Here is a 101,084-nt window from a genome sequence, read left to right on the forward strand (position 1 = left end):
GTCGGCACCGTCGCGCCGCACCAGCAGCTCGGCGACCGCGTCGACCGGCGGCACCCGCAGCCCGACGGCCCGGCTGCGGGACCGGATCGTCACGAGCACGTCCTCCGGGCCCGGGGCGCACAGCAGCCACACGGTCCGCGGCGGAGGCTCCTCGATCGCCTTGAGCAGCACGTTCGCGCTCTGGTCGTTGAAGCGGTCGGCGTCCTCCACGACGATCACGCGCCACCGGCCCTGCGACGGCGACCGCTGCGCGAGCTCGACGAGCGGGCGCGTCGTGTCCACGCGGATGAACACGCCCTCGGTGGCGACGAGCGTGACGTCCGGGTGTGCGCCCGACAGCACGGTGGTGCAGGCGTGGCAGGTGCCGCACCCACCCGCCTCGCACTGGAGGGCGGCGGCGAAGGCCCGCGCGGCGTTGGAGCGGCCGGACCCCGGAGGGCCGGTGAGCAGCCACGCGTGGGTCATCGCGGAGGGGTCGGTCACCGCGCGGCGCAGCACGGCGACGGCCGGCTCCTGGCCGACCAGGTCGTCCCAGACGCTCACGCCACGCCCCCGGCCGCCGCACCGACGGGTCCCGCGCCGACGGGCGAGGCACCGAGCAGCGGCGCGATCCTGGCGCGCACCTGAGCGGCGACGACGTCGGCCGGCCGGGAGGCGTCGAGGACCAGCCAGCGTGCGGGGTCCGCCGCGGCGCGGGCCAGGAACGCCTCACGGGTGCGCCGGTGGAACTCGTCGCCCGCCGCCTCGAGCCGGTCCGGGTCGCCGGTCAGGCGCGCCAGCCCGATCGCCGGGTCCAGGTCGAGCAGGACGGTGACGTGCGGCAGCAGCCCCTGCACGGCCCACAGCGAGAGCTGCTCCACCTCGTCCGCGCCGAGCCCACGCCCGGTGCCCTGGTAGGCCACGGAGGAGTCGAGGTACCGGTCGGTGAGCACCACGGCACCGCGCGCGAGGGCCGGGCGCACCAGCGAGGCCACGTGGTGCGCGCGGTCGGCGGCGTACAGCAGTGCCTCCGTGCGCGGGTCGAGGTCCTCGCCGTGCAGCACGGCGCGGCGCAGCTCCAGCCCCAGCGGCGTGCCCCCGGGCTCCCGGGTCACGACGACCTCGCGCCCCAGCGTCGTCAGGTGGTGCCCCAGCAGGGCGACCTGCGTGGACTTGCCGACACCGTCGCCGCCCTCGAAGGACACGAACACCCCGGGCTGGACCCCGTCGCCGGGTGCCGGGTCGGGGCGGGGGGCGCGGTCGGTGCTCACGCCGTCAGGCTAGCCGCCGGCGCCCACAGCGCCGCACCGCGCCCCGACCGCACGGGCCGCCGGAGCTCCGCCCCCGCGGGGTCAGGCGACCTGCTCCCCCGGGTACGTCACGCCGACCTGCCGGCGCACCTCGTCCATCGTCGTCAGCACGTCCAGCGTGCCCTGCCAGGTCATCAGCGGGCTCTCGGTGTCCCCGGCGGCGACGCGGCGGGCCACCTCGGCCGCCTCGTACTGCAGGCCGCGGGCCGCGGGCTGGTCGAACGTCCACTCCCGGCCGTCGCGGCGCGCCAGGCGGAACGACGTCGGCGCGTAGAACGGGCCGGCCACCCGGATGTAGCCCTCGGTGCCGGAGATCGACGACGTGGTCGGCGTCTTCGACCACAGCGTGGTGTTCAGCGTCGCCTGCCGGCCCTCGCCGTAGTCGAGGATCATCGAGACCTGCCCGTCGACGCCCGTCTCCGTCAGCTGCCCGAACGCGTGCACGGCGGTGGGCACCCCGAGGAAGTCGTGCGCCCACGACACCGGGTACACGCCGAGGTCGAGCAGGGCGCCGCCGGCGAGCGCCGGGTCGTACAGGCGGCTGGCCGGGTCGAACGGGAAGTACTGCCCGTGGTCGGCGCGGATGTTGACGATGTCGCCGATCTCACCGGCCTCGATGACCTGGCGCAGCGCGGCGACGTGCGGCAGGAACCGCGTCCACATCGCCTCCATCACGAAGACCCCGGCGGCGCGAGCGGCGTCGAAGACCTCCTGCGCCTCGGCGACGTTGCGCGTGAACGACTTCTCCACCAGCACGTGCTTGCCGGCCCGGATCGCCAGCAGCGCGTGCTCGCGGTGCTCGGAGTGCGGGGTGGCCACGTAGACCGCGTCGACCTGCGGGTCCTCGACGAGGTCCCGGTAGCCGACGTGCGTCGTGGGGATGCCGTGCGCGGTGGCGAACCGCTCGGCGCGGTCACGGTGCCGCGAGCCGACCGCCACGAGCTGCGCGCGCGTGAACTCGCGCACGGAGTGGGCGAACTGGCTGGCGATGCCGCCGGCGCCGATGATGCCCCAGCGGATCGGCGGGGCGTTGCGGGGGTCCTCGGTGCGAGCCATGCCGTCAAACCTAGTGCCCGACGGCGACACCCGGCAGGCCGTACCTGCACGCCGCGCCGGTGCCGCGCGGCATCACCCGCCGGACGCCGCGGCACCGGATGCCGGGGCACCCGGACGGACGGTCAGCCCTTGGCGGCGGACTTCTTCCGTGCGGGCGCCTTGCGGGTCGTCGTGCGCTTCTTGGCCGGTCCGGCCGCGCGCTTCTCCGCCAGCAGCTCCACGGCCTGCTCGGGGGTGATCGACTCCGGGGTGACGTCACGCGGCAGGGTCCGGTTGGTCTCGCCGTCGGTGACGTACGCGCCGAACCGGCCGTCCTTGACGACGATCGGCTTGCCGCTCGTCGGGTCGGTGCCCAGCTCGCGCAGCGGCGGGGTCGCCGTCTGCCCGCGCCCCCGCTTGGGCTGCGCGTAGATCGCGAGCGCCTCGTCGAGGGTGATGTCGAAGAGCTGCTCCTCCGACGCCAGCGTCCGCGAGTCCGTGCCCTTCTTCAGGTACGGGCCGTAGCGGCCGTTCTGCGCGGTGATCTCGGCGCCCGACTCGGGGTCGACGCCGACCACGCGCGGCAGCGACAGCAGCCGCAGCGCGTCGTCGAGGGTCACGGTGGCCAGCGACATCGAGGAGAAGAGCGAGCCGGTGCGCGGCTTGGGGGCCGCGGCCAGCGCCTTCTTGCGGGCGGCGGCGGACAGGCCCGGGTCCAGCTCGGGCTCCGGCAGCACCTCGGTCACGTACGGCCCGTAGCGGCCGTTGCGCGCGACGACCTGGTGACCGGTCGCCGGGTCGGTGCCCAGCACCTTGTCGCCGTCGGGCATGGTCTCGAGCAGCTCGCGAGCCTTGTCGACCGTGAGCTCGTCGGGGGCCAGGTCGTCCGGCACGGACGCGCGGCGCGGGTCGGCGTCCGGCCCGTCGCCGGGCGCCTCGAGGTACGGCCCGTACCGCCCGACGCGCAGCGTGATGCCGTCGCCGATGTCGATGGAGTTGACCTCGCGCGCGTCGATCTCGCCGAGGTTGTCGACGAGACCGCGCAGGCCACCGGTCTCGACGGAGTCGGACCGGTCACCGAAGTAGAACTGCTCCAGCCAGTCGACGCGCTCCTTCTGGCCCGCGGCGATGGCGTCGAGGTCCTCCTCCATGCCGGCCGTGAAGTTGTAGTCCACCAGCCGGTCGAAGTTCTCCTCGAGCAGGCGCGTGACGGCGAACGCGAGCCACGTCGGCACCAGCGCCTGCCCGCGGTTGGTGACGTACCCGCGGTCCTGGATGACACCGATCGTCGCGGCGTACGTCGAGGGGCGGCCGATGCCGCGCTCCTCGAGCGCCTTGACCAGCGACGCCTCGGTGAAGCGCGGCGGCGGGGACGTGCGGTGGCCGTCGGCCGTGAGCCCGGACGCGTCGACCGCGTCGCCCTGCGCCATCTGCGGCAGCCGGGCGTCGTCCTTGCCCGCGGCGCCACCGCCCTCGGACTCGTCGTACCGGCCGCGGTCGCGGCCCTCCTCGTAGGCGGCGAGGAAGCCGCGGAACGTGATGACCGTGCCGGACGCGGAGAACACCGTCTCCACCGGGCCGTCGGCGGGGGTGGCGGTGGCCGCCAGGCGCACCGACGCCGTCTGGCCACGGGCGTCGGCCATCTGCGAGGCGACCGTGCGCTTCCAGATCAGCTCGTAGAGCTTGAACTGGTCGCCGGACAGCTCACGCGCGACCTGGGCCGGGGTGCGGAAGTGGTCACCCGCGGGGCGGATGGCCTCGTGCGCCTCCTGCGCGCCCTTGGCCTTCGACGTGTACACGCGCGGCTTGTCGGGCACGTACTCCGAGCCGTACAGCTCGGCCACCTGCCGGCGCGCGGCGTCGACCGCCTGCGTGGACAGCGCGGGCGAGTCGGTCCGCATGTAGGTGATGTAGCCGTTCTCGTACAGCGACTGCGCGGTGCGCATGGCCTGCCGCGAGCTCATGCGCAGCTTGCGCGACGCCTCCTGCTGCAGGGTCGACGTCGTGAACGGCGCTGCCGGGCGACGGGTGTACGGCTTGGTCTCCAGGGACTGCACCGTGAACGCGGCGCCCTCGAGCCCGGCGACCAGCGCGGTCGCCCGCGCCTCGTCGAGCGCGACCGCGTCGCGGGACTTCAGCCCGCCGCGGTCGTCGAAGTCACGGCCGGACGCGACGCGCGCCCCGCCCACACCGGTCAGGCGTGCGACGAACGTCGGCTCGGCGTCGTCGGCCACGGCGAACGTGCCGGTCACGTCCCAGTAGTCGGCCGCGACGAACGCCATGCGCTCGCGCTCGCGCTCCACGACCAGGCGCATCGCCACCGACTGCACGCGGCCGGCGGACAGGCCCTGGCGGACCTTGCGCCACAGCACGGGGCTGACCTCGTAGCCGTACAGCCGGTCGAGGATGCGCCGCGTCTCCTGCGCGTCGACGAGGCGCTCGTCGAGCTCGCGGGTGTTCTCCAGCGCGCGGGCGATCGCCTCGCGCGTGATCTCGTGGAACACCATGCGCTTGACGGGGATCTTCGGCTTCAGCTCGGCCAGCAGGTGCCACGCGATGGCCTCGCCCTCGCGGTCCTCATCGGTGGCGAGGTAGAGCTCGTCGGACTCCTTGAGGAGCTTCTTGAGCTCGGCGACCTTCTTCTTCTTGTCCGCGTCGACGACGTAGTACGGCACGAACCCGTTCTCGACGTCGACGGCGAACTTGCCGTACGGGCCCTTCTTCATGTCCGCGGGCAGCTCGGAGGGCTGCGGCAGGTCCCGGATGTGCCCGACCGACGCCTCCACGTCGTACCCGTCGCCGAGGTACCCGGCGATCGTGCGCGCCTTCGCGGGCGACTCCACGATGACGAGCTTGCGACCTGCAGACATCTGAACGGCCTTCCGTGCCGAGGGGTGTGAACGACGATCTCGTGGCGGCCGTGGGCGCGCCACGACGCGTGGACACCGCTTCCGAGGGGACTCTACGTCCTGGCGTCAACCCGGAGCCGACGTCGTCTCGTCCCGCGAACCGGCGGCGTGCCGCAGCACGAGCATCGCCGCGAACGTCAGGCAGCACGCCGCGACGACCCCCGCCACGCCCCCACCGTAGGCCAGCAGCTCGTGGGCCCGGTCCGCGACCCCGGCCCGGTACGCCCACGTGCGGGTCAGGAGCAGGCCGGCCACCGCACCGGCCGCCGCGCCCAGGACGGCGAGCCCCAGCGCGGTGCGCCGCGTGCGCTGCCACCACGGGTCGTGGGCGCCCACCCGCGGCAGGGTCGACGTCGCGGTCGGCGTGACACCGGGCCGGGCCGCCATGGCACCGCAGACCAGGGCCGTCCAGCCGAGCACGACGAGCGTGCCCGCCACCACGTCCGACGGCCGGTGCCACTGCCCCACGAGCGTCGAGACCCCGGTCAGCGCCGTGTACCCGGCGCCGAGCAGCGCGACGACGGGCCGGGCGCGGGGCGGCGCGACCAGCAGCAGCGCCGCCGCCACGGACCCCGCCGCGGTCGTGTGGCCGCTGGGCAGCGTGTTGCCGTAGTCGGCACCGACGCCCAGCAGGGGGCGGTCCAGCACCACGTGCTTGACGAGCCGCGTGGTGAGGTTGGCCCCGCCGACGAGCACCGCGACCTGCACCGCCAGCGACAGCCGACGGCGTACCAGGGCGACGACGGCCGCCCCGAGCAGGCCGCCGGCGACGAAGCCGACGGACACGACGTCGAGCACCGGCTCGGCGACGGCCCACAGCCGGCCCTGGCCGAACGCCGCGCCGTCGAGCGCCGCGTCCTCGACGCGCTGCCCGGCCCACGTGTCGACGAACGACCGCCACAGCAGCCACACGCCCACGGCGCACGCGACGGCCACGGCACCGCAGGCGACCACGACCCCGCCGCGCGCCTGCGGCCGACGCCGCTGGTCCGGGACCACCCGGACGACAGGACCCTCGTGCACCGTCACACGGTAGGCCACCCGGGGGACCTCGGGTGACCGCCCGGAGGACGCCCTCCCGCGGCGCGGGTCGGGGCCCGCGCCCGGCTCAGCGAACTCACAGGGACGCTCCAGCCGCACCACAGGGCGGTCGCACAGCCTGGTCACATGACGACGACAGCATCCGCCACGCACCCGTCGCACCGGCCCGACGCCCTGGCGCGCGCCGACGGGTCACCGATCCGTGCGCTGGTGGTCGACGACGAGACGAACCTCGCCGAGCTCCTGTGCACCGCGCTGCGGTACGAGGGCTGGCAGACCGAGCAGGCGCACACCGGCCACCAGGCCGTCCGCAAGGCCCGCACGCTCGACCCCGACGTGATCCTGCTCGACGTGATGCTCCCCGACATGTCGGGGCTCGACGTCCTGCGGCGCATCCGGCAGACCCACCCCACGGTCCCGGTCCTGTTCCTCACCGCGCGCGACGCGGTCGAGGACCGCGTGGCGGGCCTCACGGCCGGCGGCGACGACTACGTGACCAAGCCGTTCAGCCTCGAGGAGGTCGTGGCGCGCCTGCGCGCCCTGCTGCGCCGGGCCGGGGCGGTCGCGCAGCGGGAGGACTCCGTGCTCGTGGTCGGCGACCTGCGCATGGACGAGGACAGCCACGAGGTGTGGCGCGGCGACGACGCGATCCGCCTCACCGCCACCGAGTTCGAGCTGCTGCGCTACTTCATGCGCAACCCGCGCCGCGTGCTGAGCAAGGCCCAGATCCTCGACCGGGTCTGGCAGTACGACTTCGGCGGGCAGGCGAACATCGTCGAGCTGTACGTGTCCTACCTGCGGCGCAAGATCGACAAGGGCCGCGAGCCGATGCTGCACACGCTGCGGGGTGTGGGGTACGTGCTGCGCCCGGCGTCCTGACGATGACGCCGTCCCCGGGTACCGGCCGGCGGTGGCCGCTGCGGCGCCGCCTCGTGGCCGTCGTGCTGGGGCTCGTGCTCCTGGTGGGCGTGGTGACGGGCGTCGTGTCGACCGTCGCGCTGCGCGGCTCCCTGCTCGCGCAGGTGGACGAGCGGACCGTGGCCGCGGCGCAGCGTGCCGTCCGTGCGACGCAGGCGTCCCCGTTCCCCGACGACCCCGCCGACGGACGCGGCGAGGACACCGCCCCGGGCGCGGACGACGGGCGCGTCGAGGGCGGTCGGGAGCGGGGCCGCCGCGGCGAGCGGCCACCCTCGCTGGACGCCCCCGGCCAGGACGTCGGGACCGTGAGCCTGGTGGTCGGCGACGGGACGACGCGCGCGCAGTACCTGGACACCGACGCCTCGTTCGTCGACCTGACCGAGGCGCAGGTCGACGCGCTGCTCGACGTGCCGGCGGACGGCCGCGTTCACCCCGTGACGCTGGACGGGCTGGGACCGCACCGGGCGGTGGCGCTGCGCACGGACGACGGCGAGCTGGTGGTCACCGCGCTGCCGTCCGCCGGCGTGGAGGCGACCGTGCGGCGGTACGTGGCCGTCGAGGTGCTGGCGGCCGCGGGGGCGCTGCTGGTGGCGGGCGTCGGCGGGTCGCTGCTGGTGCGCCGGGAGCTGGAGCCGCTGACGCGCATGGCCGCGACGGCCACCCGCGTGGCCGAGCAGCCCCTGGGACGCGGGGAGGTCGCGATCACCGCGCGGGTCGACGAGCGCGACACCGACCCCTCGACGGAGGTCGGGCAGGTCGGCGCGGCGCTCAACCGGATGCTCGGGCACGTCGAGCGCGCCCTGGCCGAGCGGCAGGAGTCCGAGCAGCAGGTGCGCCGGTTCGTCGCCGACGCGAGCCACGAGCTGCGCACGCCCCTCGCGTCGATCCGCGGCTACACCGAGCTGGTGCGCCGCTCCCCCGAGGAGCTGCCGGCGGACGCCCGGGCCGCGCTCGCACGCGTGGAGTCCGAGGCCACGCGCATGAGCGCGCTGGTCGACGACCTGCTGCTGCTCGCGCGCCTCGACGCGGGCCGACCCCTGGAGCGCGAACCGGTGGACCTCGCGGCGCTGGCCGTCGACGCGGTGGCCGACGCGCACGTCGCGGGCCCGGAGCACGTGTGGCGCCTGGACCTGCCGGGGCAGGGCGACGAGAGCGTGCAGGGCGACCCGGACGTGCCGGACGACGAGGTCGGGACCCTGACGGTGCTCGGCGACGACCACCGGCTGCGCCAGGTGCTGGGCAACCTCACGTCCAACGCACGCCGGCACACCCCGGCCGGGACGCACGTGACCGTCGCGGTCCGCCGCGACGGCGACGACGTCGTGGTGTCCGTGACCGACGACGGACCGGGCGTGCCGCCCGAGCTGCGCGACCGGCTGTTCGAGCGGTTCGCGCGCGGCGACGAGTCCCGCAACCGCGCGGCGGGGTCGACGGGCCTGGGGCTCGCGATCGCCCGCGCCGTGGTCACCGCCCACCGCGGCACGCTGACGTGCGAGAGCGCGCCGGGACGCACGTCGTTCGTCGTGCGCGTGCCGGCTGCCGACGTCGGCCGGTAGCGGCTACAGCCCGTAGGCCGCGTACGCGTCGAGCACGTCGGCCAGGGGCGCCGTGAGCCGGAACACCGCGGTGGCGTTCTGCCAGACCGCCACCCCGGTGCCGTCGCCCGCGTCGACGACCGTGAACGTCCCGACGGGCTCGCCGCCGACCGTGACCTCACCCGTCTGCGGCAGGTCGGGCGCGTCGGCCTGCGCCGGCTCGGTCGACGTGGCGGTGTCCGCCGCGGTGTCCGCGGCGGCGCCGGGCAGCGTCGCGGTGAGGCCCTGCAGGAACGTCGTGGCGTCCTGCGCGGTCTCGAGCTGGGCGGCGCGGACCGTGAGCGTGCCGCCGTCGCCGTCGGTGAAGGTCTCGGTGTACGCCTCCAGCGCGCCCGCGCCGAGCCACTCGGCGTCGTCCTGCGACGACTCCAGCGCGTACTGCAGCACCGAGGCGGGCAGCGCCGACGCGAACGCCGTGGTCGCGGGGCGCGCGACGGGCGCGACGGCCGGCGTCGGGAGCGGCAGCACGACGGTCTCGGCGGGCGCCGGCTCGTCCGCGCCGCGGTCACCGAAGACCGCGACGGCGCCGGCCACGAGGCCGGCCACGACGAGCACCGCCACGCCGATGATCGCGGGCAGCATCCAGCGCGGCCGCCCGCCCGGTGCACCGTCGCCGGGACCGTCGTCACCGACGACGGGGCCGGGCACGCCCTGCGGCGTCACGGCCGGTCGGTGCGTCGGTCCCGTGGCCCCCGGCACCCACTGGGGCTGCCCGGGTCGTCCCGTGTCGCTCATGCGCCGAAGTCTCCTCGTGTCGCGTGGTCGGCCGCTGCCGAGCCACGCGCAGCCTACCGAGCGCTCAGCCGTCGACGTCGCGCCGCCGCGCCCCGGCGAGGCCCGCCACGACCAGCAGCGCCGCGACCGCCGTCACGAGGAGGACCGCAGGCCAGTCCATCGGCGCGGCCGGCAGCGCCGGCAGGTGGGTGAACGGGGACAGCGCGTCGACGCCGTCCGGCAGCAGCTCGCCGAACAGCCCGACCGTCCCGACGTACGCGACGTACAGCCACACGGCACCGGTCGCCCGCGGCAGCAGGCCGAGCAGGGCCGTCGCGACGCCGAGGACGAGCAGGACACCGGGCACCGTCACGGCGGCCGCGCCGAGCAGCCGACCGACCTGTGACGCGTCGTCGAGCGTGGAGGCCGCGCCCGCCCCCATCACGACCCCGGCGAGCAGCAGCATCACCGTCGCGGCGACGGCCGCGAGACCGACCTGCGCGCCCAGCCAGCGCACGCGCGACACCGGCAGCGCGAGGAGCCCGGCGGCGCGGCCGGAGCGCTCCTCGGCGCGCGCCGCGCCGACCGCGGTGCCGACGTACGCGGCCGCGACGACCGCGATGAACACCACGTACAGGCCGAACGCCGCCGCGACCGCGTCGTCGACGTCACCGAGGATCACGGCCAGCTCCGACCCCTCGGCCACGAAGTCGACGACCGCCGACGCCAGCAGCCCGATCAACGCACCCGTCCCCACGACGCCCGCGCCCCAGGCGAGCACCGACGTGCGCTGGCGGCGCCACGTGAGCCCGACGAGCCCGCCGACGCGCCCGCGCGCCGGGCCGAGCCGTTCCGGCAGCAGACCCGTGCCCAGGTCACGCCGCCGCACGAGCACGGCCGCGACCCCCACGTTCACGGCGACCGCCGCGACGCCCACCGCGAGCGGCCACCACCGGTCGAGCGTGTACGGCGCGGTCGCCTGCGACCAGCCGAACGGCGACAGCCACGTCCACACGCTCGTGCTGCGCGGCCCCTGCACGTCGCCGACCGCGCGCAGCACGAACGCGAGCCCGAGCAGCGCCATGCCGATCGCGCTCGACGTCCGGGCGTGCGTCGTCAGCTGCGCGGCCACCGCCGTCGCGGACGCCAGCACGAGCGCGACGACCACGACGGACGCGACCATCAGCACCGAGCCGCCCGGGTCGAGGTCGGTGGTGAGCAGCGCGACGAGCAGCAGCGCACCGACGACGAGCACACCCGTCGCCGCGGCCAGGAGCCCCGCGACGACCGGTGCCGCCCGGCCCACCGGCTGGGACCGGACGATCTCGAGCCGCCCGTCCTCCTCCGGGGCGCGCAGGTGCCGGGACACCGCGAGCACCCCCATGATCCCCACGGGCAGCATCAGCCACAGCGCCAGCTCGTTGGCCGTCATCGCGCCCAGCGTGTAGTCGTCGAGCCCGAAGCCCGGGCCCGCGAGCGCCGTGGCGGCGGGTGACGCGATGAGCGCGGCACGTGCCTCGCGCTCGCCGGGGGGCGCGTAGAGCTCCGCGAGCGCGACGACCGAGACCTGCGTCATCCCCGCCACCGCGACCGCCCAGATGCCGGTCGTCCAGCGGTCGGTGCGCAGCGCCAGCCGCAGCAGCCGGCCCGTGCCCGCGAGCGGGCCGTGGGGCGTCGTCCGCCGCAAGCCCGACCGTGCGGCGGTCGCGCGCCGCACCGCCGTCGTCGTCACCGCTCCCCCACCCCGAGCGTCGCGAGCTCGTCGCCGTACTCCCGCAGGAACACGTCCTCGAGCGTCGGTGGGTGCGCGACGACCGAGCGCACACCGTGCGCGGCCAGGGTCGCGAGCACCGCGTCGAGCGCGACCCCGTCCGCGGCGAGCGTGACGTGCGCGTCGTCGGCCCGCAGGTGGTGCACGCCGTCGAGCGCGGTCAGCGCGTCGCGCGCCCCGGGGACGTCCGCGAGGCGGGCGACGACGGTCGTGCGCGTCAGCCCGCGCAGGTCGTCCAGCGTGCCCGTGCTCACGGCACGGCCGCGCCGGATGATCGTCACGCGGTCCGCGAGCGCCTCGACCTCGGCGAGCACGTGGCTCGACAGGAGCACCGTGCGGCCCTGTGCGGCGGACTCGCGCACGACCTCCTGGAACACCGCACCCATGAGCGGGTCGAGACCCGAGGTCGGCTCGTCCATGAGGAGCAGCTCGACGTCGGCCGCGAGCGCCGCGACCAGCGCGACCTTCTGCCGGTTGCCCTTCGAGTACGCCCGGGCCCGCACGCGTGTGTCGAGCTCGAACCGCTCGACGAGCGCGTCACGGCGGTGCGGGTCCAGCCCGCCGCGCAGCCGGCCCAGCAGGTCGATCGTCTCGCCGCCCGTCAGCTGCGGCCACAGCGTCACGTCGCCCGGCACGTACGCGAGGCGGCGGTGCAGTGCGACCGGGTCGCGCCACGGGTCGCCGCCCAGCAGCACCGCCTCGCCCCCGTCGGCCCGCAGCAGGCCCAGCAGCACGCGGATCGTCGTGGACTTGCCGGCTCCGTTGGGCCCGAGGAAGCCGTGCACCTCCCCCGTGCGCACGTGCAGGTCGAGGCCGTCCAGCGCGCGCGTGCGGCCGAACGTCTTGACCAGGCCCTGGACCGCGATCGCGTCCGTCATGGCTGCTCCCGGGTGGCGGGGACGGCGCCCTCCCCGGCGCGCCACGCGTCGAGGTAGGCCGAGTCGGTGAGCAGGCCGTGCGTGAAGATCTCCAGCCCGGCCTGCATGGACGTGGTGGTGATGTGGGCGAGCGCCGCCGCCGGGTCCGTGGTCGGCGACGGTGCGCGGCCCGCGGCCGCCTCGAGCTGCGCGAGCAGCAGCAGCCCGAGCTGCCCGGCGACGACGTAGCGGGCGCGCCCCTGCGGGTCGGACGTGGGGCGCACGGCACCCGTGCGCTCGCCGTGCTCGAGGTAGGCGACCGTGTCCGCGACGAGCCCGTCGACGAACGCCGCCGCCCCGGGCCCGCCGTCGAGGACGACGCGCACGAGGTACGCGACCAGCGGCGCGTACTGCTCCGTGCCGGCGAGCTCGGCCATGACGTCGCCCGCCGGACGGTCCAGCGCGTCGGACTTCACGGCCCGCAGCTCGTCGTGCACGTACCGGTCGCAGGCCGCGCGCAGACCGTCCTTGGACCCGAAGTGGTGCAGCACGAGCGCGGGGCTCACGCCGGCGTCGGCGGCGACCTGCCGCAGGCCGACGCCGAACCCGTCGCGCCCGAAGCGCAGCATCGCCGCGTCACGGATCCGCGCGCGGGCGGTGAGGTCGTCGACTGATCGCACGTTCAGCAGACTAAACGTACGTTCAGCCGTCCACAACCCCCTACCCCCCGACAGGTCGGCGCACCCCGTGCGCGTGGCCGACGCCGGTGTCGGTGGCGGCACGTACCGTGCGTCCCGTGAGCCAGACGACCACGCGCCGCGCCCGACCCGGGACCGAGCGCGCCACCGAGCGCCCCGGGTTCCGCTGCACCGAGTGCGGGTGGACCACCACCAAGTGGGTGGGACGGTGCGGCGAGTGCCAGGAGTGGGGCTCGGTGGTCGAGGACGCCGGCCCCGGCTCCGGCGGGCCGCGCACCGTCGCCGTCGCCCCGACCCGCAACCCGGCCCGCCCCATCGAGGAGATCGACGTCGAGGCGGCCGCCGCCCGTCCGACGGGCGTCGAGGAGCTCGACCGCGTGCTCGGCGGCGGGCTCGTGCCCGGTGCCGTCGTGCTGCTGGCGGGCGAGCCCGGTGTGGGCAAGTCGACGCTGCTGCTGGACGTCGCGGCCCGTGCCGCGCGCACGGGCCGGCGCGTCCTGTACGTCACCGGCGAGGAGTCGGCGGCGCAGGTGCGGCTGCGCGCGGGCCGGATCCACGCGCTGGCGCCGTCGCTGCTGCTCGCCTCGGAGACGGACCTGGGCACCGTGCTGGGCCACGTCGAGAGCGTCGACCCCGACCTGCTGGTGCTGGACTCGGTGCAGACCTTCACGTCCGCCCAGGTCGAGGGGGCGCCCGGCGGCGTGTCCCAGGTGCGCGAGGTCACGGCCGCGCTGATCGCCGCCGCCAAGTCCCGTGCGCTGCCGGTGGTGCTCGTCGGTCACGTCACCAAGGACGGCTCGGTGGCCGGCCCGCGCACGCTCGAGCACCTGGTCGACGTCGTCTGCCAGTTCGAGGGTGAGCGGCACTCCCGGCTGCGGCTGCTGCGCGCCACCAAGAACCGGTACGGACCGACCGACGAGGTCGGGTGCTTCGACCTCTCCGAGCACGGGATCGTCGGGCTGGCCGACCCGTCCGGGCTGTTCACGTCCCGGCTCGTCAGCGACGTGCCCGGCACCTGCCTCACCGTGACGCTCGAGGGCCGACGGCCGCTGGCGGCCGAGGTCCAGGCCCTGGTGGCGCCCAGCGTGGTGCCCAACCCGCGGCGCACCACCAGCGGCGTGGACGGCAGCCGCCTGGCCATGGTCCTGGCCGTGCTGCAGCGACGCCTCGGCGCGCGGCTGGCCGACCAGGACGTGTACGTCTCGACGGTCGGCGGCGCGCGGGTCGTCGAGCCCGCCGCGGACCTGGCGCTCGCGCTGGCCGCGGTCAGCGGACGGGAGAACGTGCCCGTGCACGCCGGTCTCGTGGCGATCGGCGAGGTGGGGCTGGCCGGCGAGATCCGCCCGGTCCCCGGCGTCGGACGCCGCCTCGCGGAGGCCGCCCGCCTGGGCTGCCTGCGCGCGGTCGTCCCCGCCGGGACGCTCGCGGAGGTGGCCGTGCCGGACGGTCTGCGCGTCGTCGAGGCCCCGGACCTGGCCGCCGCCGTGCTGGCCGGGCTCGCCCCCGCCGCCGACGCGTGAGCACGGGCTCGGACAACACGTCACGCCACCGATACGATTCGCACGTGCCCCACTCGCACCAGGAGGACCTGCTGAGGTCCACGCTCGCCGCTGTCGCCCCCGGATCGGAGCTCCGCGACGGCCTCGAGCGGATCCTGCGCGGCCGCACGGGGGCGCTGATCGTCCTCGGGATGGACCCCACCGTGGAGTCGCTGTGCTCCGGGGGGTTCGTGCTCGACGTCGAGTTCTCCGCCACCCGCCTGCGCGAGCTGGCCAAGATGGACGGTGCGGTGGTCATCGACCCGGTGCGCGACCGGATCGTGCGGGCGGCGGTGCAGCTGCTGCCGGACCCCTCGATCCAGACGTCCGAGTCCGGCACCCGGCACCGCACCGCGGAGCGGGTCGCCAAGCAGACCGGCCTGCCGGTCATCTCGGTGTCCGCGTCCATGCGGATCGTCGCCCTGTACGTCGGGGCGCAGCGCTACGTGCTCGAGGACTCCACGACGATCCTGTCGCGCGCCAACCAGGCCCTCGCCACGCTCGAGCGCTACAAGGCCCGCCTGGACGAGGTCAGCGGCACGCTGTCCGCGCTCGAGATCGAGGACCTCGTCACCGTCCGTGACGTGTCCGCGGTCGTCCAGCGCCTCGAGATGGTCCGCCGCATCTCCGACGAGATCGCCGGCTACGTGGTGGAGCTCGGCACCGACGGCCGCCTGCTGACCCTGCAGCTCGACGAGCTGGTCGGCGGCGTCGGCACGGAGCGCGAGCTCGTCATCCGCGACTACGTGGACACGTCCCGTCGCACCGTCGAGACGGTCCCGGGCGCGCTGGCCGAGCTCGACTCGACGCAGCTGCTGGACATCGCGCACATCGCGCGCGTCCTCGGGCTGCCGGGCGGCGGTGAGGAGCTCGACGCCGCCGTCGGACCCCGCGGCTACCGGCTGCTGTCGAAGGTGCCGCGGCTGCCCGGCCCGGTCGTCGACCGGCTGGTCGGGCACTTCGGCGGGCTGCAGAAGCTCCTGGCCGCCACGATCGACGACCTCATGGCGGTCGACGGCGTGGGCGAGCAGCGTGCACGCTCCGTCCGCGAGGGCCTGTCGCGGCTCGCGGAGTCGAGCATCCTCGAGCGCTACGTCTGACCCGAGCGCTCCGTCCGACCCGAGCCTCAGCCCAGGCCGAACACCGCCGGCGGTGAGGTCGCGCCGGCCGCCGTCAGGGTGACCGAGTAGGTCCCGTCCCCCGGGTCCGGCAGACCGCCCGCGCAGCCGGCGGCGGACCGCTCGCGCGGCCACACCAGCTGGGTGACGTCCGACTGCCCCCCGGCCAGCAGCAGGGTCCGGGGCGGGGCGTCGGCTGCGGCGCAGTCGCGGCTCGACCACACGCGGTCGTCGCCGGAGGTGATGAGGACCTCCCGCTGCGCCTCGCCGACGTCGACGAGGCACGGCTCGGACCCGGAGTTGGTGACCCCGACCTCGAAGGTGGGGTCGACCCCGGCGGGGAACGCCTCGGCACCGGGGGTGATCGCCAGGACGAGCTGCTCCGGCGCGCAGTCGGGCACGCCGGGCTCGTCGGCGGGCGGCGTCGTGGGCGCGGCCTGCGGCGCCGCGGAGGTGGGCGCGGCGGCGGGCTCACCGTCACCGCCGCGGCCCGTCAGCCAGACGACGAGCAGCACGATCAGCAGGACCGGCAGCCCGAGCACCACGAACCGCCGGATCCAGAACACCCGGGCGGGGGGCCGCGGCGGCGGCACCGGACGCGCGGGCCGGGGTGCGCGGCCCGCCGGGGGCGTCCGGTCGTTCATGCAGGACCTCCGAAGGTGGGCGCCGCGCGCGGGCTGGCTGTGCGCGACCACGGTACGAGGCCACCGCGGCGTACGCCGCCCGACGCGCTGCACGACGCGCTCCACGCCGCGCCGACGCGCCGCAGACCGACGCCCGCCCCGCGCGCCTCGCCGCGGGACCGGGGCGAGGCACCACCCGCCCCGCGCGCCTCGCCGCGGGACCGGGGCGAGTTGGCGCACCCGCCGGGCACGGGCACCATGAGGCGTGCCCGTCGCTCAGCAGACACCGCCCCCGGCGACCGACGCACCGGACGCGTCCGTCCGCGCGGACGTGGTCGCCTGGTTCGACCGGCACGCTCGCGACCTGCCGTGGCGCGCCGCGGACCGCACCGCGTGGGGTGTGCTCGTCAGCGAGGTGATGCTGCAGCAGACCCCGGTGGTGCGGGTGGAGCCGGCGTGGCGGGCCTGGCTCGAGCGGTGGCCGACGCCCGCGGACCTGGCCGCCGCGCCCACGGCGGACGTGCTGCGCGCCTGGGACCGGCTGGGCTACCCGCGCCGTGCGCTGCGCCTGCAGGAGTGCGCCCGGGCGGTCGTCGAGCGCCACGGCGGCGTCGTGCCGGACGACGAGACCGCGCTGCTCGCCCTGCCGGGCGTCGGGGCGTACACGGCGGCGGCGGTGCGCGCGTTCGCGTTCGGCCGCCGGTCGGTGGTGCTGGACACCAACGTGCGCCGGGTGCTGGCCCGCGTCGCGGCGGGCGAGGCGCTGCCGGCGCCCGCGCAGACGGCGGCCGAGGTCCGCCGTGCGGCCGCGTGGGTGCCGGACGACGACGCCGCGGCGGCACGCTGGTCGGCGGCGTCGATGGAGCTGGGGGCGCTGGTCTGCACGGCCCGGACGCCGCGGTGCGCCGCGTGCCCGGTGGCGGACCGGTGCCGGTGGCTCGCCGCCGGCCGACCGGCGGACGCGCACGCCCACCGACGCCGGACGCAGGCGTGGGCGGGCACGGACCGGCAGGTGCGTGGCCGGGTGATGGCACTGCTGCGGGAGGCCCTCGCGCCGGTGCCGCACGACGCGCTGGCCGCGGTGTGGCCGGACGCCGCCCAGCTGGCCCGCTGCGTCGACGCGCTCGTCGCGGACGGCCTGGTGACGCGGGACCCGGCGCCGGGCGAGGACCCGGACCCGGCGGCGGCCACCTACCGGCTGCCGCACTGACCCGGGCGCGGCACCACCCGCGCCGGTCTCGCCGCGGCACCGGCCGCGCCGTCGCGACCCCGGTGGGTCAGAGCTCCAGGAGCATGCGCGTGTTGCCGAGGGTGTTGGGCTTCACGCGCGCCAGGTCGAGGAACTCGGCGATCCCGTCGTCGTGGGAGCGGAGCAGCTCGACGTACACGTCGGGCGGCACGGGCGTGCCGTCGATCTCGCGGAACCCGTGGCGGGCGAAGAAGTCGACCTCGAACGTCAGGCAGAACACGCGCCGCAGCCCGAGCCGGCGCGCACGGTCCAGCAGCGCGTCGACCAGCAGGTGCCCGACGGCACGGCCGCGGTGCTCCGGCGCCACCGCGAGGGTCCGGATCTCCGCGAGGTCCTCCCACATGACGTGCAGCGCCCCGCACCCGACCAGGTCGCCGCCGGCGACGGGGCGCGCCACGAGGAACTCCTGCACGGCCTCGTAGTAGCCCACCCACTCCTTGGCGATGAGGATGCGCTCACGGGTGTAGGGCTCGACCAGGCGGTGGATCGCGCGGACGTCGGACGGCAGGGCGGGGGCGATCTCGACGGAGGCGGTGGTGCTCACGCGCACAACCTACGCACGGACGTGCACCCGCGCCGTCACCGGGGCCGTCCGGGCGCGCGGCCGGCGACGGCCTCGACCAGCGCGGTGGCGGTCACCTCGTCGACCACGAGGTCCGTGACGACCCGGGCGTGCAGGGCCGCGAGCAGCGGCGCCACCTTGTTGTCGCCCGCGACGACGCACACGCGGCGCGGGATCCGCTGCAGCTCGGCGGGGGTGGGCCCGGTGGCGCGGCTGTTGAGCGAGACGTCCTCCCAGGAGCCGTCGCCCCGCAGGAAGACGGTGCACACGTCGCCGACCACGCCCTCGTCGTGCAGGCGCCGCACGTCCGCGTCGTCGAGGTAGCCCGCGGAGTACACGTGCGAGGGCACCGCGCCGGCGACGGCACCGGTGGAGAACACCGCGATGTCGGCACGGCGCTGCATGTCCAGCACCCGGCGGACCGAGCGCTCGCGCCACATGGCGGCCTTGGTGTCGGGGTAGTCGAAGAACGCGGGCACCGAGAAGTGGTGCACGGCGGCCGCGAACGCCGAGCCGAACGACGAGATGAGGTCGGAGGCGTACTCGACGCCGGACGTGCGCATGTTGGCGGCCCCGTTGAGCTGGACGACCGCGGAGCCGCGGGTGGGCTTGGGGGCGAGGTACCGCGAGACGGCCGCGAGCGTGGTGCCCCAGGCGATGCCCATGACCATGTCGGAGTCGAACCACGAGCCGATCAGACGTGCGGCCGTCATGGCGACCTGGTCGAGCCGCTCCACCGAGCCGGCGGAGTCCGGCACGGGCACGACGTAGGTGTCGATGCCGAACGCGGCGGAGATCGAGCGGCCCAGGCCGGGCGCACGGGTGCTGGAGGGTCGCAGCGTGATCTCGACGAGCCCCGTCTCCCGCGCCCGCTTGAGCAGCCGCGACACGGTGGACCGCGACGTACCCAGGTGCCGGGCGATGACCTCCATCTTGAGGTCCTGCAGGTAGTACATCGAGGCCGCGCGCAGCACGTCCTGCTCCCGCTCGACGAACACGCGGCACCACCCTCCGTCGGGCACGACACGCGAGTCCCCGAGGCTGCACGTTCGTGCATTCGAGTTGCGCGTCCGTTCTGTACGTGATGACCATATCGGCGACGCACCCGGCGAGCGAGGGGGCCCCCGCCGGGAGCCGCGACCACCGAGCCACGGCTCCACCGGGAGGGACCGCCACATGAGGACCGCACCGCTGACCGCCCAGGGCCGGCAGGACGCACTGGGCGCACTGCGCCGCAGCTCCGAGGTGGGTCAGGAGCTCGACGTCCTCGTCGTCGGCGGCGGCGTCACCGGCGCCGGCATCGCCCTCGACGCCGTGACGCGCGGCCTGTCCACGGCGATCGTCGAGGGCCAGGACTGGGCCTCGGGGACGTCGAGCCGCTCGAGCAAGCTCGTCCACGGGGGCCTGCGCTACCTGCAGATGCTCGACTTCCACCTGGTCCGTGAGGCCCTGACGGAGCGCGACCTGCTCATCACGCGCCTCGCCCCGCACCTGGTCAAGCCCGTGAGCTTCCTCTACCCGCTGGAGAACCGCGTGTGGGAGCGGGCGTACGTGGGCGCGGGGGTCGCGCTGTACGACACGCTGGCGTCGGTCTCCGGCAGCCACCGCGCCATGCCGATGCACCGCCACCTCACCCGCAAGGGCATGGAGCGGCTGTTCCCCGACCTGCGCCACGACGCCGCGATCGGAGCCGTGCGGTACTGGGACGCGAGCGTGGACGACGCCCGCCTGGTCGAGACGCTCGTGCGCACGGCCGTCAGCTACGGCGCGCACGCCGCGTCCCGCACGCAGGTCGTCGACCTGCAGACCACGACCGGCGGCGCCGTGACCGGTGCCGAGGTGGTGGACCTGGAGACGGGCGACCGGATCGACGTGCGCGCGCGCCACGTCATCAACGCGACCGGCGTGTGGACCGAGCAGACGGAGTCGCTGGCGGGCAGCGAGGGCGGCCTGCGGGTGCTGGCCTCCAAGGGGATCCACATCGTCGTCCCGCGCAAGCGGATCGAGGGCAACACGGGCCTGATCCTGCAGACCGAGAAGTCGGTGCTGTTCATCATCCCGTGGTCCCGCTACTGGGTGATCGGCACCACGGACACCCCGTGGGAGCAGGACCTCACGCACCCCGTCGCCACCAGCGCCGACATCGACTACGTCATCGAGCACGCCAACCAGGTGCTCTCACGGCCCCTGACCCGTGAGGACGTCATCGGGACGTGGGCGGGCCTGCGCCCGCTGCTGCAGCCGGGGACCAAGGAGGGCACGTCGTCGGCGAAGGTGTCGCGCGAGCACACCGTCGCCTCCCCGACGCCCGGCCTCACGGTCGTCGCGGGCGGCAAGCTGACGACGTACCGGGTCATGGCCAAGGACGCGGTCGACTTCGCGCTCGGCTCGCGGGCGACGACGCTGCCGTCGATCACGCAGGACGTGCCGCTGGTCGGTGCCGAGGGGCTCAAGGTCGTGCAGCGCCAGGCCCGCGCGATCGGCGCCCGCTACGGCTGGGACCGTCCGCGCATGGACCACCTGCTGCACCGGTACGGCTCCCTGCTGCAGGAGCTCACCGACCTGTGCGACGAGCGGCCCGAGCTGGCGCAGCCGTTGCAGCACGCGCCGGCGTACATCGGTGCGGAGATCGTCTACGCGGCGAGCCACGAGGGTGCGCTGCACCTGGACGACGTGCTCATGCACCGCACCCGCCTGAACTACGAGCAGGCCGACCGGGGCGTCGGCGCCCTCGACGAGATCGCCGACCTGCTGGCACCCCTGCTCGGGTGGGACGACGCGACCCGCCGCCGCGAGATCGAGGCGTACCGCGCCCGCGCGGAGGCGGAGGAGGCCGCCGCCGCGCAGCCCGACGACGCCACCGCCGAGGCGGTCCGCCTGAAGGCGCCCGACCTGGCGCCGCTTCTCCCGCTGGGTGAGGACGCCGACCCCGGAACCAAGCCCGGCTCGCCGGCCGGCCGGGGCGCGTCCGGCCCGGCGGGCACCTGAGGCACCGGTGGTGCGGGGCACCGCCGCCCCGCACCACCGGCCCGCCGCACCCGTGCGGCGACGTGAGGCCCCGGCGGTGACCCGCGTGACAACGACGTCGACGAGAGAGGTCTGAAGTGGACTACACGATGGTTGATGCGTTCTGGTCGGAGACCATCGGCACCGCGATCCTGATCCTGCTGGGCGCGGGGGTCGTGGCCAACGCGATCCTCCCGCGCACCAAGGGGTTCGGCGGCGGCTGGCTGATGATCAACTTCGGGTGGGGCCTGGCGGTGTTCGCCGGCGTGTACGCCGCGTACAAGTCCGGTGCGCACCTGAATCCCGCCGTCACGATCGGCATCTGGGCAGCCGGTCGCGAGGAGTTCGCGCCGGGCATCCCGGTGACCGCGCTCAACGGCGTGCTGTACGTGACGGCGCAGATGCTCGGCGCGGCCGTCGGTGCCGGCCTGGCGTACCTGGCGTACAAGAAGCACTTCGACCAGGACGCCGACCCCGCCGTCAAGCTGGGCGTGTTCTCGACCGGCCCCGAGCTGCGCTCGTACGGCTGGAACTTCCTCACCGAGGTCGTCGCGACCTTCGTCCTCATCTTCTTCGTGCTCGCGTTCGGTGAGACGCCCGCGGAGATCGGCCCGCTGGCCGTGGCGCTGGTCGTCGTCGGCATCGGCGCGAGCCTCGGCGGCCCCACCGGCTACGCGATCAACCCCGCGCGTGACCTCGGGCCGCGCATCGCCCACGCGCTGCTGCCCATCAAGGGCAAGGGCTCGTCCGACTGGGCCTACGCGTGGGTGCCGATCGCCGGCCCGCTCCTCGGCGGCGTGCTCGCGGGCCTCCTGGCACGCGTCTACGTCGGCTGACCCGACCACCTCGAACGACCGTCCCGACGAAAGGCTCCCCGATGACCGACCAGTACGTCCTGGCGATCGACCAGGGCACCACCTCGACCCGCGCGATGATCTTCGACCACGGCGCGAACGTCGTCGCCGTGGGCCAGAAGGAGCACGAGCAGATCTTCCCGAAGGCCGGGTGGGTCGAGCACGACGCGAAGGAGATCTGGACCAACGTCCGCGAGGTCGTCGGCCAGGCGCTGGGCCGCGCGAGCCTCACGCACGAGGAGATGGCCGCCGTCGGCATCACCAACCAGCGTGAGACGGCGGTCGTGTGGGACCGCGAGACCGGTGAGCCGGTGTACAACGCGATCGTCTGGCAGGACACCCGCACGCAGAAGATCTGCGACGAGCTCGCGGCCCTGGGCGGCGGCGCCGAGCGCTACAAGGACCGCGTCGGCCTGCCGCTGGCCACGTACTTCTCCGGCCCCAAGATCCGGTGGATCCTCGACAACGTCGAGGGCGCGCGGGAGAAGGCCGAGGCGGGCCGGCTCGCGTTCGGCAACACCGACTCCTGGATCCTGTGGAACATGACGGGCGGCACCCGCGGCGGGATCCACGTCACGGACCCGACGAACGCGTCCCGCACCATGCTCATGAACATCGACTCGCTCACGTGGAACGAGGAGATCGCGGGTGAGATGGGCATCCCGGTGTCGATGCTGCCCGAGATCCGCTCGTCGTCCGAGGTGTACGGCGCGGGCCGCAAGGGTGGCCTGCTTCCCGGTGTGCCGATCGCCGGCATCCTCGGCGACCAGCAGGCGGCGACGTTCGGGCAGGCGTGCTTCGAGGTGGGCCACGCCAAGAACACGTACGGCACCGGCAACTTCATGCTCATCAACACCGGCACCGAGCCGATCGCGTCGAAGAACGGCCTGCTCACCACGGTCTGCTACAAGATCGGCGACCGCGACACCGTGTACGCGCTCGAGGGCTCGATCGCGGTGACGGGCTCCCTGGTGCAGTGGCTGCGCGACAACCTGGGGATCATCTCCTCGGCCCCCGAGGTCGAGAAGCTGGCCGCGAGCGTCGAGGACAACGGCGGTGCGTACTTCGTCCCCGCGTTCTCCGGCCTGTTCGCCCCGTACTGGCGGTCCGACGCGCGTGGTGCGCTCGTCGGTCTGACGCGCTACGTCACCAAGGCGCACATCGCCCGGGCCGCGCTGGAGGCCACCGCCTTCCAGACGCGGGAGGTCCTCGACGCGATGAACGCCGACTCGGGCGTCGACCTCACCGAGCTGAAGGTCGACGGCGGCATGGTCGCCAACGACGCGCTCATGCAGTTCCAGGCCGACATCCTCGGCGTGCCGGTGGTCCGTCCGAAGATCGCCGAGACCACCGCGCTGGGAGCCGCGTACGCGGCGGGCATCGCGGTCGGCTACTGGTCCGGGGAGCAGGACGTCATCGACAACTGGTCGGAGGACAAGCGCTGGGAGCCCGCCATGGCGGACGACGAGCGCGACCGGCAGTACCGGCTGTGGAAGAAGGCCGTGACGAAGTCGTTCGACTGGGTGGACGACGACGTGCGCTGACGCGTGCGACGCGGCACGACCCCGGTGACCGACCCGGCGCCGGGGCCGTGCCGCGCCGGGGGCGCCCGTGCCGACGTCAGGTCCGGCGGTTGCCGGCCTCCTGCTGGTCGGACACGGGAACGCCGAGGTGCTTGCGCGGCTGGAACGGGGTGCCGCTGACGGGGCGGGTCCCGGCCGCCTGGGCGACGACCCGCGTGGCGACCTCGCTCAGCTTCTCGTCGCGGCGCTGCGCCGTGGTCCGCAGCACCTCGAGCGCCCGCTCCGGGGAGCAGCGGCGGTGGGCGACGACGACGCCGATCGCCTGGTCGATGACCTCGCGGCTGCGCATGGCCGCCGTCAGGTCGGCGACGTCCTGGCGCAGGTCGTCCGCGTCCGCCCGGTCGGCGATCATGCCGGACAGCACCCCGGCGGTCACGCGCAGGTCGTCGGTGACGTCGGACCAGTCCACCGTGCCGGAGGTCCGGACGGCGACGCAGGTGGTGCCGTGCCGCACGGCGGTGGACACCGGCCCGGCGGTCCCCGGCTCCGGCCACGGCACGTCCGGCGCCACGGAGCCGGGCGTCGAGACGACGTGAGGGGGGCGCCCGGCCACCTCGGCGACGACACGGAGGTCGACGCCACGGCGCAGCTCGTGCTCGAGGACGCGGCGCAGGAGGGCGAGCACCACCAGCATCCCCGGCGGGACGACGGCGGTCGCCGCGCCCGGCGCGACGGCCGTCATGAGGACATCGACATGCGACTGCCGTCGCGGTGCAGGACGGAACCGAGCCCCAGCACGTCGAGCAGGCGGGCGACCACGGCAGGGACGTCACGCACGACGTACTCCACCCCGGTCTCCACGCAGATGCGCTCGCACTGCAGGAGGAAGGCGATGCCGGGGGCGCCGAGCAGGCGAACCTCGGCGAGGTCGACGACGACCGGGAGACCCGCCTCGGCGATCTCGGCGAGCGCGTCGCGGGCCTCGTCGCGCAGCGAGATGTCGATCTCGCCGCTGAGGTGCACGACGACAGCCGTGCTGTCGCGCCGGACGGTGATGGAGCTGGTGCTGGGCGTGTGGCTGGACATGTGGCTCGCCCCCAAAGGCGCTTGCCTGGCACCCCGGGAAACCCCGGGATGACCGTGCACGCCATGGGCTGGTGCCCTACCTCACACGACGACGCCCCGTGCACCTTCCACTGTCTCACGTATCCGGGCGAACCGACACAGGCCGGGCATCTCGCAGCTCACGTAGGCGTGCGCCAGGCGCACCACGCCGGGGGCGGGCACCGTGATCCTCACGACGCCCACCCCCGGCCCGTCACGGTGCTCACTGCTGCTGCGGGGCCTTCCGCACCTCCTGCGCCGACTGCTGCGCCTGGTCCCGCAGGTCGGACGCCGCCTGCGTGCCCTGCTCCTTGACGCCGGCGGCCGCGTCGGTGGCGGTGTCCTTCACGGCCTGCAGGGCGTCCTGCGCCGGCTCGCGCAGGTCGGACGCCATCTGCTGCGCCGCCTCCTTGGCCTGCGGAGCCATGGCCTGCGCCTGCTCCTTGACCGCCTGCGCGGCACGCTGCTCCGGCGCCGAGGTCGGCACCAGCGAGGACGCCAGCCACCCGAGCCCGAAGGCGACCAGACCCGCCGCGAGCGGGTTGCCCTGCGTCTGCTGGAGGGCGGCGGTGGGTGCGCCCTTCACGCCCTGCGCGACGGAGCCGGCGGACCCGCCGGCCGCGTCGCGGGCGCCGCCGACGGTGCCCATCACACGCTCGCGGACGGCCCCGACGCGGCCGCGCACCTTGTCCGCCTGGCGGTGCGCCATCTGTCGGGGGTCGATCGTGTCGCCGACGGCGTCGACGTTCGCCGACAGGTCGGCCCGCGTCTCCTCGATCCGCTGGCGGATCTCCTCGGGGCTCTCACTCATGGTTCGCCTCCTCGTCACCCTTCAGGGCGTTCGGGATCTTCTTCATGGTCTCGGCGGTGCGGGGTGCACCCTTCACACGGCGGAGCTCACCGCGTCCTCGCACGGCGAGGACCGCGGCGATCACCGCCCAGATCACGGCCACGACGACCGCGGACCAGGCCCTGCCCAGCGGCAGGCCCCACCACAGGGCGAACGACAGGAACATCAGCACGAAGTGCCCTGCCACCCCCGAACCGGCGAGCAGACCGCCGCCGGTGCCCGCACGCTTCGCGGACTCGGTCAGCTCGGCCTTGGCCAGCTCGACCTCCTGGCGGACCAGGAGGGACAGGTCCTCGGTGACGGACCCGATCAGGTCACCCAGGGACGGGCGCTCGTCGGGCGCGCCCTCAGCGGCCGGCGGCGGCGCGCCGGTCCCGGGCAGAGGACCCGTCCCGGGCAGGGGACCTGCCCCCGGCACCGCGCGCGGGTCCGCCGCCACCGTGGGGTCGAACTGCCCGGTCACGGTCGGTCCTCACGGAGCACCCCGGCCAGCGGGTCGCCGCCGGCCGTGCCGTACGGGTCGGCCGCGGGGACGTGGCCGGAGGTCGGTGCCACGGGTGCGGGGCCGCCGGCGGAGACCCACGCCTCCTGCTCCGGGCGCTGCCCGGGGCCGCTCGGGTCCGGGGTGCTGGCGTACGCCGGGGCGGGGTCCACCGGCGGCGTCGCGGCGGGTGCCGCGGCCCTCGCACCCGTGCCCGCCGACGGGGGCGCGTCCTTCAGCCCGCGGGTGACCCGCCCGGCGAGGACACCGGCACCGGCCGCGAGCGCCAGGAACAGTCCCGGACGCCGGCGCGCGAAGTCCGTCACCTCACCCAGCAGGTCGCCGGGCTCCCGGTCCTCGAGCCAGCTCGCCACGCCGGCGGTGCGCTCGCCCGCCTGACGGACCAGGTCCGTCGCCAGCCCGCCGTCCTGCGAGCCGTCGGCCATGCGGCCCAGCTCGTCGCCGAGCGCGCGCAGGCCGGCCGCGGCCCGCACCTGCTGCTCCGACGCCTGCGTGGTCAGACCCGTGCGGGCCTCCGACCACAGGTCGCGGGCCTGGCCCGCGACCTCCGACGCGACGTCGGAGGCCCCGCTCTTCGCCTCGCCGAGCAGGCCCTGCCCGCTGTCCGCGGCGGCGTGCGCGAGGCTCGACGCCTCGTCCTTCGCGGTGCCCGCCGCTGCGGCGGCGCCACCTGTGCTGTCCGTGCTCATCGTCGTCTCCTCACTCACTCGTGAACGTGTCGTTGAGCTTCCCGGTGACCTTCTCCGCGAGGTTCGGCTTCGCGGTCGTGCCGTACAGCCGCGGGTCGGGCTGCGTGGGCGGGGGCATGGGGACGCCCGCCGCCGGCTCGGGGACGTAGGTGAGCTCACCCTTGCCGTCGGGCGTCGGGCCGGAGGCCCACGCGCCCTTGTCCGCGTCCTGCCCGTCGGAGAACTTGATGTACTGGTGCGAGACCTCGCGGTGCTCGTCGCCCAGCGGGAAGCTGCTCGGCACGGGGATCCCCTGCAGCCCTTCCTCCTGCAGCTCGCGGGCGGCGGCGATCCACTGGTTCTGGTGCATCGTGTCGCGCGCGAGGAGGAACGCGAGCAGGTCGCGGACCCCGTGGCCGTCGGTCATGTGGTAGAGCCGGGCGACCGCGACCCGCCCGTGCATGGAGCTCTTGCCGGTGGAAGAAACATCGTGCCTCCTGTACCCGCCGTCGGGCGCGAGGGGATGCTGCAGGACACGGCTGCAGGACGGGGCCGGTTCGGGCGCCGCCCGGCGCAGCCGGCGTGGCGCCGACGGGCTTCCTCCGTCGGTGCGATGCGGTGGACGAGGTCGCGGTACCCCGTCAGGCGGGACGCAGTGCCCGTCGTCCTCGACCGTAAGCGGTCACGGGTCGATCCGCACGGGGAGGCCGGCGGCTCTCGGGATGCGCCCGACGGCGGAAGTGCGCACCCTGGTGGCCACCCGAGGCGGAGGACACCGATGCGAGCGATGGTCTACCGCGGGCCCTACAAGGTCCGCGTCGAGGAGAAGGACGTCCCGGCGATCGAGCACCCCAACGACGCGGTCGTGCGCGTCGTGCGAGCCGCCATCTGCGGCTCCGACCTGCACCTCTACCACGGCATGATGCCGGACACGCGGATCGGCCACACGTTCGGCCACGAGTTCGTCGGCGTGGTCGAGCAGGTCGGTCCGTCCGTGCAGAACCTGCAGGTGGGCGACCGGGTGATGGTCCCGTTCAACATCTACTGCGGCTCGTGCTTCTTCTGCGCGCGCGGCCTGTACTCCAACTGCCACAACGTGAACCCGAACGCCACGGCCGTCGGCGGCATCTACGGGTACTCGCACACCACCGGCGGGTACGACGGCGGCCAGGCCGAGTACGTGCGCGTGCCGTTCGCGGACGTCGGGCCCTCGAAGATCCCCGACTGGCTCGACGACGACGACGCCGTGCTGCTCACCGACGCGCTGGCCACCGGCTACTTCGGGGCGCAGCTCGCGGACATCGTCGAGGGCGACACGGTCGTGGTGCTCGGCGCGGGCCCGGTGGGGCTGTTCGCGGCCCGGTCGGCGTGGCTGATGGGCGCCGGGCGCGTGATCGTCGTCGACCAGCTCGAGTACCGGCTGGAGAAGGCGCGCGAGTTCGCGTTCGCGGAGACCCGCAACTACACGGAGTACGACGACATCGTCGTGGAGCTGAAGAAGGCGACCGACGGGCTGGGGGCCGACCGCGTGATCGAGGCCGTGGGCGCGGAGGCGGACGGCAACCTGATCCAGCACGTCACCGCCGCCAAGCTCAAGCTGCAGGGCGGCTCGCCGGTGGCGCTGAACTGGGCGATCGACGGCGTGCGCAAGGGCGGCACCGTGTCCGTCATGGGCGCGTACGGCCCGCTGTTCTCCGCCGTGAAGTTCGGTGACGCCATGAACAAGGGTCTGACGCTGCGCATGAACCAGGCCCCGGCCAAGCGGCAGTGGCCGCGGCTGCTGGAGCACATCCAGGCGGGCTACCTCAAGCCGAGCGACCTCGTCACGCACCGCATCCCCCTCGAGCACATCGCCGAGGGCTACCACCTGATGTCCGCCAAGCTCGACGGCTGCATCAAGCCCCTGATCGTCCCGTCGACGGACTGAGAGGACCCACCGTGCCGTACACCGCGAAGAAGCCGCCGCAGCGCGAGAGCGCCGACGAGCTGCGCGCCCGCATCCCCGGCTGGGGCGCCGACCTGGACCCCGCCGACCGTCCGTCCGTGCCGCGCGAGCGCTCCGACCTGCCCCCCACGGGCGCGCACTGGGAGTTCCCGGACCGCCAGGAGGAGACCTACCCCCGCGAGCGGTCGATCGAGCACGAGATGCTCACGCCCGTGTTCGGCACCGCGCAGCCGCCGCACGGGCTGTCGGGCGCGATCCGCCGCTACTCCTACGAGCGCTTCAGCGAGGGGCGGGCCGCGCACTGGCTGCTGCTCATGGCCGCGGACCGCGTGGACGCGGCCGGGGCGCACCTGCGCTCGTTCGCCACCCTGCGACCGGACAACCCGATCACCGAGACCGGGGTGCTGTCCGAGCTGCACCGGCACCCGGTCGCGTCCCGTCGCGGGCGCGTCGACGTGCGGCACCAGCCGCTGGACGCGCTGATCGTCGCCGGGCCGTGGATCGCCGGCGGTGCCGCGGCGTTCGCGCTGCTGCGCGCGCTGCGGCGGCGGGACTGAGGCGGCGGGGCCGAGACGACGACGCCGGGGCCGCCCGGCCTGCCCGGGGTACCGGGCGGGCCGGGCGTCCGGGCGTCAGCGCACGTCGGCCGTGAGCCGCCCGTCCGGGTGCACCGTGAGCGGGGCGATCCGCACGTTGCGCAGGTGGTCACGGCCCGACACGCGGGCGTCGTGGTACAGCAGGTACCAGCGCCCCGCCAGCTCCACGAGCGAGCCCTGCGTGGTCCAGCCGGCGACCGGCTCGAGGACCGTGCCGCGGTAGGTGAACGGCCCGTACGGCGAGTCCGACGTCGCGTGGACCAGCGTGTGCGCCTCACCGGTGGAGTAGAGCAGGTGGTAGAGCCCGTCGACCCGCGAGACCCAGGGCCCCTCGAAGAACCGGCGCGGGTCGCCCTGCGTCAGCGGCTCCCCCGCCTCGTCGACGACGACGACCTCGCGCGTCGGCTCCGCGAGCGCCAGCAGGTCGTCGGTCAGCCGGGCGACGCGCGGCCCGAGCGCGGGGGCGCCCGGCGCCGGGTAGGTGTCCTCGCCGGTGTACGTGTCGCCGTCCCAGCGCTGCAGCTGGCCGCCCATGATGCCGCCGACGTACAGGTACGCGCAGCCGTCGTCGTCCGTGAGCACGGCGGGGTCGATGCTGCCGACGCCGGCGATCGGCTCCGGCTCGGCGACGAACGGGCCGGTCGGTGAGCACGACGTCGCGACGCCGATGCGGAACACGCCGTCGGCGTCCTTCGCGGGGAAGAACAGGTAGTACGTGTCGCCGCGGCGGGCCGCGTCGGGGGCCCACATCTGGCGCGCGGCCCACGGCACGTCGGCCACGTGCAGCACCGGCCCGTGGTCGACGACCGGCCCGGCCACGTCCCGCAGCTCCAGGACGTGGTAGTCGCGCATGTCGTACTGGCTGCCGTCGTCGTCGCGCGGGACGCCGGTCTCCTCGTCGTGCGACGTGTAGACGTACAGCACGTCGTCCCAGACGTGACCCGAGGGGTCCGCGGTCCACACGCCCTCGACGAGCGGACCGTCGAGCGGGGCGGCTGCGTCCGCCGCCCCGACGACCCCCGCCGTGCGTACGACGTCCTCGACGTCCGATACCGGTCCGCTCACCACGTGCCGCCCGTCTCCTGCCTGCAGCGCCCCCGTCGGGCGCACCCGGCCGCACCCTACCGGGCACGGATCGTGACCGGTTGCGTCGTTCACGCCGGTACTCGCGACCCGCCCCGACGGTGTCGGTGCGCGCCGGTAACCTCGGGCGCCATGCGAGTCGCCACCTGGAACATCAACTCGATCCGCGCCCGGCTGGACCGGGCCGTCGGCTTCCTCGAGCGGTCGGGCGTCGACGTCCTGGCCCTGCAGGAGACGAAGGTCAAGGACGAGGCGTTCCCGCGCGAGCCGTTCGAGGCGCTCGGGTACGAGGTCGCGACGCACGGGTACTCGCAGTGGAACGGCGTCGCCGTGATCTCCCGCGTCGGGCTGCAGGACGTCGAGCGCGGGTTCCCCGGCCAGCCGACGTGGGGCGACCCGGCCGTCGCGGAGGCCCGGGCGCTCGGCGCCACGTGCGGCGGCGTCCGCGTCTGGAGCCTGTACGTGCCGAACGGGCGCGAGGTCGGCGACCCCCACTACGCGTACAAGCTCGACTGGCTCGCGGCCCTGCGCGACGCGGCGCAGGGGTGGCTGACCGCCGACCCGGCGGCGCAGGTCGCCATGGTGGGCGACTGGAACATCGCCCCGCTCGACACGGACGTGTGGGACGCCGCGTGGTTCGCCGGTCGCACGCACGTCACGCCGGCCGAGCGCGAGGCGTTCGAGGCGATCGCGCGCGCCGGGTACACCGAGGTGTCGCGCGTGCACCTGCCCGCCGAGCACACCTACACCTACTGGGACTACCAGCAGCTGCGCTTCCCGCGGAACGAGGGCATGCGCATCGACCTCACCTACGCCAGCCCCGCCCTCGCCGCCCGCGTCACCGGCGTGCGGATCGAGCGGGACGAGCGCAAGGGCAAGCAGCCGTCCGACCACGTGCCGGTGGTGCTGGAGATCGACGGCGCGTGAGGCACGCGCCGGACCGGGTGGTATCGGCCGCCCGGTCGCGTGCCGGGGCGCGTGCTCCACTAGGTTGCCCTCCATGACGTCCGACGACCGCGCCCACGAGCCCGCCGAGGGGACGGACGCGCCGTCCGTCCCCGAGCCGCCGACCGCCGAGGGGACCGGGTCCGTCCCGTCCGGCCCGGGTACCCCGGCACCGGACGGGGCTGCACCGCACGACTCGACGGCGTGGGGCACCTCCTCGTCCCCCGTGTACGGCGCGGGGGCCGCACCCGGCGCCGGCGACACCCAGCCGATCTCGACGGCGCTGAACGACACCCAGCCGCTGACGTGGAGCCAGCCCACGCCGCCGTCGGTCGTCCCGCGCACCGCGACCCCCACGCCGCCCGCCGTGCCCACGCCCGCCCCGGCCGCACCAGGCACCGACGCGGGCACCGACGCGACGGACCCGTGGGCGGTCCGCCGCGACGTGACCGCGGGCGACGCGGTACCGGCCGCGTCCGCAGCCGCTCCCTCGCCGTACGGCGGCGCCCCCGCGGCGCCCTACGGCTCGCCGGCGCCCTACAGCGCAGCACCCTCGCCCGGCGCGACGGCCCCCGGCACGCCGCCGCCCCCGGCGGCGTCCGGCACCCCGGCCCCGCCGTACGGGACCCCGCCGGTGCAGGACCCCTCCGCCGCCGCGTACGGCGGCGTCACGTACGGCGCACCGGGCGCCCCCGGGTACGGCCCGGGGTACGGGCCGCAGGGCTACCCGCCGCCCTACCCCGGGGCGCCCGTGCCCACCGACGGGATGGCGGTCGCCTCGCTGGTGACCTCCGTGGGCGGTTTGGTGGTGCTGTGCGGGCTCACCGGCCCCGTGGGCCTCGGCCTGGGGATCGCCGCGCTGCCGCGCATCCGCCGCAGCGGTGCCCGCGGGCGGGGCATGGCCATCGCGGGCATCGTCGTCGGCGCGATCGGGACCGCGGTGCTCGTCGCCGTCGTCGCGATGGTCGCCGCCATGGTCCAGTGGGGGCAGTCCCAGGCGGAGCAGGTCACGGACATCACCGGGAGCACCAGCGAGCTGGACCGCCTCCTCGACGACCTGGCGAGCGGGAGCGACAGCGGCAGCGGCAGCGGCAGCGGCAGCGGGTCGGCCGACGACCTCGACCAGCTGCTCGGTGAGCTGGGCGAGCAGCTCGAGGGGCTGGGCGAGGAGCCGTCGTACACGCTGCCCGACTACGCGCTGCCGCAGGACGTCGCGGTCGGGACCTGCTGGGCGACCGCCCCCGGAACCTTCGACCTGTCCGACGCCGTGGCCGTGCCGTGCGAGCAGGAGCACACGACGGAGGTGGTCGCCCGGCTCGAGGTGACGGGTACCCCCGCCGCCGACGGCGCACCCGAGGACCCGGTGTACGTCGCGGCGTCCACGCAGTGCGCGGACGCCGTCGACGCCCTGGACCCGGGCCTGACCGACCGGGGGTGGGCCGACGTGTGGCTCCCCCACCCCGACCAGGCGGTCGCCGGTGAGCTCGTCGCCTACTGCGTCTACGAGGGCCTCGACGCCGCCGGCGGCTCCCTCGTCGCATCGTCGGGGACGCAGCCCTGAGCACCCCCGACGACCGCACGTCGCCCCCCGTGGACGTGCCGGAGGACCCCAACCCCCCGACGTACTACGCGCCGGGCTGGCAGGAGGCGGCCGAGGCGCGCGCCCGCGCCCGCCGACGTGTGCGCCGCGGTGCGGCCGTGATCGGGACCGTCGCGGTCGTCGCGGTGGGCTCCGTGCTCGGCACGCGCGCCGTCACGTCCGCCCGCAGCGCGCCGCTGCCCGCGGACGTCGCCGCACCGACGGACGCGTACGCGGCCCAGCTCGTCACCGGGTCGTGCCTGGCGACCCTGCCGGCGGACGGCGAGGTCGACCGCGTGCGGGTGGTGCCGTGCGCGCAGGAGCACGCGGCGCAGGTGGTCGGCGAGTACGCGTTCGACCCCGCGGCCGTCTGGCCCGGCCAGGACGGCGCGCACACCCGCGTCGCCCGCTCCTGCGTGCTCAGCGACGCAGAGGTCGAGGCGGGGGTGCGGGCGATCACGTGGGCGCCCACCGAGGCAGGGTGGTCGCGGGGCGACCGCGCGGGGCTGTGCCTCGCGGTGCCGCCCGCCCCGGTGACGGGGTCGTTCGTCGACGGCACCGCGGTCCCCGCGGGCTGAGCAGGCACCGACCGGCCCGCCTCAGCGCTCCGGCGCCGGCGGCCCGTCCGGCGCGGGGGTCCGGGCCGCACGCCGACGCTCCGCCCGCGCACCCGTGCGCGCCCACACGAACCGCGCCAGCACCACGGCCATGACCGCATACACGACCGCGTTCAGCCAGTCGCTGTAGCGGCCGATGTCCTGCCACTGCGAGCCCAGCGCGTGCCCGGCCCACACCAGCCCGCCGTTCCACACGGCCGACCCGACCAGGGTGTAGAGGGTGAACCGCCACGGGTTCATGCGCTCGACACCCGCGGGCACCGAGATGAGGCTGCGCACCACGGGCACGCACCGGCCGATCAGCACGGCCGCACCGCCGTGGCGCAGGAACCACCCCTCGGCCTGGTCGAGGTCCTGCGCGTCCATCAACGGGATGCGCTCGAGCCAGCGGTGGATGCGCACCCGCCCCACCCACGCGCCCAGGCCGTACAACGCCCACGCGCCGACCACCGCACCGGTGGTGGCGGCGACGACCGCCCAGACCAGCGACATGCCACCCTGCGACGCGACGTACCCGGCGACGGGCAGAACGACCTCGGACGGGATGGGCGGGAAGAGGTTCTCGAGTGCGACGAGCACTCCCACCCCGAAGGGACCGAGCGCCTCGATCACGGAGACGACCCAGCCGGCCAGGCCGGTCAGCTCCGTCCTGGAACCGGCGGCGACGAGAGCGGCGAGAGCGGGGTCCATGGCCCGGCCATGCTGTCACCACCCGACGAGGGCCGCGCGCCGGCGGCGACGGGCCACGCCCTGCGGCGCACGTCGTGGCGCGTGCACCCCCGCCCGTGCATCGACCTACAGCACCGCGTTGTCCACCCATGCCCGAAGAGCGCAGCCGGTAACCGGGCGGCACCGGACAGACATGGAGCGGCAGGAGGGCGCGGCACCGCGCCCGCGCGCTGCTGACCTGCGGAGATGTGCAGGGTGGGACGTTCGGGGAGATTCTGCGCGAAGTATGCCGCTGATCTTCTGTGTCGCGGCTAGCGTCCTCCGTCACGAGACCCAAAGGGGGGTCTCGTGATCGTGCGTGGCCATCATCTGACGCACATGGATGGGAGAAGCTGATGAGATCCTTCCTCCGGGGCCTGACCACCGCCGCAGCAGTCGTTGCGCTCTCGATCGGCGCGGGCGTGACGACGGCGTCCGCAGCAGACGACCCCTACGGGGGTATGACCGTCGCAGAGTTCCGATCGCACCTGGCCGACCCCGGCTCGGCGGGCGACGCCCAGTGGGCTGCGGTGGAGCGTGCAATCCAGGACGCAGGCGGCAAGATCTCCTACTCAAGCAGCGACGAAGAGCGACTGCTTCGGGACCTCGTCCTGAGCCAGCCGTCCACGGCGAGCCCCCTCGCCGGACGCCAGGCGTCGTCTCTCGCCGGACAGGGTGCGACAACCTTCGCGTCGAAGGTGACCAACGGTCCGTGCACCGGCTACCCGTCCGCACCGCACCGCCGCACCGACACTCCGGGCGCCGCGCACTACAACGTGGGGTTCAAGCCTCGCATCACGTGCACCCAGTCGATGCAGCAGCTGATGCACACGTCCGTGCTCTACCGGCAGAGGGCCACGGGGCTGGTGGGATCCGACCGGATGGCGGTTGCCTCCGGAAGCAACCGCGACGCCGCCTCGTACGAGGACAAGCGTCCGGTGTGGAACTGCAGCTCCTCCGGAAGCGGCAAGTGGAAGGTGATCTACGAGTACGGGTACCAGCGCGCCGGCTGCACGTGCAACGCCGTTCAGTACTTCGTCGTTCAGACTGACTTCGCCAGCCTGAGCTGCCGCGGGATCTGACGTCCGACGGTGCTCCCGCGGTGCGCACCGCGGGGGCATCGTCGTTCGGTGATGGAAGGATCAGGTCATGGTGGACGCACTCATCGAGGCGCCGTTGGGTCGGCTGTTCCTGCGTGAGCTGGCGGACCTCACCGGTCCGGAGGGGCTCACGGACGACCTGGTGTGGCAGGCGTTCCACAGTGCCCTGGCGCTGAGCGTGCAGCAGCTGCACCTGCCTGACGCGCACGCGGTGGTGCCCGGCGCGCACGAGCTCGCAGCGGCGGTCCGTGAGCGCATGGGCTGGTGGTGGTCACCGGCCCCCGCGGAGCAGACCGGCCTGGAGGACCTGGCGTACGCCGGCCCGCGCGTCGGCTCCCTGCAGGACGGGTGGTGGACCAGGCCGGAGGGCGCGGTGCAGACGTCGCGCCGGCTGCCGGGCACGGACGTGTGCGTCCACCTGCTGCACCGCGCCGGGCACGACCTCGAGCCGACACGCCCGCTGCTGTGGGACGCGACCGTGGCGGGTGCGCGCGTCCTCGAGATCCGCACGGCGGACGACTGGTGCGCCCTGGTCGCGTCCGCGCCACGCCGCCACAGGGGCGACATGCAGGTCCCGCGCGCCTACCGGCGCCTGCCGGTGTACCAGCCTCACTGGGACCAGGTCGTCGCCGACGGCGTGCACGTGACACCCGGGGCGCTGATCACGTCCGGGCACACCCCGCTGCCCGTGCTCGACGGGTTCACCTACCTGGCCGGGTGGCACCCGGACGTCACGGCGTGGCTGAACCCGGCGCCGCTGTTCCGTGAGGGCTCGCGCCCGCTTCGCCTGGGGATGCCGCAGCGCTGACGGGGCGTCGGGGCGCCGGCTTCTCGTCGATGGTCGCGGCGACGACCTCGGCCATGTCGATCGACATGCCCCAGTCGAGCACAGCGAGCTGGGCGTCGCCGACTCGATGCATGGCGTCGAGCACACCGCTGCACTTGGTGTGGGTACGGCCCTGCCGTACCACGAGGGGAACGGCATGCCCCTTGCCTGCTATCCCGGAGAACAAGGACGATCGCGGCGCGCAGCTCAGCGCGCATGGTTCCGCCCGTGGACAAGGTGAGCGCCCCGACCGGCGGGGCGACGTTCTCCGCCTCGGGAATCAGCGCTGGAAGGGAACTCAGGATTCCTCCTCCTTCGCATTCGCGGGCAACGTGCCGAACGGCACCGCCCGAACGTCCGTGAGCACGGTCGTCGGCGGCTCGCGCGCACGCCCCGACGACGGCACCGGCGGTGGCGACGGGCCACGCCCTGGCGGCGCACGTCGTGGCCCGTGCACCCCCGCCCGTGCACCGACCTGCGGATACGGTGGTCCGCGTCCGGTCGCGCACAAGGAGGTGCCTGGTGGTCCCGTTCGACGTCGAGCAGGTCCTGGCGGAGCTCACGCTGGAGGAGAAGGCGTCGCTGACGTCGGGGGCGGACTCCTGGCACACCAAGGCGGTACCCCGTCTGGGGGTGCCGTCGGTCATGGTGAGCGACGGCCCGCACGGGCTGCGCAAGCAGGACACCGTGCTCGGCGGGCCCAGCCTGGCGTCGAACGTCCCGGCGACCTGCTTCCCCACGGCGGCCGCGCTCGGGTCGTCGTGGGACCCCGCCCTGCTGCGGCGCGTCGGTGAGGCGCTGGGGCGCGAGACCCGCGCGCACGACGTCGCGGTGCTGCTCGGCCCCGGGGTCAACATCAAGCGGACCCCGCTGTGCGGCCGCAACTTCGAGTACGTGGCGGAGGACCCGCACGTCGCCGGTGTGCTGGCGGCCGCGCTGGTCGAGGGGATCCAGTCGCAGGGCGTCGGGACGTCCCTCAAGCACTTCGCGGCCAACAACCAGGAGACGGACCGCATGCGCGTGTCCGCCGACGTCGACGAGCGCACGCTGCGCGAGATCTACCTGCCGGCGTTCGAGCACGTGGTCACGCAGGCCGGGCCATGGACCGTGATGTGCTCCTACAACCGGATCAACGGTGTCTACGCGTCACAGGACACGTGGCTGCTGACGCGGGTGCTGCGCGACGAGTGGGGCTTCGACGGGCTCGTCGTGTCCGACTGGGGGGCGGTCCGTGACCGCGTACGGGCGCTGGAGGCCGGGCTGGACCTGCAGATGCCGGCGGTCGGGCCGCGCCCCGACGAGGAGGTCGCGGCCGCGGTGCGCGACGGGCTGCTCGACGAGGCGGCGCTCGACCGGTCCGCGCGCCGGGCGCTGCACCTGGCCGCCCGCGCGCTCCCGGCGGACGGCGACCCGTCGACCCTCGACCTGGATGCCCACCACGCGCTGGCCCGCGAGGCCGCGGCGGCCGGCACCGTCCTGCTGCGCAACGAGCCGGTCGACGGCGCCCCGCTGCTGCCGCTGGCGGGCACCGCCGGTCTCCTCGTCGTCGGGGAGCTCGCCCGCACCCCGCGCTACCAGGGCGCGGGGTCGTCGCAGGTCACGCCCACGCGCCTGGACGACGCGCTCGGTGCGCTGCGCGCCGTCGACCCGACGATCGCGTTCGCCCCCGGGTTCACGGTGGCCGGCGGCCCCGACGGCGACGACGACGCCCTGCTCGCGCAGGCGGTCGAGGCGGCACGCACGGCTGGGACCGTCGTCGCGTTCCTGGGGCTGCCCGGGCCCGACGAGTCCGAGGGCTACGACCGCCCGCGGCTGGGCCTGCCCGACAACCAGCTGCGCCTCCTCGCCGCCCTGGCGGAGGTGAACCCGCGGGTCGTCGTCGTGCTCGCCAACGGCTCGGCGGTGAGCGTCACCCCGTGGCGCGACGACGTGGCCGCGGTCCTGGAGACGTGGCTGGGCGGACAGGCGGGCGGGTCCGCCGTCGCGGACGTCCTGCTCGGCGCCCGCGAGCCGGGCGGCCGGCTCACCGAGACGATCCCGCTGCGGCTCGAGGACACCCCGGCCTTCGGCAACTTCCCCGGCGAGGCCGGGCGGGTGCGCTACGGCGAGGGCGTGCTGGTGGGGTACCGCTGGTACGACACGCGCGACCTGCCCGTCGCCTACCCCTTCGGCCACGGCCTGGGCTACACCACGTGGGCGTACGACGGCCTGCGCGTCGAGGTCCACGGGGAGGGTGCGGACGTGCGCCTGGACGTGGCCGTCACCGTGACGAACACCGGGACCCGCACCGGGCGTGAGGTGGTGCAGGTGTACGTGCGCGACCCCGAGGCGGCGGTGATGCGGCCGACGCGCGAGCTGCGGGCGTTCGCCCCGATCGACCTCGAGCCCGGGGCCTCGCGCGACGTGACGTTCACCCTGGGCGCGCGTGCGCTGGCCTACTGGCACCCCGGCCTGCGGCGGTGGGCCGTCGAGGGCGGGCGGTTCGTCGTCGAGGTGGGCGCGTCGTCACGCGACGTGCGGGCCTCGGCGGTCGTCGACGTGGTCGGCGAGCCGCTGTGGGGCGAGCTGACGGGCGACTCGACGCTCGCCGAGTGGATGGAGCACCCCGTCGGCTCGCAGGTGCTGGCCGCGGCGCTCGAGGGCGCCGCGCTGCCGGACCTCGACCCGACCGTCGCGGCGATGGTCGCGCAGATGCCGCTGCGGGTCATCGCCGACCTGGGGGTGCAAGGGCTGACCCCGCAGGCCGTCGACGCCCTGGTGGCCGCCGCCCGGTGACACCGGTGCGGGGCGCCCCGCAGGACGCCCCGCACCCGGGTGGACGTGAGGTCAGCGGGACGCGGTCACGGTCAGCCCGCCCTCGCCCAGGTCGACGCGCAGCGTGTCGCCGTCGTGGACCTCGCCCGCGAGCAGCGCACGGGCCAGACGGTCGCCGATCTCCTTCTGCACCAGCCGGCGCAGCGGCCGCGCCCCGTACGCCGGGTCGTAGCCCTCGAGCGCGAGCCACTCGCGCGCCCCCTCGGAGACGTCGAGCGTGAGGCGCCGGTCGGACAGGCGCCGGGCCAGCGACGCGACCTGCAGGTCGACGATCTGCCCGATCTCCTCCAGCGTGAGGGCGTCGAACAGCACGATGTCGTCGAGCCGGTTGAGGAACTCCGGCTTGAACGCCGAGCGCACGGCGCCCATGACCGCCTCGCGCTTCGCCGCGTCGTCCAGCACGGGGTCGACGAGGAACTGCGAGCCCAGGTTCGAGGTCAGCACGAGGATGACGTTGCGGAAGTCGACCGTGCGGCCCTGGCCGTCGGTGAGGCGGCCGTCGTCGAGCACCTGCAGCAGGATGTCGAAGACCTCCGGGTGCGCCTTCTCGACCTCGTCGAGCAGCACGACGGAGTAGGGCCGGCGCCGCACGGCCTCGGTGAGCTGGCCGCCCTCCTCGTAGCCGACGTACCCGGGGGGCGCCCCGACGAGTCGCGCGACCGAGTGCTTCTCGCCGTACTCCGACATGTCGATGCGGACCATGGCGCGCTCGTCGTCGAACAGGAAGTCCGCGAGCGCCTTGGCCAGCTCGGTCTTGCCGACGCCCGTGGGGCCGAGGAAGAGGAACGAGCCGGTGGGCCGGTCGGGGTCGGAGATGCCCGCCCGGGCACGGCGCACCGCGTCCGAGACGGCGGCGACGGCCTTCGTCTGGCCGATCAGGCGCTCGCCGAGCACCTCCTCCATCCGCAGCAGCTTCTGGGTCTCGCCCTCCAGCAGGCGCCCGGCCGGGATGCCCGTCCACGCGGCGACGACCTCGGCGACCTCGTCGGGGCCGACCTTCTCGGCGATCATGGGCGTCTGCTCGGTCGCGAGCTCGGTGTCCTCGGCCGCCTCGGTGGCCTCGGCCTCGGCGATCTCCTTCTCGACCGCGGGGATCTCGCCGTAGAGCAGGCGCCCGGCGGTCGCGAGGTCACCCTCGCGCTGGGCGCGCTCGGCGTCGGCGCGCAGCTGGTCCAGCCGGGCGCGCAGGTCACCGACGAGGTTGTGCCCGGCCTTCTCCTTCTCCCAGCGGGCGTTGAGGGCGGCGAGCTCCTCGCGGCGGTCGGCCAGGTCGGCGCGCAGGCGCTCGAGGCGGTCGGCGGAGCCGGGGTCGTCGGCCTCCGACAGCACGACCTCCTCCATCTCCAGGCGCGTCACGGCACGCTGCAGCTCGTCGATCTCGACCGGGGAGGAGTCGAGCTCCATGCGCAGCCGGGACGCGGCCTCGTCGACCAGGTCGATGGCCTTGTCGGGCAGCTGGCGGCCCGTGATGTACCGGTCGGACAGCGTGGCGGCGGCGACCAGCGCGGAGTCCGCGATGGTCACCTTGTGGTGCGCCTCGTAGCGCTCCTTGAGCCCGCGCAGGATCGCGACGGTGTCCTCCACCGACGGCTCGCCGACGAACACCTGCTGGAACCGCCGCTCCAGGGCGGGGTCCTTCTCGATGCGCTCGCGGTACTCGTCGAGGGTGGTGGCGCCGACCAGGCGCAGCTCGCCGCGCGCGAGCATCGGCTTGAGCATGTTGCCCGCGTCCATGGCGCCCTCGCCGCCCGCACCGGCGCCGACGACCGTGTGCAGCTCGTCGATGAAGGTGACGACCTGCCCCTCGGAGGCGGTGATCTCCTGCAGGACGGCCTTGAGCCGCTCCTCGAACTCGCCGCGGTACTTGGCGCCGGCGACCATCGAGGCCAGGTCGAGGGAGACGAGCTTCTTGTCCCGCAGCGACTCGGGCACGTCACCGGCGACGATGCGCTGCGCGAGGCCCTCGACGACCGCGGTCTTGCCGACGCCCGGCTCACCGATGAGCACGGGGTTGTTCTTGGTGCGCCGCGAGAGCACCTGCACGACGCGGCGGATCTCGGCGTCGCGGCCGATCACCGGGTCGAGCCTGCCGTCGCGCGCCCGCTGCGTGAGGTCGACCCCGTACTGCTCGAGCGCCTTGTACGTGCCCTCGGGGTTGGGGCTGGTGACACGGGCGCTGCCGCGCACGGTCGGCAGCGCGGCGAGCAGGGCGTCGCGGGACGCGCCGGCGGCGCGCAGGGCGTCGGCGACGCCGGACTGCCCGGCGGCCAGGCCGATGAGCAGGTGCTCGGTCGAGACGTAGTCGTCGCCGAGGCTGCGGGCCTCGGCGTTCGCCGCCTCGAGCGCGGCGGCGGTCTGCCGGGACGCCGACGGCTGCGCGACGGATGCGCCGGTCGACGAGGGCAGGTTCACGAGGATGCCGCGCACGGCGCGGCCGAGCTGCTGGCGGTCGGCGCCGACCGCGTCGAGCAGTCCGTTGGCGACGCCGCCGTCCTGCTGGAGCAGGGCGTTGAGGACGTGGGCCGGCTCCAGCTGCGGGTTGCCGGCGGCGCTCGCCTGGGCGATCGCGTCGCCCAGCGCCTCCTGAGAGCGGGTGGTGAACTTCGCGTCCAACGAGGACCTCCGGGGGTGCTGCACGTGTCGTCTGTCGTCGATCGGATCAACGATGACCGAAGTTGAGTCTATTCCGCTCAAGTCTGGTTCGCGCAGTGTCTCGCCAGCGCGACCCGTCCGGTCTAGCGTGGGCTGCGGGTCGGGACGACCCGCAGCTCGCACCGCCGCGTCAGGCCGGAGGCATCGTGACCACGCCACCGCTCGCCCCGCTGGACACCGCCGCGCCACCGCCCGCACCGGGCCAGGACGCGCCGCGCGACGTCGGCGGCGCCGTCCCGGTGCTGCGCGTCCTCGACGTCGCGACGGCCTACGCCTTCTACCGCGACGTCCTGGGGTGCAGCATCGACTGGGAGCACCGGTTCGGCCCCGGCATGCCGGTGTACGCCCAGGTCTCCCGCGACGGCCTGCGCCTGCACCTGTCGGAGCACCACGGCGACGGGGTGTTCGGTGGCGTGCTGTGGGTGCCCGTCGCGGACGTCGAGGCGCTGGCGGCGCAGGTGCACGAGCGCACCGAGGGGCGCCTGCGTCCCGGCGTCGACGACGACGCGCCCGGCGGCCCGACCACCGAGGTCGTCGACCCGTTCGGCAACCGGCTGCGGTTCTGCCGGCCGACGCCCTGACGGCCGCCCGACACGCACGTGTCACACCCGCGTCGCCGAGGCGACACCTGGCGCCCCTAGCGTCGGTGCCACACCGACCGAGAGCGGGGCACCGATGACCCTCACGCTGACCCTCGTCCGCCACGGACGCACCCACTTCAACGCCCGGCGGATCCTGCAGGGCCGCTGCGACTCACCCCTCACGCGCGACGGCCGCGCCGGGGTGCGCGCCACCGCCCGGCACCTGGCCGGCACCCCGTTCACCGCCGCCTGGTCGTCCCCGTCGGGGCGCGCCGTGGCCACCGCGGTGGAGGTGCTGCGCCACCACCCGGACGTGGGGCTGCGCACCGACCGCGGGCTGCTGGAGTACGCGTTCGGCGTCTACGAGCAGCGACCCGAGCGCGTGCTCGACGACGTCGTGCCGTGGACGGACCTGGTGACCGCCGTGCTCGCCGGCACCCACCCGGGCCTGCCGGGCGGCGAGCCCGGCGCCGACTTCATGGAGCGCACCCGCGACGTCTTCGCACGCCTCGCCGCCGCGCACCCCGAGGGCCACGTGCTGGTCGTCGGGCACGGCCTGGCGCTGGCGGCGTACCTCGCGACCCTCGACGAGATCGGCCTGGTCCCGCTGCCCAACGCCTCGGTCTCCACCGTCGAGGTGGCCGCCGACGGCACCGCCCGCATCACGTCACTCGCCCTGGACGTCGCCGGGCAGGGTCACGTCGCGGCCCGTCCGATGCGCACGCCGACGCCCGTGCCGTCCGTCGCCTGACGGGTGCCGTCACCCGATCGACGGCGGGTCCGACCACCGGACGCGTGCGAGGATCTGCGCGTGGTCGACGACGAGGACGCCCGCCCGACCCCCGGGACCTGGGACGACGAGCGCACCGACGTGCTCGCCGGCCCCTGGCGGGCCCGCACCCTGCACCTGCGCCCCGACGCGGTCACGCGCCGCACCGGGGTCGCCCCGGTCGCCACGCTCGTGCGGCGGGTCCCCGACGCCGACGCCCCCGCGACCCGCCGCGCCGTGCTCTACCTGCACGGCTACGTCGACTACTTCTTCCACCCGCACGTGGGCGACGCGCTGGCGGCCGCGGCGTACGACATGTACGCCCTGGACCTGCGGGACCACGGCCGCTCGATCGTGCCGGGCCGGCCGCCCAACGAGACCACCGACCTCGCCGGCTACACGGAGGAGATCGACGCGGCCGTGCGCCTGCTGCGCCGCGACCACGACGTGCTCGTGCTCATGGGCCACTCCACCGGGGGCCTCACGGCCGCACTGTGGGCGGACGCCCGCCGCGGCCTCGGCCTGGTCGACGCCCTGGTGCTCAACTCGCCGTGGCTCGAGCTGCGCGGCTCGCTGTTCGAGCGGACCCTGCTGACACGCGTGATCGACCTCGTGGGCGGCCGGGCGCCGCAGATCCGGCTGCGCGGCATCGCGCCGCACTACGGCCGGGCGCTGCACCGCGACACCGGCGGGGAGTGGGACTTCGACCTCGCCTGGAAGCCGCACGAGGGCTTCCCCGTCCGCACCGGCTTCGGGCGCACCGTGCGCCGCGCGCACGCCCGGGTCGCCCGCGGGCTCGCCGTCGACGTGCCCGTGCTGGTGCTCGCCTCCGACACGGCCGGGCCTGACGACCGCCACCACGACGCGCTGCTGACCACCGACTCGGTGCTCGACCCCGCCCAGATCGCGCGTCGCGCACCCCTGCTCGGCGACGACGTCACGTACGTCGAGGTGGCCGGCGGCGCGCACGACCTGGCCCTGTCGGCGCCGCCCGTGCGCGAGCGCTACCTGCGCGAGGTCACGGACTTCCTGGCGTCCCGGCTGCCCGGCTGAACGGCTCCAGCGCCGGCTCCCCCGGCTCGGACAGCGACAGCACGACGCCCATGACACCCGGCTTGCGTCGCAGCGCCGCCTCCACCTCCGCCAGACGACGCGACGCCTCGGTCTCGTCGGGGTCGCCGGTCAGGTCGACGGCGCCGATCAGGACGACGCGGCGCGCGCCGACGAACTCCAGGCGCAGCTGCGTGACGCGCGCGACCTGCGGCATGTCGAGCAGCGTCCGCAGCGCCGCGTCACGCACGTGCGGGTCGACCGACTCGCCGACCAGGAACCGGACGTTGCGCGTGAGCAGCACGAACGCCACACCCGCGAGGAGCAGGCCGACGAGGATCGAGCCGACCGCGTCCGGCACGGCCGACCCCGTCACCTGGTTGGCGGCGATCCCCGCCACGGCGATGACGAGCCCGACCAGCGCCGCGGCGTCCTCGAAGAAGACCGCCCGCACGGTCGGGTCCGAGGTCGCCAGGACCTGCTCGAGCACCCCACGGTCACGCTCGGCCGCCTCCGCCCGGCTCTGCCGCCAGGCCTGCAGGAACGACGTGCTCTCCAGGACGAACGCCGCGGCGAGCACGACGTACGCGACCGCGAAGTCCGACGCGGGCTCGGGGTCGAACAGCTCGTGCACGCCGTGCGTGACGGACACACCGGCGCCGACCGCGAACAGCCCGATGGCCGCGAACATCGACCACACGTACACCTCGCGGCCGTAGCCGAACGGGTGGGAGGCGTCCGCGGGGCGCGCCCCGCGGCGCTGCGCGACGAACAGGAAGACCTCGTTGCCCGCGTCCGCCCACGAGTGCGACGCCTCGGCGAGCATCGACGCCGCCCCGGTGATGCTCGCGGCGACGGTCTTCGTGACTGCCACCAGCACGTTGGCCAGCAGCGCCAGGACCACGGTCCGCGTGGACTCGCCGCCGCTGTCGGCCCGGCGCACGGGCCCGTCCTCGCCCCGGACCGCCGCCGGCCGCCCGGCGTCGGCCGCCCCCTCGTGTGCCCCCATGCGTCCGGAGTAGCACGGGTGCCCGTCGTGCGCCCGGCGGGGCGCGGTGGTTGGCTGTGCTCGCCCCGCGGACGGACGTCCGCACCCCGACGCCGGAGGACCGATGACCGTCAGCACCAGCCCGTGGCCCGCCGGAGTTCCCGGCTGGGCGGACCTCACCGTCACGGAGCTCGGCCCGACGCAACGGTTCTACGGCGGGCTGCTCGGTTGGCAGCTGAGCATCGGCGGGCCGGAGACGGGCGGCTACGTGACGGCGACGGTCGACGGGCACGTGGTCGCCGGCATCAAGGTCGCCGACGTGCCGCGCCCCGCCGGGTGGTGCGTCTACCTCGCGACCGACGACCTGGTGCAGAGCGTCGAGCGCGCCGTCGCGGCCGGCGCGACCGTGGTGCTGGACCCGGTGACGGAGCTCGACCTGGGCCGCCTGGCGGTGCTGTGCGACCCGACGGGAGCCGTCGTCGGGCTGTGGGAGGCCGGCACCCGCACGGGCTGGCAGGTGACCGACGTGCCCGGCACGTTCGTGTGGGCCGAGCAGATGTCGCAGGACCCGGACGGCGCCCGCCGGTTCTACACCGAGCTGTTCGGGTACGAGCAGCAGGACATGAGCGCACCCGACTTCACGTACACCTCGCTGTCGGTGGGTGGGGCCCCGGCGATGGGCGTCGGCGGGTACGGACCCGGTGCGGGCGACGTGCCCGCGGCCTGGACCTGGTACGTGGCCGTCGAGGACGCCGACGCGATCGCGCCGCGCGTCGCCGAGCTCGGCGGCGAGGTCGTCAGCGGGCCGGAGAACACGCCGTACGGCCGGATGCTGCTGGTCCGCGGCCCCGCGGGCGAGGTGCTGGCGCTGCTCCAGGCACCCCCGGAGGACCTCGTCGCCTGAGCCGGTGCGTAGGGTGGACGCCGTGCAGCCCGACGTGTTCACCCACCGCGCGTCACGCCCCCACGAGCCGCTGCGCACGTTCCACCCGCGCCGCGCCCCGCTGGGCGCGGACCGCGCGGACGCCCTGACGCGGCTGTTCCCCCGGTGGGGGTTCTCGGTCGACGACCCGCGCGTGCCGCCGCCGCGCACACCCGACGGCCTGCTCGACACCGTCGCGCTGTTCGGCCGCGCCGCACCGGTGGTCGTCGAGATCGGCTCGGGCATGGGCGACGCGACGGCCGCGATGGCGGCCGCCGACCCCGGCCGGGACTGGCTGGCGGTCGAGGCGCACCTGCCCGGCGTCGCGGCGCTGCTGCTGCTCGTCGAGCGGCTCGGCCTGACCAACGTGCGCGTCGCCCACGGCGACGCGCTGCGCCTGCTGCGCGCCGACGTCGCCCCCGGGAGCCTCGACGCGGTGCACGCGTTCTTCCCCGACCCGTGGCCCAAGCCGCGGCACCACAAGCGCCGGCTGGTGCAGCCCGCGCACGTGGCGCTGCTGCGCGACCGGCTGCGCGTCGGGGGCACCCTGCACGTCGCCACCGACTGGGCCGAGTACGCCGAGCAGATGCGCGACGTGCTCGGCAGCGACCCCGACCTGGTCGGCGGGGTCGTGCCACGTCCCGCGCACCGCCCGGTCACGCGGTTCGAGCAGCGCGGCCTGGACCTGGGGCACGAGGTCACGGACCTGGTCGTGCGGCGGGTGCGATGAGGCTGCTGCTGGTGCCCGGCACGGGCGCCGACCGCTGGGACCGCGTCTGGCGCGAGCGGCTGCCGGACGACCCGCTGGAGGTCGTGCGCGGCTCCGCGGCGGACGCCGCCGACGCCGTGCTGCGCGGTGACGTCGACGCGGCGGTGCTGCGCCTGCCGCCCGCGGACGCCGTCGGCCACCCGTCCGGGCTGTCGGCCACGGTCCCGATGACGTCCGACGGCTGGGGCGTCGTCCCGCTGTGGACCGAGCAGACCGTGGTCGTCGTCCCGAAGGACCATGTGCTGACCGTGGTCGACGAGGTCGACGTGCCGGACCTCGCGGGCGAGACGGTGCTGGTGCCCGGCGACGACGTCCTGGGGTGGGTGCCCCCGGGCACCGACGTGCTCGAGGTCCCCGACGTGCCGACGGCCGCGGACCTGGTCGTGTCCGGCAGCGGGGTGCTCGTGGTGCCGCACGCCCTGGCGCGACTGCACGACCGACGGGGCACCGCCGTGCGCCCGGTGCCCGACGCCCCCGGCTCGCCCGTGGTGCTGGTGTGGCGCAGCGAGCAGGAGCACCCGCACGTGCAGGAGCTGGTCGGGATCGTCCGCGGGCGGACCGCCGGCAGCTCACGCGGACGCGCGGGCGACGAGCCCGCCCCGCGCCGGGCGACCGAGGACAGGAGCGCACGCCGGTCCGGGGACGACCGGGGCGCCCGCCGCAGCGCTCGGCCGGCAGCGGGACGGGGCAGGCCGCGACGCGGCCGTTGACGCTGCGGGCCTCCGCCGCCGCACGCCGGGATCCGGCCGGACGCGCCGGCGCCCGGCGGGCCACCGTGCGGTGGCCGGCCGGGCGCCGGGATGGTGCGGGGTGGTGCGGGTCGGTCAGCGCGTCGCCATGCGTCGACGGGCCACCACGAGCGCACCGCCCGCCGCCACGAGCACGAGCGCCCCGACGGCACCCGCGACCGGGTCGACACCGGTGACGGCCAGCGTGCCGCCGGCGGCGAGGACCTGGACCTGCTGCCAGCCCAGGAGCGTGCCGTCCGCGTTGTACACCGCGATGCGGTGCGTGCCCACCGTGGTCGACGCGGGGATCGTCAGGCGCACGGTGCCGTCGGCCGCCACCGTGGCCGTCCCGAGGTCGGCGGGGACGGAGAACAGGTAGGCGCGCACGGTGGCGCCGGCCGGCAGACCGGACAGGACGATCGCGGCACCGGGGGCGACGGTCGCCGGGGCGGTGAAGCCGCCCTTCGTGGCGTCGGTCAGCTGGTCGGCCACCGGGCAGACGGCTGCGGTGACGGTGATCGTCCGCGCGATGACCAGGTCGTCGGGGATCTGCGTCCACCCGTTGAGGTCACCGAACTCACCCTCGTAGGGGTACGCGTAGGCGTAGTAGGTGCCCGGTGCGACCTCGACCGAGCCCGCCTCGCCCGGCTCGTCCGGCTGCGCGACGAGGTCGTCCTCGCTGATCCCGTACAGGGAGTCGGTGTTGAGGATGATCCAGTCGACCGAGTCCACCGGGGTGATGGTGATCGTGCCCTTGGCGGCCGGGTTCAGTCCCTTGCACCCGGGCTGCGCGACCTCGACGGCCGGGGCCGGCACCGTCACGACCTCGGGGTCCTCGGTGGGCGTCGGCGTCGGGATGGGCGAGGACGTCGGCGTCGGCGCGACGGTCGGCTCAGGGCTGGGCTCGGCCGTCGGCGCCGCGGTGGGCTCCGCGGTCGGCTCGGCCGTGGGCTCCGCGGTCGGCTCCGCGGTCGGCTCCGCGGTCGGCGTCGGCTCCGCCGACACCGTGGGCGTCGGGGTAGGGACCGTCTCGGCCTGCGCCGCGACGGCCGTACCGCCGAGGGCGAGGACGGAGAGTGCGACGACCGCTGCGGCTCTGTGGAATCGGGTGGGTGACACGGGTGCTCCTTCGTTGCCCTCCCGGGGACCGGGTGGGCGGCTGGCTCCGACGGACTGCTGACCCGGAGGCTACGGACGCGTGTCGTCCCAGGTCATCCGGCACTTGTCGCCCGAATCGCCCGGGACCGGAGCAACCGGGCGCCATGGGCAGGTGAAGTTTGTCGAGCCGGTACGCCGTACGGGTGTGCGGGGCACGCACGACTCGGCCCCGCACACCCGCGCGGTGGCGCGGGTGGCGGGGCCGAGGTGCGTGCGGGTTCGCCGCCTCAGCGGGCGACGAGCGGCCGCGAGTGCCAGATGCGGTCGATGTAGTCCCACATCGACCGGTCGGACGAGAAGAAGCCGGAGCGCGCGACGTTGAGGATCGCGGACCGCGTCCACGCCTCGGTGTCGCTGTACGCGGCGTCGACCCGGTCCTGCGCGTCGAGGTAGGCCTGGAAGTCCGCCAGGACGAGGAAGCGGTCCTCGTGCAGCAGGTTCGACACGATCGGCTCGAAGACGGACCGCTCGCCGTCGGCGAACGCCCCGGACGCGATGAGGTCGATCGCGCGACGCAGCCGCGGGTTCTCCTCGTAGAACGCCGCCGGGCGGTAGCCCGACGCCACGAGCTTCTCGACCTCGGGCTCCAGGAGACCGAAGAGGAAGAAGTTGTCGTCGCCGACGAGCTCGCGGATCTCGACGTTCGCGCCGTCGTCGGTGCCGATGGTCAGGGCACCGTTCAGGGCGAACTTCATGTTGCCCGTGCCGGACGCCTCCTTGCCGGCCAGCGAGATCTGCTCCGACAGGTCCGCCGCCGGGATCAGCGTCTCGGCGAGCGTGACGTTGTAGTTGGGCGGGAAGACGACCGTCAGCGCACCCTGCACGCGCGGGTCGCTGTTGACCGTGCGTCCGACGTGGTTGATCAGGCCGATCGTCTGCTTGGCCATCTTGTAGCCCGGCGCGGCCTTGGCCCCGAACGCGAACACGCGCTTCTGCATCGTGGCCGGGTCGAGCTCGCCGCTGACGATGCGCTCGTACAGCGACACGATGTGCAGCACCTTGAGGGTCTGGCGCTTGTACTCGTGCAGGCGCTTGACCATCACGTCGAGCATGGCGTCGGCCGGCAGCGTGATCCCGTCGCGGCGCTCCAGCAGCGCGTTCAGGCGGTGCTTGTTGTGCGCCTTGACGTCCCGGAACTTCTCGCGGAACTCGGCGTCGTCGGCCAGGGGCTCCATCTCGCGCAGGCGCGCCAGGTCGGTGATCCAGCCGGGGCCGATGGCGTCGGTGATGAGGTCGGACAGCGCCGGGTTGGCCAGCCGCACGAACCGCCGCGGCGTGACGCCGTTGGTGACGTTGGTGAACTTGTCCGGCCAGTACTCCGAGAAGTCCGGCAGCACCTTGTCGCGCAGCAGCTGGGAGTGCAGCGCCGCGACGCCGTTGACCTTGGAGCCGGCGATGGTCGCGAGGTACGCCATGCGCACGGAGCGCTCGGGGTACTCGGCGATGATCGACATGCGGCGCTGGCGCAGCTCGTCACCGGGGTACCGCTGCGCGACCTCCGCGAGGAACTCGTCGTTGATGCGGTAGATGATCTCGAGGTGCCGCGGCAGCAGCTTGCCGAGCAGCGCGACGGGCCAGACCTCGAGGGCCTCCGGCAGCAGCGTGTGGCAGGTGTACGCGAAGCACTTCTGCGTGACGGCCCACGCCTCGTCCCAGTCCCACTTCTTCTCGTCGACCAGCAGCCGCATGAGCTCCGGCACCGCGATGACCGGGTGGGTGTCGTTGAGCTGGAAGATGATGCGGTCGGGCAGGTTGTGGAGGTCGAAGTCCTCGGGCAGCACGTTCTCGACGAAGTCGCGGATCGAGCAGGCGACGAAGAAGTACTGCTGCTGCAGGCGCAGCTCCTTGCCCTGCGGCGTGGAGTCCTCCGGGTACAGGACCTTGGAGATGTTCTCGGCGAACGTCTGGGCCCGCACGGCGTCGACGTACTCGCCGGAGTTGAAGATGGCGAGGTCGAACGCCTTGGTCGCCTGGGCGCTCCACAGCCGCAGCGTGTTCACGCGGCCGTTCTGGTAGCCCGGGACCATGTAGTTGTAGGGCACGCCGAGGACCTCCCACGCGGGGGTCCAGCGGGAGCGCTCGACGCCGTCCTCGTCGACGTACTTCTCGGTCGACCCGCCGAAGTGCACGGTGACCGCGGCCTCGGGGTGCGGGAACTCCCACGGTGCACCGAGGGACAGCCAGGTGTCGGGCTGCTCGACCTGCCACCCGTCGACGAACGTCTGGCGGAAGATGCCGTACTCGTAGCGGATGCCGTACCCGATGCAGGGCACGCTCATCGTCGCGAGCGAGTCGACGAAGCACGCGGCGAGCCGGCCGAGGCCGCCGTTGCCGAGGCCGGGCTCGACCTCCTGCTCGCGCAGCGTCGCGAGGTCGAGGCCGAGGGACGCCAGCCCCTCCTCGACGATCTCGGTCATGTCCGTCGAGATCAGCGCGTTGTCCAGCTGACGCCCCAGCAGGTACTCGGCGGACAGGTAGCCCACCGACTTCGCCTGGGCCTCGCGCTGGCGTCGCACGGTCTCGAGCCAGCGGGCCATGAGGTACTCCCGCACCGTGCGCGCCAGCGCCAGGTACTGGTCGTTGACGCTCGCTCGCTCGAGCGTGACCCCCTGTCCGAAGTTCAGCTCACGCAGGAACTCCTTGACGAACCCCTCCACGGAGTGCTGCGGCGCGGCCACTGGTGCGGTGCCGTTGGCACGGTTCTCAGTCACTTGCGCAACGGTAGTTCCCTCGTGCCCGTCTAGCCAGGCCGTTCGGACCGGACAGCGCTGCACGAACCTCCCGAACCGCGCGTCCTGCGGCGTGTCGTACAACACGCTGCGAGGCGTGTTCCGCCCCCGGGCCGGACGAGCCTCCCGCCATCAGCGACGTCACCTGGACGCACGTCGGTACCGGGCGATGGCGAGCGGGGCGAACACCAGCAGGATGACCACCACGCAGCCGAGCGTGTACAGCACCGGGTGCTGCATCGACCACGCCTCGGGCGCGGCCGCCGCCGGGTTGGTGTTGCCGAACAGCTCGCGGCACGCCTGGGTGAGGGTGGACACCGGGTTCCACTCGACCACCCGCCGCAGCGGCTCCGGGAACGAGTCCAGGGGGACGAACGCGTTCGAGATGAACGTCAGCGGCATGATGACGATGAAGGACGCGTTGTTGATGACCTCGACGCTCGGGACCAGCACGCCGACGAGCGCCATGATCCAGCTCACCGCGTACGCGAACACGAGCAGCAGCCCGAACGCCGCCGCGGCCTCCAGCACCGTGCCGTGCACGCGCCACCCGACGAGCAGTCCGGTGAGCGCCATGATCACGAGGGACAGGACGTTGTAGACGACGTCGGACGCGGTGCGCCCGGCCAGCACGGCGGACTGCGACATCGGCAGGGACCGGAACCGGTCGAGGATGCCCTTCTGCATGTCGTCGGCGATGCCCGCCCCCGTGAACGTCGCCCCGAAGACGACGGTCTGCGCGAAGATCCCCGGGATGAGGAACTCCCGGTAGCTGACGCCCTCCCCCGGGTCGATCGCCCCGCCGAACACGTAGGCGAAGAGCAGGACGAACATGATCGGGGACACCAGGACGGCCACGAGGATCCCGGGGACCCGCAGGATCTTCAGCAGGTTCCGCTTGGCGACGACGTGCGTGTCGACGAACGTGCGGGCCAACGTGCTCATCGGGCCACCCCCACGGTCTCGCGCGGCTCGGACGCCTCGGCCGTGCGGCCCGTCAGCGTGAGGAAGACGTCGTCGAGCGTCGGGCGCCGCAGTCCCGCCTCGAGGACCGCGACGCCGTCGGCGTCCAGCCGGTCCAGCACCGCGCGCAGCGCCCGGGTGCCGTCGGCCACGGCGACCGACAGCGCCCGCCCCGCGGGGTCGGCGTGGACCTCGTCCCCGGCCGCGACGCCCGCCAGCACGCCACGGGCGTCGTCCGCGTCCGCCGCGTCGGCCAGCAGCACCTCGACGCGCTCGCCGCCGACCTGCGCCTTGAGCTCGTCCGCCGTCCCGCGCGCGATCGCCCGCCCCTGGTCGATGACGACGATGGCGTGGGCCAGCCGGTCCGCCTCCTCCAGGTACTGCGTCGTCAGCAGGATCGTCGTGCCCGACCGCACGAGGTCGGTGATGACGTCCCACATCTGCAGGCGGCTGCGGGGGTCCAGGCCGGTCGTGGGCTCGTCGAGCACGACGACGGGCGGCTCGGCGACCAGCGCGCACGCGAGGTCCAGGCGCCGGCGCATGCCGCCGGAGTACGTCTTGGCGGGACGCCGGCCCGCATCCGTGAGGTCGAACGACGCCAGCAGCTCCTCGGCCCGGGGCCTGGCCCGCCGCCGGGGGAAGCCGTACAGCCGGCCGATCATCTCGAGGTTCTCGGCACCCGTGAGGTTCTCGTCCACCGCGGCGGTCTGCCCCGACAGGCCGATGCGGCGACGCACTTCGTCCGCCTCGCGCAGCACGTCCGCCCCCGCCACGGTCGCGGTGCCCTCGTCGGGGCGCAGCAGCGTCGTGAGGATGCGCACCGCCGTGGTCTTGCCCGCACCGTTCGGGCCGAGCAGCCCCAGCACGGTGCCCTGCGGCACCTCGAGGTCCAGCCCGCGCAGCGCCTCCACCTGCCCGTACCGCTTGGCCAGCCCCGTGGCCGTGATCGTCGCCGTCATGGTGCTCCCCGTCGCCGTCGCGCCTGCCGCGTCGTGCCCTGGGTCGATCGTCCACCCGGCCACCGACATACCCGGACAGGTCGCCCCCGGACGGCACGGGCCCACCGGTGGCGAAAGCGCGTGACACGAGGACGCCTTCGTGGGCAGCATCGACGTCACGCGCTCGCCGCTCCGCGCTCCGCGAGCGCCCGTGTGCAGCCGGCGCGGGATCCACCCGCGGTGTGCCGATGAGAACGGCGACGTCGACGGGTCAACCCCCGGGTCCGCCGCTGCAACGCCCCCGCGACACCCCGACGACACCCCGCGACACCCCTGGAGAGCCGCCATGACGACGCCCGCCGCGACGGCACCCGGCCGACCTCGCTGGCGGCGTGACGTCACCGTCTTCCTCACCGGCCAGACGTTCTCCCTGCTCGGCTCGATGCTCGTGCAGTACGCGATCATGTGGCACCTGACGCTGGAGACCCGGTCCGGCACGGTCATGGCCGTCTACGCGGTCGTGGGGTTCCTGCCGCAGGCGGTGGTCTCCGTGTTCGGCGGCGTGTGGGCCGACCGGCTCGACCGGCGGGCGCTGATCATCGGGGCCGACGCGACCATCGCCGCCACGACGCTGGCGCTCGCGCTCCTCATGCTGTCCGGGTACGACGACCTGTGGCTGCTGTACGTCGCCGCGGCGGTCCGGTCCGCCGGCGCCGGCATCCAGACGCCCGCGGTCGGCGCCCTGCTCCCCCAGATCGTCCCGACGGACCGGCTCATGCGCGTCAACGGCATCAACGCCACCATCCAGTCGGCCATGATGCTCGTCGCCCCGGCGCTCGCGGCAGGCCTGTACGCCTGGGCGTCGATCGAGGCCATCTTCTTCGTCGACGTCGCCACCGCGGCGATCGGGATCGGCCTGCTGCTGCTCGTGCCCGTGCCCCGGCTGGTCCGCACGGACCAGACGGCGGGCGTCCGGGGGTACGTCACGGACCTCGTCGACGGGGTGCGCTACGTCGCGACCACGCCGTTCGTGCGGTGGGTCCTGACGATGTGGGGCGTCGTGTTCGTGCTCATCGTCGCGCCGTCGTTCCTCACGCCCCTGATGGTGGTCCGCACCTTCGGCGACGAGGTGTGGAAGCTGACGGTCAACGAGCTGGCGTTCAGCATCGGCATGACGCTCGGCGGCGTGGCCGTCGCCTGGTGGGGAGGGCTGCGCAACCGCGTGCACATGGTGGTGCTGACCACCGGCCTGTTCGGCGTCCTCAACGTCGGCCTGGGGCTCTCGACGAACATGTGGGTGTTCTTCACGTTCATGTTCCTCATCGGCCTGGGGGTGCCGTTCTTCTCGACGCCGACCATGACGGTGCTGCAGGAGCGCGTCGAGCCCGAGCGGCTGGGCCGCGTGTTCGGGTTCGTCGGCATCGTCATGGCCGTCGCGATGCCGCTGGGCATGGCCGTGTTCGGCCCCCTGGCCGACCGGTACTCGGTGGAGTCGCTGCTGGTGGCGGCGGGTGCGGCGCTGATCCTCGTCGTCCTCGCCGGTGTCGCGCTGCCGTCGGGGCGGCGCGCCATCGCGGAGGCGGGTGCCGACCCTGCTCCGCGGGCGGACGGCGGGTCCGGTGCGGTCGCGACCGACGACGCCGTCCCCGGCACCGCGGACGAACCGGCGCACCGGGGCTGACGGCAGGCGCCCCGGCGCTCACCAGGACGCGGCGACGACGTCCGTCAGCTCGGCGGGGGTCAGCGTGACGGGGTTGCCGCGCGTGCTGGACGCGGCCAGCGCGTCGGCCACGACGTCCGGGACGTCGTCGCGCGCCAGCCCCAGGGCACCCAGCCCGGGCACGGCCAGAGCGGCGACCAGGTCCGCCAGCCAGGCGACGGCGTCGTCGGCGCGCGCGCCCGGACGGCCGGTGAGGGCGACGGCCGCGTCGTCGTACCGGGCCAGGCCCGGCCCGTCGGGGGCCGTTCGGCGCAGGGCGGCGACGTTCGCGGCCGTGGTCGCCGCGAGCACCGCGGCGCACACCTGCCCGTGCGGCGCCCCGAGCCGCCCGCCGAGCGCGGCGGCGAGACCGTGCACGGCACCCAGCTTCGCGTTCGCGAGCGCCATCCCCGACTGCAACGCGGCGACGCTCAGGTCCGTGCGCGCGTCGACGTCGTCCCCGTGCTCGACGACCCGCCTCAGGCTGCGCCCCGCCCGTACGAGCCCGTCGCGGGCCAGCGGGTCGGTCAGGGGCGTCGCGTGCGGGGTGGTGAACGCCTCGAGGCACTGCGTGAGCGCGTCGACGCCCGACGCCGCCGTGAGCGCCGGCGGGCAGCCGAGCGTGAGCAGCGGGTCGACCACGGCGACGGACGGCAGCATCGCGCGGCCCCGCAGGCTGGCCTTGACCCCTCGCTCCGGGACGCGCACCGGGGCGTTCGCGGTCACCTCGGCGCCCGTGCCGGCCGTCGTCGGGACGGCGACGACGGGCAGCGCACCGTCCGGCAGCGGCAGCCCGCGGCCGACGACCTCGAGGTGGTCGAGCACGTCGCCGTCCCCCGGTGCCAGGACGGCCACGCACTTCGCGAGGTCCAGCACCGACCCGCCGCCCCACCCGACGACGACGTCGGGACGCACCTCGCGCGCCAGGGCGACCGCGGCACGCACGGCCTCGACGTCGGGCTCCCCCCGGTGCCGGTGGACCGCCGCGGCGGGCAGCGCGGCGACGTCGGCCGACCGCCCGGCGACCACCAGGACGCGCCGCCCCAGACCCGCGACGAGGTCCGGGACCTGCTCCGCGACCCCGGCACCGAGGACGATGCGGCCGGCCGTGACGAACGTGGACACCGCTGCAGGCTATGCCGGAACGGGCGGACGCCCGGTCACGCGTGCAGCCGCGCGCGCCAGTCCGGTGGCACCCGGCCCTCCGGCCCCGGGGTCGGCTGGTCCTCGGGATGGGACACGGGCGGCGCGAGGTCCGGACCCAGCGTGTAGTCGCCCTGGGAGTAGTCCCACCACCAGTCCTGCCCGGGCTCGTACGTGCGCATCACGGGGTGGCCGGTGGCGCGCCAGTGCGCGCTGGCGTGCTGCCCGGGCGAGCTGTCGCAGCAGCCGACGTGGCCGCAGGCGGCGCAGCGCCGCAGCGCCACCCACCACCCCTCCTGCTGCTCGCACTCGACGCAGCCGGGGCCGCTCGGTGGGACGGTCGGGTCGATCTCGGCGGCGCTCATGGGCACTCCTTCGGGCTCCTCGCCAGTCTGCGCCCGGGTGCCACGTCACCGCACGCGGTGCCGGGACCAGGCGCCGGGAGCCGTGCCGAGAGCCGTCCCGTCAGTCGTGGCGTGCGCGCCAGTGCGGGTTCTCCATGATCCCGACGGCGTTGCCGAACGGGTCGGTGAGGACCGCGGTGCGGAACCCCTCGCCGCGCTCCGTCACGGGGTCCCGCAGCGTCGCGCCCAGGGCCACGAGGCGGTCCACCGCGGCCGCCACGTCGTCGACGTGCCAGGACACGACCTGCCGGCCCTGCGCGTCGGCGGCACCCGGAGGCGCGTACGCCGCGTCGATGAGGCCCAGCTCGTCCTGGTCGTCGCCGATGCGCCACTCCCGGTAGCCGGTCCGCGAGTAGTACGGCTCGACGCCCAGGACGTCGGTGTACCAGGCGGCCGCGGCCTCCAGGTCGTCGGCGTAGTACGACACGTTGCTCAGTCCACGCAGCATGGGGCTCTCCTCGTGTCGGTCGCTCCTCACCCGGGTCGGGTCGGGCAGCGGTCGGGTCCCGTCCTCGACCGCGGCGTCGTCATCGGTGCAGCCGCGAGCGCCAGTCGGCGGGGCACCCGCACCGCGGGCCCGGGCGCCGGCTGGTCGGCGGGGTGGGCGAGCGGCGGCGCGAGTGCGGGAGCCGTGTGGCAGGACGGTCTCGACGGCCAACAGTCTGCGCCCGGGAACGGGCGGTGTCACCCGTTTCGTCCCGTCGGATCCCCTGCGACGACCGTGGCGACACCGCGCACCGGCCACCGGGACGGGCAGGAACGACGAAGGCCCGGCACCACCGGTGCCGGGCCTTCGACCTGCGCGCCCGAAGGGACTCGAACCCCCAACCTTCTGATCCGTAGTCAGATGCTCTATCCATTGAGCTACGGGCGCACTGCCCTCGCGGGCCGACCAGAACGATACAGGCACGGAGGGCCAGCCCCAAACTCGATCCGCTGCGGCGTGGGACACACCGGCTGCCGGCGCCCGGGGCGGACCCCGGTGGGTGCGGGACGTACCGGTCGGTAGGCGGCCGTTCGGGCCGGGTGTCACCCCTGCACGCTGCGCCGACCGGGTGGCCCGTCACGGTGCGGGCGCGCGCCAGTGCACACCTGTGTCACGGTGACGGCCCGCTGCGGGCCCGACGACGTCCCCGCGCACCGCGCACCACGAGAGGGGATCACCGTGACCGGTCGTCGAGACCGCGGCGGGGCGCGACCGACGCCCCCGACCGCACTGCCGGGCCCGGACGCGCTGCGGTGAGCGCCACCGAGGTGACCACCGCGCTGGACGGCTGGGCGGCGCGGCTCGTGCGGCTGGGTGCCGTCGTGGTGACCCGGCTGCGTCCCGGCCTGACGCCTGCCGAGGCCGACGAGGTCGCCGCGCGGCACGGCTACCTGCTGACGGAGGAGGTCGCGGCGCTGTGGACGTGGCGCGACGGCGTGGGAGCGCACCCAGGGCGGGCTCCGGCGCACCTGGCGCCGGGGCAGGAGTTCGCCTCGCTCGACGAGAGCCTGCGCCGCTCGCGGGAGTACCTGGAGGCGTCGCGGGCGGAGGCCCGCGCGGGGGCGCCCCTCACGGTGCCGTGGCAGCCGCACTGGGTCGTGGCCGTGCACGGGCACGCCCTGCCGCTGGTCCTGGACGGCGCGTCCCCCGGGCCCGACTCGTTCCGGCACGACCTGCAGAGCAGCCCGCTGGTGGTGGCGCACTCGACGCTGCCGCAGCGGATCGCGCGCTGGCACGACATGCTCGACACCGGCACGTGGCGCATCGCGCGCGACGGCACGTGGGACGTCGACCTCACGCACCTCACGCAGAGCGCGCACGCGCCCCGTACGGACCTGACCTGACGCCGACGTGGCCCACGGGAAAGGTGTGCGCGCCCGCGCGGCCCGTGCGCCACGCTCGGCACATGAGCGATCCCGTGCTGCGTGTCCGGTTCCCCGTCGACGACGTCGCCCTGAGCCGGCTGCACACCGCGGCGTTCGGTGGCGCGGGCGACGTGCAGCCGTGGGCGGCCCGCCTCGACCGGTACGCGGTCACGTGGGTGGGGGCGTTCGACGGAGACGAGCTCGTCGGGTTCGTGCACGCCTGCGGGGACGGCGGGGCTCACGCGTTCGTGCTCGACACGGTGGTCGACCCGGCGCACCGGCGCCGGGGCACGGGGCGACGCCTGGTGGAGCGGCTCGTCGCGGAGGTCCGTGCCGCCGGGTGCACGTGGCTGCACGTGGACTTCGAGCCGCACCTCGACGGGTTCTACCGCGCGTGCGGGTTCACGCCGACGCAGGCCGGCCTGCTGCGGCTGTGACGGTCGGTGACGTGCTCCGGAACGGGAAGAAGCCCGGACCCTGGGGCCCGGGCTTCTTCCCGACGCCTGTCGACGTCGAACGCGGAGACGGTGGGATTTGAACCCACGGAAGGGTTGACCCCTTCACGGCCTTAGCAGGGCCGCGCACTAGACCTGGCTATGCGACGTCTCCAAGACGAGCACACGTTACCGGTCGCTCGTCCTGCGACCAAAGCGAGTGCGTGGCGCGCTCGCGCGGCGGACCCGGACGGGTCAGCGCTCGAAGCCCCACTCGCGGTCCGTGACCATGCGCGCGACGGCCAGGCCGACCGCGAGCGCGGTGACCACCAGGGCCGCGGAGACCCCGTACGTCAGCGCCTGCGCCACGTCCCCGTTGCTCAGGTAGTACACGGCCCGGTACGCCGGGACGCCGGGGACCATGATCGTCACGGCCGGCACGTACACGGTGATGCGCGGGATGTTCAGCCGGGGGGCGATCCACGCGGCGAGCAGGCCGACGAGGAACGCGGCGACGGCGGCGGCGGCCTGCGGCGGCCAGTCCAGCAGCACGACGGCCTCGATGCGTAGCAGGTTGGGCAGGGCGGCGACGCCCGCCGCGACCAGCGCCATGCGCCACGGGCTGTTGAACATCAGCGCGAAGCCGAGCACGCCGACGAACGACGCGAGCAGGCGCAGCAGGGTCATGAGGGCCGGGTCCAGCGCGAGCTCGCGCGGCGGGTCCGGGCTCAGCCCGACCACGATCGACACCGCCCACACCGCGAACGCGGCCGAGACGAAGATCATCAGCGCCCACGTCAGGCGGGCGACACCCGCCGAGAAGTCGAGCTTGGCCAGGTCCAGCGCGCCGGTGACCAGCGGGAACCCGGGCACCAGGAACAGGGCGGCGGCCACGTACCCCGCCTCGTGCACGCCACCCGTGACGCCCAGCACGTGCAGGGCCTGCACGAACCCGAGGTACGACAGGCTCGCCAGCGTCGCCGCGAGCATCGTGACGCCGAACTGGTTGAACCCGCGGTGCAGCATGACGCGCCGCAGCCCCTGCCCCAGGCCGGCGCCGACGAACGCACCGGCGACCTCGACGGCGCCGCCGTTGTTGAGGAACGCGAACGCCGCACACGCCACGGCCGCCCACAGGGCGTTGAGCACCACCGGGTACAGCGGCGGCTTGTGCGCGATCCGCTCGATCTGCTCCGTCAGGTGCTCGACCGTGACGGGTGCGCTCGCCTCGACGCGCTGGGCCATCAGCTCGAGCTCGGCCAGGCGGTCGGTGTTGACGCCGACCGTGCGGACCTCGGTGACCTCGGTGCGGAACGACCGCCCGCGGTGCGACGTCGTCGTGATCTCGGTGAGCGTGACGTGCGCGTGGTGCCGGTCGATGCCCAGCGCGCCCGCGACGCGCGCCATCGACGCCTTCACGCGGTACGAGCCCGTGCCCGACGCGAGGCTGAGCCGCCCCACGCGCAGCACGGCCCCCGAGCGGCGGATCAGCTCGAGCTCGTCGTCGTCCGGTTCGGTGGGCACGGTGCCATCATCGTCGCAAGCGCCGCCCGGCGGCAGGACGTCCGCCCCGCAGACACGGCAGGACGGGGGCGTAGGAGAACGCGGTGGCGGGCACGGTGCAGGGTTCGCGTGCAGGGGGCAGGGACGGGGCGTGGGGCGTGCGCGCACCTGGCGGCGGGCGGGGTCAGGGCAGGGCGTCGACCGCCCGCTGCTCCTGGTCGCGGGCGCGCTCGGCCGCCTTCGTGGCCCGGTCGAGCTCACGCGTCGCCGCCCGGACGGCCTTCTCCTGGTCACGCGCCCGCGTGCGGGCCGCGACGAGCGCCTCGTCGGCACGCGGCAGTGCGGCGCGGGCCTCGGCCAGGCGACGGCGCACGTCCGCGAGGGCCTGGACGAGCTCCTCCTCGGCGGCGTACGCGTCCTGCTGCTCGCGCTCCACGTCCTCCAGCGTCGCGACCGCCGCCCGCTCCGCCGTGGCGACGTCCTCGTGCCGGGTCCGCGCCCGGTCCAGGTCCGCCTCGGCGGCCTCGCGCGCCGCGACCGCCTGCTCGTGACGGTGCCGCAGCCGCTCCGCCTCCTGGGCGCGGCGCGCGCGCTCCCGCTCCTCGGCAGCGGCCCGGGCGGACGTCCCGGACGAGGACGAGCGCGTCCGACGTGCACCCGACGACCCGGCGGCGTCGTCGGAGGAGTCGGAGTCGTCGGAGGAGTCGGAGGAGGGGCCGTCGTCGGAGTCGTCCGAGGAGCCGGAAGCGTCGTCCCCGCGGCCTGCCCTCGCCGCCGACGACGCCGCGGCACCGGGCCGTCCGCCCTGACGCGCCCCGTCACCGCCCGCCTCACCCGCACCCCCGGACCGGGATCGTGAGGCACTGCTGCTGCCGGCTTCCGGCATCAGCGCCTCACGGTCGTCGTCGGGGGCCGCGGCCGCCGAGCCGAAGCCGACGTGCTCGGTGCCGTGCGTGAGCGTGCCGGCCGCCACCGCGTCGGCCACGCGCGGGTCCGCGAGCGCCGCGGTCAGCGTCTGCTCGACCTCCTGCGAGGCGGCCGTCGAGAGCTTCTGCCCCCCGGCGGCGGCGAGCCGACGCGCACGGGCCACGAGCCCGGAGACGAGCGCCCGCCGCTGCGTGCCCAGCTCCCGCAGGGCCGGCCCGTCCAGCGAGCGCTCGGCGTCGCGCATGCCCTCGCCCAGGTCGCGCAGCGCGTCGGCGAGCGACGGGTCGTCCCGGACCAGCAGGTTCACCGCCCACGCGGCCACCGTCGGCTTGCGCAGCGACGCGATCCGCGCGGCGGTGTCCTTGTCCTTGGCCGCCTTCGCCCCGCGGACGGCGGCGTCACGGCGCGCGACGAAGTCGTCGAGCGTGCCGCCGTACAGGTCGTCGACGACGTCGTCCAGGGAGGCCACGCCCCCAGCCTGCCCGCCCACCCCGGGCAGGACCACCGCCACCCCGTCCTCTCACCCGACCGACGGGCCGGACCGCCGGCGCACCGCCGGGATCAGGCCGTCAGTCGCGGTGGCCGGGCTTGCGCGGCGGGTACCAGCGGTTGCCGTAGCGGCGCATGAGCTGCCCGTCGGAGACCTCCGCGAGGTCGTCGAGCCGTTCGAGCACGGCCCGGCCGACCCGGCGGGCCGCGGTGTCGTGGTCGGCCTCGAACCGCACGGTCACGCGTGCGGCGCCGCGCACCACGCCGACGTCGAACGCCTCGACCGTGGCCAGCGCGCGGGCGGCGGCGACGGCCTCGGGCAGCACGTCGGGCGCGGACGTGCCGGGCCGCAGCAGCCCGACGGACGCGGTGACGCGGTAGGACGGCACGTCAGTCCCGCACGAGCAGCCCGGCTGCCCGGCGCGCGGCGTCGACCAGGGGCACCCGGTCCAGGTCGTCGACCTCGTCCAGCGGCACCCAGACCGCCTCGTCGGTGGAGCCGTCGACCTCGTGCGTCAGCGCGCCGCCGACGACGTGCGCGCGGTACAGGATGCCCAGCGCGTGCAGGTCCGGCAGGTCCGGGCGGGCCCGCTCGGCCGAGGGGTAGACGACCGACTCGACACCGATCAGCCCGTCGAGCACGGCCTCGTACCCCGTCTCCTCACGGACCTCCCGGACGACCGCGGCCTCGGGGTGCTCGCCGGGCTCCAGGCCGCCCCCGGGAAGGGACCACCCCTGCAGCGCGCCCGCGGACCAGTGCACGAGCAGCATCCGCCCCTCGTCGACGACGACGGCGTACGCAGCGACCCGGGTGTCCACGGGCGACGACGCTACCGCCCGCCGCCGACCGCCTCCGGGACGTCGTCGGACAGCACGGTCGGGCGCGGGACCGGCGGCCCGAGGCCCCGCACACGCGTGCGCAGCCAGCGGACGACGAGCCGCGGGTGCAGCAGGCTCGTCGGGCCGGCGGCGAGCTGGTAGATCCGCGACAGCGCGACCTGCGCCGCCACGTCGCCGTGCGTGCTCATCTCGTCGAGCGCGCCGATCCAGCGCCCCACCAGCACCGACACGAGGTCGCGTGACGCGGGCAGCCCGGCCAGGGCCGTGTCGGCACCGGTGGCCGTCTGCCACGGCAGCTCGCCGATGCGCACGCACTCGCGGACGAGGCGCGCGGCCGCGCCCGGCCCGTCGAGGCGGCCGTCCGCGTCGGCCCGGCGCAGGGCGAGCGCGTCGAGCGCGGCGACGGTCATGCCCTGCCCGTACACGGGGTTGAACGCGCACAGGGCGTCGCCGACGACGAGCAGCCCGTCGGGCCACCCGACGACGGTGTCGTACCGGTGGCGGCGGTTCGCGGTCTGGCGGTGCGTGGCGACGTCACCCTCGACCTGCCCCGCCGCGAGGACCCGTGCGAGCGAGTCGTCGGGCAGGCTCGTGAGGAACTCCCGCAGCCCGGCGAGGTCCCGGGGCGGACGGTGCGCCCCGGCGCCGGTCCCGGAGACGGTCCACCAGCCACCCTCGGCGGGGACGGCGAGGCCGCCGCCGCGCCCCGGCTGCGGCAGCACGACGACGCCCGGGGCCAGCAGGCGCCCGGCGGGCAGCCGCACCCGCACGGTCGCGTACCCGACCTGCGCGTCGACCTCCTCGACGGGTCCGGGCCGGACGCCGATCGCGTCGAGCCACACCGGCAGGCGTGACGCCCGCCCGGACGCGTCGACGACGAGGTCGGCGGGCCGTGCGCGACGGCCCGGCGCCGCGCCCGCCGGACCGACCGGCACGTCGGACCACCCCGCCGGGACGGCGTCGACCCACCACCGCGGCTCCCCGGGCCGCCCGCGTCGCAGCCCGGTGACCCGCTGCCCCCCGACGACCCGCACACCGGGCAGCGCACGCACCCGCCGCCGCACCAGGTGCTCGATCAGCGGCCGGGACGCGAGCAGCACCTCGGGCTGGCGTGACGGCGGCGCCCACCCTCCCGTGCCGAGCCACGCGAGCCTCCCGGTGTCCACCGGGACGGCACCTGCCGCGCGCAGGTCGTCGCTGAGGCCGGGCAGCAGCTCGTCGATGCTCGCCAGGCCGCGGTGCAGCAGCATGTGCGGCTGCCGGCCCTGCGGCACCCCGGGACGCGGCGCCGGGGCGGGAACGGCGTGGGTGGGGTCCGCGTCGGCACGGTCCGCGTCGGCACGGTCCGCGTCCGTCAGGTCGTCGCGGTCGAGCAGCGTCACCGCACGCCCGTCGCGCGCGAGCGCGGCGGCGGCCAGCAGCCCGGCGACGCTCGCGCCCACGACCACGACGTCCCGCACGCCCTGTGCACCCATCCGCCCATCCTGCGCGGCGCCGGGCGAACCGCACCAGACCCGGCAGCCGCCGGCGTTCCGGTCGCCGCGGCGGACGTTCCCGGTGATGATCTGGCTGACCCACCCAGCGCCGCCCACCGAGGACGTCCGTGCCCCGCACCACCCCGCCCGTGCAGATCGGCCCGTCGGCCCCGTGGCTGCCCGCTGACCTGCCCACCGACGTCGACGACGCCCTCACCGACGTCCGCACCTGGCCCGCGGACCTGCGCCCCGGGCACGGCGCGACCGCCCGCCTCTGGTCGCTGCTCGCGTCGCTGGCGGCGCACGACCTGGGCGTCGCACGCGCGGTCGAGCCGCACCTGGACGCCCTGGCGATCCTCGACCAGGCCGGCGCAGCGGACACCACGGGCCGCACGTGGGGCGTCTTCGCCGCGGAGGGGCCGGGGGTGCGGCTCGACGCGTTCCCGCCCGACGCCGGAGGCACCTGGCGCCTGCGCGGCACCAAGCCCTGGTGCTCCCTGGCCGGCCGGCTGGACGCCGCGCTCGTGACCGCGCACCTGCCCGACGGCGCGCGTGCCCTGTTCGCGGTGGACCTGCGCGACCCGGGCGTCGCACCCGTCGACCAGCCGTGGGCGTCCCGCGGGCTGGTGGAGATCCCGTCGACGCCCGTCGCGTTCGACGACGTCCCGGCGGCACCCGTGGGTGCGCCCGGCTGGTACCTGGAGCGGCCGGGGTTCTGGTGGGGCGGCATCGGCGTGGCGGCCTGCTGGTACGGCGGGGCGGTCGCCCTCGCCCGGGCGCTGTGGGCACGGGCGTCGACGAGCGACGACCGGCTGGTCGCGATGCACCTGGGCGCGGTGGACGTCGCGCTGCAGGACGCCCGCCGGGCGCTGGAGGAGGCGGCACGCGTCGTGGACGGTGAGGGCGGCCGGGTCCCGGGACCCGTGGTCGCGAAGCGGGCGCGCGCGACGGTCGCGCGCACCTGCGAGGACGTCCTGACGCGCGTCGGGCACGCGCTCGGCCCGGCGCCCCTCGCCCTGGACCCGGTGCACGCCAAGCGCGTCGCCGACCTGCAGGTCTACGTGCGGCAGCACCACGCCGAGCGCGACGACGCGTCCCTGGGCGCCGCGCTCGGCGGCACGGACACCGCCCCGTGGTGACGTTCGACGCCCGCACCCCCGGCACCGCGCCGCACGTGTGGGACGAGCCGCTGGCCGCGCTGCCGCCGTGGCGCCCGCTCCCCGGCCGCACGGTCGTGGTCGCGGCCCACCCGGACGACGAGACGCTGACGGCGGGCGGGCTGCTGGCCGAGCTCGCCGCAACGGGGCACCCCGCGGAGGTCGTCGTCGTCACCGACGGCGCGGGCTCCCACCCCGGCTCCCCGACGCTCCACCCGACGACCCTCGCGCGGCGCCGGGTGGACGAGGTGCGCCGCGCGGTCGAGCTCCTGTCCCCCGGCTCCCGGGTCACCCTGCTGGGCCACCCCGACGGCGGCGTGCGTGAGGCACGGGACCGGGTGACGGCCGAGCTGCGGGCGCTCCTGACGGACGGCGAGCCGGTGCGCACCCTCGTGACGACGTGGCGCGGCGACGGGCACCGCGACCACCGCGTGCTGGCCGAGATCGGGGCCGGGCTCGCCGCCGAGCTGCGCTGCACGCACGCGGAGGCGCCGCTGTGGCTGTGGCACTGGGCGACGCCCGACGACCCGGCGGTGCCGTGGGACGCGCTGCGCGCCGTGCCGCTGCCGGACCGCGCCGTCGTGCTCAAGCAGCGCGCGATCGCCGCGCACGAGACGCAGGTGCACGCCCTGTCCGACGACCCCACCGACGCGCCCGTCCTGCACCCGCGCTTCCTGCAGGGCTTCACGCGGGACGTCGAGCCGTTCGTCGTCACCGAGCCGGACGCCGTCCGCCCCAGCCTGCCCGCGTCGTACTTCGACGCGACGTACGCCCGGCACGCGGACCCGTGGGGCTTCACGGACCGCCCGTACGAGGCGCGCAAGCGGGCGCTCACCCTGGCGGCGCTGCCCGACGACCGCTACGCCCGCGCGCTGGAGGTCGGCTGCGCGATCGGGGTGCTCACCGCCGGGCTCGCGGCCCGGTGCGACGCGCTGACGGCCACGGACGTCGCCGAGGCGGCCCTCGAGCGCGCCCGCGAGCGCCTCGCGGACGCCCCGCACGTGCGGCTCGTGCGCGGCGCCCTGGGCGGTGCCGGCGACGACGCGCTGCCGGACGGCCCGTTCGACCTCGTGGTTCTCTCGGAGGTCGGCTACTACCTGTCCTGGCCCGACCTGACGGCCGCCCTGCCCGACCTGCTGGCCCGCCTCGCCCCCGGCGGCACCGTGCTCGCCTGCCACTGGCGGCACCCCGTGGCCGACTACCCCCTGCCCGGCGACGCGGTGCACCGGGCGCTGACCCGTGCCGCGCGGGAGGCGGACCTCGCGCGCCTCGTCGAGCACCGCGAGGCGGACCTGCTGCTCGACGTGTGGAGCCGGGACCCGCGGTCCGTGGCCGAGCGGACGGGGCTGCGGTGACGGCCGCAGCGGACGCCACCCGCGCGCAGGGCGCGACCGGTGCGCCGGACACCACCGGACGTGTCGCGCACGTCGCCGTCGTGGTGCCCGTGCGCGACGAGGAGCTGCTGCTGGGCCGCTGCCTCACCGCGCTGGACGTGGCACGCCGCACGCTGCTCGAGCGGACGGGCTGCACGGCGGGCGTCGTCGTGGTCCTCGACGCGTGCCGCGACGCCAGCGCGCAGGTCGCCGCGCGGCACGACGTGCAGACCCTGAGGCTGCTGGCCGGTGACGTGGGAGCCGCCCGCCGCGCCGGTGTCGCCGCGGCGCTGGCGACGGCGCCGACCGCACCGGGCGGCACCTGGCTGGCCTGCACCGACGCCGACTCCGAGGTGGCCGCGGACTGGCTCGTCGAGCACGTGCGTCTGGCGGACGCGGGGGCGGACGTCGTGGTGGGGACCGTCCACCCCGACCCCGCGGACCTCACCGCGGCGCAGTGGGCGGCGTGGCGCGCGACCCACGTGCCCGGGCGCCCGAACGGCCACGTCCACGGCGCCAACCTGGGCGTGCGGGGGTCGGCGTACCTGCGGGCGGGCGGGTTCGCGCCTGCACCGGAGCACGAGGACGTCGACCTGGTGGCGCGGCTGCGCGCCACGGGCGCGCGCGTGGTCGCGTCCGACGTGGTCGACGTGCGCACGTCCGGCCGTGCCGTGGGCCGCACCCCCGGCGGGTACGCGGGCCACCTGCGCGCGACGCTGCTGCGGGTCTAGCCGGGCTCAGGTGCGGCCCTCCCCGCACCCGGGCCCGGCGGCTCGTCCGCAGCGCTCACGCCGTGCGCAGGTGCTCCTTGGCGTCGTCGTACGTGGCCTCGCCCGGCAGCGCGGCGGGCGCGTAGACCACCCGCAGCACCCCGCGCGGCAGCGGCTCGCAGCGCAGCAGCGCGAACGGCTGGTACGTGTCGGCCTCGGCGAACAGCCGCTCGCCCGCGCGGGCGGCGACGGGGTGCACGAACAGCCGCAGCTCGTCGAGCAGGCCCGCGTCGAGCAGCTGGCGGACCACCGAGATCGACCCGGCGACCAGCACCTTGCCCGTCGACGCGTCCTCCTTCAGCGTCCGGACGGCGCCGACCACGTCGGCGGTGCGCTCGACGTTGCGCCACCCGAGGTCCTGCTCGCCGCGGGTCGCGACGAGCTTGCGCACGTCGCCGAGGTCCTTGGCGAAGGCCGCGTCCTCGCCGCCGGCGGCCTCGCGGTCCGGCCAGGCCCCGGCGAACGAGTCGTACGTGACGCGGCCCAGGACCAGGACGTCGACGTCCTCGTAGTCCTCCCCGACGGCGGCGCCCATCTGCTCGTCGAAGTAGGGGAAGTGCCACTCGGGGTCGATCTCCGCCACGCCGTCGAGCGAGATGAACAGGGTCGAGACGACGGTCGCCATGGGGGTACCTCCGGTCGGGGTGCGGTCCCGGGTCTGACCGTCGCGACGGGCCGGACTCATCGGGGTCGGGCGTGCGGGTGCGGCCGCGTCGGGGTCCCGGTCAGTCGTCGATGTCGAGCACGTCGCCGGGTTCGACGCGACGCGCGGCGAGCCCCGGGTCCGCCAGCAGCGCGTCGACGACCGCCGCCGACGCGCCCACCGCGACCTCGCGCGTGTAGATCGGCACACCGACGAACCACGACCGGTGCTCCGGCCAGATCAGCGACGGCGCGTCGCCCGGGAGGTCCCGCAGCACGAGCGCGGCGGGCAGCGGCCCCGTCCACAGGTGGTAGGCCCGGTGGGGCAGGTGCAGCGGGTCGACTGCGGGGCGCTCGAGGCGCCGTGCGGCCAGGGCGTCCTCGGCCTCGGCCCGGGCACGGGCGATCTCGGCGGCGTCCGGTACGGGACCGGCCGGGTCCCACCCCACGCCGACGCCCATGCCGGGCGCGTAGCGGGGGTCGGCGCCGTGGTCGAACAGGAAGCCGAAACCCTCCCACAGCCCGCAGTGCACGGACTGGTCACCGGTGACCGGCGCGAGCAGGTCGAGCAGCCGGTCGAGCGCCACGTACCCGTCCACGGGCTCGTCGCCGAGGTCCACGGCATGGGGGAACAGCGGCACCACCGCGTACGCCTCGTACCCGAGCGGCACGGCGTGCCCGACGCTCGGGCCGAACTCGCCCAACCGGGGCACGATCCACTCCCCGGCGCCCGGGCCGTCGTCCCAGCGCGCACCGGCGCGACGCAGCACCTCGGACCCGGACATGCCCGCGACCGTACCGGCGGGCGGCGGCTCGCGGCACGCGGTTCCGCGCCGGACGGCCGGCGGGCGGGCCCGGCCGAGCCGAGGTCAGGACCCGCTGTGCGCCACCCTTCCCGCCCGTAGCCTGACCCGGTGACCAACCTCGACCCGCACCCCGACGAGCAGGTGTGCGTCGCCGGCCCGGCCGCCGACGTCGAGCTCGTCGAGCCCCGCGACGTGCCGCTGGGCGGGCCGCGGGCGATGACGGTGCGTCGCACGCTGCCGTCGCGGGCGCGCTCGCTGGTGGGTCCGTTCTGCTTCGCGGACCACTACGGGCCTGACGACGTCGCGGCGACCGGCGGCATGGACGTGCCGCCGCACCCGCACACCGGGCTGCAGACCGTGACGTGGCTGTTCGAGGGTGCGGTGCTGCACCGCGACGCGCTGGGCTCGGAGCAGGTGGTGGTCCCCGGGCAGCTCAACCTCATGACGGCCGGGCGCGGCATCTGCCACAGCGAGGAGGCGACGCCGGCCCGCTTCCCCGACCGTCCGGTGCTGCACGGCGTGCAGCTCTGGACGGTGCTGCCGGACTCCGCGCGGCACGGCGACCGGGCGTTCGAGCACGTGCCCGACGTCCCGACCGTCACGCTCGACGGTGCCGTGCTCCAGGTGTTCATGGGCGCGCTGGGCGGGGTCGCGTCACCGGCGCGCGCGTACACGCCGCTGGTCGCCGCGCAGGTCGACCTGCCCGCGGGCGCCCGGCTGACGCTCCCGGTCGACGCGACGTTCGAGCACGGCGTGCTCGTCGACACCGGGGACCTGCGCGTCGAGGGGCACGACGTCGCCCCCGCGTGGCTCGCGTACGCCCCACCGGGCCGTGACGCCCTCGTCCTGGAGGCCGGCGACGCCCCCGTGCGCGCGGTGCTCATGGGCGGGACGCCGTTCACCGAGCCCGTGCTCATGTGGTGGAACTTCGTCGGCCGCACGCACGACGAGGTCGTCGAGGCCCGCGCCCAGTGGCAGGCCGCGATCGGCGGGGGCGCCGACGGGCTCGGCCGGTTCGGCGAGGTGCAGGGGTACGGCGGCCCGGCGCTGCCCGCACCCGAGCTGCCGAACGTGCGGCTGCGGGCCCGCGAGCGCTGAGCGGCGCCGTCCGCGCGACCGGAGCCGGGCGCCGGTCCCGGCCACCGAGCCCCCTGTGCCACGATCGTGGCCGTGGAGCTCCCCGTCCTCTGGTCCGTCGTCCTGATCGCCGCCGGGGTGTGGAACCTCGTCGTGTGGCCCCGCTTCTGGCAGCGCGTGTCGGCCGACCCGCGGGCGCGCGACGCCGACGGCCGCGCCACCCGCTTCTTCACCGTCCACCTGGTGCTCGTCGCCGTCTCGCTGGCGCTGGGCACCGCGGTCGGGGTGCTGGGCCTGCTCACCCTGCGGTGAGTCAGCGCGCGAGCAGCTCGCGCAGCGTCGCCACGACCTCCCCCGGCGCCTCCTCGGCCAGGAAGTGCCCGGCGCGCGTGGTGCGGTGGTCGAGGTCGGGCGCCCAGGCGGACCACAGGCCGGCGGCGTCGTAGCCCAGCGCGGCGCCCCAGTCCTGCTGGACCACCGTGACCGGCATGGCCAGCACCCGGCCCCGCGCCCGGTCCTCGCGGTCGTGGACCACGTCGATCCCGGCGGACGCGCGGTAGTCCGCCACGATGGAGGGGACGGCCTCGCGGCTCGCCCGCAGGTACTCGGCGCGGTGCTCGGCGTCGATCGCGGCGGGGTCGGCGACCCACCCGTCGAGGAACGAGGCGAAGAACGTGTCGGCGACGGCCTCGATCATCGGCTCGGGCACGCCGACGGGCTGGGCCATGAGGTACAGGTGCCACGCGACCTTGGCGTCGGCGCCGTGCAGGACGTCCCACATGTCGAGGGTCGGCAGCACGTCGAGCACGAGCAGGTGCGTGACAGCCTCCGGGTGGTCCAGGCCGGCGCGGACGGCGACGAGCGCACCCCTGTCGTGCCCGGCGAGGGCGAACCGCTCGTGGCCCAGCGCACGAGCCAGCGCGACCACGTCCGCGGCCATCGTCCGCTTGGCGTAGGTGTGCTCGTCGGCCTCGGCGGGCTTGTCGCTCGCGCCGTACCCGCGCAGGTCGGGGCAGATGACGGTGTGGTCCCTCGCCAGGTCCGCGGCGACGTGCCGCCACATGACGTGCGTCTGCGGGAAGCCGTGCAGCAGGACGACCGCCGGGCCGCTGCCGGCGACGGCGGCGTGCAGGTGCACGCCGGGGGCCGTCTCGACGCGCTGGGACGTGAAGCCGGGGATGGTCAGGGACATCGGTGCGCTCCTTGCAGGTGGGGACGAGCACCACCCTGCCCACGTCGGATCAGCGCCCGATCAGCGGGCTACCCTGCCGGGGTGACGGCGGTGGAGGTCCGGGTGCTGGGCCCGGTCGCCGCGACGGCCGACGACCTGGACCGTCCGCTGCGCAAGCCGCGGCTGCGCGAGGTCCTCGGCCTCCTCGTGGCCGGGCACGGGCGCACGGTCACCACCGGCGCGCTGGTCGAGGACCTGTGGGACGGTGCGGCGCCGGCCGGCGCCGTCGGCGCGGTCCGCACGTTCGTCGGGGAGCTGCGCCGCGCGCTGGAGCCGCAGCGTGCGCCCCGCACGCCGTCGCGGCTGGTCGTCACCACACCGACGGGGTACGCGCTGCACCTGCCCGAGCACGCGGTCGACGCCTGGCGCGTGGGCGCCGCGGCCGCCGCCGCGCGCGCCGCGTCCCCCACCGCGGCGGCGGCCCTGCTCACCGACGCCCTGGCCCAGTGGCGCGGTGACGCCTACGAGGAGTTCGCGGACCGCCCGTGGGCGCACGCGGAGCGTGTCCGGCTCGCCGCCCTGCGCGCCGACCTGACCGAGCGCCTCGCCGATGCGCTGCTGGCGGCCGGCCGGGCAGCAGAGGCCGTGACCCTGCTCGACCCGCACGTGGCCGCGCACCCCTGGCGCGAGGACGGGTGGCGGCTGCTCGCCACCGCGCTGCACCGCGCGCACCGGCCCGCGGACGCCCTCGACGTGCTGCGGCGCGGCCGGCGGACGTTCGCCGACGACCTCGGCCTGGACCCGGGGCCGGCGCTGGTCGCGCTGGAGCAGGAGATCCTTGACCGCCGTGAGCACACCTGGAGCGACGCCGGCCTGTCCGCCCTCGACCGCCGCGGCGCCCGCGCCCGGCTCGAGGCGTCGCCCGCCGTCCTGTCCAGCCTGGCGGTCTCGGGCGACCTGACCACGGTCCGGGCCCAGCGCCTGGCGGCCGTCGCCGCGGCCGAGCAGCTCGACGACCCCCTGCTGTCCGCGCGCGTCATCGGCGGGCTGGAGGCACCGGGGGTGTGGACGCGGTCCGACGACGAGGACCTCGCGCGGGCGGTCGTCGCGGCCGCGGTCCGCACGCTGCCGCGCGTGGCGGGCAGCCCGCACGCCACGGCCCGGCTGCTGGCGACCATCGCGCTGGAGGACCGCGGGACGGCGGCACACGAGCCGCAGGCGCAGGAGGCGGAGGCGCTGGCCCGCGGGCTGGGCGACGACCGGCTGCTGTGCCTGGCCCTGAGCGGCCGGTCCATGCAGCGGTTCGGGCGGGCCGGGCTGGCGGGCGACCGCGAGCGCATCGGGGCCGAGCTGGTCGCGGCTGCGCGGCGCGCGGAGTCGACCACCTTCGAGATCTGCGGGCGCATCGTGCGGCTGCAGGCGCTGTGCGCACTGGACCGGCTGGACGAGGCAGCTGCCGAGGCCGACGCGGTCGACGCCCTCGCCGCGGCCGCGGAGCGGCCGCTCGCCTCGACCTTCACGGACTGGTTCCGGCACGGGTTCGCGGACGCCCCCGAGCCAGCGGCGCCCGCGGAGATGCCCGGCTTCTCGCGCGGGATCGTCGCGCTGAGCCGTCTCACGCGCGCGGTGCGCGCCGGGGCCGACCTGCCCGACGGCGACCTCGGGCCGTACGAGCCGTGGGCCCGGCCCCTGCTGCTCGCCCGCAGCGGGTACCGCGACGAGGCACGACGCGCGCTGGCGACCGCGCCGGCACCGCCGCACGACCTGCTGCTCGAGGCCACGTGGGTCCTGCTGGCCACCGCCGCCCGTGAGCTCGACGCGCCGGCGGTCGGCGCGCGCGCCGCCACGGTGCTGCGCCCGGCGGCCGACGAGCGCGCCGCCGGCAGCGGCGTGATCGACCTGGGGCCGGTGCGCCGGTTCCTCACGCCCTGAGGGCGGCCTGTCACACCCGGCCGCTCGCCGGTGTCTCCGTGTCGTCAAGGACGTCCCCACGACGCACGAGGAGCAGTCATGACCGACACCACACGGGTCCCACCGGCCGAGGTCGACGGCGTGGCCGGTGCACTGGTCAGGTTCGTCGCCCGCAGGCGGCTCGGCCGCGTACCCGCCTCGCTGGGCGTGCTGTGGCACCACCGGGGCGTCATGACAGCCTCGATGGGTGCCGGCCGCAAGGTCGAGGGCTGGCACGCGCTCGACCCCCGGCTCGCGTCGTACGCGGCGATGGCGACGGCCGCGACCGTCGGCTGCGAGTTCTGCCTGGACTTCCAGTACTTCCTCGCGCACGACCACGGGCTCGACGAGGCGAAGGCCCGCGAGGTCCCCCGCTGGCGCGGGTCGACGGTCTTCAGCGCGCTGGAGCGCCGGGTGATGGAGTACGCGGAGGCGGCGAGCCTCACCCCGCCCGCGGTGACCGACGAGCTGTCGGACGCGCTGCTGGCCGAGCTGGGACCCGCCGGGCTCGTCGAGCTCGCCGCGCGCGTCGGGTTCACGAACATGACGGCGCGCATGAACGTCGCCCTCGGCATCCGCTCCGAGCACTTCGCGGCGGCCTGCGGCCTGGCGCCGCTGCCCGCGCCGACGGCGCGCGCGGGTGCGCAGTAGGTTGACGAAGGTGACCGGTGCGGCACGTGTCGTGGGCGACGACCCGTTCGTCGTGCACCGGGGCCTGCTGTTCACCGTCGCCTACGAGATCCTGGGCTCGGCCGCCGACGCCGAGGACGTGCTGCAGGAGTCGTGGCTGCGGTGGGAGGCCGTCGACCGGGCGCGGGTGCTGGCGCCGCGCGCGTACCTCGTGCAGGTCGTCACCCGCCAGGCGCTCAACCACGTGCGCACGGCGGCGCGCCGGCGCGAGGAGTACGTCGGCGAGTGGCTCCCCGAGCCGCTGCTGACCGCGCCCGACGTCGCCGAGGACGTGGAGCTCGCGGAGAGCCTGTCGATCGCGATGCTCACGGTGCTGCAGACGCTGGGACCGGCCGAGCGCGCCGTCTTCGTGCTGCACGAGGTGTTCGACGTGCCGTACGACGAGGTCGCGCGGGCCGTCGGGCGCACCCCCGCGGCCGTGCGGCAGATCGCGCACCGCGCCCGGGACCACGTCGCCTCCCGACGGCCGCGGGTCGCCGTCGCACGCTCCGAGCACGAGCAGGTCGTCGAGCGGCTCGTGCGTGCGCTCAACACGGGCGACCTCGACGGCCTGGTGGCCCTGCTCGCCCCCGACGTCGTCTCGGTGACCGACAGCGGAGGCAAGGTCCGGGGCGCGTCCCGAGGGCCGGTCGTGGGCGCCCTCCGCCTGGCCCGGTACCTCATGGGGGGAATGGCGCGGAGCGCCGGTGCCCTGCACGCGAGCGCCACGTACGTCAACGGCCGGCCGGCCGTGCGGATGGAGCTCGACGGCCGTGTGGCCGCCGTGGCGAGCGTCACCGTCGACGGCGGGCTCGTCACCCACGCCCACACGATCGTGAACCCCGACAAGCTGGGCCGGCTCGACCGCCCGGTCGACGTGCGGCGGTGAACCTCGGGTCGCTCTCACGGGTGGCGGGCGCGTACCGGGTCGGCCGCGCAGGCTCCGCGGCAGCGTGAGGCAGCCCGGACCGGCGGTGCCGTCGGGGGCTCATGCCTCCCGCACGAGCTGCGCCGAGAGGTACCGCGTCGCGCCCGTGGCGAAGCGCTCGTGCGGGCCCGTCCCGTCGAGGGCCGCGAACGGGCGGAACGCCCGCTGCGCCACGCGCGGGATCCACGTCCGCACCAGCTCGGCGCGGCGCGCACCGTCCAGGCCCAGCGCGTGCACGACCTCGGCGGTGACGTCGTCCTCACGGACCGGAACGAGCCCGCTCGAGCGCAGCTGCGCCCGCGTCACCGCAACCTCGCCGGCGGGCCGGAAGTCCGCCCAGGCGAACGTCCCGCCGGGGCGCAGCACGCGGTGCACCTCGGCGACGAACCGCTCGGTCGAGGGGTAGCAGTGCGACGACTCGACGTTGAGGACGACGTCGAACGACGCGTCGTCGAACGGCAGGGCGAGCGCGTCGCCCTGCATGAACCGCAGCCCCGGGCCGCGCCGCTGCCGCCGGCTGAGCCGCACCGCCGACGCGGCCAGGTCCACACCCGTCGTCGTCGCGGGCGCCAGCGCCCGGGCGACCCAGGACGCTCCCCCACCGCGCCCGGACCCGACCTCCAGCACGTCGGCGCCCGTCAGGTCGAGTCCGTCGAGGACGTGCGCGTAGAGCTGCACGCCGTAGCGGTCGGGCTCGTCGGCCGGGTCGAGCGCGAGCGGCGCCGCCGTGGGGTCGAGGGGTGCGAACCCGTAGTTCATGAACGTCCACGCCGGCTGCCGCACGCGCGCACCCAGCAGCTCGTAGCACGCACGCCACGCGAGCTGTCGCAGTCCCATCCGGTGACCGTAGCGGCCGGGGCCCGTGCCGTCAGGCGTCGTGGGGCGGCCGGGCGCCCGCGGTCCGGCGACGCTCCGTGACGAAGAACGACCGTGCCGGCCAGCGGCAGCGCCGGCAGCGAGCCCCGAGTCAGGGCCGACGCCTCTCCGCCGCCCAGCACGGCGGTGGCCGCGGCGAGCAGCACGCTGACCAGCACTGCCCCGCGCACGAGCAGCTCACTTGCCGCGACGGACCTTCTGGATGATGAGGCCGAGGACGAACCCCGCCACCAGGACGCCGAGACCGACCCACCAGGGTTGGTTCATGCCGATCGAGACCATGACTCCTCCTTGACGAGCTGACCGCCGAACCATCCCACCGCACCAGGCCCGAACCCCGTCGGCAGCGGCTCGTGGTCGCCCGTCATCCCGGCGACGGCCCCGCCACCACCCACGCTGCACGACGACGAGCCGGGTCGTCGAGCCCCGGCACGGCAGGTCTGCCCGCCACCACGGTGCGCTCCTGCCGCAGCCGGCGCGCACCTGAAGGTCACTTACGGCCGCGGATCGTGTTGACGATGACGACGATGACGACCGCCAGCACCAGAAGGCTGGACCCGACCCACCAGGGAAACTCCTGTCCTACGGAGAACATGGCCCCTCCTCACGCCCGAGCGTGCTCGCCGTCGCTCGGTCACGGTGCTCGGCGACCACGACCGTGCGGAGCCTGAGGCTCGTGGTCCACCGGGAGCTCATCTCCGGTTCCGGATCTTCATGGCGATGAAGCCGACGACGAGCCCGAAGGCCACGATGCTCAGACCGACCCACAGCGGGAACTCGCGTCCTACCGAGACCACGACTCCTCCTCAGGTGAGCTGACCTCCGACCACCCCCAGGGTGGCAGATGCCCCCGCGACCGCCGGCGATGCGCCTCTGCCGGCGCCGAGCGGGGGTCGAAACCCGTGGCGCCGAGGCCCGCAGCCGTGAGGACGTCGCTGGCCATGGCCAGTCCCTTCGCCCAGCCCCTGCGGCTGGTCCCGGTGGGGTCGAGGTAGCTGACAGGGTTGCCCGACGCGTACGCGTACGGGTCGGACTCCTGCCCCGTGGGGTCGTACTGCGTGAAGCGCCCGAGCCGTGAGAGCCCCGTCAGGTCGTCGCGGGCGGACGCCGCGGCCACAGCCCTCGCGTCCCGCTGACCGCCCACACCAGCGCCCCGGCACCGAGCAGGCCGATCAGCAGCCCTGCGACGTGCAGCACGAGCGAGCCGAGCCCGCGCTCGGGCAGCAGGAACCCGTACGGCACCCAGCCGTCCGTGCGGCCGCGGGTCAGCACGACGCCCAGCCACAGCACGGGGTACGGCAGCACGAGCCACAGCCGGCGCCACGGCAACGACGGGCGGTCGGCGACGACGAGCCAGTCGAGCACGACGAGGCACGGGAACACGACGTGCAGGACGGCGGTCACCCACGGCGGCGCCCCACCCGCACCCGTCGCGAGCACGTTGGACACCAGCGCGACGACGAGCAGGCACGCCGTCGCCACGGCCCGCGCGACGGTCAGCCACCCCGGGACGCGCCGGCCGGTGAGCGCGAGGACGCCCGTCACGACCAGGAGCACCCCCGTCGACAGGCTCGTCAGGTTGGTGAAGTACCCGAGGAAGTCGACGAGGTCCCCGCGTCCGGCCCCCCGCTGCTCGGCGTACGACAGGGCGAGCACCACGAGCACCGCCGACCCGACGACGACGCGGACGCTCGCGACGGAGCGGGACGTCGTCCCGCGCCCGGTTTCGCGCACCTCAGCCCCGCACCCGCTCGAAGTACCACGACAGCAGCAGCCCGGCCGCGACGGCTCCCCCGCCGAACGCCGCCGCACCGCGGCCGTCCACCAGCGCGCCTCGGGCGAGGAGTGCGGCGCCTCCCGCGTTGACGGCGCTCCACGCCACGTTGACGGGCGCCGGGGAGTCGCCCCGCCCCGGCGGCCGCGCGAACGGCGACGTGAACCGCCGGCCCGACAACCCGGCGACGCCGTGCGGGACGGCGTTGGCCGCGAGCGCGCCGGCGGCGAACGCGCGGGCCAGCCGCGCCGGAGTGGTCCGCTGCGTCATGCGAGGAGTCTGCCGCGGGCCGGGCGCCACGGCGAGGGGCCGAGCCCGGGGACCACGCCCGGGCCGCTGCTCGGCCCCCGGTAGCATCGCCCCATGGCCGAGCGCGTGACCATCGGCGATCTCGCGCAGCGCCTGGGACTGTCCAAGGCGTCGGTGTCGTACGCGCTCAACGGGCGGCCCGGCGTGAGCGCGGAGACGCGGGCGCGGGTGCTGGCGCTGGCCCGTGAGCTGCAGTGGTACCCCAGCTCGTCGGCGCGGACCCTGTCGGGCGCGCGGACCGGCGTCGTCGGGCTCGTGCTGTCCCGGGACCCCGACCTGCTGGGCACCGAGCCGTACTACATGCTCGTCCTGTCGGGCATCGAGTCGGCGCTCATCGAGGCCGAGTACGGGCTGCTGCTGCGCATGGTCGGCACGGAGCCCGGCCGTGACCTGGCCGTGTACGAGCGGTGGGCGGGTGAGCGGCGGGTCGACGGCGTCATGCTGTTCGACCAGCGTCGCGACGACCCGCGCATCCCCCTGGTCCGGCACCTGGGCCTGCCGGCGGTGCTCAACGGCGCCGCGGAGCCGGGGGCCGCGTTGCCCGCCGTCGTGCCCGACGAGCACGGTGACGCGGACCGGGTCGTCGAGCACCTGCGCGACCTGGGCCACCGCCGGATCGTCCACCTGGCGGGCCCGTCGGGGCTGCTGCACGAGCAGCGCCGTGACCAGCTGGTGCGCGCGGCCGCGGACCGCACGGGCATCGTCGTCGAGACGGTCGAGGGCGACTACACGATGGGGACGGCGGAGCGGCTGACGACCGAGCGCCTGCAGCACGGGCCCGGGCCGACCGCCTGGGTCGCGTCCAACGACGTCATGGCGCTGGGCGTGGTCCGGGCCGCGGCGCGCGCGGGCGTGGACGTGCCCGGCCGGATGTCGGTGGTGAGCTGGGACGACTCGCTGCTGTGCGAGATCGGGGCGCCGCCGATCACGGCGCTGGACCGCCACCCGCGGGACTTCGGCCGCCGCTGCGCGCAGGCGCTGCTCGCGGTGATCGCCGGCACCCCCGACGAGGACACCGGCCCGCGCCCGAGCGAGCTGCGGGTGCGCGCGAGCACGGGACCCGCCCCCGCCTGACCGGTCCCGCGCACCGCAGCGCCGAGACCCCGGCGAGTGGACGCGGCCGCTGACTCCTGTCACGAATCCGTCACGAGGGGTTCCCGTTCGGCCTAACGGTGGATACGTTGTCCCCGCGAACTGAACCGGTTAGGCAGTACCCCGGCACTCGACAAGGGAGTCCCCGTGAAGCTTCGCCACCTCGCCGCAGCGTCCGTCCCCGTCCTGCTCCTCGCGGCCTGCTCCGGCGGGGGAGGTGGTGACGACTCCGCCTCCGGTGACGGCGACGTCACCCTCACCTACTGGGCCAGCAACCAGGGCACGAGCCTGGACAACGACAAGGAGGTCCTCACGCCCGTGCTCGAGCAGTTCACGCAGGACACGGGGATCGGCGTGGACCTGGAGGTCATCGGCTGGAGCGACCTGCAGACGCGGATCCAGACGGCCGTCACGTCCGGCCAGGCGCCCGACGTCGTCAACATCGGCAACACGTGGGCCGTGTCGCTGCAGGCCACGGGCGCGTTCCTGCCGCTCGACGACGCCGCGATGGACGCGATCGGCGGCGCGGACAAGTTCGTCGAGACCGCGCTGGAGACCGGCGGCGCCCCGGACACCGACCCCACGTCCGTGCCGCTGTACGGGCTGGCCTACGGGCTCTACTACAACAAGGCGATGTTCGAGGAGGCCGGCCTGCAGCCCCCGACGACGTGGGAGGAGATGGTCTCGGCCGCCCAGGCGCTCACCGACCCGGCGACCGGGGTCCACGGCATGGCGCTGGCGGCGGGCAGCTACACCGAGAACAACCACTTCGCGTTCATCAACGCCACGCAGAACGGCGCCGAGCTGTTCGACGCCGACGGCAACCCGACGTTCACCGAGGACGGCGTCGTCGACGGCATCGTGCGCTACCTCGACCTCATGCAGGCCGAGGACGTGGTCAACCCGGCCAACGCGCAGTACGACAACGCGTCGCTCGCCGTGGCCGACTTCGCCACCGGCAAGGCGGCGATGATCCTCAACCAGAACAACGCCAACGCGACGATCGAGTCCAACGGCATGGCGGCCGACGCGTACGGCGTGGTGCCCTTCCCCGCACCGGCGGACTCCGAGAGCGACGTGGCCAGCCACGTCGCCGGCATCAACATCTCGATCTTCGGCAACACCGAGCACCCCGACGAGGCCCTGCAGCTCGTCGAGTACATGACCAGCGAGGACGTGCAGACGACCCTCGGCAAGCCCTTCTCCTCGCTGCCCGTGCTGAAGGACGCGAAGGCCGCCTTCACCGACGACCCCGAGCTGGCCGAGACGTTCACGCAGATCTACAACGAGCGGTCCGCCCCGCTGCCGCTGGTGCCGGCGGAGGACCAGTTCGAGACGACCGTCGGGCAGGCGATGAACCGCATGTTCGCCACGATCGCGACCGGTGGCACGGTCACCGAGGACGACGTGCGCGAGGCCATGCAGACGGCCCAGGACCAGGTCCAGGCGTCGGTCGGCTGACCGTCGCGGACCGCGCCGAGGAGGACGCCGTGGCCACGACCACGTCCACCGCCCCGCCGGTGCCCGCAGCGCGCACCGTGCCCGGGCGTCGCCGCCGCAGGAGCGGGTGGTGGCTGCCGTACGCGCTGCTGGTACCGGCGGTGCTGCTCGAGGTGGTCATCCACCTGGTGCCCATGCTCACGGGCATCTGGATCAGCTTCACGCAGCTCACGCGGTTCTTCATCCGCGACTGGACGTCGGCCCCGTTCGTGGGGCTGCGCAACTACCAGGTCGCCCTGGACTTCGACGGTGCGGTGGGCCGCGCGCTGCTCAGCTCCTTCGCGATCACCTGCGCGTACACCGTGCTCGTGGTGGGCACGGCGTGGGTGCTGGGCATGGCCGCCGCCGTGGCGCTGCAGCGGCCGTTCCGGGGTCGCGCGGCGTTCCGCACGCTGTTCCTCGTGCCGTACGCGCTGCCCGTGTACGCGGGCATCGTCACGTGGAACTTCATGCTCCAGCGGGACACCGGGGTCATCAACCAGCTGCTCGTCGAGGACCTGGGGGTGCTGGACGAGCGGCCGTTCTGGCTCATCGGCGGGCACGCGTTCGCGTCGATCGTCATCGTCGCGACGTGGCGGCTGTGGCCGTTCGCGTTCCTCATGCTCACCGCCGGCCTGCAGTCCGTCCCCGACGACCTGTACGAGGCCGCGGCGATGGACGGGGCGCACGCGTTCCGGTCCTGGTGGTCCATCACGCTGCCGATGCTGCGCCCGGTGAACCTGGTGCTGGTGCTCGTGATGTTCCTGTGGGTGTTCAACGACTTCAACACCCCGTACGTGCTGTTCGGCACGTCGCAACCACCCGCGGGCGACCTCATCTCGTTCCACATCTACAACGCCTCGTTCCTCACGTGGAACTTCGGCGCCGGTGCGGCGATGTCGGTGCTGCTGCTGCTGTTCCTGCTGCTCGTCACCGGCATCTACCTGATCACCCTGAACCGGAGGTCGCGCCGTGCATGAGACCCGGGCGTTCAAGACCTTCCGCACGGTCGTGGTCGTCGTGCTCGCGGCGGTCACGGCCCTGCCGCTCTACGTCATGATCACGTCGTCGCTCAAGCCGCTGCAGGACGTGCGCGGGGCGTTCTCGTGGTGGCCCACCACGTGGACGTTCCAGCCGTTCGTCGACATGTGGACCACGGTGCCGCTGGCCCGGTACTTCGTGAACAGCCTGATCGTGTCGAGCGCCGCGACGCTGGCGAGCCTGGCGATCGCGATCTTCGCGTCCTACGCGGTGTCCCGGTACCGGTTCCGCGGTCGGACGGCGTTCACCACCACGGTGCTGTCGACGCAGATGTTCCCCGGGGTGCTGTTCCTGCTGCCGCTGTTCATCATCTTCGTCAACATCGAGCAGCAGACGGGCTTCCAGTTCGTCGGCACCCGCATCGGGCTGATCATCACGTACCTGACGTTCTCGCTGCCGTTCTCCATCTGGATGCTGTCGGGGTACCTCGACAACATCCCGCAGGAGCTCGACGAGGCCGCTCGGGTGGACGGCTGCTCCCCCATCGGCGCGCTGTTCCGGGTCGTGCTGCCGGCGGCACGACCCGGCGTGATCGCGGTGGCGATCTACGCGTTCATGACGGCATGGGGAGAGGTGCTCTTCGCGTCGGTCATGACGACGGAGGCGAACCGCACGCTCGCCGTCGGGATCCGGCAGTACTCGACGCAGACCAACGTCTACTGGAACGAGATCATGGCGGCGTCGCTCGTGGTCTCGATCCCGGTGGTCATCGGGTTCCTGCTGCTGCAGCGGCAGTTCGTGGCGGGGCTGACGGCGGGGGCGGTGAAGTGAGCGGCGGGGGTGCGCGCACCTGACCACCACGTCGCGGACCGGCGGAGGGGACCGGCCTGCGGCAACCCCGCTGAGCAACCCTGCAGTGCAGCCCCGCAGTGCAGGCCCGCAGTGCAGCCCCGCAGCGCAGCCCCGCAGCGCGGTCCGGTATGTCAGGATCCCTCCAGGTGCGCGGTCCGCCGAACCGTGGGCCGGGCAGGGACGAGGGGGGACCGGCGGTGACCGAGATCCGGGTCGACGAGCAGGAGACCGCGCGGTGGCGCCTCGGCGTGAGGTCGCTCGCCGCGGTCCAGGCCGCGGTGGTGCTGGCGAACCTGACGTCGTGGCCGGTCCCGCCCCTGCTGACGCTGCTCCCGGTGTTCGCGCTCGGCCTCGTCGTGGGCGTCTCCCGTGAGCGGGCACCGGGCCGGTGGTGGTTCGCCCTGGCGCCTCTCGCGGCCGTGACGGCCACCCTCGTCGCGCTCACCGGGGCTGTCGCGGACGACGTCGCGTGGTGGGTGGTCGGCGCGGTCGTCAGCGCCGCACCGGCGTGGCTCGTGGCGTCGACCGGGCGCCCCCTACGGGCCACCCGGTCGGACCCGGCGTGAGGGGCACGGCGCCCGACGTGGCGACGCCGTCGGGTGCCGCGGGTGAGATGGGATGAGATCGGCCCGTCCGCGACGTGTGTCCGGTTACCCTGCGCCGATGGGACGCCGTGGCCCGAAGCAGGAGGTCGACCTCGTCGAGGAGGACGGGCCGGACGACGGTGCGTCGGCCGACCCGCCGGACGGTGACGCACCCGGGGACGGCGCCCCGTCCGGCGCCGACGCCGCACGCGCGCGCCGGCGCAGGGCCACCACGCTCGGGGCGGGTCTGCTCGCGGTCCTCGTGCTCGTCGGCGTCATCGGGCAGGGCGTCGTCACCGCCCGCGAGCGGGACCGGCTCGCGGCCGTCGCCGCGCTCCGGGGCGTCCTCGCACCGCTCGACGGGCCGCCGCAGGTCCTGTGGACCAGCGACGAGGACATCCCGTTCCAGGTGGTGACCTCCGCCGGCCACGCGGCCGGGGCCGTGGAACACCCGGACGGCCGGGTCGTCGCGCGGGCGGTCGACCTGGCGACGGGCAGGACGGCGTGGGAGGTCGACCTGCTCACCGTGGCCGACGGCATGGAGCTGCCGGCGGGGGTGGTCCCGGTCATGCGCGGCTCCGCGTACTGCTGGCCCGGCGCCCCCGACAACCGCACGTCGGACGTGATGCTGTGCACCGCCGAGAACGCCGTCTGGGTCGAGGAGGACGGGACGATGCGCAAGATCGCCGCGACCGTCTCCCGCCTGGTCCTGCTCGACGCACGGGACGGCACGGTCGTCACCGACCTCACGGACGAGGCCGCTGCGGCGCCGGTCGCGGAGTCGTCCACCACCCTCGGCGACCTGGTGCTGCTGGCGGGCCGCACGTCCGACGGTGCCCAGGTCCGGGCCGTCCGACGCGACGGGTCCGTCGCGTGGCGCACCACCGTGCCCGCCCCGCCGCCCGCGGAGCCCGAGCCCGGAGGGTCGCCCGAGCAGCTGCAGCTGATCGGGGCCGGCGACCACGCCGCCCTCGTCACCCCCGATGCCGTGCACCTCCTCGGCGCGACGGGCGGGACGGTCCGCCGCACGCCCCGCGCCGCGGACGCCTGGGCCACGGACTCCACCGACGGCACGGTCGTCCTGGGGACCGGCGGCGCGTACGCGCCTCCGGGCGGCCCGCCGCAGGCCCCCGCGTCGTCGACGTTCATCCGTCCGGACGGCGCCGTCACCCGGCCCGGGGAGTGGGTGTGGCTGGGCGTCGACGACGGCACCGCGCCGTTCACGGCGCTCACGTGGGACGCCGACGGCCTGCACGCCTGGGACAGCGATGACGCACCGTTGTGGACCGCCGACGTCCGGCTGCCGCGCGAGGCCGTCGCCCTGGACGGCCTCGTCCACCTCGCGGACGGCACCGGGCTGCTGACGCTCGACGCGGGCACGGGTGCCGAGGTGTGGCGGATGACAGCCCTGCGGTCGGACACCCCCCTGATGACCGACGGCAACGTCCTGGTCGTCACCGCCGGGCCGACGCTGGGCGAGGACGGCGGAACCCGCCTCGTCGCGCTCGACCGCAAGGACGGCTCGGAGGTGTGGCGCGCACCCACGCCGGTCGACGTCGACAGCCTGTGGCCGGTGGGCGGCGTCCTCCTGGGCCAACGGTGGGAGCAGGACGGACTCATGGACCAGGTGGTCGTCACCGCACTGGGGTGATCGGTCCGGCAGCCGACGCGCGCCCCGCACGGTGCGGCGACCCCGCCCTGCTCGTCCGTACGACCGGCACGTCATCCCGGGGTTGGGACGGGTCCGACGCCTTCCCACCCACGGACGGACGGGACCCACGACCGTGTGCCCCCGTGGTGGGCCGCACGTCGAGCCCGCAGGGGGAATCGGCGGGCGCGGCGTCCCGCATAGCGTCACTGATATGCCCCTGACCTGTGACGACGTCGTCCTGCTGCACGACCCCCGTGTGGCAGCCGTCCCGGTCCTCGAGAGCGGCGATCCCCTCGTCGACGCCCGGCTGCCCCGCCTGCACGCCACTGCCGACCCGCTCGGCGCACGCGTCCGGGCACCGGTCGCCCGGCGCCTCGTGCTCGCCCGGGCCGCACTGCCGCCGGGCCTGCACCTGGCCCTGGCGCAGGGGTGGCGCAACCCGGCCGAGCAGGCCGCGATCGTCGCCGGGTACCGCGCCCGCGTGCGCGCGGACCACCCCGCCGCGTCCGACGCCGAGGTGGACCGCCTCACCAGCCGGTACGTGGCACCGGTGGACGTGGCGCCGCACGTCGCCGGCGCGGCCGTCGACGTCACCCTCGTCGACGACGCGGGCACGGAGCTCGACCTGGGGTGCCCGCTCGACGCCACCCCGGAGGAGAGCGCCGGCCGCTGCTTCACCGACGCGCCCGTCCCACCGGCCGCTCGGGCGCTGCGCACGGCGCTGTCGGACGCGATGCGCGCCGCCGGGTTCGTGAACTACCCGACGGAGTGGTGGCACTGGAGCTTCGGCGACCGCTACTGGGCGCTGCTGACGGGCAGCCCGGCCGCCCTGCACGGGCCGGTGGCGGCGTGAGCGCGACCCTCTGCCCGCCGGACGCCGACCCGGACGCCGCCGTGGCCCGGACCCACCCGGTGCTCACGGTGCGGCTCGACGCGGTCGCGCACAACACCCGCGTCCTGGCCGGGTCCGCGCGGCGGCTGATGGCCGTCGTGAAGGCCGACGGGTTCGGGCTGGGCGCCGAGGACGTCGCGCGCACGGCGCTCGGGCACGGGGCGTCCGCGCTCGGCGTGGCGACGCTCGCCGAGGCCGCCGAGCTGCGCCTCGCAGGCCTGACGGCGCCGCTGCTGGCCTGGCTGACGGCCCCCGGCGACGACCTGTCCGACGCCGCGCTGCACGGCGTCGACGTGGCCGTGCCGGGTGTCACGCACCTGCGGGCCGCGGTGTCGGCGGCACGGCGGCTGGGGCGGGTCGTGCGCGTCCACCTGTACCTCGACTGCGGTGCGGCCCGCGACGGATGCTCGCCGGAGCTGTGGCCCGGGCTGTGCGCTGCGGCCCGTCGTGCGGAGCTCGACGGGACGGTGCGGGTCGTCGGCGTCATGGGGCACCTGCCCTGCGCGGCGAGCCTCGACCCGGTCGGCAACGCGGCGGCCAGGGCCCGGTTCGTGCGCGGCGTGCGGCAGGCGCGCGCGGCCGGGCTGCGGCCGCGGCTGCGGCACCTGGGCGCGACGGCCGCCGTGCTGGGCCTGCCCGGCACGGCGTTCGACCTCTCACGCGTCGGGGCGGGCCTGGTCGGCATCGACCCGACGGGCCGGTACCCGGTGCTGCGCGGGGCCGCCCAGGTGACGGCACCGGTGGTGCAGGTCCGCGACGTCGGTGCCGGGGTCGGCGTGGGCTACGACCACACCCACCGCACGGCCGCCCCGACACGGCTCGCGCTGCTGCCGCTCGGTTACGCCGACGGCCTGCCTGTGGCGGCGTCCGGTCGCGCCGAGGTCCTGGTGCACGGCCGGCGTCGCCCGCTCGTCGGGCGCGTGTCGATGGACCAGGTCGTCGTGGACGTGGGCGACCTGCCCGTGCGGCTGGGCGACGTCGTGACGGTCATCGGCACCGGCGACGACGTCGTGACCGGCGGCGTCACCACCTGCGACCCCGCCCCCACGCTCGCCGAGTGGGCGGGCTGGGCGGGCACGCTCCCGCACGAGCTGCTGACCGGGCTGGGGCGGCGGCTCGTACGCCGCTCCGCACCCGCCGACGCCCACCTCACCCCCACACGTCCCCCCTTCCCACCTGGAGCACCCGTGACCTCCTCCCCCCTGCAGCACCGGCCCCTGCCCACCCCGCCGACACCGGGGTGCCGCGTCGCGGTCGTGGGCGGCGGCGCCAACGCCGAGCACGACGTGTCGCTCGCGAGCGCCGCGGCCGTCCGCGACGCCCTCGCCCCCACGCATGACGCCCTCGCCCCCACGCATGACGTCGTCGCCCTGACCATCGCCCGCGACGGCACGTGGTCGACCGACGGCGTCGCGCTGACGTTCCCGGAGGCGGTCGCCCTGATCGCGACGTGCGACGTCCTGCTGCCCGCGGTCCACGGCCCGCACGGCGAGGACGGCACCCTGGCCGCGCTGGCCGACCTCGCAGGCGTCGCCTGCGTCGGGTCCGGGGTGCGGGCCGGGGCCGTCGGGATGGACAAGTGGGTCACCAAGCTGGTCGCCGCCGCGGTGGGCGTCGCCGTGGCCGACGGGCACGTCGTGCGCAGCGCCGCCGAGGCCTGCCGCGAGCCGCGTCTGCCGGCCGTGGTCAAGCCGGTGGCGAACGGGTCCAGCCACGGGGTGCGCCGTGTCGACACCGTCGGCGAGCTCGCAGCGGCGGTCGCCGCTGCGCTGGAGCTGGACGACCGGGTGCTGGTCGAGGGGCTCGTGACGGGCCGCGAGATCGACGTCGCCGTGCTGCGCCGCGCCGACGGCACCACCGTCACGTCGCCGCCGTTGGAGATCGGCCACGCCGGAGCCGTCTTCGACACGGCGACCAAGTACGACGGCAGCGCACGGTTCGTCGTGCCGGCCGAGCTGGACCCGGCCGACGCGGACCGCCTGGCCGCCGCCGCGCTGGCGGTCGTCGACGCGCTGGGGTGCGAGGGGGTCGCGCGCGCCGACTTCTTCCTCACGTCCGACGGGCCGCTGATGAACGAGGTCAACACGATGCCCGGCATGACGCCGCACTCGCAGGTGCCGCGGATGTTCGCGGCGGCGGGCCTGCCGTACGCGGAGCTGGTCGCCGAGCTCGTCGCACAGGCCCGGGTGCGGCACGCCGCGGGCACTCCGTGACGGCACGCGTCGGCGCGTGGGACGCCCTGCGCGGCGCCGCCATCGCGCTGGTGATGCTGCGGCACGCCTGACCCGACGTGTTCCCGGGTGCAGGGTCGTCGGCGTCGTCACCCTGACGCTCGACCCGCTGGGCGACGTCGACACGCTCGCGCGGAGCGTCGCGGTGTCGCTGACGTACACGGCCAACGTGCCGTACGTCGGCCTCGTGGGTGTCAGCCCGGCGATCTACCAGCAGGCCGGTGGCCCCGCGCCGCGACGGGCCCGGCGGCGGTGGCCGTGGCCGTCGCGCTGCTCGCCGGGCTGAGCGTCGTCGACCTGCGCGGCCACGCCGCGACCTACCTGCTCGCCGGGCCCGCGGTCGCCGTCGCGACCGTCGTGCTGGTGCAGGCCGGCCGCCGGCACGTCACCCTGCGGCCGGTGTGGCGCCCGCTGGTCGCGCTCGGCACCGTGTCGTACGCCGCCTACCTGTGGAGCTACCCGCTGACGCTGTGGCTGCGCCCGACGCTCGACGACGCCACCGGCCTGGTCGCCGTGCCCGCGACGCTGCTCGCGGCCGCCGTGAGCTGGTGGCTGGTGGAGCGGCCCGTGCAGCGGGCGGGCCGACGCCCCCGGGTCGCGGCGGGCGTCAGCGCAGGACGGTGAGGGTCAGGTCGTCGCCGACGGTCGAGTCGATCGCGACGAGCATGCGTCCGGAGACCGTCACGTCCTCGGTGCCCTCAGGCAGGGGGGACCGCCACATCTCGGTGCCGTCCGCGGGGTCCAGGGCCACCAGCTGGGGCTCCCCGGCCGTGCTCGGCGCACGCGCGAGCCCGAGCAGGTGCCGGCCGTCGGGCACGATCGTGCCCTTCATCGCCGTCGACTCCCACATCACCTCGCCGGTGCGCGCGTCGAGCGTCACCACGGCGGACTCGCCGGCGAGGTGGAGACGGCCGCCGATGAGGACGGCGTTCCCCGCCACCCACCCGTCGCGGGTCCACAGCTCCTCACCCGCGACGTCCCAGGCGGTGACCCCGTCCTCGCGCATCGTCAGGAGCAGGCCCGGCACGCTGCCGTCGTCGAGCGCGACCAGGGGATAGCCGGCCAGCTCGACGTCGCCCTCGGGGAGCAGCACCGTGGTGCGCACGTCGTCGTCCGGGTCCGTGGCGTCGGACCCTTCCTGCGGGTACGCGACGACGTGGACGCGGCCGGCGACGAGCTCGGCGGCGATGTACGGCGAGTCGGCGTCCCGCCCCCAGGAGCGCACCGTGCGCCCGTGCGCGTCGAGGAGGCGCAGAGCGGTCGGCGAGCTGACCGAGACGAGGTCACCGACGGTCCGCACGGAGAACCACTGCTCGTCCGCGCCCTCGGGCAGGGCGACCGTGGTCCGCCACCGTTCCGCACCGTCCGGTCCCACCGCGACGACGTCGGCCCCGCCCTCGGTCGGGAGCGCGACGACGACGACGTCCGCGACCGCGGCGAACGATGCGTCCATGACCCCCGCACCCAGCGCCCCGGTGACGTCGGTGACGACCGAGCCGTCGCGTGCGTCGAGCGTGAGCACACGCGTCACCGTCGGCGGGATCTCGGCCGACCCGTCGGCGGTGAGCACCTCGACGCCGTCGTCCACCCAGCACGTCACGAGGTCCGCGCGGCTGCCGGCCTGCTCGCACCGGCCGGGGAACGACAACGCCCGCGCGCCGGTCCGGGGGTCGACGTGCGTCGAGCCGTCGAGGACCTCCGTCCGCCACACCTCGCTCCCCGTGGCGGCGTCCACGGCCGTCACCGCCACCGGCCCCTGGGTGGCGGCCGGTACCGAGACCAGCAGGCCGTCCGGCGTGCGCACGTCCGCGATCTGCAGCCGGTACCGCGTGGTCGTCTCCCACGCCGGCTCGGGTGGCCGCGTCAGCAGGTTGACGCTGTACGGCAGCGCGGCCACGGCGGCGATCAGGGCGCGCTCGCGCCGGTCCACCACCACCTGCCCCACGACGCCGGCCACGACCAGGGCCACGACGAGCCCGGCGCCGACGAGCAGCGCGACGCGTCGTCGACCGGACCCCGCCGCGGGATCCCCGTCGCCGGCCGCCGCACCGCCGGGGGGCGAGGGGTCGGGGGTCGCACCACCGGGATCGACGTCGTCGACCACCTCGACCTCGTGCAGGTGACCGCGGCGCGCCATCGTCGGAGGCTAGCGGCCGGGCCGGCCGGCCGGGCCCGTTCGGGTGCACAGTCACGAGACCGGGCGACGGCCGCGCGAGCGTGGTGCCCGGGAGGGCGGCGGCGCTGCCGGCCGGGTCAGACCGTGAGGTCCTCCCAGACGAACGTCGTCGTGGTCCCGCTCTGCCAGTCGCGCCGCAGGACCGCGTAGGCCACGGAGGCGACGGGCGCGGCACCCTCGACCGGCCAGCCCTCCCGGTAGTGCGCCTCCTTGAGCCAGCCGCACCGCAGGAAGGTCTTGCGCATCGCGATGTTGTCCTCGCGCGTCTGCCCCTCGAAGCGGTGCACGTCCGGCATCGTGCCGAACACGTGGTCGGTGGCCGCACGCAGGACCTCGACCCCGAGGCCCCGGCCGCGCACCGGCCCGTCCAGGCGCAGGTCGAACAGCGGCGCCGACTCCGTGAGGTCCTCCAGGCGCAGCACCCCGATCCGGCCGAGGTCGGTGTGCTCCACCCAGTACGTGTCGTTGTCCTCGTCGCGGTAGGCGCCGTCGGCGACCTGCTCCTCGACGTCCTGCGCCGTCAGGCGGGGCCGGACGTGGAACGGGAAGACGTTCCGCGTCATGAAGTCCACGAGAGCGGTGCGATCGGCGCCCACGGGGTCGAGGCGGTGGAAGGAGACCGTCATGGCGGCCACCCTAGGGTTCCGATCCGCTGACCTGCGACGACATTGCCCGCGGCGCGACGCACGAGGCCGCCGGTCGATCAGCCGGACCCGAGGTCGGCGGCGAGCGCGCGCAGCTCGTCGAGGACGCGGCGGACCACGAGCCGCTCGGCGCGGTCCCGCCGCACCAGTGCGTCGATCCGGCGACCCGCCCGCACCCCGGCGAGCGGGACGAGGCGCACCCGCGCGCCGCCGCCGAACGCGTACCGGGGCAGCAGCGACACCCCGTGACCGGCCTCGACGAGCGCCTCGACCACGTGGAAGTCGTTGACCCGGTGCACGATCCGCGGCACCGCACCCGACCGTGCACCGACCGCCGCGAGCACCTCCGCCACCGGGAACCCGCTTCCGCTGCTGGCACTGTCGCTCGTCGTCGAGGGGCCCGCGCGGATCGCCGGGTCGTTCGACGGGCTCGGCAGCACGCAGGGGCTCCTCGCGCTCGGCGGGCTCGCGTTCACGGTCGTCGTCGCGACGCTCGTCGGGTCCGGGCTGTGGACCACGTTGATGGGCCGGCACCCGTCCAGCACGGTCGCGCCGTTCTCGATGCTCGTCCCCGTGGTCGGCACCGGCGCCTCGTGGCTGCTGCTGCGCGAGCGCACGTCACCGACGGAGCCGGCGTGCGGTGCGCTGGTCGTCGCGGGCGTGCTGCTGGGCAGCACGCGTCGGCGCGGGCCGGCGGGCGGCGACGTCGTCGAGGTCCCCGCGACGCCCTCGGCGCGACCGCTCGACCCGAGCCCGGCGTCGCGCGCCTGAGGCACGTCGGCGCTGACCGGGCGGGACGGAGCGGACCGGCTCAGGCCCCGGCGGGGAGCGTCCGCAGCAGGTACCGCTCCGACTCCCCGGCCTGCTGGGCCAGGTCCCACAGCGTCGACGACCCGGCACCGGACGCCTCGGCGGCAGCACCGTCCTGCAGGTCCGACCCGGCCCGCCCGGGGTCCAGCGTCTGCACGACGTGGTCGAGCTCCGCGGGGGCCAGCGGCACCGCCTGGGCCAGCACGGTCAGGTCGCGCAGCCCGTTGCGCAGCGCGTCCAGCTCGGCGAGCTGCCTGTCGTCGAGCCGGTCGCGGTCCGGCACCAGGTCGTCCTGCAGGCGCACGGCGTCGCGGAGCAGGGCGATCTGGTCCGGCTGGTGCGACCCCGGGCCACTGGACGCCTGCAGCGCCGTCGCCGTGGCCTGCGCGGCGGTCCGGACGCGTTCACGCAGCGGTGGCGGCCGGAAGCCCGGGACGACGACGAACCCGAGGACCACGCCGAGCAGCACCGCGGCCGCGATGAGCCCGACGTACTGCGTCAGCAGCGTGACCGGGTCCAGGTCCCGGCTCACGGCGTTGAAGCCGACGCTGACGACCACCATGAACGCGTTGCCCAGCGCCGGCAGCGTGACGATGTACCAGAGCCCCAGGCACAGGCAGACGGCGGCGACGAGGACCAGGAACCGCTCCGGCACGACCAGCAGCACCACCGCGACCGTGAGCGCACCGGCGACCACCCCGACGACCTTGTTCCGCGTCTTGACCGCGGTGTCGCTCCAGGTGGCCTGCATGATGCCGAAGGTCGCGAGCAGCGCGGTGGAGACCAGCGGGTCGCCGCGCTGCAGGCGCGAGGTGATCAGCAGCATGATCAGCACCGCGAGCGCGGTGCGCAGCGCGTGCCGCACCTGCACGGACCGCAGGCGGGCGGAGGGGTGCAGCACGGCGTCCTGCAGCTGCTGGCGTCGGTCGCGCTCGAGCCGGACGGCGCTGGTGTCGCGCGTCAGCAGGGCCTGCTCGACGACGTCGAGCGCGGCGCCCGGGGCGTCGGGGACCTCGACGAAGCCTGGCGCGGACGACGGGCCCGCTGCCGCCGGCGGCGTCGGTGACGGCGTCCGTGACGCGGACGTCGTCGCGTGCCTGTCGCGTCCCGGCTTGGCCCGCAGCCGCGCGGCCAGCCCCTGGGCCCGGTCCTGCAGCGCAGGGACGTCACCCGGGCCGGCACCGTCGGCCAACTCGGCGGTCCGCAGGGCCAGCCGGTAGCTCGACGCACCCTCGAGCGCCTGCGCGAGCCACCGCTGCCGGCCGTCGGTCAGCCAGGTGCCGAACGCGGTCGCGGTGGCCGTGGTCGGGTCGTCGGCGACGAGCACCGCCGCGACCTGCTCCCGCGTCGGCTTCGACGGGTCGGAGATCCCCATGAGGACGCGCAGCACGACGGCCACGACGACGCCCGCGACGGCCGCCGCGATCACCTGCCGGTGGTCGGCCCCGCCCTCCGGCGCGTAGCCGTAGCCGAACATCGTCGTCATCCCCAGGCCCAGGCCCGCCGTGCCGAAGCGCGGCCCGACCAGCGGGAGCAGCGCCGCCACCGCGGTGAGCAGCACGACCAGCACCATCGCCCACGGGCGCGACGTCTCCGCCACCAGGCGCGGCACCGCCGCCGCGACGACGAGCAGCGGTCCCATCACCGCAGCGACGCGCAGGTCCGCCCGCAGCGGACCCCCGATCAGCGCCACCAGCGCGAACATGCCCGTCAGCCCGCCGATGATCCCGGCCGCACCCGCGCCCCAGGCATCGGCCAGCAGGACCGACGGCAGGACCACGATGATCATCAGCACGATCAGCATCGGGCTGCCCTTGGGGCGCGTACGCGCCTCGGTGCTCCCAGTGCCCCCCACGGTGCCCCCTCGGAGGTTCGGCCACGCTCGGTCCTCACGCTAGGGCGGGAGGGAGGGAGCCGCCACAGGCCGGGTCGTGGCCCGTCCGCGCGCCGCCGAGCCCAGGATCACAGCTCCACCGGCAGGAATCGCTCGGCGATGGCGCTGGCGAGTCGGTTGCCGTCGATCTCGTACCGCTCGCCGGCGGGCGCGGCCACGAAGTGCTGTCCGTTGAGCCACACCCGCAGCGCGTCCTCGATCGAGTCGTCGTCGAGGGACCGGACGCGGACCGCGACCATGACGGGAACCGTCGGCATGGCCGCGATCGCCTCGAGGGTCGCGAGGTCGTCCGCGTGCTCGGTGGCGTCCTCGGGTGCGAAGCAGCCGGGCACGGGCTCGTCGAGCATCGCCGCGGGGTCGACGGTCGCGATGACCTGCGCCCGGGCGACGGCCCGCGACAGGCGGTCCAGCTGCCCGGCGAGCATCCCGATCGTGGCCGACGGTGGCAGGACGCTAACGGCGTAGGTGAGGACTGCGGCGGCGTCGGCGACGGCCTCGAGCGCGTCCGTGGGGTTCTTCATGGCTCCTCCTTCGATCCGGGAGCCGCAGCGGAGCGACCCCTCCCCTGTGCCACGGAGAGCCGAGAAAGTGACATCGGAGGCAGGCGGGCCGGGTTGACCAGGACGAACACGGTGACGACCAGGGCGGCAGCGCAGCATCTGCGGGCGGTTCGCGCCGCTAGCATCGGCGCTCCGGGACGACGGGGTCCCGCACTGTCGGCCGCCGGGACTCACCTCGGCGGCGAGGAGGTCGTCGTGGGACGCACGCTGTCCACAGCCGCACGCACCTGGGCCGCAGTCGCCGTCGTGCTCCTGCTCGTCCACCTCACCGCCGAGGCGACGGGCGCGCAGGACCTGTCGACCGTGAGCCAGTGGACCCTGATGCCCGCGCTCGCCGCGGTCGTCCTGACCGCCACGCGCAGGCCGCGCAGCCGGCTGGTGACCTGGGTGCTCGTCGCGCTGGGGTTCTCGTGGCTCGGCGACCTCGTGCCGTCGCTGGTCGACGACGACATGTCCTTCCTGGTGATGGTCGGGTTCTTCCTGCTGGCCCAGGTGGCGTACGTCGTCGCGTTCGCGCCCTTCGTGCGCAGGTCCGTCGTGCACCGGCGTCGGCTCCTGCTGCTGCCGTACGTCGCGGCGCTCGGGACGCTGGTGGCCCTGTGCGCACCGCACGCGGGCAGCCTGCTCGTGCCGGTGTGCGTCTACGGCGGGATGCTCACGGCCATGGCCGTGCTGGCGACCGGGCTGGGACGCCTCGCAGCGCTGGGCGGGGCGATCTTCCTGCTGAGCGACGCGCTCATCGCGCTCGAGGCGTTCGTCCCGTCGTGGGACCTGGCGGGTCAGGGGTTCTGGGTGATGCTGACGTACACCGTGGGGCAGGGCCTGCTCGCCGCGGCGGTGCTGCGCCGCGACGCTGTCGAGCGTCGTGCGCCGGAGCAGCAGGCGGCGCCGGACGTCCCGCAGGACGAGCTGGCGCCTCGCCGAACCGGTGGAGACCGCCGGGCCGGGCTGTCGAACCAGTGACGGGCCACCAGCATGGCCACGTCCTGAGGATGTCGAAGCAGAAGGTGTCCCTGGTCGACGGGACCTGCGCGGAGCGGTTCAGCTGGCCGGTCGAGCACCTCGGCCAGGACCAGCACGGCACATGGCTGGGTGCGCGGCGCGGGAACCCGGTCCGTCAGCCCGACGGCCGCCACGAGTCCCAGGAGCACGATGCCGTCTGGCTGGTCACGGAGGGCACATGGTGGCTGCCCGCCTTCTGGTTCACCGACACGACCGACCTCACCATCGACATCTGCACACCACCGACGCTCGACGCAAGCGTGTGGTCCTTCGTCGACCTGGAGCTGGACCTGGTGCGCACGGCCGACGGCCGCGCCTGCATCGTCGACCAGGACGAGTTCGACGAGCTGGCCCTGTCCGGGCACCTCACCGACACCCAGGTGGCGAGGGCCACCGAGGTCGCACGAGCGCTGCTGCCTCTCGTGCAGGCGGAGGCGGAGCCCTTCGGGCGAGCGTCGAGGGCGTGGCTGCGGGCGCTCCGCTCCTAGGACGTGTCTCCCCTGGTGTGCGGAGCCAGGTCAGGACTGCTGCGAGGACAGCACCGCCGCGGTAGGTGGTCGCGAGCTTGTCGTCGCGGGGTGCGAGTCCTCGCCAGGCACATGGGGGCGTCACCGCCCTGGCCCGGCCCGACGAGCACGGCCAGGGCCCGGCCCCGCCCGTCGACGGCGTGGTGGATCTTCGTAGCATCTCCACCGACCACGGCGAACCTGTGCGGGGCACGCGTCAGCTGCGGCGCGCCTCGACGACCATGAGCGGCGAGTCGTCCGTGAAGGGCGTGCGCGACCAGTCGCCCCAGACGTGCGTGACCTCGAACCCTGCGCTGGCGAGCTGCCGCTCGATCTGCTCGCGTTCGCGGAACTCGAGCGTCACCTTCTCGATGACGAGCTCGCCGGTGTCCGCGAACTGGTTGTACGCGGTCAGCAGCACGCGGCCGGGCTGGAACTCGTCGACCTCCATCCACTCGCGCAGTGGCCCGTGGTCGGTCGACCGGGTCGTCGGCTCGGCACCGGCCCAGGTCGTCCACGCCCGGACACGCGGGTTGCGACTCTCGAAGACGAGCGCGCCCCCGTCCCGCAAGGCGCTGCGGATGTCCGACAGCGTGCGCTCCCATGCAGGGTCCGGGATGTGCTGGGCGACGTTCCCCGACATGACCGCGAGATCGAAGGGCCCGCCCGCGATGGCCTGAGAATCGCCCAGTGCCCAGGTCACAACGTCCCCGCCGGCGCGGCGTGCGGCGTAGGTGAGCATGGTGGTCGACGGATCGACGCCGACGACTCGTCGACCTGGGCGGACGAGGCTGACGGTCAGGAGTCCGGTCCCGCATCCCACGTCCACGATCGACTGCGCGCCGATCTCGTCGGCGAGTGTCCGCACGTAGTGATGGTCAGGTCCGTCCGGGTTGTCGATGTCGTAGAGCTCCACCAGCCGGGCGTCGTAGTCAGGCACGGGCTGACGCTAGGGGTCCCTCGGCCTCGAGCCGAGGTGATTCGAGCGTCGCGTGCGCGTAGACCGCCGCCTCGTGCTCGGCCGCGGGCCTGGGCCTGGATGCCTTGGTCGCGGCCCCACTCTGGCGTCGTGGCCCGCCAGACATGTGGCAGACACGTCCGAGCTGTGCCATCCCGGCCGGGGTCGACGGCAGGTAGTCCGTTCCTGGCACCCCACCACCGTGTACCGCACTCCCGGGGCAGCGGGTCACGCACGAGGAAGTCCGCGCACGCTGCCGTCGGCAAGGCGCGAACGGCCGAATCGAACACCCCAGCAACGACGAAACCCCCCGCGGGACGCCCTTCCGGGCCCCCGCGAGGGGTTCTGTCACTCCAAGGCCACGACTTTCGTCGGGACCCAGCGGCGGGATGGTGACACAACTGCCTTGACCTGCGCGTGCGGGAGCCCGCGGGGACATGCAGTCACACGACTTCGGTCTCAACGCTCACACCGCAACGCGCTGAACTGCAAGAACGCGCGATCCCGCGTGGACGCTGCCGCGAGCTGGATCGGACGCGATCACGGACGCGTCGCACGGCCCATCTTGCGGTTCGCGAAGGGGCGGCGTCCGTAGTGCGCCGCGAACTGAGTCAGCAGTGCGGCTTCGACGTCCTCCGGATCCGTCTGCGGGGTGGGCAACCACGCGACCAGCAGATCGTCGGCATCGGCTAGCTGCCAGATGTAGCGACCGCCCCAGTGCCCGACGGGTTGCCCCACGCCATGGCGTCGGTACTCGTCGAGCCGCTTCCGCAACCCTCGCGCCCCCTTCGACCCGCCGCCGGCCTTGCCGATGTAGAGCACGATCGCGCTCGCCACCCACGCGTCAGTCAGGCGGTTGAGCTCGACCGACGGGTTCTTGGCCTTGAACCACCCCGCCACGCTCGACTCGAGGAACACGGCGGGCTCCGACGAGTCCCGAACGACGACATACACACCAGGGTGTGTCGGCACGTGCGCATCGGGCAGCCGAGCAAATGGCGCGAACCCCGCCAGGCCCGCGTCGCGCAAACCCTGGAGCGTCCGCTCGCGGATCTCAACCATGTCGCCCCTGTCGTCGAGCCGCGTGGTCACTGCGGTGTGCGAGGACGCGGCGTCCGGCGTCGTCGTGGCGGGATGAGTCCGAAGATGCGCTCCTCGACCTCGGACGCGCTCAGCCCGTGCGGTGCTCCCCATGCCGTCAAAATGTCGACGTACCGGGCGTAGTCGTCGGTGGATTGCCCCGATCGCGCCGCTGCCGACCGGGCTTTGCGCGACGCAGTCGCCACCGCCAACGACGGCCAGGCCCCGGACGACGATCCGCTGCGGGACCGGTTCATGCACACCACGTTCGACGGCGCACTGGCGGTGCACGTCGGCGGCGCCGTGCGGTGCGTCCCGGCGCCGGACCCCGGTCAGCCACTGACGTCCTACCTCGACGCAGCACTGGGCGGACCGGACCGGCTCGCCGGGCCCATCGCGCGTCAGTTGCTCGAGGTGCTCGCCCCTCGACGAGCTGAGGGTGCGCGCACCCACAGCGTGCTGGCCGGGCGTCCCCTGGTGCGCGCCTGCTTCACGAATGGGACCCCGAGCGCGCCACCCGCTGCCTGGCCGAGCTCGACGAGCTGGCCGCCGACCCGCGAGACGACATGCGCCGCGCGCCGCTGGTTCACGTGGGGCCGTTCGCGATCGTCATGGTGCCCTCGGGCACGGACGAGGTTCACGCGATGTCGGCCAGCGGTCCGCTGGGACGCTCGCACACCACCATCGACACCGCTCACCTGCTGGCCGCCAACGACACGTGGCTCGGCGACCAGGGCACCGCGACAGCAACGGCGTACGCGCGGCTGCGCGGCACCGGACCGAGTGCCCGCGACGCGCTCGGGACCCTTCCAGCGCTGCTGGCCGATCCCGCGTAGGGGGTTCGCTCGGAGGGGTCGGTTCGGCCGGGCGCCTTCGACCGGCGCCTCCCTGCCCCCTTCCCACTCGGAACCCTCATGACTATGATTCGGGTCATGACGACGACATCGTTGGCGAACGTGAAGGCACACCTGTCTCGCTTCGTCGACTCCGTCCACGACACGCACGAGCGCGTGACCATCACGCGCAACGGCGAGCCGGCGGCGGTCCTGATGTCGCCCGACGACCTCGCGTCCCTTGAGGAGACGATCGCCGTCCTGTCGGACGCCGCAGTCATGGCCGAGGTCCGAGAGGCTGACGCCGCAGTCGCCCGCGGTGACGTCACCCCGCTGGCAGACGTCTTGCGGGCCCGCGCTGCGAACGCGTGAGGTACGAGGTCCAGCTCGCTCCTCCGGCGCGGCGCGCCCTGGCCGGCGGGTTGCCTCCGGCGGTGGCCGCGGCGGTGATCGAGTTCCTCTCTGGTCCGCTGGCGGAGGCGCCGTTCCGCGTCGGCAAGCCCCTACGGAACGAGCTCGAGGGCAAGTGGTCGGCACGACGTGGTGAGTACCGCGTCATCTACACGATCAACGCGCGTGTGGTCACCGTGACCGTGCTGACGATCGCTCATCGCCGCGACGCCTACCGCACGTAGCCGCCCAGCAGCGGGCGCAGCGCCATTGCCGAGCCACATGGACTTCGGGGGGGGTGGTCGGAGCGGGCCCCTGCGGGCTGCTGCGCCCCGCCTCGACCTGAGCGACCCCCGGTCCGGGCGGCCCACCCTCATCCGTGCCACGAACGCGGCCGGTGCCGTCGTGGCGGAGGTCGGGTACTCCTTCACCAAGGCCGGCGCGTCCGGGCCGTCCGCGGACCGCCTCGCGGTCCAGACCCGCACCTCGACCAAGGAGGTCGGCGTCCCGGCCGGCGCGGTCACGTCGTACTCCTACGACTCGCTCGGTCGGCTCACCAACGCCACCGAACGCACGGGCTCGACCACGAACGCGGCGTGGGGGTATGGGTACGACAAGGCCGGCAACCGCACGTCGCAGACCCGATCGGCCAACACCGGGCTGCCCGCGGGGACCACGACGTACGCGTACGACACCACGCACCGTCTGACGTCATCCAGCGCGGACACCACCGCGTGGCAGTACGACGCGGTGGGCAACCAGCTGACGAACGGCATCACCGGGCAGCGCGCGACCTACGACTCCCGGATGGCTGTCACGTCGATCGGCACGGCCACGTACGACGGGTTCGACCAGGGCAACGCCGAGACGGTCTCCCGGGCGAACCCCGCCGCGTCCTGGACCAGCGCGTCCATCGGGCTGGTGTCCCAGACGTCGGGGTCCACAACGCACGTGTTCACCCGCGACACCCGCGGCAACGTCCTGGCGGCGAAGCAGGGCAGCAAACGCCTGTACTACGTCCAGGATGCGACGGACTCGGTCATCGGGGTGTTCGACGCCGCCGGCGGGTTCACCGGCGGGTACTCCTACTCCCCGTACGGAGAGCTGCGCGCGGCGACCGACAACCCCGTGATCAGGGACAACCCGTTGCGCTTCGCGAGCGGCCTGTGGGATGCGGCGGCCAACCTGTACCGGCTCGGCGCGCGCTACTACGACCCGGGTCTGGGCCGGTTCACGCAGTACGACCCGACCGGCCAGGAGCCCAACCCGTACGCGTACGCGGCCGGCAACCCGGCGAACTTCACCGACCCGACCGGGACGAAGATCAGGTGGGGGTGGTTCACCAAGGGCGTTGACGCGCTCAGTGGCGCGTACGACTCGGTCCAGGCGTTCCAGACGGTCAGGGCCTACGCTCGAGGTGACACCTACAACGGCTCGGTAGGTGTGGCGTCCTGGGCCATCGGGGGCGTCGTCGGCGGTGTCTGCGCGGGCCTCACCGCGGCCGCGACCGGAGGTGCCGGGCTTCTCGCGGCAGGTGGGTGCGCGACCCTCGGGGCCGCAGCTGGATTCGGTTTCGAGCAGCTCGCAGCCAAGCGGCGCAGGTAGGACGGAGTGGGATGTCGAACCAGACTGACGACCGGCCCCGCGGGGCGACAGCGGTTGTTCTGTACGTCCTGGTGCCTCTGGCCACCGCAGGCCTGCTGTACGCCGCCTTCAACGGGCATGCCTCGGATGCCCGGGTGCTGTTCGGTTCGATCGTCGGCACGGCGACCTGCATCGGGGTCGTGTACAAGCTGCTGACGTCGTGGGGTAGGCGCTGAAGTGGACGTCGTGGGCGTGATCGTCGTGGTCGCGGCGGTCGTGGTGGTCAGAGTGGTCTCGCGGCGCCACCGGGACCGAGGGCAGCGCTGACGGCCCTCGCCGGGCCGTCCGCAGCAACCGCGGAGCTCGGTGCCCCGCGGCGCCGGAGCAGCAGCACACGGCCGATGGTCCGGTAGGCAAGGACCACGTCGGCCCCGCCCAGGGCAGACCGGGGCGGGGTCGACGTGGTCCAGGACCGCTCGCGGTGCTGCGGATGTATCGCTGGGCGTGACAACCGCGGCACCGGATGTGCCCTCGTGGGCCGTCTGGCAGATGCGTACCGCTAGCGGTACGCATCTGGCTCGACCGCACCGGCCTCGGTCCTGCTGACAGGGGTAGGACTGGTGGCGACCGGAGTGGGAGCTCCGCTCGCCGTCGGGCTGGGGATCGGCGCGGCAGCCACCGCGGCCGATGTTGGCTCGAACCTCGCCAGGGGCAACAAGCGCGGAGCGCTGTTCGCCGGTGCGATGGGCGTCGTCGGGATGCGGACCGGCGTGGCAGGACACCTGCTGGGAGCCGGCAAGCTCTCATCGACACTGTACGAAGGCGCCTACGCGGGCATCGGCCTGTGGGGCGGGTCGCTGACATGAGGAGGGGCACTGATCATGGTCGCTGCTGGCAATAGCGGCAACCTCCTGCTGGGCGTTGGCACCATCGTGGTCGCGGTTCTCATCGTGCTCGTGGTGAACAAGCTCCGCGGCGGAAGCGGACGCAAGTAGGTCCACCTTCACCGGCGCAACGCCGAGGGGGCCGGCACCGTACGTTGAGTACCGTGCCGGCCCCCGCGGCGGTTCCACTGCTGCTCCCCCACGGCCGATGGCCGCGCTTCGGGTGCCGACGCACGGTGACGCTGATCAGGTGCATCCTTGCCACGGCCTTCCGCGGTCGAGCGCCCCACAGCCCGGCTTCGGCTTATGCCCACGACGTCGCTGAGGCGCGCACGGGCTGACCTCGAACAGCTCGTCGAGCTCATCCGGGACATGCACGAGCGTGTGACCGCCGCCCGCAACGGCAAGCGGACGGCAGTCCTGATGTAGCCCGACAGCGTCGCGAACCTCGAGGAGACGATCGCCGCCCTGTCGGACGCAACCGCGACGGTCGAGACCCAGGAGGCCGACGCCGCAGTCGCCCGCGATGAGGCCGGTCCGATGCGGCCCCACTCAGGTTGCCGTCCGGCCGCTAACCAGCCCACGCTCGTCCTCCCCGCCTCGGTCGTGCACTTCAACCTGCGCATGGTCCGCAAGTGGGCCAAGCGCATCGGGTTCCAGAGCGACGACATCCTGCTCGCACGCGACCGCGCCATCGCCGGGTACGAGGAGATCCCCCTCGACGACGACGAGCCGCCCGCGGCGCTGAGCCCGCCCACCGCAGCCTGACCTCGGCGACAACCCCGCACCCTCGACAAGCCCACGGCCCCAGGCCGGTGGGCCTGCCGTCATGTCCGGGCACCGTCGCCTG

General features: G+C 74.9%; 100 protein-coding genes and 2 tRNA genes (1 of these 102 running past the window's edge). 53 read left to right on the top strand and 49 right to left on the bottom strand.

Annotation, left to right across the window (positions count from 1 at the left end):
* The 5 genes from J1G43_RS15580 to J1G43_RS15600 form a co-directional block, all read right to left on the bottom strand.
* Positions 1-543 carry the start of a DNA polymerase III subunit delta' gene (locus tag J1G43_RS15580; RefSeq protein ID WP_207340408.1) on the bottom strand. Its footprint begins 594 nt before the window's first position, so the window shows 543 of its 1,137 coding nt (coding positions 1-543); the start codon lies at positions 541-543; its stop codon lies beyond the left edge, outside the window.
* Positions 540-1,250, bottom strand: coding sequence for a dTMP kinase (gene tmk, locus J1G43_RS15585; RefSeq protein ID WP_207378788.1), 711 nt, complete (start codon positions 1,248-1,250; stop codon positions 540-542). The genes J1G43_RS15580 and tmk overlap by 4 nt, the downstream gene beginning before the upstream one ends.
* 81 nt (positions 1,251-1,331) lie before the next feature.
* The gene (locus tag J1G43_RS15590; RefSeq protein WP_207340407.1) at positions 1,332-2,345 is read right to left on the bottom strand and encodes a Gfo/Idh/MocA family protein; all 1,014 of its coding nucleotides are present in this window, start codon (positions 2,343-2,345) and stop codon (positions 1,332-1,334) included.
* 122 nt (positions 2,346-2,467) lie between these two features.
* Positions 2,468-5,194, bottom strand: a complete 2,727-nt coding sequence (gene topA / locus J1G43_RS15595) for a type I DNA topoisomerase (protein ID WP_207378789.1) — start codon at positions 5,192-5,194, stop codon at positions 2,468-2,470.
* Positions 5,195-5,299: 105 nt separating this feature from the next.
* Positions 5,300-6,256: a phosphatase PAP2 family protein gene (locus tag J1G43_RS15600; RefSeq protein WP_307859627.1), complete on the bottom strand. Its 957-nt coding sequence runs from the start codon at positions 6,254-6,256 to the stop codon at positions 5,300-5,302.
* A gap of 144 nt (positions 6,257-6,400) precedes the next feature.
* Here J1G43_RS15600 and J1G43_RS15605 point away from each other — a divergent pair, with 144 nt between their 5' ends.
* Together J1G43_RS15605 and J1G43_RS15610 are read left to right on the top strand one after the other, a co-directional pair.
* The gene (locus J1G43_RS15605; RefSeq protein ID WP_278186663.1) at positions 6,401-7,153 is read left to right on the top strand and encodes a response regulator transcription factor; all 753 of its coding nucleotides are present in this window, start codon (positions 6,401-6,403) and stop codon (positions 7,151-7,153) included.
* A gap of 2 nt (positions 7,154-7,155) precedes the next feature.
* A complete protein-coding gene (locus J1G43_RS15610) occupies positions 7,156-8,748 on the top strand; it encodes a cell wall metabolism sensor histidine kinase WalK (protein WP_207370950.1) in 1,593 nt (530 codons plus the stop codon).
* A 3-nt stretch (positions 8,749-8,751) separates the two neighbouring features.
* Here the strand turns inward: J1G43_RS15610 and J1G43_RS15615 are convergent, their stop codons facing one another.
* From J1G43_RS15615 to J1G43_RS15630, 4 genes are all read right to left on the bottom strand, one after another.
* On the bottom strand, positions 8,752-9,522 hold the full coding sequence (locus J1G43_RS15615; protein WP_207370951.1) for a hypothetical protein: 771 nt from the start codon (positions 9,520-9,522) through the stop codon (positions 8,752-8,754).
* Between the two features lie 64 nt (positions 9,523-9,586).
* A complete protein-coding gene (locus tag J1G43_RS15620) occupies positions 9,587-11,233 on the bottom strand; it encodes an anibiotic ABC transporter (protein ID WP_307859628.1) in 1,647 nt (548 codons plus the stop codon).
* On the bottom strand, positions 11,230-12,150 hold the full coding sequence (locus tag J1G43_RS15625; RefSeq protein WP_207340402.1) for an ABC transporter ATP-binding protein: 921 nt from the start codon (positions 12,148-12,150) through the stop codon (positions 11,230-11,232). Before J1G43_RS15625 ends, J1G43_RS15620 begins: the two co-directional genes overlap by 4 nt.
* The gene (locus J1G43_RS15630; protein WP_249670723.1) at positions 12,147-12,809 is read right to left on the bottom strand and encodes a TetR family transcriptional regulator; all 663 of its coding nucleotides are present in this window, start codon (positions 12,807-12,809) and stop codon (positions 12,147-12,149) included. The genes J1G43_RS15625 and J1G43_RS15630 overlap by 4 nt, the downstream gene beginning before the upstream one ends.
* 116 nt (positions 12,810-12,925) lie before the next feature.
* Between J1G43_RS15630 and radA the strand changes: the two genes are divergently transcribed.
* Together radA and disA are read left to right on the top strand one after the other, a co-directional pair.
* Positions 12,926-14,347, top strand: a complete 1,422-nt coding sequence (radA, locus tag J1G43_RS15635) for a DNA repair protein RadA (RefSeq protein WP_207340401.1) — start codon at positions 12,926-12,928, stop codon at positions 14,345-14,347.
* A 44-nt stretch (positions 14,348-14,391) separates the two neighbouring features.
* Positions 14,392-15,465, top strand: coding sequence for a DNA integrity scanning diadenylate cyclase DisA (gene disA / locus J1G43_RS15640; protein ID WP_089800379.1), 1,074 nt, complete (start codon positions 14,392-14,394; stop codon positions 15,463-15,465).
* 26 nt (positions 15,466-15,491) lie between these two features.
* Here the strand turns inward: disA and J1G43_RS15645 are convergent, their stop codons facing one another.
* Entirely contained in the window at positions 15,492-16,127 is a 636-nt protein-coding gene (locus tag J1G43_RS15645) for a hypothetical protein (protein WP_207340400.1), read from the bottom strand.
* Between the two features lie 244 nt (positions 16,128-16,371).
* Here J1G43_RS15645 and J1G43_RS15650 point away from each other — a divergent pair, with 244 nt between their 5' ends.
* The gene (locus J1G43_RS15650) at positions 16,372-17,316 is read left to right on the top strand and encodes an A/G-specific adenine glycosylase (RefSeq protein ID WP_207378791.1); all 945 of its coding nucleotides are present in this window, start codon (positions 16,372-16,374) and stop codon (positions 17,314-17,316) included.
* A gap of 67 nt (positions 17,317-17,383) precedes the next feature.
* On the opposite strand, the gene J1G43_RS15655 is transcribed toward J1G43_RS15650, so the two are convergent.
* Together J1G43_RS15655 and J1G43_RS15660 are read right to left on the bottom strand one after the other, a co-directional pair.
* Positions 17,384-17,899 (bottom strand): amino-acid N-acetyltransferase, encoded by a 516-nt coding sequence (locus J1G43_RS15655; protein WP_207340398.1) that lies wholly within the window; start codon positions 17,897-17,899, stop codon positions 17,384-17,386.
* 35 nt (positions 17,900-17,934) lie between these two features.
* Entirely contained in the window at positions 17,935-18,915 is a 981-nt protein-coding gene (locus J1G43_RS15660; protein ID WP_207340397.1) for a sugar-binding transcriptional regulator, read from the bottom strand.
* A gap of 178 nt (positions 18,916-19,093) precedes the next feature.
* On the opposite strand from J1G43_RS15660, the gene J1G43_RS15665 reads away from it, so the two are divergent.
* The 3 genes from J1G43_RS15665 to glpK all read left to right on the top strand — a co-directional run bounded on the left by J1G43_RS15665 (position 19,094) and on the right by glpK (position 23,321).
* On the top strand, positions 19,094-20,905 hold the full coding sequence (locus tag J1G43_RS15665; RefSeq protein ID WP_207378792.1) for a glycerol-3-phosphate dehydrogenase/oxidase: 1,812 nt from the start codon (positions 19,094-19,096) through the stop codon (positions 20,903-20,905).
* A gap of 128 nt (positions 20,906-21,033) precedes the next feature.
* On the top strand, positions 21,034-21,759 hold the full coding sequence (locus tag J1G43_RS15670) for an MIP/aquaporin family protein (protein WP_207340395.1): 726 nt from the start codon (positions 21,034-21,036) through the stop codon (positions 21,757-21,759).
* 41 nt (positions 21,760-21,800) lie between these two features.
* Positions 21,801-23,321: a glycerol kinase GlpK gene (glpK, locus tag J1G43_RS15675; RefSeq protein ID WP_207340394.1), complete on the top strand. Its 1,521-nt coding sequence runs from the start codon at positions 21,801-21,803 to the stop codon at positions 23,319-23,321.
* 76 nt (positions 23,322-23,397) lie between these two features.
* Here the strand turns inward: glpK and J1G43_RS15680 are convergent, their stop codons facing one another.
* The 6 genes from J1G43_RS15680 to J1G43_RS15705 all read right to left on the bottom strand — a co-directional run bounded on the left by J1G43_RS15680 (position 23,398) and on the right by J1G43_RS15705 (position 26,887).
* Entirely contained in the window at positions 23,398-24,042 is a 645-nt protein-coding gene (locus J1G43_RS15680; protein ID WP_207378793.1) for an ANTAR domain-containing protein, read from the bottom strand.
* Positions 24,039-24,386, bottom strand: coding sequence for an STAS domain-containing protein (locus J1G43_RS15685; RefSeq protein ID WP_207378794.1), 348 nt, complete (start codon positions 24,384-24,386; stop codon positions 24,039-24,041). The genes J1G43_RS15680 and J1G43_RS15685 overlap by 4 nt, the downstream gene beginning before the upstream one ends.
* A 241-nt stretch (positions 24,387-24,627) precedes the next feature.
* On the bottom strand, positions 24,628-25,215 hold the full coding sequence (locus J1G43_RS15690; protein ID WP_207340391.1) for a DUF3618 domain-containing protein: 588 nt from the start codon (positions 25,213-25,215) through the stop codon (positions 24,628-24,630).
* On the bottom strand, positions 25,208-25,672 hold the full coding sequence (locus tag J1G43_RS15695) for a phage holin family protein (RefSeq protein ID WP_372434890.1): 465 nt from the start codon (positions 25,670-25,672) through the stop codon (positions 25,208-25,210). The genes J1G43_RS15690 and J1G43_RS15695 overlap by 8 nt, the downstream gene beginning before the upstream one ends.
* A gap of 41 nt (positions 25,673-25,713) precedes the next feature.
* Positions 25,714-26,445: a hypothetical protein gene (locus J1G43_RS15700; RefSeq protein WP_207370956.1), complete on the bottom strand. Its 732-nt coding sequence runs from the start codon at positions 26,443-26,445 to the stop codon at positions 25,714-25,716.
* A gap of 10 nt (positions 26,446-26,455) precedes the next feature.
* Positions 26,456-26,887 carry a manganese catalase family protein gene (locus J1G43_RS15705; RefSeq protein ID WP_207370957.1) on the bottom strand — a complete coding sequence of 144 codons (432 nt, stop codon included), beginning with the start codon at positions 26,885-26,887 and terminating at the stop codon, positions 26,456-26,458.
* Positions 26,888-27,202: 315 nt separating this feature from the next.
* Here J1G43_RS15705 and J1G43_RS15710 point away from each other — a divergent pair, with 315 nt between their 5' ends.
* Both J1G43_RS15710 and J1G43_RS15715 read left to right on the top strand, forming a co-directional pair.
* Positions 27,203-28,351, top strand: coding sequence for a zinc-dependent alcohol dehydrogenase (locus tag J1G43_RS15710; RefSeq protein ID WP_207340388.1), 1,149 nt, complete (start codon positions 27,203-27,205; stop codon positions 28,349-28,351).
* Positions 28,352-28,362: 11 nt separating this feature from the next.
* On the top strand, positions 28,363-28,926 hold the full coding sequence (locus J1G43_RS15715) for a hypothetical protein (protein ID WP_207378795.1): 564 nt from the start codon (positions 28,363-28,365) through the stop codon (positions 28,924-28,926).
* A gap of 75 nt (positions 28,927-29,001) precedes the next feature.
* Here J1G43_RS15715 and J1G43_RS15720 read toward each other — a convergent pair whose 3' ends face one another.
* Positions 29,002-30,030: a glycoside hydrolase family 43 protein gene (locus tag J1G43_RS15720; protein ID WP_207340386.1), complete on the bottom strand. Its 1,029-nt coding sequence runs from the start codon at positions 30,028-30,030 to the stop codon at positions 29,002-29,004.
* A 150-nt stretch (positions 30,031-30,180) separates the two neighbouring features.
* Here J1G43_RS15720 and J1G43_RS15725 point away from each other — a divergent pair, with 150 nt between their 5' ends.
* From J1G43_RS15725 to J1G43_RS15735, 3 genes are all read left to right on the top strand, one after another.
* The gene (locus J1G43_RS15725) at positions 30,181-30,975 is read left to right on the top strand and encodes an exodeoxyribonuclease III (RefSeq protein ID WP_207340385.1); all 795 of its coding nucleotides are present in this window, start codon (positions 30,181-30,183) and stop codon (positions 30,973-30,975) included.
* A 73-nt stretch (positions 30,976-31,048) separates the two neighbouring features.
* Positions 31,049-32,554, top strand: a complete 1,506-nt coding sequence (locus tag J1G43_RS15730) for a DUF4190 domain-containing protein (RefSeq protein ID WP_207340384.1) — start codon at positions 31,049-31,051, stop codon at positions 32,552-32,554.
* A 29-nt stretch (positions 32,555-32,583) separates the two neighbouring features.
* Positions 32,584-33,150, top strand: a complete 567-nt coding sequence (locus J1G43_RS15735) for a hypothetical protein (protein ID WP_207800629.1) — start codon at positions 32,584-32,586, stop codon at positions 33,148-33,150.
* A 21-nt stretch (positions 33,151-33,171) separates the two neighbouring features.
* Here J1G43_RS15735 and J1G43_RS15740 read toward each other — a convergent pair whose 3' ends face one another.
* Positions 33,172-33,879 (bottom strand): DedA family protein, encoded by a 708-nt coding sequence (locus J1G43_RS15740; RefSeq protein ID WP_207340383.1) that lies wholly within the window; start codon positions 33,877-33,879, stop codon positions 33,172-33,174.
* Positions 33,880-34,253: 374 nt separating this feature from the next.
* On the opposite strand from J1G43_RS15740, the gene J1G43_RS15745 reads away from it, so the two are divergent.
* The 3 genes from J1G43_RS15745 to J1G43_RS15755 all read left to right on the top strand — a co-directional run bounded on the left by J1G43_RS15745 (position 34,254) and on the right by J1G43_RS15755 (position 38,598).
* Positions 34,254-34,979 carry a hypothetical protein gene (locus J1G43_RS15745; RefSeq protein ID WP_207340382.1) on the top strand — a complete coding sequence of 242 codons (726 nt, stop codon included), beginning with the start codon at positions 34,254-34,256 and terminating at the stop codon, positions 34,977-34,979.
* 67 nt (positions 34,980-35,046) lie between these two features.
* Positions 35,047-35,805, top strand: a complete 759-nt coding sequence (locus J1G43_RS15750) for a hypothetical protein (protein WP_207378796.1) — start codon at positions 35,047-35,049, stop codon at positions 35,803-35,805.
* A gap of 540 nt (positions 35,806-36,345) precedes the next feature.
* Positions 36,346-38,598, top strand: a complete 2,253-nt coding sequence (locus tag J1G43_RS15755) for a glycoside hydrolase family 3 C-terminal domain-containing protein (protein WP_207378797.1) — start codon at positions 36,346-36,348, stop codon at positions 38,596-38,598.
* Between the two features lie 51 nt (positions 38,599-38,649).
* On the opposite strand, the gene clpB is transcribed toward J1G43_RS15755, so the two are convergent.
* The gene (gene clpB / locus J1G43_RS15760) at positions 38,650-41,250 is read right to left on the bottom strand and encodes an ATP-dependent chaperone ClpB (protein WP_207370964.1); all 2,601 of its coding nucleotides are present in this window, start codon (positions 41,248-41,250) and stop codon (positions 38,650-38,652) included.
* Between the two features lie 185 nt (positions 41,251-41,435).
* On the opposite strand from clpB, the gene J1G43_RS19170 reads away from it, so the two are divergent.
* The 3 genes from J1G43_RS19170 to J1G43_RS15775 all read left to right on the top strand — a co-directional run bounded on the left by J1G43_RS19170 (position 41,436) and on the right by J1G43_RS15775 (position 43,692).
* Entirely contained in the window at positions 41,436-41,870 is a 435-nt protein-coding gene (locus tag J1G43_RS19170; RefSeq protein ID WP_307859629.1) for a glyoxalase superfamily protein, read from the top strand.
* 94 nt (positions 41,871-41,964) lie between these two features.
* Positions 41,965-42,621: a histidine phosphatase family protein gene (locus J1G43_RS15770; protein WP_207378798.1), complete on the top strand. Its 657-nt coding sequence runs from the start codon at positions 41,965-41,967 to the stop codon at positions 42,619-42,621.
* Between the two features lie 60 nt (positions 42,622-42,681).
* A complete protein-coding gene (locus tag J1G43_RS15775) occupies positions 42,682-43,692 on the top strand; it encodes an alpha/beta hydrolase (RefSeq protein ID WP_207378799.1) in 1,011 nt (336 codons plus the stop codon).
* On the opposite strand, the gene J1G43_RS15780 is transcribed toward J1G43_RS15775, so the two are convergent.
* Positions 43,658-44,698 (bottom strand): cation diffusion facilitator family transporter, encoded by a 1,041-nt coding sequence (locus J1G43_RS15780; RefSeq protein WP_207370967.1) that lies wholly within the window; start codon positions 44,696-44,698, stop codon positions 43,658-43,660. The two genes, J1G43_RS15775 and J1G43_RS15780, sit on opposite strands and share 35 nt — an antisense overlap.
* A gap of 103 nt (positions 44,699-44,801) precedes the next feature.
* On the opposite strand from J1G43_RS15780, the gene J1G43_RS15785 reads away from it, so the two are divergent.
* Genes J1G43_RS15785 through J1G43_RS15795 form a run of 3 tightly spaced genes read left to right on the top strand, consistent with a single transcriptional unit; the run spans position 44,802 to position 47,078 of the window.
* Positions 44,802-45,581: a VOC family protein gene (locus J1G43_RS15785; RefSeq protein WP_207340375.1), complete on the top strand. Its 780-nt coding sequence runs from the start codon at positions 44,802-44,804 to the stop codon at positions 45,579-45,581.
* Positions 45,582-45,603: 22 nt separating this feature from the next.
* Entirely contained in the window at positions 45,604-46,329 is a 726-nt protein-coding gene (gene trmB, locus J1G43_RS15790; protein ID WP_207370968.1) for a tRNA (guanosine(46)-N7)-methyltransferase TrmB, read from the top strand.
* Complete coding sequence (locus tag J1G43_RS15795) at positions 46,326-47,078, top strand: LysR substrate-binding domain-containing protein (RefSeq protein ID WP_207378800.1); 753 nt, start codon at positions 46,326-46,328, stop codon at positions 47,076-47,078. Before trmB ends, J1G43_RS15795 begins: the two co-directional genes overlap by 4 nt.
* A gap of 114 nt (positions 47,079-47,192) precedes the next feature.
* Here the strand turns inward: J1G43_RS15795 and J1G43_RS15800 are convergent, their stop codons facing one another.
* The 4 genes from J1G43_RS15800 to J1G43_RS15815 form a co-directional block, all read right to left on the bottom strand.
* Positions 47,193-48,215: a hypothetical protein gene (locus J1G43_RS15800; RefSeq protein ID WP_207378801.1), complete on the bottom strand. Its 1,023-nt coding sequence runs from the start codon at positions 48,213-48,215 to the stop codon at positions 47,193-47,195.
* A 266-nt stretch (positions 48,216-48,481) separates the two neighbouring features.
* Positions 48,482-50,965, bottom strand: coding sequence for a glycogen/starch/alpha-glucan phosphorylase (locus J1G43_RS15805; protein WP_207378802.1), 2,484 nt, complete (start codon positions 50,963-50,965; stop codon positions 48,482-48,484).
* 159 nt (positions 50,966-51,124) lie between these two features.
* Positions 51,125-51,928: an ABC transporter permease gene (locus tag J1G43_RS15810; protein ID WP_207378803.1), complete on the bottom strand. Its 804-nt coding sequence runs from the start codon at positions 51,926-51,928 to the stop codon at positions 51,125-51,127.
* Positions 51,925-52,905 (bottom strand): ATP-binding cassette domain-containing protein, encoded by a 981-nt coding sequence (locus tag J1G43_RS15815; RefSeq protein WP_207370972.1) that lies wholly within the window; start codon positions 52,903-52,905, stop codon positions 51,925-51,927. The genes J1G43_RS15810 and J1G43_RS15815 overlap by 4 nt, the downstream gene beginning before the upstream one ends.
* Before the next feature lie 325 nt (positions 52,906-53,230).
* On the opposite strand from J1G43_RS15815, the gene J1G43_RS15820 reads away from it, so the two are divergent.
* On the top strand, positions 53,231-54,565 hold the full coding sequence (locus J1G43_RS15820; protein WP_207370973.1) for an MFS transporter: 1,335 nt from the start codon (positions 53,231-53,233) through the stop codon (positions 54,563-54,565).
* A gap of 18 nt (positions 54,566-54,583) precedes the next feature.
* On the opposite strand, the gene J1G43_RS15825 is transcribed toward J1G43_RS15820, so the two are convergent.
* From J1G43_RS15825 to J1G43_RS15840, 4 genes are all read right to left on the bottom strand, one after another.
* The gene (locus J1G43_RS15825; RefSeq protein WP_207370974.1) at positions 54,584-55,708 is read right to left on the bottom strand and encodes an iron-containing alcohol dehydrogenase; all 1,125 of its coding nucleotides are present in this window, start codon (positions 55,706-55,708) and stop codon (positions 54,584-54,586) included.
* 35 nt (positions 55,709-55,743) lie between these two features.
* Positions 55,744-56,091, bottom strand: a complete 348-nt coding sequence (locus J1G43_RS15830) for a UBP-type zinc finger domain-containing protein (RefSeq protein WP_207340366.1) — start codon at positions 56,089-56,091, stop codon at positions 55,744-55,746.
* A gap of 100 nt (positions 56,092-56,191) precedes the next feature.
* A complete protein-coding gene (locus tag J1G43_RS15835) occupies positions 56,192-56,578 on the bottom strand; it encodes a VOC family protein (RefSeq protein WP_207340365.1) in 387 nt (128 codons plus the stop codon).
* Positions 56,579-56,931: 353 nt separating this feature from the next.
* A tRNA-Arg gene (locus J1G43_RS15840) sits at positions 56,932-57,004 on the bottom strand.
* A 365-nt stretch (positions 57,005-57,369) separates the two neighbouring features.
* Between J1G43_RS15840 and J1G43_RS15845 the strand changes: the two genes are divergently transcribed.
* Both J1G43_RS15845 and J1G43_RS15850 read left to right on the top strand, forming a co-directional pair.
* Positions 57,370-57,960: a hypothetical protein gene (locus tag J1G43_RS15845; protein ID WP_207378804.1), complete on the top strand. Its 591-nt coding sequence runs from the start codon at positions 57,370-57,372 to the stop codon at positions 57,958-57,960.
* Between the two features lie 62 nt (positions 57,961-58,022).
* On the top strand, positions 58,023-58,418 hold the full coding sequence (locus tag J1G43_RS15850) for a GNAT family N-acetyltransferase (RefSeq protein ID WP_207340363.1): 396 nt from the start codon (positions 58,023-58,025) through the stop codon (positions 58,416-58,418).
* Between the two features lie 82 nt (positions 58,419-58,500).
* Here the strand turns inward: J1G43_RS15850 and J1G43_RS15855 are convergent.
* From J1G43_RS15855 to J1G43_RS15880, 6 genes are all read right to left on the bottom strand, one after another.
* Positions 58,501-58,590 (bottom strand) — tRNA-Ser (locus J1G43_RS15855).
* Between the two features lie 80 nt (positions 58,591-58,670).
* On the bottom strand, positions 58,671-59,939 hold the full coding sequence (locus J1G43_RS15860) for a threonine/serine exporter ThrE family protein (protein WP_207340362.1): 1,269 nt from the start codon (positions 59,937-59,939) through the stop codon (positions 58,671-58,673).
* A gap of 163 nt (positions 59,940-60,102) precedes the next feature.
* Positions 60,103-61,314, bottom strand: a complete 1,212-nt coding sequence (locus J1G43_RS15865; RefSeq protein WP_207378805.1) for a hypothetical protein — start codon at positions 61,312-61,314, stop codon at positions 60,103-60,105.
* 100 nt (positions 61,315-61,414) lie between these two features.
* Positions 61,415-61,723 carry a hypothetical protein gene (locus tag J1G43_RS15870; protein WP_207340360.1) on the bottom strand — a complete coding sequence of 103 codons (309 nt, stop codon included), beginning with the start codon at positions 61,721-61,723 and terminating at the stop codon, positions 61,415-61,417.
* 1 nt (position 61,724) lies between these two features.
* A complete protein-coding gene (locus J1G43_RS15875) occupies positions 61,725-62,153 on the bottom strand; it encodes an NUDIX hydrolase (protein ID WP_207378806.1) in 429 nt (142 codons plus the stop codon).
* Positions 62,154-62,164: 11 nt separating this feature from the next.
* Positions 62,165-63,649: an NAD(P)/FAD-dependent oxidoreductase gene (locus J1G43_RS15880; RefSeq protein ID WP_207378807.1), complete on the bottom strand. Its 1,485-nt coding sequence runs from the start codon at positions 63,647-63,649 to the stop codon at positions 62,165-62,167.
* A gap of 128 nt (positions 63,650-63,777) precedes the next feature.
* Between J1G43_RS15880 and J1G43_RS15885 the strand changes: the two genes are divergently transcribed.
* From J1G43_RS15885 to J1G43_RS15895, 3 genes are read left to right on the top strand one after another with little or no spacing between them, the layout of a single operon-like run.
* Positions 63,778-64,788, top strand: a complete 1,011-nt coding sequence (locus J1G43_RS15885; protein ID WP_207370979.1) for an acyl-CoA dehydrogenase — start codon at positions 63,778-63,780, stop codon at positions 64,786-64,788.
* Complete coding sequence (locus J1G43_RS15890; RefSeq protein ID WP_207378808.1) at positions 64,782-66,161, top strand: bifunctional PIG-L family deacetylase/class I SAM-dependent methyltransferase; 1,380 nt, start codon at positions 64,782-64,784, stop codon at positions 66,159-66,161. The genes J1G43_RS15885 and J1G43_RS15890 overlap by 7 nt, the downstream gene beginning before the upstream one ends.
* Positions 66,158-66,910: a glycosyltransferase family 2 protein gene (locus J1G43_RS15895; RefSeq protein WP_207378809.1), complete on the top strand. Its 753-nt coding sequence runs from the start codon at positions 66,158-66,160 to the stop codon at positions 66,908-66,910. The genes J1G43_RS15890 and J1G43_RS15895 overlap by 4 nt, the downstream gene beginning before the upstream one ends.
* Before the next feature lie 55 nt (positions 66,911-66,965).
* Here the strand turns inward: J1G43_RS15895 and J1G43_RS15900 are convergent, their stop codons facing one another.
* Together J1G43_RS15900 and J1G43_RS15905 are read right to left on the bottom strand one after the other, a co-directional pair.
* Positions 66,966-67,574: a dihydrofolate reductase family protein gene (locus J1G43_RS15900; RefSeq protein WP_207378810.1), complete on the bottom strand. Its 609-nt coding sequence runs from the start codon at positions 67,572-67,574 to the stop codon at positions 66,966-66,968.
* A 100-nt stretch (positions 67,575-67,674) separates the two neighbouring features.
* Positions 67,675-68,376, bottom strand: coding sequence for a hypothetical protein (locus J1G43_RS15905; RefSeq protein ID WP_207378811.1), 702 nt, complete (start codon positions 68,374-68,376; stop codon positions 67,675-67,677).
* Between the two features lie 129 nt (positions 68,377-68,505).
* Here J1G43_RS15905 and J1G43_RS15910 point away from each other — a divergent pair, with 129 nt between their 5' ends.
* Both J1G43_RS15910 and J1G43_RS15915 read left to right on the top strand, forming a co-directional pair.
* Positions 68,506-69,495, top strand: coding sequence for a pirin family protein (locus J1G43_RS15910; protein ID WP_207378812.1), 990 nt, complete (start codon positions 68,506-68,508; stop codon positions 69,493-69,495).
* A 72-nt stretch (positions 69,496-69,567) separates the two neighbouring features.
* Complete coding sequence (locus tag J1G43_RS15915; protein WP_207378813.1) at positions 69,568-69,786, top strand: SCO4848 family membrane protein; 219 nt, start codon at positions 69,568-69,570, stop codon at positions 69,784-69,786.
* Between the two features lies 1 nt (position 69,787).
* Here J1G43_RS15915 and J1G43_RS15920 read toward each other — a convergent pair whose 3' ends face one another.
* Positions 69,788-70,666 (bottom strand): alpha/beta fold hydrolase, encoded by an 879-nt coding sequence (locus J1G43_RS15920; RefSeq protein WP_207378814.1) that lies wholly within the window; start codon positions 70,664-70,666, stop codon positions 69,788-69,790.
* A gap of 81 nt (positions 70,667-70,747) precedes the next feature.
* Between J1G43_RS15920 and J1G43_RS15925 the strand changes: the two genes are divergently transcribed.
* The 3 genes from J1G43_RS15925 to J1G43_RS15935 all read left to right on the top strand — a co-directional run bounded on the left by J1G43_RS15925 (position 70,748) and on the right by J1G43_RS15935 (position 74,153).
* Entirely contained in the window at positions 70,748-72,577 is a 1,830-nt protein-coding gene (locus tag J1G43_RS15925; protein ID WP_207378815.1) for a BTAD domain-containing putative transcriptional regulator, read from the top strand.
* A 78-nt stretch (positions 72,578-72,655) separates the two neighbouring features.
* Entirely contained in the window at positions 72,656-73,246 is a 591-nt protein-coding gene (locus tag J1G43_RS15930) for a carboxymuconolactone decarboxylase family protein (protein WP_207340351.1), read from the top strand.
* Between the two features lie 10 nt (positions 73,247-73,256).
* The gene (locus tag J1G43_RS15935; RefSeq protein ID WP_307859630.1) at positions 73,257-74,153 is read left to right on the top strand and encodes an RNA polymerase sigma-70 factor; all 897 of its coding nucleotides are present in this window, start codon (positions 73,257-73,259) and stop codon (positions 74,151-74,153) included.
* A gap of 99 nt (positions 74,154-74,252) precedes the next feature.
* Here the strand turns inward: J1G43_RS15935 and J1G43_RS15940 are convergent, their stop codons facing one another.
* The 3 genes from J1G43_RS15940 to J1G43_RS15950 all read right to left on the bottom strand — a co-directional run bounded on the left by J1G43_RS15940 (position 74,253) and on the right by J1G43_RS15950 (position 77,112).
* Positions 74,253-75,029 (bottom strand): class I SAM-dependent methyltransferase, encoded by a 777-nt coding sequence (locus J1G43_RS15940; RefSeq protein ID WP_207340350.1) that lies wholly within the window; start codon positions 75,027-75,029, stop codon positions 74,253-74,255.
* Positions 75,030-76,154: 1,125 nt separating this feature from the next.
* Positions 76,155-76,802 carry a Pr6Pr family membrane protein gene (locus J1G43_RS15945; protein ID WP_207378816.1) on the bottom strand — a complete coding sequence of 216 codons (648 nt, stop codon included), beginning with the start codon at positions 76,800-76,802 and terminating at the stop codon, positions 76,155-76,157.
* Between the two features lies 1 nt (position 76,803).
* Positions 76,804-77,112 carry a hypothetical protein gene (locus tag J1G43_RS15950; protein ID WP_207370987.1) on the bottom strand — a complete coding sequence of 103 codons (309 nt, stop codon included), beginning with the start codon at positions 77,110-77,112 and terminating at the stop codon, positions 76,804-76,806.
* Positions 77,113-77,205: 93 nt separating this feature from the next.
* Here J1G43_RS15950 and J1G43_RS15955 point away from each other — a divergent pair, with 93 nt between their 5' ends.
* From J1G43_RS15955 to J1G43_RS19185, 10 genes are all read left to right on the top strand, one after another.
* Positions 77,206-78,225 (top strand): LacI family DNA-binding transcriptional regulator, encoded by a 1,020-nt coding sequence (locus tag J1G43_RS15955; RefSeq protein ID WP_207370988.1) that lies wholly within the window; start codon positions 77,206-77,208, stop codon positions 78,223-78,225.
* Positions 78,226-78,390: 165 nt separating this feature from the next.
* A complete protein-coding gene (locus J1G43_RS15960) occupies positions 78,391-79,704 on the top strand; it encodes a sugar ABC transporter substrate-binding protein (protein WP_207340346.1) in 1,314 nt (437 codons plus the stop codon).
* A gap of 29 nt (positions 79,705-79,733) precedes the next feature.
* Positions 79,734-80,702, top strand: coding sequence for a carbohydrate ABC transporter permease (locus J1G43_RS15965; protein ID WP_207340345.1), 969 nt, complete (start codon positions 79,734-79,736; stop codon positions 80,700-80,702).
* Positions 80,695-81,534 (top strand): carbohydrate ABC transporter permease, encoded by an 840-nt coding sequence (locus J1G43_RS15970; RefSeq protein ID WP_207340344.1) that lies wholly within the window; start codon positions 80,695-80,697, stop codon positions 81,532-81,534. Before J1G43_RS15965 ends, J1G43_RS15970 begins: the two co-directional genes overlap by 8 nt.
* A gap of 218 nt (positions 81,535-81,752) precedes the next feature.
* On the top strand, positions 81,753-82,121 hold the full coding sequence (locus J1G43_RS15975; protein ID WP_207340343.1) for a hypothetical protein: 369 nt from the start codon (positions 81,753-81,755) through the stop codon (positions 82,119-82,121).
* A 97-nt stretch (positions 82,122-82,218) separates the two neighbouring features.
* Positions 82,219-83,790, top strand: coding sequence for a PQQ-binding-like beta-propeller repeat protein (locus J1G43_RS15980; protein ID WP_207378817.1), 1,572 nt, complete (start codon positions 82,219-82,221; stop codon positions 83,788-83,790).
* 211 nt (positions 83,791-84,001) lie between these two features.
* Complete coding sequence (locus J1G43_RS15985) at positions 84,002-84,643, top strand: M15 family metallopeptidase (RefSeq protein WP_207370992.1); 642 nt, start codon at positions 84,002-84,004, stop codon at positions 84,641-84,643.
* On the top strand, positions 84,640-86,895 hold the full coding sequence (gene alr, locus J1G43_RS19175) for an alanine racemase (RefSeq protein ID WP_307859631.1): 2,256 nt from the start codon (positions 84,640-84,642) through the stop codon (positions 86,893-86,895). The genes J1G43_RS15985 and alr overlap by 4 nt, the downstream gene beginning before the upstream one ends.
* A gap of 163 nt (positions 86,896-87,058) precedes the next feature.
* Positions 87,059-87,199, top strand: a complete 141-nt coding sequence (locus tag J1G43_RS19180) for a hypothetical protein (RefSeq protein WP_242635847.1) — start codon at positions 87,059-87,061, stop codon at positions 87,197-87,199.
* Positions 87,172-87,537 carry a hypothetical protein gene (locus J1G43_RS19185; protein ID WP_249670716.1) on the top strand — a complete coding sequence of 122 codons (366 nt, stop codon included), beginning with the start codon at positions 87,172-87,174 and terminating at the stop codon, positions 87,535-87,537. Before J1G43_RS19180 ends, J1G43_RS19185 begins: the two co-directional genes overlap by 28 nt.
* Here the strand turns inward: J1G43_RS19185 and J1G43_RS16005 are convergent.
* From J1G43_RS16005 to J1G43_RS16015, 3 genes are all read right to left on the bottom strand, one after another.
* The gene (locus J1G43_RS16005) at positions 87,521-89,050 is read right to left on the bottom strand and encodes a PQQ-binding-like beta-propeller repeat protein (RefSeq protein ID WP_207378818.1); all 1,530 of its coding nucleotides are present in this window, start codon (positions 89,048-89,050) and stop codon (positions 87,521-87,523) included. The genes J1G43_RS19185 and J1G43_RS16005 overlap by 17 nt on opposite strands.
* A gap of 116 nt (positions 89,051-89,166) precedes the next feature.
* Positions 89,167-89,715: a GNAT family N-acetyltransferase gene (locus J1G43_RS16010; RefSeq protein ID WP_207340338.1), complete on the bottom strand. Its 549-nt coding sequence runs from the start codon at positions 89,713-89,715 to the stop codon at positions 89,167-89,169.
* A 77-nt stretch (positions 89,716-89,792) separates the two neighbouring features.
* Complete coding sequence (locus tag J1G43_RS16015) at positions 89,793-90,044, bottom strand: LysR substrate-binding domain-containing protein (RefSeq protein ID WP_249670714.1); 252 nt, start codon at positions 90,042-90,044, stop codon at positions 89,793-89,795.
* On the opposite strand from J1G43_RS16015, the gene J1G43_RS19190 reads away from it, so the two are divergent.
* Positions 90,019-90,504 carry an EamA family transporter gene (locus J1G43_RS19190; protein WP_207378819.1) on the top strand — a complete coding sequence of 162 codons (486 nt, stop codon included), beginning with the start codon at positions 90,019-90,021 and terminating at the stop codon, positions 90,502-90,504. The two genes, J1G43_RS16015 and J1G43_RS19190, sit on opposite strands and share 26 nt — an antisense overlap.
* Before the next feature lie 40 nt (positions 90,505-90,544).
* Here the strand turns inward: J1G43_RS19190 and J1G43_RS16025 are convergent, their stop codons facing one another.
* Both J1G43_RS16025 and J1G43_RS16030 read right to left on the bottom strand, forming a co-directional pair.
* Positions 90,545-92,347: a hypothetical protein gene (locus tag J1G43_RS16025; RefSeq protein ID WP_207378820.1), complete on the bottom strand. Its 1,803-nt coding sequence runs from the start codon at positions 92,345-92,347 to the stop codon at positions 90,545-90,547.
* A gap of 158 nt (positions 92,348-92,505) precedes the next feature.
* A complete protein-coding gene (locus J1G43_RS16030) occupies positions 92,506-92,958 on the bottom strand; it encodes a hypothetical protein (protein WP_207378821.1) in 453 nt (150 codons plus the stop codon).
* Between the two features lie 234 nt (positions 92,959-93,192).
* On the opposite strand from J1G43_RS16030, the gene J1G43_RS16035 reads away from it, so the two are divergent.
* Both J1G43_RS16035 and J1G43_RS16040 read left to right on the top strand, forming a co-directional pair.
* A complete protein-coding gene (locus J1G43_RS16035) occupies positions 93,193-93,960 on the top strand; it encodes a lysoplasmalogenase (protein ID WP_207378822.1) in 768 nt (255 codons plus the stop codon).
* A 29-nt stretch (positions 93,961-93,989) separates the two neighbouring features.
* Complete coding sequence (locus J1G43_RS16040; RefSeq protein ID WP_207378823.1) at positions 93,990-94,487, top strand: DUF402 domain-containing protein; 498 nt, start codon at positions 93,990-93,992, stop codon at positions 94,485-94,487.
* A gap of 235 nt (positions 94,488-94,722) precedes the next feature.
* Here J1G43_RS16040 and J1G43_RS16045 read toward each other — a convergent pair whose 3' ends face one another.
* Positions 94,723-95,445, bottom strand: coding sequence for a bifunctional 2-polyprenyl-6-hydroxyphenol methylase/3-demethylubiquinol 3-O-methyltransferase UbiG (locus J1G43_RS16045; RefSeq protein WP_207378824.1), 723 nt, complete (start codon positions 95,443-95,445; stop codon positions 94,723-94,725).
* A 558-nt stretch (positions 95,446-96,003) separates the two neighbouring features.
* Positions 96,004-96,555: a hypothetical protein gene (locus J1G43_RS16050; RefSeq protein WP_249670712.1), complete on the bottom strand. Its 552-nt coding sequence runs from the start codon at positions 96,553-96,555 to the stop codon at positions 96,004-96,006.
* A gap of 632 nt (positions 96,556-97,187) precedes the next feature.
* Between J1G43_RS16050 and J1G43_RS16055 the strand changes: the two genes are divergently transcribed.
* The 7 genes from J1G43_RS16055 (at position 97,188) to J1G43_RS16085 (ending at position 101,002) form a co-directional block, all read left to right on the top strand.
* On the top strand, positions 97,188-97,379 hold the full coding sequence (locus tag J1G43_RS16055; RefSeq protein ID WP_207378825.1) for a hypothetical protein: 192 nt from the start codon (positions 97,188-97,190) through the stop codon (positions 97,377-97,379).
* Positions 97,380-97,475: 96 nt separating this feature from the next.
* Positions 97,476-97,748, top strand: a complete 273-nt coding sequence (locus tag J1G43_RS16060) for a type II toxin-antitoxin system Phd/YefM family antitoxin (protein ID WP_089801006.1) — start codon at positions 97,476-97,478, stop codon at positions 97,746-97,748.
* The gene (locus J1G43_RS16065) at positions 97,745-98,011 is read left to right on the top strand and encodes a type II toxin-antitoxin system RelE/ParE family toxin (RefSeq protein WP_089800253.1); all 267 of its coding nucleotides are present in this window, start codon (positions 97,745-97,747) and stop codon (positions 98,009-98,011) included. The genes J1G43_RS16060 and J1G43_RS16065 overlap by 4 nt, the downstream gene beginning before the upstream one ends.
* Before the next feature lie 160 nt (positions 98,012-98,171).
* Positions 98,172-99,371 (top strand): RHS repeat-associated core domain-containing protein, encoded by a 1,200-nt coding sequence (locus J1G43_RS16070; protein WP_207340319.1) that lies wholly within the window; start codon positions 98,172-98,174, stop codon positions 99,369-99,371.
* 11 nt (positions 99,372-99,382) lie between these two features.
* Positions 99,383-99,586, top strand: a complete 204-nt coding sequence (locus tag J1G43_RS16075; RefSeq protein WP_207371005.1) for a hypothetical protein — start codon at positions 99,383-99,385, stop codon at positions 99,584-99,586.
* Between the two features lie 384 nt (positions 99,587-99,970).
* Positions 99,971-100,216 carry a hypothetical protein gene (locus J1G43_RS16080; protein ID WP_207378826.1) on the top strand — a complete coding sequence of 82 codons (246 nt, stop codon included), beginning with the start codon at positions 99,971-99,973 and terminating at the stop codon, positions 100,214-100,216.
* Between the two features lie 642 nt (positions 100,217-100,858).
* Positions 100,859-101,002: a hypothetical protein gene (locus J1G43_RS16085; RefSeq protein WP_207340316.1), complete on the top strand. Its 144-nt coding sequence runs from the start codon at positions 100,859-100,861 to the stop codon at positions 101,000-101,002.
* Positions 101,003-101,084: the final 82 nt, after the last annotated feature.

The sequence above is a fragment of the Cellulomonas sp. zg-ZUI22 genome (assembly GCF_017353535.1).
GTDB classification, from domain to species: Bacteria; Actinomycetota; Actinomycetes; order Actinomycetales; family Cellulomonadaceae; genus Cellulomonas; species Cellulomonas wangleii.

Excerpts from the sequence above, each read along its gene's own strand:
- J1G43_RS15590 (WP_207340407.1), bottom strand. The coding sequence starts at position 2,345 with ATGGCTCGCACCGAGGACCCCCGCAACGCCCCGCCGATCCGCTGGGGC.
- topA (WP_207378789.1), bottom strand. The coding sequence starts at position 5,194 with ATGTCTGCAGGTCGCAAGCTCGTCATCGTGGAGTCGCCCGCGAAGGCG.
- J1G43_RS15605 (WP_278186663.1), top strand. The coding sequence starts at position 6,401 with ATGACGACGACAGCATCCGCCACGCACCCGTCGCACCGGCCCGACGCC.
- J1G43_RS15610 (WP_207370950.1), top strand. The coding sequence starts at position 7,156 with ATGACGCCGTCCCCGGGTACCGGCCGGCGGTGGCCGCTGCGGCGCCGC.
- J1G43_RS15615 (WP_207370951.1), bottom strand. The coding sequence starts at position 9,522 with ATGAGCGACACGGGACGACCCGGGCAGCCCCAGTGGGTGCCGGGGGCC.
- J1G43_RS15625 (WP_207340402.1), bottom strand. The coding sequence starts at position 12,150 with ATGACGGACGCGATCGCGGTCCAGGGCCTGGTCAAGACGTTCGGCCGC.
- J1G43_RS15645 (WP_207340400.1), bottom strand. The coding sequence starts at position 16,127 with ATGAACGACCGGACGCCCCCGGCGGGCCGCGCACCCCGGCCCGCGCGT.
- J1G43_RS15665 (WP_207378792.1), top strand. The coding sequence starts at position 19,094 with ATGAGGACCGCACCGCTGACCGCCCAGGGCCGGCAGGACGCACTGGGC.
- J1G43_RS15670 (WP_207340395.1), top strand. The coding sequence starts at position 21,034 with ATGGTTGATGCGTTCTGGTCGGAGACCATCGGCACCGCGATCCTGATC.
- glpK (WP_207340394.1), top strand. The coding sequence starts at position 21,801 with ATGACCGACCAGTACGTCCTGGCGATCGACCAGGGCACCACCTCGACC.
- J1G43_RS15680 (WP_207378793.1), bottom strand. The coding sequence starts at position 24,042 with ATGACGGCCGTCGCGCCGGGCGCGGCGACCGCCGTCGTCCCGCCGGGG.
- J1G43_RS15685 (WP_207378794.1), bottom strand. The coding sequence starts at position 24,386 with ATGTCCAGCCACACGCCCAGCACCAGCTCCATCACCGTCCGGCGCGAC.
- J1G43_RS15690 (WP_207340391.1), bottom strand. The coding sequence starts at position 25,215 with ATGAGTGAGAGCCCCGAGGAGATCCGCCAGCGGATCGAGGAGACGCGG.
- J1G43_RS15700 (WP_207370956.1), bottom strand. The coding sequence starts at position 26,445 with ATGAGCACGGACAGCACAGGTGGCGCCGCCGCAGCGGCGGGCACCGCG.
- J1G43_RS15705 (WP_207370957.1), bottom strand. The coding sequence starts at position 26,887 with ATGCACGGGCGGGTCGCGGTCGCCCGGCTCTACCACATGACCGACGGC.
- J1G43_RS15710 (WP_207340388.1), top strand. The coding sequence starts at position 27,203 with ATGCGAGCGATGGTCTACCGCGGGCCCTACAAGGTCCGCGTCGAGGAG.
- J1G43_RS15725 (WP_207340385.1), top strand. The coding sequence starts at position 30,181 with ATGCGAGTCGCCACCTGGAACATCAACTCGATCCGCGCCCGGCTGGAC.
- J1G43_RS15730 (WP_207340384.1), top strand. The coding sequence starts at position 31,049 with ATGACGTCCGACGACCGCGCCCACGAGCCCGCCGAGGGGACGGACGCG.
- J1G43_RS15740 (WP_207340383.1), bottom strand. The coding sequence starts at position 33,879 with ATGGACCCCGCTCTCGCCGCTCTCGTCGCCGCCGGTTCCAGGACGGAG.
- J1G43_RS15745 (WP_207340382.1), top strand. The coding sequence starts at position 34,254 with ATGAGATCCTTCCTCCGGGGCCTGACCACCGCCGCAGCAGTCGTTGCG.
- J1G43_RS15750 (WP_207378796.1), top strand. The coding sequence starts at position 35,047 with ATGGTGGACGCACTCATCGAGGCGCCGTTGGGTCGGCTGTTCCTGCGT.
- J1G43_RS15770 (WP_207378798.1), top strand. The coding sequence starts at position 41,965 with ATGACCCTCACGCTGACCCTCGTCCGCCACGGACGCACCCACTTCAAC.
- J1G43_RS15780 (WP_207370967.1), bottom strand. The coding sequence starts at position 44,698 with ATGGGGGCACACGAGGGGGCGGCCGACGCCGGGCGGCCGGCGGCGGTC.
- J1G43_RS15785 (WP_207340375.1), top strand. The coding sequence starts at position 44,802 with ATGACCGTCAGCACCAGCCCGTGGCCCGCCGGAGTTCCCGGCTGGGCG.
- J1G43_RS15795 (WP_207378800.1), top strand. The coding sequence starts at position 46,326 with ATGAGGCTGCTGCTGGTGCCCGGCACGGGCGCCGACCGCTGGGACCGC.
- J1G43_RS15810 (WP_207378803.1), bottom strand. The coding sequence starts at position 51,928 with ATGAGCACGTTGGCCCGCACGTTCGTCGACACGCACGTCGTCGCCAAG.
- J1G43_RS15815 (WP_207370972.1), bottom strand. The coding sequence starts at position 52,905 with ATGACGGCGACGATCACGGCCACGGGGCTGGCCAAGCGGTACGGGCAG.
- J1G43_RS15820 (WP_207370973.1), top strand. The coding sequence starts at position 53,231 with ATGACGACGCCCGCCGCGACGGCACCCGGCCGACCTCGCTGGCGGCGT.
- J1G43_RS15830 (WP_207340366.1), bottom strand. The coding sequence starts at position 56,091 with ATGAGCGCCGCCGAGATCGACCCGACCGTCCCACCGAGCGGCCCCGGC.
- J1G43_RS15835 (WP_207340365.1), bottom strand. The coding sequence starts at position 56,578 with ATGCTGCGTGGACTGAGCAACGTGTCGTACTACGCCGACGACCTGGAG.
- J1G43_RS15850 (WP_207340363.1), top strand. The coding sequence starts at position 58,023 with ATGAGCGATCCCGTGCTGCGTGTCCGGTTCCCCGTCGACGACGTCGCC.
- J1G43_RS15880 (WP_207378807.1), bottom strand. The coding sequence starts at position 63,649 with ATGGGTGCACAGGGCGTGCGGGACGTCGTGGTCGTGGGCGCGAGCGTC.
- J1G43_RS15900 (WP_207378810.1), bottom strand. The coding sequence starts at position 67,574 with ATGGCGACCGTCGTCTCGACCCTGTTCATCTCGCTCGACGGCGTGGCG.
- J1G43_RS15905 (WP_207378811.1), bottom strand. The coding sequence starts at position 68,376 with ATGTCCGGGTCCGAGGTGCTGCGTCGCGCCGGTGCGCGCTGGGACGAC.
- J1G43_RS15920 (WP_207378814.1), bottom strand. The coding sequence starts at position 70,666 with ATGTCCCTGACCATCCCCGGCTTCACGTCCCAGCGCGTCGAGACGGCC.
- J1G43_RS15930 (WP_207340351.1), top strand. The coding sequence starts at position 72,656 with ATGACCGACACCACACGGGTCCCACCGGCCGAGGTCGACGGCGTGGCC.
- J1G43_RS15940 (WP_207340350.1), bottom strand. The coding sequence starts at position 75,029 with ATGGGACTGCGACAGCTCGCGTGGCGTGCGTGCTACGAGCTGCTGGGT.
- J1G43_RS15950 (WP_207370987.1), bottom strand. The coding sequence starts at position 77,112 with ATGACGCAGCGGACCACTCCGGCGCGGCTGGCCCGCGCGTTCGCCGCC.
- J1G43_RS15955 (WP_207370988.1), top strand. The coding sequence starts at position 77,206 with ATGGCCGAGCGCGTGACCATCGGCGATCTCGCGCAGCGCCTGGGACTG.
- J1G43_RS15980 (WP_207378817.1), top strand. The coding sequence starts at position 82,219 with ATGGGACGCCGTGGCCCGAAGCAGGAGGTCGACCTCGTCGAGGAGGAC.
- J1G43_RS15985 (WP_207370992.1), top strand. The coding sequence starts at position 84,002 with ATGCCCCTGACCTGTGACGACGTCGTCCTGCTGCACGACCCCCGTGTG.
- J1G43_RS16005 (WP_207378818.1), bottom strand. The coding sequence starts at position 89,050 with ATGGCGCGCCGCGGTCACCTGCACGAGGTCGAGGTGGTCGACGACGTC.
- J1G43_RS16010 (WP_207340338.1), bottom strand. The coding sequence starts at position 89,715 with ATGACGGTCTCCTTCCACCGCCTCGACCCCGTGGGCGCCGATCGCACC.
- J1G43_RS16025 (WP_207378820.1), bottom strand. The coding sequence starts at position 92,347 with ATGCTGATCGTGCTGATGATCATCGTGGTCCTGCCGTCGGTCCTGCTG.
- J1G43_RS16030 (WP_207378821.1), bottom strand. The coding sequence starts at position 92,958 with ATGAAGAACCCCACGGACGCGCTCGAGGCCGTCGCCGACGCCGCCGCA.
- J1G43_RS16040 (WP_207378823.1), top strand. The coding sequence starts at position 93,990 with ATGTCGAAGCAGAAGGTGTCCCTGGTCGACGGGACCTGCGCGGAGCGG.
- J1G43_RS16055 (WP_207378825.1), top strand. The coding sequence starts at position 97,188 with ATGTCGGCCAGCGGTCCGCTGGGACGCTCGCACACCACCATCGACACC.
- J1G43_RS16060 (WP_089801006.1), top strand. The coding sequence starts at position 97,476 with ATGACGACGACATCGTTGGCGAACGTGAAGGCACACCTGTCTCGCTTC.
- J1G43_RS16075 (WP_207371005.1), top strand. The coding sequence starts at position 99,383 with ATGTCGAACCAGACTGACGACCGGCCCCGCGGGGCGACAGCGGTTGTT.
- J1G43_RS16085 (WP_207340316.1), top strand. The coding sequence starts at position 100,859 with ATGGTCCGCAAGTGGGCCAAGCGCATCGGGTTCCAGAGCGACGACATC.